This is a genomic window from Massilia sp. CFBP9012 (assembly GCF_034045115.1).
Classification (GTDB): Bacteria; Pseudomonadota; Gammaproteobacteria; order Burkholderiales; family Burkholderiaceae_D; genus Telluria.
In genome coordinates this window covers 57,672-170,015 of record NZ_JAXCWM010000005.1, presented here as the reverse complement: position 1 = coordinate 170,015, position 112,344 = coordinate 57,672, and the positions used below count along the sequence as shown (strand labels likewise).

The 112,344-nt window shown below is 64.4% G+C and carries 107 protein-coding genes, 1 tRNA gene, 2 pseudogenes and 1 riboswitch (2 of these 111 running past the window's edge); of the genes and pseudogenes, 39 read left to right on the top strand and 71 right to left on the bottom strand.

The window, feature by feature from the left end:
• The 7 genes from dnaK to SOM61_RS09825 form a co-directional block, all read right to left on the bottom strand.
• Positions 1-34, bottom strand: the 5' end (the start) of a protein-coding gene (gene dnaK / locus SOM61_RS09855) for a molecular chaperone DnaK (protein ID WP_320473922.1). It extends 1,916 nt beyond the left edge of the window; the window shows 34 of its 1,950 coding nt (coding positions 1-34); its start codon is at positions 32-34; its stop codon lies beyond the left edge, outside the window.
• Between the two features lie 121 nt (positions 35-155).
• On the bottom strand, positions 156-728 hold the full coding sequence (gene grpE, locus SOM61_RS09850) for a nucleotide exchange factor GrpE (RefSeq protein ID WP_320473921.1): 573 nt from the start codon (positions 726-728) through the stop codon (positions 156-158).
• 238 nt (positions 729-966) lie between these two features.
• Positions 967-2,070 carry a ferrochelatase gene (gene hemH, locus SOM61_RS09845; RefSeq protein ID WP_320473920.1) on the bottom strand — a complete coding sequence of 368 codons (1,104 nt, stop codon included), beginning with the start codon at positions 2,068-2,070 and terminating at the stop codon, positions 967-969.
• Between the two features lie 136 nt (positions 2,071-2,206).
• Positions 2,207-2,635 carry an organic hydroperoxide resistance protein gene (locus SOM61_RS09840; RefSeq protein ID WP_147935640.1) on the bottom strand — a complete coding sequence of 143 codons (429 nt, stop codon included), beginning with the start codon at positions 2,633-2,635 and terminating at the stop codon, positions 2,207-2,209.
• Between the two features lie 277 nt (positions 2,636-2,912).
• Complete coding sequence (gene recN, locus SOM61_RS09835; protein ID WP_320473919.1) at positions 2,913-4,577, bottom strand: DNA repair protein RecN; 1,665 nt, start codon at positions 4,575-4,577, stop codon at positions 2,913-2,915.
• Positions 4,578-4,643: 66 nt separating this feature from the next.
• Entirely contained in the window at positions 4,644-5,546 is a 903-nt protein-coding gene (locus SOM61_RS09830; RefSeq protein ID WP_320473918.1) for an NAD kinase, read from the bottom strand.
• Positions 5,547-5,686: 140 nt separating this feature from the next.
• Positions 5,687-6,595 carry a DUF3667 domain-containing protein gene (locus tag SOM61_RS09825; RefSeq protein WP_320473917.1) on the bottom strand — a complete coding sequence of 303 codons (909 nt, stop codon included), beginning with the start codon at positions 6,593-6,595 and terminating at the stop codon, positions 5,687-5,689.
• 143 nt (positions 6,596-6,738) lie between these two features.
• On the opposite strand from SOM61_RS09825, the gene SOM61_RS09820 reads away from it, so the two are divergent.
• From SOM61_RS09820 to ribB, 7 genes are all read left to right on the top strand, one after another.
• On the top strand, positions 6,739-7,065 hold the full coding sequence (locus SOM61_RS09820; RefSeq protein WP_147935644.1) for a hypothetical protein: 327 nt from the start codon (positions 6,739-6,741) through the stop codon (positions 7,063-7,065).
• Between the two features lie 3 nt (positions 7,066-7,068).
• The gene (locus SOM61_RS09815) at positions 7,069-7,500 is read left to right on the top strand and encodes an OsmC family protein (RefSeq protein WP_320473916.1); all 432 of its coding nucleotides are present in this window, start codon (positions 7,069-7,071) and stop codon (positions 7,498-7,500) included.
• 99 nt (positions 7,501-7,599) lie between these two features.
• Positions 7,600-8,013, top strand: a complete 414-nt coding sequence (gloA, locus tag SOM61_RS09810; protein ID WP_292035590.1) for a lactoylglutathione lyase — start codon at positions 7,600-7,602, stop codon at positions 8,011-8,013.
• Between the two features lie 149 nt (positions 8,014-8,162).
• Positions 8,163-9,131 (top strand): IS1595 family transposase, encoded by a 969-nt coding sequence (locus SOM61_RS09805; protein ID WP_320473915.1) that lies wholly within the window; start codon positions 8,163-8,165, stop codon positions 9,129-9,131.
• A gap of 166 nt (positions 9,132-9,297) precedes the next feature.
• On the top strand, positions 9,298-11,946 hold the full coding sequence (locus SOM61_RS09800) for a type VI secretion system Vgr family protein (RefSeq protein WP_320473914.1): 2,649 nt from the start codon (positions 9,298-9,300) through the stop codon (positions 11,944-11,946).
• Between the two features lie 72 nt (positions 11,947-12,018).
• A complete protein-coding gene (locus SOM61_RS09795; protein ID WP_320473913.1) occupies positions 12,019-13,281 on the top strand; it encodes a hypothetical protein in 1,263 nt (420 codons plus the stop codon).
• Between the two features lie 196 nt (positions 13,282-13,477).
• Positions 13,478-13,629: riboswitch (FMN riboswitch) on the top strand.
• Positions 13,630-13,731: 102 nt separating this feature from the next.
• Entirely contained in the window at positions 13,732-14,379 is a 648-nt protein-coding gene (gene ribB, locus SOM61_RS09790) for a 3,4-dihydroxy-2-butanone-4-phosphate synthase (protein WP_320473912.1), read from the top strand.
• 56 nt (positions 14,380-14,435) lie between these two features.
• Here the strand turns inward: ribB and SOM61_RS09785 are convergent, their stop codons facing one another.
• From SOM61_RS09785 to SOM61_RS09765, 5 genes are all read right to left on the bottom strand, one after another.
• The gene (locus SOM61_RS09785; RefSeq protein WP_320473911.1) at positions 14,436-15,962 is read right to left on the bottom strand and encodes an eCIS core domain-containing protein; all 1,527 of its coding nucleotides are present in this window, start codon (positions 15,960-15,962) and stop codon (positions 14,436-14,438) included.
• 111 nt (positions 15,963-16,073) lie between these two features.
• The gene (locus tag SOM61_RS09780) at positions 16,074-17,432 is read right to left on the bottom strand and encodes a TolC family outer membrane protein (protein WP_320473910.1); all 1,359 of its coding nucleotides are present in this window, start codon (positions 17,430-17,432) and stop codon (positions 16,074-16,076) included.
• Between the two features lie 37 nt (positions 17,433-17,469).
• A complete protein-coding gene (locus SOM61_RS09775) occupies positions 17,470-17,793 on the bottom strand; it encodes a rhodanese-like domain-containing protein (protein ID WP_123067826.1) in 324 nt (107 codons plus the stop codon).
• Between the two features lie 9 nt (positions 17,794-17,802).
• Positions 17,803-18,456 (bottom strand): protein-L-isoaspartate O-methyltransferase family protein, encoded by a 654-nt coding sequence (locus SOM61_RS09770; RefSeq protein WP_320473909.1) that lies wholly within the window; start codon positions 18,454-18,456, stop codon positions 17,803-17,805.
• Positions 18,457-18,776: 320 nt separating this feature from the next.
• Positions 18,777-19,418 carry a TetR/AcrR family transcriptional regulator gene (locus SOM61_RS09765; RefSeq protein ID WP_320473908.1) on the bottom strand — a complete coding sequence of 214 codons (642 nt, stop codon included), beginning with the start codon at positions 19,416-19,418 and terminating at the stop codon, positions 18,777-18,779.
• 261 nt (positions 19,419-19,679) lie between these two features.
• On the opposite strand from SOM61_RS09765, the gene SOM61_RS09760 reads away from it, so the two are divergent.
• Positions 19,680-19,904 (top strand): YkgJ family cysteine cluster protein, encoded by a 225-nt coding sequence (locus SOM61_RS09760; protein WP_320474120.1) that lies wholly within the window; start codon positions 19,680-19,682, stop codon positions 19,902-19,904.
• Between the two features lies 1 nt (position 19,905).
• Here the strand turns inward: SOM61_RS09760 and SOM61_RS09755 are convergent, their stop codons facing one another.
• Positions 19,906-20,313 carry a hypothetical protein gene (locus tag SOM61_RS09755; RefSeq protein WP_320473907.1) on the bottom strand — a complete coding sequence of 136 codons (408 nt, stop codon included), beginning with the start codon at positions 20,311-20,313 and terminating at the stop codon, positions 19,906-19,908.
• A gap of 239 nt (positions 20,314-20,552) precedes the next feature.
• Here SOM61_RS09755 and SOM61_RS09750 point away from each other — a divergent pair, with 239 nt between their 5' ends.
• Positions 20,553-21,386 (top strand): undecaprenyl-diphosphate phosphatase, encoded by an 834-nt coding sequence (locus tag SOM61_RS09750; protein ID WP_320473906.1) that lies wholly within the window; start codon positions 20,553-20,555, stop codon positions 21,384-21,386.
• Positions 21,387-21,427: 41 nt separating this feature from the next.
• Positions 21,428-23,260, top strand: coding sequence for a DNA helicase RecQ (gene recQ / locus SOM61_RS09745; RefSeq protein WP_320473905.1), 1,833 nt, complete (start codon positions 21,428-21,430; stop codon positions 23,258-23,260).
• A 5-nt stretch (positions 23,261-23,265) separates the two neighbouring features.
• Here recQ and SOM61_RS09740 read toward each other — a convergent pair whose 3' ends face one another.
• From SOM61_RS09740 to trmB, 3 genes are all read right to left on the bottom strand, one after another.
• Positions 23,266-24,015 carry a LytR/AlgR family response regulator transcription factor gene (locus SOM61_RS09740; RefSeq protein ID WP_320473904.1) on the bottom strand — a complete coding sequence of 250 codons (750 nt, stop codon included), beginning with the start codon at positions 24,013-24,015 and terminating at the stop codon, positions 23,266-23,268.
• The gene (locus SOM61_RS09735) at positions 24,012-25,226 is read right to left on the bottom strand and encodes a sensor histidine kinase (RefSeq protein WP_320473903.1); all 1,215 of its coding nucleotides are present in this window, start codon (positions 25,224-25,226) and stop codon (positions 24,012-24,014) included. Before SOM61_RS09735 ends, SOM61_RS09740 begins: the two co-directional genes overlap by 4 nt.
• Positions 25,227-25,357: 131 nt before the next feature.
• Positions 25,358-26,038 (bottom strand): tRNA (guanosine(46)-N7)-methyltransferase TrmB, encoded by a 681-nt coding sequence (gene trmB, locus SOM61_RS09730; protein ID WP_320473902.1) that lies wholly within the window; start codon positions 26,036-26,038, stop codon positions 25,358-25,360.
• 171 nt (positions 26,039-26,209) lie between these two features.
• On the opposite strand from trmB, the gene SOM61_RS09725 reads away from it, so the two are divergent.
• The gene (locus SOM61_RS09725; protein WP_320473901.1) at positions 26,210-27,325 is read left to right on the top strand and encodes a succinylglutamate desuccinylase/aspartoacylase family protein; all 1,116 of its coding nucleotides are present in this window, start codon (positions 26,210-26,212) and stop codon (positions 27,323-27,325) included.
• A gap of 118 nt (positions 27,326-27,443) precedes the next feature.
• On the opposite strand, the gene SOM61_RS09720 is transcribed toward SOM61_RS09725, so the two are convergent.
• Complete coding sequence (locus SOM61_RS09720; protein WP_414674960.1) at positions 27,444-27,698, bottom strand: SDR family NAD(P)-dependent oxidoreductase; 255 nt, start codon at positions 27,696-27,698, stop codon at positions 27,444-27,446.
• Positions 27,699-27,735: 37 nt separating this feature from the next.
• Complete coding sequence (locus SOM61_RS09715) at positions 27,736-28,797, bottom strand: aldo/keto reductase (protein ID WP_320474119.1); 1,062 nt, start codon at positions 28,795-28,797, stop codon at positions 27,736-27,738.
• A gap of 115 nt (positions 28,798-28,912) precedes the next feature.
• Between SOM61_RS09715 and SOM61_RS09710 the strand changes: the two genes are divergently transcribed.
• Both SOM61_RS09710 and SOM61_RS09705 read left to right on the top strand, forming a co-directional pair.
• Positions 28,913-29,461 (top strand): hypothetical protein, encoded by a 549-nt coding sequence (locus SOM61_RS09710; protein WP_320473900.1) that lies wholly within the window; start codon positions 28,913-28,915, stop codon positions 29,459-29,461.
• Complete coding sequence (locus SOM61_RS09705; protein WP_320473899.1) at positions 29,442-29,972, top strand: YqhG/Tai3 family protein; 531 nt, start codon at positions 29,442-29,444, stop codon at positions 29,970-29,972. The genes SOM61_RS09710 and SOM61_RS09705 overlap by 20 nt, the downstream gene beginning before the upstream one ends.
• A gap of 8 nt (positions 29,973-29,980) precedes the next feature.
• Here SOM61_RS09705 and SOM61_RS09700 read toward each other — a convergent pair whose 3' ends face one another.
• From SOM61_RS09700 to SOM61_RS09595, 22 genes are all read right to left on the bottom strand, one after another.
• Positions 29,981-30,610, bottom strand: coding sequence for a DUF6064 family protein (locus tag SOM61_RS09700; RefSeq protein ID WP_320473898.1), 630 nt, complete (start codon positions 30,608-30,610; stop codon positions 29,981-29,983).
• Positions 30,611-30,657: 47 nt separating this feature from the next.
• Positions 30,658-31,545 (bottom strand): aldo/keto reductase, encoded by an 888-nt coding sequence (locus tag SOM61_RS09695; RefSeq protein ID WP_320473897.1) that lies wholly within the window; start codon positions 31,543-31,545, stop codon positions 30,658-30,660.
• A 112-nt stretch (positions 31,546-31,657) separates the two neighbouring features.
• Positions 31,658-31,867, bottom strand: coding sequence for a hypothetical protein (locus tag SOM61_RS09690; RefSeq protein WP_320473896.1), 210 nt, complete (start codon positions 31,865-31,867; stop codon positions 31,658-31,660).
• Between the two features lie 33 nt (positions 31,868-31,900).
• Positions 31,901-31,974: transfer RNA gene (locus tag SOM61_RS09685), tRNA-Gly, on the bottom strand.
• Positions 31,975-32,042: 68 nt separating this feature from the next.
• The gene (locus SOM61_RS09680) at positions 32,043-33,074 is read right to left on the bottom strand and encodes a TraB/GumN family protein (RefSeq protein WP_320473895.1); all 1,032 of its coding nucleotides are present in this window, start codon (positions 33,072-33,074) and stop codon (positions 32,043-32,045) included.
• A 119-nt stretch (positions 33,075-33,193) separates the two neighbouring features.
• A complete protein-coding gene (locus tag SOM61_RS09675; RefSeq protein ID WP_320473894.1) occupies positions 33,194-34,744 on the bottom strand; it encodes a UdgX family uracil-DNA binding protein in 1,551 nt (516 codons plus the stop codon).
• A complete protein-coding gene (locus SOM61_RS09670; protein ID WP_320473893.1) occupies positions 34,741-35,970 on the bottom strand; it encodes a putative DNA modification/repair radical SAM protein in 1,230 nt (409 codons plus the stop codon). Before SOM61_RS09670 ends, SOM61_RS09675 begins: the two co-directional genes overlap by 4 nt.
• Before the next feature lie 104 nt (positions 35,971-36,074).
• On the bottom strand, positions 36,075-37,646 hold the full coding sequence (locus SOM61_RS09665) for a tetratricopeptide repeat protein (protein WP_320473892.1): 1,572 nt from the start codon (positions 37,644-37,646) through the stop codon (positions 36,075-36,077).
• A gap of 6 nt (positions 37,647-37,652) precedes the next feature.
• Entirely contained in the window at positions 37,653-39,866 is a 2,214-nt protein-coding gene (locus SOM61_RS09660) for a putative bifunctional diguanylate cyclase/phosphodiesterase (protein ID WP_320473891.1), read from the bottom strand.
• An 8-nt stretch (positions 39,867-39,874) separates the two neighbouring features.
• Positions 39,875-42,040, bottom strand: coding sequence for an HDOD domain-containing protein (locus SOM61_RS09655; RefSeq protein WP_320473890.1), 2,166 nt, complete (start codon positions 42,038-42,040; stop codon positions 39,875-39,877).
• A 434-nt stretch (positions 42,041-42,474) separates the two neighbouring features.
• Positions 42,475-42,837, bottom strand: a complete 363-nt coding sequence (locus SOM61_RS09650; protein ID WP_320473889.1) for a nuclear transport factor 2 family protein — start codon at positions 42,835-42,837, stop codon at positions 42,475-42,477.
• Positions 42,827-43,228 carry a VOC family protein gene (locus SOM61_RS09645; RefSeq protein ID WP_320473888.1) on the bottom strand — a complete coding sequence of 134 codons (402 nt, stop codon included), beginning with the start codon at positions 43,226-43,228 and terminating at the stop codon, positions 42,827-42,829. The genes SOM61_RS09650 and SOM61_RS09645 overlap by 11 nt, the downstream gene beginning before the upstream one ends.
• Before the next feature lie 193 nt (positions 43,229-43,421).
• Positions 43,422-44,711 (bottom strand): multidrug effflux MFS transporter, encoded by a 1,290-nt coding sequence (locus SOM61_RS09640; protein WP_320473887.1) that lies wholly within the window; start codon positions 44,709-44,711, stop codon positions 43,422-43,424.
• A gap of 12 nt (positions 44,712-44,723) precedes the next feature.
• Positions 44,724-45,926, bottom strand: a complete 1,203-nt coding sequence (locus SOM61_RS09635; protein WP_414674958.1) for a THUMP domain-containing class I SAM-dependent RNA methyltransferase — start codon at positions 45,924-45,926, stop codon at positions 44,724-44,726.
• A 250-nt stretch (positions 45,927-46,176) separates the two neighbouring features.
• The gene (locus tag SOM61_RS09630; protein WP_123069768.1) at positions 46,177-46,590 is read right to left on the bottom strand and encodes a CopD family protein; all 414 of its coding nucleotides are present in this window, start codon (positions 46,588-46,590) and stop codon (positions 46,177-46,179) included.
• An 18-nt stretch (positions 46,591-46,608) separates the two neighbouring features.
• Complete coding sequence (locus tag SOM61_RS09625) at positions 46,609-47,874, bottom strand: glutamate-5-semialdehyde dehydrogenase (protein WP_320473886.1); 1,266 nt, start codon at positions 47,872-47,874, stop codon at positions 46,609-46,611.
• A gap of 65 nt (positions 47,875-47,939) precedes the next feature.
• Complete coding sequence (holA, locus tag SOM61_RS09620) at positions 47,940-48,953, bottom strand: DNA polymerase III subunit delta (RefSeq protein ID WP_320473885.1); 1,014 nt, start codon at positions 48,951-48,953, stop codon at positions 47,940-47,942.
• Between the two features lie 14 nt (positions 48,954-48,967).
• Complete coding sequence (locus tag SOM61_RS09615) at positions 48,968-49,477, bottom strand: LPS-assembly lipoprotein LptE (protein WP_208279719.1); 510 nt, start codon at positions 49,475-49,477, stop codon at positions 48,968-48,970.
• A gap of 8 nt (positions 49,478-49,485) precedes the next feature.
• Positions 49,486-52,128 (bottom strand): leucine--tRNA ligase, encoded by a 2,643-nt coding sequence (leuS, locus tag SOM61_RS09610; RefSeq protein WP_320473884.1) that lies wholly within the window; start codon positions 52,126-52,128, stop codon positions 49,486-49,488.
• 242 nt (positions 52,129-52,370) lie between these two features.
• On the bottom strand, positions 52,371-52,697 hold the full coding sequence (locus SOM61_RS09605; protein WP_320473883.1) for a barstar family protein: 327 nt from the start codon (positions 52,695-52,697) through the stop codon (positions 52,371-52,373).
• A 2-nt stretch (positions 52,698-52,699) separates the two neighbouring features.
• Positions 52,700-53,509, bottom strand: a complete 810-nt coding sequence (gene dapB / locus SOM61_RS09600) for a 4-hydroxy-tetrahydrodipicolinate reductase (protein WP_320473882.1) — start codon at positions 53,507-53,509, stop codon at positions 52,700-52,702.
• A 10-nt stretch (positions 53,510-53,519) separates the two neighbouring features.
• Positions 53,520-54,125 carry an outer membrane protein assembly factor BamE gene (locus SOM61_RS09595; protein WP_320473881.1) on the bottom strand — a complete coding sequence of 202 codons (606 nt, stop codon included), beginning with the start codon at positions 54,123-54,125 and terminating at the stop codon, positions 53,520-53,522.
• Positions 54,126-54,204: 79 nt separating this feature from the next.
• Between SOM61_RS09595 and fur the strand changes: the two genes are divergently transcribed.
• Complete coding sequence (fur, locus tag SOM61_RS09590) at positions 54,205-54,636, top strand: ferric iron uptake transcriptional regulator (protein ID WP_123071719.1); 432 nt, start codon at positions 54,205-54,207, stop codon at positions 54,634-54,636.
• An 86-nt stretch (positions 54,637-54,722) separates the two neighbouring features.
• On the opposite strand, the gene SOM61_RS09585 is transcribed toward fur, so the two are convergent.
• From SOM61_RS09585 to SOM61_RS09575, 3 genes are all read right to left on the bottom strand, one after another.
• Positions 54,723-56,930, bottom strand: coding sequence for a TonB-dependent siderophore receptor (locus SOM61_RS09585; protein WP_320473880.1), 2,208 nt, complete (start codon positions 56,928-56,930; stop codon positions 54,723-54,725).
• 151 nt (positions 56,931-57,081) lie between these two features.
• On the bottom strand, positions 57,082-58,110 hold the full coding sequence (gene hrcA, locus SOM61_RS09580) for a heat-inducible transcriptional repressor HrcA (RefSeq protein ID WP_147935673.1): 1,029 nt from the start codon (positions 58,108-58,110) through the stop codon (positions 57,082-57,084).
• Between the two features lie 116 nt (positions 58,111-58,226).
• Positions 58,227-58,928, bottom strand: a complete 702-nt coding sequence (locus SOM61_RS09575; RefSeq protein ID WP_320473879.1) for an HAD family hydrolase — start codon at positions 58,926-58,928, stop codon at positions 58,227-58,229.
• Positions 58,929-59,167: 239 nt separating this feature from the next.
• On the opposite strand from SOM61_RS09575, the gene SOM61_RS09570 reads away from it, so the two are divergent.
• Entirely contained in the window at positions 59,168-59,752 is a 585-nt protein-coding gene (locus SOM61_RS09570; RefSeq protein ID WP_320473878.1) for a hypothetical protein, read from the top strand.
• A 20-nt stretch (positions 59,753-59,772) separates the two neighbouring features.
• Positions 59,773-60,414, top strand: a complete 642-nt coding sequence (locus tag SOM61_RS09565; RefSeq protein WP_320473877.1) for a hypothetical protein — start codon at positions 59,773-59,775, stop codon at positions 60,412-60,414.
• A 179-nt stretch (positions 60,415-60,593) separates the two neighbouring features.
• On the opposite strand, the gene SOM61_RS09560 is transcribed toward SOM61_RS09565, so the two are convergent.
• The 5 genes from SOM61_RS09560 to SOM61_RS09540 all read right to left on the bottom strand — a co-directional run bounded on the left by SOM61_RS09560 (position 60,594) and on the right by SOM61_RS09540 (position 66,611).
• Positions 60,594-60,761: a hypothetical protein gene (locus SOM61_RS09560; protein WP_320473876.1), complete on the bottom strand. Its 168-nt coding sequence runs from the start codon at positions 60,759-60,761 to the stop codon at positions 60,594-60,596.
• Positions 60,762-61,002: 241 nt separating this feature from the next.
• Positions 61,003-61,776, bottom strand: coding sequence for a 16S rRNA (adenine(1518)-N(6)/adenine(1519)-N(6))-dimethyltransferase RsmA (gene rsmA, locus SOM61_RS09555; protein WP_320473875.1), 774 nt, complete (start codon positions 61,774-61,776; stop codon positions 61,003-61,005).
• A 10-nt stretch (positions 61,777-61,786) separates the two neighbouring features.
• Complete coding sequence (pdxA, locus tag SOM61_RS09550) at positions 61,787-62,905, bottom strand: 4-hydroxythreonine-4-phosphate dehydrogenase PdxA (protein ID WP_320473874.1); 1,119 nt, start codon at positions 62,903-62,905, stop codon at positions 61,787-61,789.
• Positions 62,906-62,909: 4 nt separating this feature from the next.
• Positions 62,910-64,280, bottom strand: a complete 1,371-nt coding sequence (locus tag SOM61_RS09545; RefSeq protein WP_320473873.1) for a peptidylprolyl isomerase — start codon at positions 64,278-64,280, stop codon at positions 62,910-62,912.
• A gap of 72 nt (positions 64,281-64,352) precedes the next feature.
• The gene (locus tag SOM61_RS09540) at positions 64,353-66,611 is read right to left on the bottom strand and encodes an LPS-assembly protein LptD (protein ID WP_320473872.1); all 2,259 of its coding nucleotides are present in this window, start codon (positions 66,609-66,611) and stop codon (positions 64,353-64,355) included.
• 114 nt (positions 66,612-66,725) lie between these two features.
• Between SOM61_RS09540 and SOM61_RS09535 the strand changes: the two genes are divergently transcribed.
• The 4 genes from SOM61_RS09535 to SOM61_RS09520 are packed head-to-tail and all read left to right on the top strand — an operon-like array spanning position 66,726 to position 71,029.
• On the top strand, positions 66,726-67,796 hold the full coding sequence (locus tag SOM61_RS09535; protein ID WP_320473871.1) for an aminoglycoside phosphotransferase family protein: 1,071 nt from the start codon (positions 66,726-66,728) through the stop codon (positions 67,794-67,796).
• An 8-nt stretch (positions 67,797-67,804) separates the two neighbouring features.
• Positions 67,805-68,527 carry an N-acetylmuramate alpha-1-phosphate uridylyltransferase MurU gene (murU, locus tag SOM61_RS09530; RefSeq protein ID WP_320473870.1) on the top strand — a complete coding sequence of 241 codons (723 nt, stop codon included), beginning with the start codon at positions 67,805-67,807 and terminating at the stop codon, positions 68,525-68,527.
• Complete coding sequence (gene pepP / locus SOM61_RS09525) at positions 68,524-69,867, top strand: Xaa-Pro aminopeptidase (protein ID WP_320473869.1); 1,344 nt, start codon at positions 68,524-68,526, stop codon at positions 69,865-69,867. Before murU ends, pepP begins: the two co-directional genes overlap by 4 nt.
• A gap of 13 nt (positions 69,868-69,880) precedes the next feature.
• Positions 69,881-71,029 (top strand): FAD-dependent monooxygenase, encoded by a 1,149-nt coding sequence (locus SOM61_RS09520; protein WP_320473868.1) that lies wholly within the window; start codon positions 69,881-69,883, stop codon positions 71,027-71,029.
• 197 nt (positions 71,030-71,226) lie between these two features.
• Here SOM61_RS09520 and SOM61_RS09515 read toward each other — a convergent pair whose 3' ends face one another.
• The 7 genes from SOM61_RS09515 to SOM61_RS09485 all read right to left on the bottom strand — a co-directional run bounded on the left by SOM61_RS09515 (position 71,227) and on the right by SOM61_RS09485 (position 77,704).
• A complete protein-coding gene (locus tag SOM61_RS09515; protein WP_320473867.1) occupies positions 71,227-71,967 on the bottom strand; it encodes an SDR family oxidoreductase in 741 nt (246 codons plus the stop codon).
• Positions 71,964-73,115: an alkene reductase gene (locus SOM61_RS09510; RefSeq protein ID WP_320473866.1), complete on the bottom strand. Its 1,152-nt coding sequence runs from the start codon at positions 73,113-73,115 to the stop codon at positions 71,964-71,966. The genes SOM61_RS09515 and SOM61_RS09510 overlap by 4 nt, the downstream gene beginning before the upstream one ends.
• A gap of 37 nt (positions 73,116-73,152) precedes the next feature.
• The gene (locus SOM61_RS09505; protein WP_320473865.1) at positions 73,153-73,842 is read right to left on the bottom strand and encodes a type 1 glutamine amidotransferase domain-containing protein; all 690 of its coding nucleotides are present in this window, start codon (positions 73,840-73,842) and stop codon (positions 73,153-73,155) included.
• 107 nt (positions 73,843-73,949) lie between these two features.
• Entirely contained in the window at positions 73,950-74,555 is a 606-nt protein-coding gene (locus SOM61_RS09500; protein WP_320473864.1) for a TetR/AcrR family transcriptional regulator, read from the bottom strand.
• Positions 74,556-74,758: 203 nt separating this feature from the next.
• A complete protein-coding gene (locus SOM61_RS09495; protein ID WP_320473863.1) occupies positions 74,759-76,216 on the bottom strand; it encodes an NAD(P)(+) transhydrogenase (Re/Si-specific) subunit beta in 1,458 nt (485 codons plus the stop codon).
• Positions 76,213-76,551 carry an NAD(P) transhydrogenase subunit alpha part 2 gene (locus SOM61_RS09490; RefSeq protein WP_320473862.1) on the bottom strand — a complete coding sequence of 113 codons (339 nt, stop codon included), beginning with the start codon at positions 76,549-76,551 and terminating at the stop codon, positions 76,213-76,215. The genes SOM61_RS09495 and SOM61_RS09490 overlap by 4 nt, the downstream gene beginning before the upstream one ends.
• Positions 76,552-76,591: 40 nt before the next feature.
• Positions 76,592-77,704, bottom strand: a complete 1,113-nt coding sequence (locus tag SOM61_RS09485) for a Re/Si-specific NAD(P)(+) transhydrogenase subunit alpha (protein ID WP_320473861.1) — start codon at positions 77,702-77,704, stop codon at positions 76,592-76,594.
• Positions 77,705-77,945: 241 nt separating this feature from the next.
• Here SOM61_RS09485 and SOM61_RS09480 point away from each other — a divergent pair, with 241 nt between their 5' ends.
• Positions 77,946-78,428 carry an NUDIX hydrolase gene (locus SOM61_RS09480; protein WP_123071736.1) on the top strand — a complete coding sequence of 161 codons (483 nt, stop codon included), beginning with the start codon at positions 77,946-77,948 and terminating at the stop codon, positions 78,426-78,428.
• A gap of 18 nt (positions 78,429-78,446) precedes the next feature.
• Positions 78,447-79,571: a tRNA 2-thiouridine(34) synthase MnmA gene (gene mnmA, locus SOM61_RS09475; protein ID WP_320473860.1), complete on the top strand. Its 1,125-nt coding sequence runs from the start codon at positions 78,447-78,449 to the stop codon at positions 79,569-79,571.
• Between the two features lie 3 nt (positions 79,572-79,574).
• On the opposite strand, the gene SOM61_RS09470 is transcribed toward mnmA, so the two are convergent.
• On the bottom strand, positions 79,575-81,353 hold the full coding sequence (locus tag SOM61_RS09470) for a sensor domain-containing phosphodiesterase (protein WP_320473859.1): 1,779 nt from the start codon (positions 81,351-81,353) through the stop codon (positions 79,575-79,577).
• Positions 81,354-81,525: 172 nt separating this feature from the next.
• Here SOM61_RS09470 and SOM61_RS09465 point away from each other — a divergent pair, with 172 nt between their 5' ends.
• On the top strand, positions 81,526-82,254 hold the full coding sequence (locus tag SOM61_RS09465) for a GAF domain-containing protein (RefSeq protein WP_320473858.1): 729 nt from the start codon (positions 81,526-81,528) through the stop codon (positions 82,252-82,254).
• Positions 82,255-82,258: 4 nt separating this feature from the next.
• Here the strand turns inward: SOM61_RS09465 and SOM61_RS09460 are convergent, their stop codons facing one another.
• From SOM61_RS09460 to SOM61_RS09435, 6 genes are all read right to left on the bottom strand, one after another.
• Positions 82,259-82,654 (bottom strand): response regulator, encoded by a 396-nt coding sequence (locus tag SOM61_RS09460; protein ID WP_320473857.1) that lies wholly within the window; start codon positions 82,652-82,654, stop codon positions 82,259-82,261.
• Positions 82,655-82,669: 15 nt separating this feature from the next.
• Positions 82,670-83,446 carry a 5'-3' exonuclease gene (locus tag SOM61_RS09455; protein WP_320473856.1) on the bottom strand — a complete coding sequence of 259 codons (777 nt, stop codon included), beginning with the start codon at positions 83,444-83,446 and terminating at the stop codon, positions 82,670-82,672.
• Positions 83,447-83,459: 13 nt separating this feature from the next.
• Positions 83,460-84,134: a glutathione S-transferase gene (locus SOM61_RS09450; protein ID WP_320473855.1), complete on the bottom strand. Its 675-nt coding sequence runs from the start codon at positions 84,132-84,134 to the stop codon at positions 83,460-83,462.
• 93 nt (positions 84,135-84,227) lie between these two features.
• Positions 84,228-84,491 (bottom strand): hypothetical protein, encoded by a 264-nt coding sequence (locus SOM61_RS09445; protein ID WP_320473854.1) that lies wholly within the window; start codon positions 84,489-84,491, stop codon positions 84,228-84,230.
• A 3-nt stretch (positions 84,492-84,494) separates the two neighbouring features.
• Positions 84,495-86,375 (bottom strand): ferrous iron transporter B, encoded by a 1,881-nt coding sequence (gene feoB, locus SOM61_RS09440; RefSeq protein WP_320473853.1) that lies wholly within the window; start codon positions 86,373-86,375, stop codon positions 84,495-84,497.
• Positions 86,376-86,379: 4 nt separating this feature from the next.
• Complete coding sequence (locus tag SOM61_RS09435) at positions 86,380-86,634, bottom strand: FeoA family protein (RefSeq protein ID WP_123071746.1); 255 nt, start codon at positions 86,632-86,634, stop codon at positions 86,380-86,382.
• A gap of 235 nt (positions 86,635-86,869) precedes the next feature.
• On the opposite strand from SOM61_RS09435, the gene SOM61_RS09430 reads away from it, so the two are divergent.
• The 3 genes and pseudogenes from SOM61_RS09430 (at position 86,870) to SOM61_RS26470 (ending at position 88,695) form a co-directional block, all read left to right on the top strand.
• Positions 86,870-87,079, top strand: coding sequence for a (2Fe-2S)-binding protein (locus tag SOM61_RS09430; RefSeq protein ID WP_123071745.1), 210 nt, complete (start codon positions 86,870-86,872; stop codon positions 87,077-87,079).
• A 121-nt stretch (positions 87,080-87,200) separates the two neighbouring features.
• Positions 87,201-88,187: pseudogene (locus SOM61_RS09425) on the top strand (histidine kinase dimerization/phospho-acceptor domain-containing protein); the annotation flags it as partial.
• Positions 88,188-88,260: 73 nt separating this feature from the next.
• A complete protein-coding gene (locus tag SOM61_RS26470; RefSeq protein WP_414674966.1) occupies positions 88,261-88,695 on the top strand; it encodes an ATP-binding protein in 435 nt (144 codons plus the stop codon).
• On the opposite strand, the gene SOM61_RS09420 is transcribed toward SOM61_RS26470, so the two are convergent.
• A complete protein-coding gene (locus tag SOM61_RS09420) occupies positions 88,667-89,395 on the bottom strand; it encodes a MipA/OmpV family protein (protein WP_320473851.1) in 729 nt (242 codons plus the stop codon). The genes SOM61_RS26470 and SOM61_RS09420 overlap by 29 nt on opposite strands.
• 457 nt (positions 89,396-89,852) lie before the next feature.
• Here SOM61_RS09420 and bfr point away from each other — a divergent pair, with 457 nt between their 5' ends.
• Positions 89,853-90,323: a bacterioferritin gene (gene bfr, locus SOM61_RS09415; protein WP_320473850.1), complete on the top strand. Its 471-nt coding sequence runs from the start codon at positions 89,853-89,855 to the stop codon at positions 90,321-90,323.
• 99 nt (positions 90,324-90,422) lie between these two features.
• Here bfr and SOM61_RS09410 read toward each other — a convergent pair whose 3' ends face one another.
• Both SOM61_RS09410 and SOM61_RS09405 read right to left on the bottom strand, forming a co-directional pair.
• Positions 90,423-91,349 (bottom strand): PfkB family carbohydrate kinase, encoded by a 927-nt coding sequence (locus SOM61_RS09410; protein ID WP_320473849.1) that lies wholly within the window; start codon positions 91,347-91,349, stop codon positions 90,423-90,425.
• 14 nt (positions 91,350-91,363) lie between these two features.
• Complete coding sequence (locus tag SOM61_RS09405; RefSeq protein ID WP_320473848.1) at positions 91,364-91,978, bottom strand: glutathione S-transferase C-terminal domain-containing protein; 615 nt, start codon at positions 91,976-91,978, stop codon at positions 91,364-91,366.
• Between the two features lie 157 nt (positions 91,979-92,135).
• Here SOM61_RS09405 and purB point away from each other — a divergent pair, with 157 nt between their 5' ends.
• A complete protein-coding gene (gene purB / locus SOM61_RS09400; RefSeq protein WP_320473847.1) occupies positions 92,136-93,515 on the top strand; it encodes an adenylosuccinate lyase in 1,380 nt (459 codons plus the stop codon).
• Positions 93,516-93,690: 175 nt separating this feature from the next.
• On the opposite strand, the gene SOM61_RS09395 is transcribed toward purB, so the two are convergent.
• Positions 93,691-95,577: a TOL_0244 family TonB-dependent receptor gene (locus SOM61_RS09395; RefSeq protein WP_320473846.1), complete on the bottom strand. Its 1,887-nt coding sequence runs from the start codon at positions 95,575-95,577 to the stop codon at positions 93,691-93,693.
• A 218-nt stretch (positions 95,578-95,795) separates the two neighbouring features.
• On the opposite strand from SOM61_RS09395, the gene SOM61_RS09390 reads away from it, so the two are divergent.
• From SOM61_RS09390 to SOM61_RS09380, 3 genes are read left to right on the top strand one after another with little or no spacing between them, the layout of a single operon-like run.
• Positions 95,796-96,344, top strand: coding sequence for a cytochrome b (locus tag SOM61_RS09390; RefSeq protein ID WP_320473845.1), 549 nt, complete (start codon positions 95,796-95,798; stop codon positions 96,342-96,344).
• Positions 96,341-96,895: a YceI family protein gene (locus tag SOM61_RS09385; protein ID WP_320473844.1), complete on the top strand. Its 555-nt coding sequence runs from the start codon at positions 96,341-96,343 to the stop codon at positions 96,893-96,895. The genes SOM61_RS09390 and SOM61_RS09385 overlap by 4 nt, the downstream gene beginning before the upstream one ends.
• A 37-nt stretch (positions 96,896-96,932) precedes the next feature.
• Positions 96,933-97,502: a YceI family protein gene (locus SOM61_RS09380; protein WP_005664752.1), complete on the top strand. Its 570-nt coding sequence runs from the start codon at positions 96,933-96,935 to the stop codon at positions 97,500-97,502.
• 168 nt (positions 97,503-97,670) lie between these two features.
• On the opposite strand, the gene SOM61_RS09375 is transcribed toward SOM61_RS09380, so the two are convergent.
• Positions 97,671-98,993 carry a hypothetical protein gene (locus SOM61_RS09375; protein ID WP_320473843.1) on the bottom strand — a complete coding sequence of 441 codons (1,323 nt, stop codon included), beginning with the start codon at positions 98,991-98,993 and terminating at the stop codon, positions 97,671-97,673.
• A gap of 302 nt (positions 98,994-99,295) precedes the next feature.
• On the opposite strand from SOM61_RS09375, the gene SOM61_RS09370 reads away from it, so the two are divergent.
• The 7 genes and pseudogenes from SOM61_RS09370 to SOM61_RS09340 all read left to right on the top strand — a co-directional run bounded on the left by SOM61_RS09370 (position 99,296) and on the right by SOM61_RS09340 (position 106,719).
• On the top strand, positions 99,296-99,565 hold the full coding sequence (locus SOM61_RS09370) for a GlsB/YeaQ/YmgE family stress response membrane protein (protein ID WP_123067791.1): 270 nt from the start codon (positions 99,296-99,298) through the stop codon (positions 99,563-99,565).
• 82 nt (positions 99,566-99,647) lie between these two features.
• Positions 99,648-100,913 carry a cardiolipin synthase gene (gene cls / locus SOM61_RS09365; protein WP_320473842.1) on the top strand — a complete coding sequence of 422 codons (1,266 nt, stop codon included), beginning with the start codon at positions 99,648-99,650 and terminating at the stop codon, positions 100,911-100,913.
• A 132-nt stretch (positions 100,914-101,045) separates the two neighbouring features.
• A complete protein-coding gene (locus SOM61_RS09360) occupies positions 101,046-103,205 on the top strand; it encodes a S46 family peptidase (protein ID WP_320473841.1) in 2,160 nt (719 codons plus the stop codon).
• Between the two features lie 161 nt (positions 103,206-103,366).
• The gene (locus SOM61_RS09355; RefSeq protein WP_320473840.1) at positions 103,367-104,461 is read left to right on the top strand and encodes an alpha/beta fold hydrolase; all 1,095 of its coding nucleotides are present in this window, start codon (positions 103,367-103,369) and stop codon (positions 104,459-104,461) included.
• Positions 104,462-104,540: 79 nt separating this feature from the next.
• Positions 104,541-104,968, top strand: a pseudogene (locus tag SOM61_RS26465) (autoinducer binding domain-containing protein); the annotation flags it as partial.
• Positions 104,945-105,271: a helix-turn-helix domain-containing protein gene (locus SOM61_RS09345; protein WP_414674965.1), complete on the top strand. Its 327-nt coding sequence runs from the start codon at positions 104,945-104,947 to the stop codon at positions 105,269-105,271. The pseudogene SOM61_RS26465 and the gene SOM61_RS09345, both read left to right, overlap by 24 nt.
• A gap of 146 nt (positions 105,272-105,417) precedes the next feature.
• Positions 105,418-106,719: a tetratricopeptide repeat protein gene (locus SOM61_RS09340; RefSeq protein WP_320473837.1), complete on the top strand. Its 1,302-nt coding sequence runs from the start codon at positions 105,418-105,420 to the stop codon at positions 106,717-106,719.
• A gap of 4 nt (positions 106,720-106,723) precedes the next feature.
• Here the strand turns inward: SOM61_RS09340 and SOM61_RS09335 are convergent, their stop codons facing one another.
• Positions 106,724-107,362 carry a CatA-like O-acetyltransferase gene (locus SOM61_RS09335; RefSeq protein WP_320473836.1) on the bottom strand — a complete coding sequence of 213 codons (639 nt, stop codon included), beginning with the start codon at positions 107,360-107,362 and terminating at the stop codon, positions 106,724-106,726.
• 1 nt (position 107,363) lies between these two features.
• Positions 107,364-108,845 carry an APC family permease gene (locus tag SOM61_RS09330; RefSeq protein ID WP_320473835.1) on the bottom strand — a complete coding sequence of 494 codons (1,482 nt, stop codon included), beginning with the start codon at positions 108,843-108,845 and terminating at the stop codon, positions 107,364-107,366.
• A 260-nt stretch (positions 108,846-109,105) separates the two neighbouring features.
• Here SOM61_RS09330 and SOM61_RS09325 point away from each other — a divergent pair, with 260 nt between their 5' ends.
• Positions 109,106-110,296 carry a globin domain-containing protein gene (locus SOM61_RS09325; protein WP_320473834.1) on the top strand — a complete coding sequence of 397 codons (1,191 nt, stop codon included), beginning with the start codon at positions 109,106-109,108 and terminating at the stop codon, positions 110,294-110,296.
• Here the strand turns inward: SOM61_RS09325 and SOM61_RS09320 are convergent.
• Together SOM61_RS09320 and SOM61_RS09315 are read right to left on the bottom strand one after the other, a co-directional pair.
• The gene (locus tag SOM61_RS09320; protein ID WP_320473833.1) at positions 110,293-111,153 is read right to left on the bottom strand and encodes a head GIN domain-containing protein; all 861 of its coding nucleotides are present in this window, start codon (positions 111,151-111,153) and stop codon (positions 110,293-110,295) included. The genes SOM61_RS09325 and SOM61_RS09320 overlap by 4 nt on opposite strands.
• Positions 111,154-111,276: 123 nt before the next feature.
• Positions 111,277-112,344, bottom strand: the 3' portion of a protein-coding gene (locus SOM61_RS09315; protein ID WP_320473832.1) for an NADH:flavin oxidoreductase/NADH oxidase. The gene runs 45 nt beyond the window's last position; only the last 1,068 of its 1,113 coding nucleotides appear in the window; its start codon lies off the right edge, out of view — the gene reads right to left on this strand; it ends in the stop codon at positions 111,277-111,279.

Below are 112,344 nucleotides of genomic sequence, written 5' to 3'. Positions count from 1 at the left end.
TGGTGCCCAGGTCGATACCGATGATTTTGCCCATGATGTGTTCCTTTAGTATTTGTGAATTTCTGATGGATTCAATATTGGGAAGGGATGGCGTGCTTTCAAGTGGCTCAGTTGACAGCGTCAGTTAGAACACACACGGATGCCGCCACCGGTCCTTATTTCGGCGCCGCCGCGGTCACGATGGCCGGACGCAGCAGGCGGTCGGCGATCATATAGCCCTTCTGCAGTACGCTGACCACGGTATTGGCTTCCTGCTCCGACGGCACGACGGCCACGGCCTGGTGCTTGTTCGGGTCGAGCTTGTCGCCTGCCTGCGGCATGATTTCAACCAGGCGGTTCTTCTCGAACGCGGAGGTGAGCTGCTTGAGGGTCATTTCGACGCCTTCCCTGATCGACTCCACCGTCGGGGCCTCGACCTTGACGGCCATTTCCAGGCTGTCGCGCACCGGCACCATGGCCTCGGCGAAGCTTTCGATGGCGAATTTGTGGGCCTTGCTGACGTCTTCCTGGGCGCGGCGGCGGATATTGTCCGCTTCGGCCTTGGCGCGCATGAAGGCGTCATGCATCTCGGCCAGCTTGGCTTCGGTGGCGCTCAGTTGTTCTTCGAGGCCCGGTTCGGCCGATGGCGCGGCCGGAGCAGCGGTGTGTGCGGTCGCACCCTCAGTGGCGTCGGCGGCAGGCGCCTCGCCAGCTTGCTGGAGCACCTCTTTGTTTTCTTGGTCTTGCATCGGAAAAACTCCTAGAATCAAGGACTTGGCTGAGTCAGAGACGTATCCGGATCGATACACAGCGCCCCAGATGGGGCGATCTCCTACAATTTCAAGGGGAATTGCAGAGATGGCATCTAAAAAACGGATAAATACGGCGCCCAGCACCAACAACCTGGCATTTTAGCAGGTTGTCAATAAGCAAGCGCTTGCCGGTGGCCGTGGAATCGATGCCAGGCGGGCGCTGGCATGCGACAGGTCAGGCGCCCAGGCGGGCCGCGTTCTGCGCGCCGCGCTCGGTGTCGAGGCGGCGCGCCTCGCGTTGGGCCGGGGTCTGGATCGTGGGCCAGCCGATCAGGTGCTGCTCGGCGATCTCGGCCATGCCGCGGATCCAGGACGGCGAGGCGTTCAGGCAGGAAATGTAATGGAATTCCTTGCCGCCGTTCGAGATGAAGTCGTGCCGCACTTCCATCGAGATCTCTTCCAGCGTCTCGAGGCAGTCGCTGGTGAAGCCCGGGCAGATGACGTCGATGCGCTCGACGCCGTCACGCGCCAGTTGCTGCACGGTCGGCGCGGTGTACGGCTGCAGCCATTCGGCCTTGCCGAAGCGCGACTGGAAGGTGACCAGGTAGTCGTCCGGCGCGAGCCCGAGCGCGTCGGCCAGCAGGCGCCCGGTCTTCTGGCACTCGCAGAAATACGGGTCGCCCAGCTCCAGGGTGCGCTTGGGCGTGCCGTGGAAGCTCATCACCAGTTTCTGGCCGCGGCCGTGGGCGTCCCAGTGGGCCTGCACGCTGTCGCGCAGCGCGTTGATATAGCCTTCATGGTCATGGTAGTGCTTCACCAGGCGCAGCTCGGGCACGTTGCGCACGCGCGCGTAATGTTGAAACACCGAATCCCAGATCGAGGCAGTGGTGGTGCCCGAATACTGCGGGTAGGCGGGCAGCACGACGATGCGGTCGCAACCGTCGGCCTTCAGCTGGTCGAGCACGTCGGGCAGGGACGGCGTGCCGTAGCGCATGGCCATCGCCACCTTGACGTCTTCGTGGCCGCGTTCGGCCAGCACGGCCTGCAGTTTTGCCGCCTGCTGGGCGGTGTGGATGCGCAGGGGCGAGCCTTCGCGGGTCCAGATGGTGCGGTACTTGGCGGCCGACTGGCCGGAACGGAACGGCAGGATGAACAGGTTCAGGATGAACCACCAGATGCGGCTGGGGATCTCGACCACGCGCGGATCGGACAGGAACTGCTTCAGGTAGCGGCGCACGCTCGAGCGGGTCGGCTCGTCCGGCGTGCCGAGATTGACCAGGACGATCGCGCTGGGCGACACGGTACCGTGAATGTGAGGCGGTTCTTTACGAAATGGCATAGACAGGAAAGTAGGAAAGGACCTGCCTATTATAAGTGGGGGGTATCGGCAAAGCGGATGACGCCCCCTTTTGCCGGAGTGGCGCCACCGCCTTCCGTGGCGCTGCCGCCACGGAAACTGTTCTGACTGCCAGGAATCAGGTGTTCACGTGCAGGCGCACGTCGATATTGCCGCGGGTGGCGTTCGAGTACGGGCACACGATGTGGGCCTTGTCGACCAGCTCTTGCAGCTGGGCCTGGTCCATGCCCGGAGCCTTGATGGTGAGATCGACTTCGATGCCGAAGCCGGTCGGGATCTGGCCGATGCCGACGTCGCCGGTGATGGTCAGGTCTTGCGGCAGCGCGACCTTGGCCTGGCCGGCCACGAATTTCAGGGCGCCCAGGAAGCAGGCCGAGTAGCCGGCCGCGAACAGCTGCTCCGGATTCGTACCCGAGCCGCCACCGCCGCCGAGTTCCTTAGGCGTGCTCAGTTTGAGGTCAAGGACGCCATCGGAACTTTTCGAGGTGCCTTCACGGCCACCTTGCGAGGTGGCTTGGGCGCGGTACAGGACTTTTTCGATGCTCATGCGAATTCCTTCCATGGTTGAGTTGGCGAACGATGCTGCGACGTGAGGGCCGCAGGTCGAACGTCACTCTGCCACAGAATGAAGAAAGCGGCATGACAACTAATTGGATAGGTGCAGACCAGCCTCTACCCGGCAGCCAGCGCCTCAAACACGTCGTTCCCGCGCAGGCGGGAACCTAAGGTTGTTAGCGCTGACGCTACGTTTGGCGGTATCGGCAGCGCGAAGGACTTGGGTTCCCGCCTTCGCGGGAACGACGTGCTGAGGCTGTTGGCCGATGTCAGGAAGCGAGCAACTCCCGCGCATGCTTGCGCGTGGTCTCGGTGATCTCGATCCCGCCCAGCATGCGCGCCACCTCTTCCACCCGCGCGCGGCTGTCGAGCACGTCGATGCGCGACACGGTGCGGCCTTCGCCGGTCGTGCCCTTGGCCACCTGGAAATGCTGGTTGGCCTGGCTTGCCACCTGCGGCAAGTGGGTCACGCACAGCACTTGCCGCTGCTGGCCCAGGCGTTTCAGGAGACGCCCCACCACCTCGGCCACGCCGCCGCCGATGCCGGTGTCGACCTCGTCGAAGATCAGGGTCGGCACCGTGGTCGCGTTCGAGGTGATCACCGAGATCGCCAGCGAGATGCGCGCCAGTTCGCCGCCCGAGGCCACCTTGACCAGCGGACGCGGCGCCACGCCGGCATGGCCGGCGACCAAAAATTCAACCTGTTCGAGGCCATGCGCGCCCGGCTCGCCGCTATTGAGACCAATGGCAAAGCTGCCGCCGCTCATGCTCAGTTCTTGCATCGCGGCCGTCACTTGCGTGCCCAGTTCGGCGGCGGCCTTGACGCGGCGCGCCGACAGGCGCCCCGCCACGTCCATATAGGCGGCTGCGGCCTTGTCTTCCTGCTTGCGCAGGCCCTCGATATCGGTGGCGTCGGCAAGCTGGCGCAGCTTGGTGGCCAATTGCGCGTGTTCCTCGGGCAGTTCTTCGGGCGTGACGCGGTACTTGCGCGCGGCGCTGTGCAGCGCCTCCATGCGGGCGTCGACGTCGCGCAGGCGGCCAGGGTCGAGCTCGACCTTGTCGATGTAGTTGTTCAGCTCGGACACGGCCTCTTGCAGCTGGATGCGGGCCGGCTCCATGCAATCGAGCACCGACTGCAGCTGGGCGTCGACGTCGACCAGCTTGCCGAGCTTGGCATTGAGCGAGGACAGCTGCGACAGGATCGGATGCTCCGATTCCGAGATCGCGGCCAGGGCTTCCTGGGCGCCTTCGAGCAGGCTGGCGGCATGCGACAGGCGGCTGTGCTCGTTGCTGATCTCGACCCATTCGCCGGCCTTCGGCGCCAGCTTGTCGAGCTCGCTCACCTGCCACTCGAGGCGCTCGCGCTCGATCAGCACGTTCTTGGCATTGGTCTCGTATTCTTCGCGCTGGCGCACCAGCGCGCGCCAGGCGCGCCAGGCTTGCGACACTTCTTGCGCCTCGATGCGCGCCTGCGGATCGCGCACCGCGATCTGATTGTCGAGCAGCGCGCGCTGGGCGTCCGGCTTGAGCAGCGACTGGTGGGCGTGCTGGCCATGGATGTCGACCAGCAGTTCGCCCAGTTCGCGCAGCTGGGCCGCGGTGGCGGCCACGCCATTGATATAGGCCTTGGAGCGGCCGGCATTGTCGATCACGCGGCGCAGCAGCGCCCCGCCCTCCTCGACGCCAAATTCATGCTGCTCGAGCCAGCTCGACGCCGCTGCGGTCGGCGAAAAATCGGCCGTGATGTCGGCTTTGGCCGCGCCTTCGCGCACCATGCTGGCGTCGCCGCGTCCGCCCAGCGCCAGTTGCAGCGCATCGATCAGGATCGACTTGCCGGCGCCGGTCTCGCCGGTGAACACCGAAAAGCCGTTCGAGAACTCCAGTTCGATGGCGTCGACGATGACGAAGTCGCGGATGGTCAGTGTGCGCAGCATGAAAAATCGGGTCTCCGGTGATTGGCGATTCTGTGGCGATCAGGTCAGGCGCTGGATCGTGGCGACTTACTTGAGCTTGCCGTCGTTGGTGGGGTATTCGTTCCAGTGCAGCTTCTGGCGCAGCGTGTGGTAGTAGCTCCAGTCGAGCGGATGCAGGAAGGTGATCGTGTGCGGCGAACGCGAGATGACGATCTGGTCGCCCAGTTGCAGGCTGGTGAAAGTCTGCATGTCGAAGTTCACGCTGATGTCGCGTCCGCTGACCAGCTCGACCACGATCACGCTATCGTCGGGCACCACGATCGGCCGGTTCGACAGCGCGTGCGGCGCAATCGGCACCAGCACCGTGCCTTTCATTCTCGGGTGCAGCAGCGGACCGCCGGCCGACAGCGCATAGGCCGTCGAGCCGGTGGGCGTGGACACGATCAGGCCGTCCGAGCGCTGGTTGTACATGAATTGACCGTCGACGGTCAGCTTGAGTTCGACCATGCCGGCGCCGGTGCCGCGCGCCACGACCACGTCGTTGACGGCCACGCTGCAGAAGATCTGTTCGCCGTCGCGCATCACGCGCGCTTCGAGCAGGGTGCGTTCCTCCAGACGCGAACGGCCCTCCAGGATCTCGCTGAGCGCCGGCAGCATGTCGTCGAGCGGGATGTCGGTGATGAAGCCGAGCCGGCCCAGGTTGATGCCGATCAGGGCGATGTCGTATGCGGCCAGCTGGCGCGCGATGCCCAGCATGGTGCCGTCGCCGCCGACCACGATCCCGATCTTCGCCTGCGCGCCAATCTCGGCCACGGTCATCGAATCGATATCGTCCAGTTGCAGGTTGGCCGCGGTATCGGCCTCGAACACCACGCGGTAGCCCGCCTCTTGCAGGAAATCGCGGATGCGGCCGACCGGCTCTTCGACGCCTGCCGTGTTATGCCGCACAACGAGCGCGATGATCTGTTGCGGTTGGGGCGAAGCGGGCATGACGGTCTCTGCGGTATAGGGTTAAACGACACGCTGGAGATTAACCGATAATCCCTGCGGCTGCCATACGGCGCTCGGCAATTACTGTATAGATGAACAGTATAGCGGGCGCCGGCCCTGCACTGCAAGAGCCTCCCGGCTCAGCCCATCAGTACCATACCCATCACGGTCAATACAGCCGAGGCCAGGGTCACGATGTGCGCGAAGATCAGCACGGTCCAGCGAACCACGGTGCCCACCCAGCTGCGCTCGTAGACGCGGCGCATCGCGATCGGCAGGTAGAACACCAGCCATAGCAGCAGCGCGAAGGTTATGAATTTCCAGCTTTCCGGCACCAGGATCATCACCGACAGCATCAGGAAGGCAAAGGCATTCACGTGCAGGGCGAACAGGAAATGCTCGCCATAGCGACGCCCGGTGCCCAGGTACAGGATCTTCAGGTACAGCGCGAACAGCGGCATCATGGCGAAGATCGCGTAAGGCGTGTAACTGTAGAAGGCCTGCTTGAGCGCCGACTTCTGTGCCTGCGGGGACAGCGACATGAAGCGCGCCACTCGTTCGCGCAGCACGGGATGCACATTGCTGGCCTTCTTGTCGAGCACGCCCAGGACTTTTTCATACTCGGCGGCGTCCGCTCCCATGGCCGGGCCCAGCACCGTCTCCTTGGCACGCCCTTCGGCCACCGCGGCGGCCAGGGCCGGCGACGGCTCGTCGAAGCGCGCCACCTCGACGCCACTGAGCTTGAACAGCGCAAAGAAAATAATGCTGAAGGTGAGGTACAGGCGCAGCGGCTCGAGATAACGCACGCGGCGGCCCTCGATGTATTCGCAGGTCAGCAAACCCGGCTTGGCAATCAGCAGGGCCAGCGACTTCCACAGCTTTCCCTCCAGCGCCACGTAGTGGGCGATGAACTCGTGCAGGAATTCGCGTGCGCTCGGCACGTGCAGGTGGGTGGCCTGCCCGCACTGCTGGCAGTAATTGCCGTGCGTGGTCGTGCCGCAGTTCTTGCAGGGGATGCTGGCGTGGTCGGTCAGGGTGTGGGAGCTCACGGCGCTTTCCGTCAATACGGTCAAGCTCCCATGTTAACCATCTAATTGCAAAAAAGCATCATCAAATTACGGCTTTCAATTGCGCGACTGTTTCGATGCGACACAGTTACGATGGGAATGACGAAATGACAAAGGAGAGCACCATGGTGACTGAATCCAAGGATCGGTTCGTCAATACGAAGGAACCGATGAGCAACGATGGCGTCAAACGCCAGCCACACGAACGCGACGAGACGCCGGACGGCCAGGACCAGGAACCGCGCGGCGTCATGAAGCAGGCCGCCAAGGACCTCGAGCAGGGCCTGGTCGACACCGATTCGCGCAACACGCCCGGCATTTCGGAGGCGGTCGACCCCGCCCCCGGCGCCACTGGCCAGGCCCAGCCGCAGCCCGACCGTCATCGCGACATGCGCGACCACGACGCCGAGCCTGCGCCCGAAGACAACGACAACGACACTGAAAGGAAATAACACATGACGATCAAACGCGATGGCAGCGCAGTCTGGAGTGGCGGCATCAAGGATGGCAAGGGCCAGGTCTCGACCGGCAGCGGCGCCCTCAAGGACCAGCCTTATGGCTTCAATACCCGCTTCGAAGACGCACCCGGCACCAACCCCGAAGAGCTGATCGGCGCGGCGCATGCCGGCTGCTTCACGATGGCGCTGTCGGGCCAGTTGGGCAAGGCCGGCCTGACCGCCGACGAACTGCGTACCAAGGCCACGGTATCGATGGAAAAGGTCGAAGGCGGCTTCTCGATCACGGCCGTGCACCTCGAACTGGTAGCCAAGATCCCCGGCGCCAGCCAGGAAGACTTCGACAAGGCGGCCACCACGGCCAAGGAAAACTGCCCGGTCTCGAAGCTGCTGAACGCGAAGATCACGCTCGACGCCAAACTCGAGAACTGATCCGGCGCGCCGCGGGCCGTCCGGCCTGCGGCGCCTTCGGCAAGGATGCCGTCGAACGCATAGAATGGCGGTTCTTCGAAACACATAGGGCAAGCCAAAATGCGCATCCTGCATACCATGTTGAGGGTCGGCGACCTGCAACGCTCCATCGACTTCTACACCAAGGTGCTGGGCATGAAACTGCTGCGCACCAGCGACAATCCGGAATACAAGTACAGCCTGGCCTTCCTCGGCTACGGCAGCAATCCGGACCACGCCGAACTCGAGCTGACCTATAACTGGGGCACCGACAGCTACGACATGGGCAGCGCCTACGGCCACATCGCGATCTCGGCCGAAGACATCTACGCCACCTGCGAACAGGTGCGCGCAGCCGGCGGCAACATCACCCGCGAACCGGGCCCGGTCAAGGGCGGCACCACCGTGATCGCCTTCATCACCGATCCCGACGGCTACAAGGTCGAACTGATCGAGCGCGCCGACCATGCCGGCGGCGGCGGGCTGAGCACTTAAGCACTGACCTGATTTTCAGCAAGGATGGCGCGGCGCCTGCAGGTACCGCGCCATTTTTTTAGGCGCTGTCATCGTTAGATATGGATGAGCATTGAACTGCTGAGCTGATCCGCGGTCCAATCCCGGTCGCCATCGATCGGGAGCGCGCCATGAGAGCGCCGAAGTTCGCCAAGCTGGTCGCCCAACTACCGCTACTGAACCAGCCGCAGCGTCAGCAGGTCCTAGCCGCCCTGCATCCGGCAGCCGGACTCGACCGGGTGGTCGCCCTCATTGGGGAGATCCGGTCAAAGGGGCGCTGCTGCCCGAACTGCGGCTGCGAGCGTTGCCACCGCCATGGCCAGGCCAACGACTTGCAACGCTTTCGCTGTTGCGCCTGCGGACGCACCTTCAACGACCTGACCGGCACGTCGCTGGCGCGGCTCAGGCACAAGGGCAAGTGGCTCGATTATCTGGAAACGGTCCTCGATTCGCGCACAGTGCGCTCTTCGGCCAAGCGTGTCGGCGTGCACCCCAACACGACCTTTCGCTGGCGCCACCGTTTTCTCGACCGGGTCAAGGACGACCGGCCTGACCGTCTGCTAGGCATCGTCGAGGCAGACGAAATGTTTCTGCTCGAATCGCAGAAAGGGGCACGCAAGCTCGATCGCCGGCCGCGCAAACGTGGCGGCAGGGCCGCCCTGCGCGGGATTTCGCATCACCTCGACTGCATCCTGGTGGCACGCGACCGCAGCGGCCAGACCATCGACGCCGTGACCGGCCGCGGCGCCTTGAGGGTGGCCCAGCTGGTCAAGCACCTGCTGCCGAGACTCGATCCCCAGGCGCTGCTGGTCACCGATGCCAACGCCGCCTATCCCGCCTTCGCCCGTGCCCATGGCATTGCGCACCAGGCCGTCAATCTCAGTGCCGGCAAACGCGTCCGCAACGGCGCCGAGGGCGCCATCCACGTTCAAAATGTGAACGCCTATCACCGGCGTTTCAAGGAATGGCTGGCGCGCTTCCATGGCGTGGCGTCACGCTGGCTCCCCAACTACCTGGGCTGGCATTGGGCGCTTGATGGCGGGCGGGTCACTTCTGTCGAGCAATTGCTGCGTATTGCATTCGGAGTCATCAACAGATAACGAGGACAGCGCCTTTTTTTATTCCCCGCTACCCGCTACGCATATCCCACTTCCGGCTTGACGACCGTCATGCCTGCAGGCATCACCGACCAGGCCAGCTCTCTTAAAATCGACATTGCCGCCAACGCAAAGGAGCGACGATGTCCATCCCGGCCTGCCTGCGCCCATGAGAGCCTTTCCCGACCCCGCTTCGCTCGGCCTGTTCGGCACGGGCCTGAGCCAGCATGCGCGGCTCCTCACCCTGGCCAGCAGCCAGAAAAGCGGCCTGCCGCAATCGCTCGTGGCGGAGCGCTTCGCGGGACGCGAAGCCGTCAACGCCCTGTTCCGCTTCGAGGTCGATGCGCTCAGCACCTCGACCGACCTTGACCTGTCTTCCTTCATCGGCGAAGAATTGAGCGTCGGCCTGCTGCAGCCGGATGGCGGCCGGCGCGCCTGGCATGGCTTGTGTACGCAAGCCTCGTGGCTGGGGGCCGACGGCGGCGTCGCCCGCTACCGCCTGGTACTCGAACCAGCGCTGGCGCTGTTGACGCTGCGGCGCGATTGCTACCTGTTCCAGAACAAGACCGTGCGCGACATCGTCTGTGAATTACTGGCCGATTATCCAAAGGTCGAAGTCTCATTCGACGTGACGCAGGAGCTGGCGCCGCGGCCCGTCTGCACCCAGTACCGCGAAAGCGATTACGCATTCTTCGAGCGGCTGCTCGCATCCGAGGGCCTGAGCTGGCGCTTCGATCATGCACCGTTCGACACTGTGGCTGGCGCCGACCACGGCCAGGCCCGACACCGGCTGGTGATCTTCGACCGGCGTGCACGGATTCCCCCGACGCCGGGCGGCGCGACGCTGCGCTTTCACGGCGTGCGCGCGACCGAGCGCGACGATGCGATCGACACCTTCCACGCGCGGCGGCGGGTAGCGGCGAACGGCGTCAGCATCAGCAGCTGGAACCCGGCAGTGTTGCTGGCGCCGGCGGCCGAACTGAACTCTCACCTCGATGCCGGCGCCCTGCCAGTGCTGTCCATCCATGACGGCAGCGGCGAACGCATCGGCGGAGACACCGGCGCCGCGATGCGTGCTCACAGCGAGTTGATGCTGCTGGCGCTGGAATTGGACAACAAGATCTTCGAAGGCGCGGGCGCCGTGCGCCGGCTCGCGGCGGGACATGGCTTTACCTTGACGCAGCACGACCGCTACCCGGCGGGAGCCGATGCGTTCAGCGTGTTGTGGGTGCGGCACGAGGCGCGCAACAACTTCGACACGGGAATCGCGGGCGCGTCGAAACAGGTCGAGAACGGCACCTACCGCAATGCCTTCGCCTGCGTGCGCGACGTGGTTGCGCTGGTGCCGGCAGCGACCGCCGCGCCGCATCCCTGCACGAGCCTGGGGCCGCAGACCGCGCTCGTGGTCGGCTTGCCGAATGCGGTCGCCACCAGCACGCGCGATCATCAGGTCAAAGTCCAGTTCGCGTGGCAGCGTGGCGTCAATCCGAATCCGGGCGGTGTGTCCCACAACCTGGATGAGCGCGGCAGCGCGCCGGGCAATGACGCTTCCGGCAGCTGGATACGCGTGGCCGAGGCGCTGGCCGGGCCGAACTGGGGCACGGTGTTCACGCCGCGCATCGGCACCGAGGTGCTGGTGGATTTCATCGAAGGAGACATCGACCGGCCGGTCATGGTGGCGCAGTTGCATAACGGCGTCGACCTGCCGCCGTTCGCGGCCGGCGTGGATTCGGGCGCCGAACACGCCGGGGTGCTGTCCGGGATTCATAGCCGGAACTTCGATGGCGGTGGTTTCAATCAGTGGCAGGTGGACGATACGTGCGGCCAGTTACGCACGCGGCTGGCAAGCAGCAGCGCGGGCAGCGAACTCAATCTCGGTTACCTGATCGAGCAGCCGCCCGGAACATCACAGCGCGGGCGATATCGCGGCAGCGGCTTCGAGCTGCGCACCGATGCCTGGGCGGTCGTGCGCGGCGGCGAAGGCGTGCTGCTGTCGACCAGCGCGCGGCCGCAGCTCGGGAGCGGGATTACGTCGACACAGATGGATGCGGCCGAGGCCGTGGCGCAGTTCAGGGCGGCGCAGTCTCTGGGGGACGCGCTGCGCGATGCGGCCGGCCAGTCGCAGGCGTTGTTCAGTGTAGATGCGGCCAAGGCGCAGGAGGAATTCATCGCGCTGATCGATCCTCAGGCCAAGGGCAAGTACGACGGCGCGGTTGGGGGGCAGACGGCGCTCAAGGCGCTCGTTGGGTCGCGCGAGCTCGATGGCGAGCAGCCCGTTGAAAAATTTGGGGCGGCGATCGTGCTGATGGACTCGGCGGCCAGCGTGAATTGGGCGACGCCGGCATCGACCGTGGTCTATGCGGGTGGGCAGATGCAGTGGACGACGCAGTCGGATTTCCATATCGCTGCGGCGCATACGGTGTCGACCGTGGCGGGCGGCGCGGCCAGCCTGTTTTCGCATGCGGGCGGGATCCAGGCGATCGCGGCGAACGGGCCGGTGTCGCTGCAGGCGCATACGGATCAGCTGGAAATCCTGGCGGACAAGGAAGTCACTGTGATTTCGGTGAATGATCGGATCGAGATCAAGGCCAAGGAAAAGATCGTGCTGCAGGCGGGCGAGTCGGCGATCACGCTGGAAGGTGGGGATATCACCTTTGCCTGCCCTGGGAAATTTTCGGTCAAGGGTGGGAAACATGTATTCGGGGCTGGAAGTAGCACTAAGACTTCGCTTTTAAAGCTTCCCTCCGATCCAGCGACTAGACAAACCGCACCGAATAATTCCACGGCTTCCCCAAAGCTTAGTAATTTTGATGAATAAATCCAGTTCAAGAATACAAATGGCGCACTACTGACAAATCTAAAGTATCAACTTAAATTAGAAGATGGCTCAGTGATTAATGGCATCACAGATGCCAACGGCATGACCGACCGGATTCTTTCTGAACAACCACTATCAATTACGGAAGCAACATTACGGCCAAACACAATCGACTGCTGCGCCACTAGCGAATTACAAGCAGAAGGCAAACTAACTATAATCTTGTCCGATATAACGACAAATTCAACAAATATTGGAACATCATCGGTAGTTGTATCAACACCCCGAGGCGAATCACGCGGAATGACAATTGGCGAGATAAAAAACTGCAGGAGTGTATTCGGCGACTCCATCGATTACAGCAAAGTTCGAATCCATAATAGAGAATTTCTTATTTTTGGACTGCAGCCCAATAATGTTGCGACGGCACCCAATGGCGAGGTTTATTTTAATCACGAACGCTTCCTTCCTGATTTTTCTGAAGCAAAATTTTCGGAAAAGCGTTGGTTTATTCACGAGATGACACATGTCTGGCAATATCAACTCGGGTACCCAGTAATGCTTCGCGGAGCCATTCGCCTCGGACTCAGCTACGTGTACACCCTCAGTATGAATAAACGATTGTGCGACTACAACATGGAAGCGCAGGGATGCCTACTGGCGGACTATTGGGCCGTAAAAAATCATGGATGGAGAGCAGAGTCGCTCTATGAGGCTAAACACATTTACGATCTCCCTATGTTCGAAATCGTTTTAGAAGATTTTATTCTGAACCCGAGCCAAAAAGCAAATTTGCCAAGGCGAAACATGATCAGATCAAAATCATCACAGATGAAAATATTGCACTACATTTCATTCATCATAATATTTTTCATCTATTCATCATCATTTGCTACATCACGAGCCGGGACCGTTAAAATTATCGACTATAACGGAACTCCCTGCTTTTCGGTTCCAAATAACTCTGAAACGAAAAACGGCCTCCCTCTTCATGGACTGTTCGTTAATGAATTGCCAAATAAAAATGATGACGGCCTACCACGCTCCATCTGGAGCTTTAGAGCAACTGACTATAACTCACTCCCCAATACATTTCCAAAACACTGCATTCCATTTGGGGAACTCCCAGACGGAACAACTCAGCGCGCACTTGAGCCACTTCAACTATTAAAAGTTTATTCTGTTTATTTGCAAGCTAAACATGAAGGATCAAGTATGGACGGATACTCAGGAGAATTCTGTATAAAACCCGCTGGCTCAGGAAGGACTGTCGTGCAAGTCATCCGCGAGGACTATAGCTTAGGAGACGCCAGATTCGAAGGATGCGTCAAATGAATAAAGCTCCGCTTAGTGCCAGGAAAAAATCTCGTGATCATCAGTGCATTCCAGATCAGTTAGGGTAATACTGAATAATTCGTCGAGCTCTATTCCCTGCTGTGAGCAGACCTGAGAATATTCACAGCTACTCAGCAGGATTCCTCACCTGCTGCTACAATCTCGTCTGCCTACCAAACAGGCAACCACAATGTAATTACGTCTTCGGGGCGGGGTGCGATTCCCCACCGGCGGTATGACCTTCACGGGTCGAGCCCGCGAGCGCTTGCTCAACTCCCATTGAGCAGGGTCAGCAGACCTGGTGAGAAGCCAGGGCCGACGGTATAGTCCGGATGAAAGAAGATGTGCGCTGTCATGCGCCTGATCTCCCGCGCCTTTGCGGTTGAACAGGTGCGCGGTTTCGCTTTGCCCTGATGCGTTTTTCGCCAACCTATGCGAGGAGCGTTTCACATGTTAGTCCCTACCTACACCCTTCAAAGCAACGATCTCGAAGGTCGTATCGCCGCCGCCCTGGCCGCCATGCGCGCCGGCATCCCCGTCATCCTGCTCGACGACTTCGACCGCGAGAACGAGGCCGACCTGATCGTCGCCGCCGAAAAACTGAGCGTCGAAACCATGGCGTTGATGATCCGTGAATGCAGCGGCATCGTCTGCCTGTGCCTGTCCGACGAGAAGGTGCGCGCGCTCGAGCTGCCGCCGATGGCGCCGGAGAACGGCAGCCGCTACGGCACCCCGTTCACGGTCTCGATCGAAGCCCGCCATGGCGTGACCACCGGCGTCTCGGCCGCGGACCGCGTCTCCACCATCCAGGCCGCGATCGCGCGCAATGCGCAGCCGGACGACCTGGTGCGTCCCGGCCACGTGTTCCCGCTGCGCGCCACGCCAGGCGGCGTGCTGGCGCGTGCCGGCCATACCGAAGGCTCGGTCGACCTGGCCAAGCTGGCCGGCCTGCAGCCGGCCGCCGTGCTGTGCGAACTGATGAACCCGGACGGTACCATGATGCGTGGCGAGCAGATCGAGCAGTTCGCCGAAGAGCGTGCCTTCCCAATCCTCACCATCGCCGAACTGATCCAGTGGCGCCGGGCACGGGCGCTGTAATCTTTCCAAGCCGCCAGGCATGCGCAAGGTCCTTCCGCGCTTCGCATGCCTGCCTGTTACATGGCTAATGGACCGCCAGTCGGATTCGCGGCATTCTGTCCGGCCAGGATTGCCTGCGAAACGTTCGCAAATGGGCTCCACTGATTGATCTCAAGTCCATTCTCGCCGTCCACGGCGTCCTGGACATGCGAAGAGTAGATCGTCATGGCCTTTTTCCCATCCATGTCGATCAGGTTCCAATGTGTGTGGATATACATGGTCGTGCCGCCACCAAAAGCATACTTCAGGAAGCCGGTACGCTTGTTGCTGTCTTGCTGGTAGGGCTTGTCGTCTTTTTGCTTCGTCAGGGAGGCGCCCCCAAGCTCAAGCCTTGCCTGGAATCGCACGAGATACTTCATCTGCACCGACGATGCGGCTGTCAGCTTCCATGCCACCCATTTTTCCAGGTACATCAAATTGTTCTCGTGAGCCGAATCCTGCAAGGCAGCCTGGACGGTGAGCGCACCATTGGCTCCTCCCGCCAGCGTCAGCACGGACGGAACGTTATAGCCATGGATATTGGTTGCTAACATTGCCGTTACATGCGTCAATCGGTTTTCGCCTGCGGCCGCACATTGCAGAATTTGCTCGATATGTGCCGGCGCTTGCTTGACGATCGCCCGCAGATCCGCCTCGCTTTCCCTGCTTTTCAACACCGCCCCATAGAGCGGTGCCAGTCCAGCCTCTTCTTCGAGGACATCGACGATCGTCTTGCGTGGCGCCGCCGCCGTGGCCGACATCTGCTGACTGTCGCGGTTGGTTTTCGCGGCCTTAACCGACAGCAGGAAGTCGTCGCCAAACCTCTCGACCTTGGCGCCACCCAGCGCCATAGCGGTATCGAGAAGCTCGTTATCGAACAGCTCTTCTATCGCCGTATCTGAAAGCTTGCTGTCACTCTGGAAAGCGTCGACCTCGGAGAGCTTGATGAGGGCTCCTTTCAGCTTGTTCTTGAGTCCTTTGCTCTTCACACGCTGCAATGTACGCTGTGGCACGCCGCCAGCCCCCCGGGGCACCGGCGCCGTCGCTCCGGCATGCCGCGCCGCCCGCGCGCCCATGGCGTCCGCCTCGCGCTCGAGCGCAGGGTCGTCATTGATCGCCACGCCACCCGCCATGGCGTTGGACTGCACGCGCCCCTGCTTTTGCTGTGCCACGTGCCAGGCCTCGTGCGGCAGATGATGTTCCTGGCCTGGCCCGACGTGGATCGCGCTGCCCTGCGCATAGGCATGCGCCTGCAACTGGGCTGGCGCCGACGAGTTGTAGTGCACCTTGACGTCATCCATCGCGACGCCCGACAGCTGTTCGATACCGGATTTCAGCTGGTCCGGCAAGCCGGTGCGGTTCGGGGTGGACGCGATCGACGCGCCAGCCTGGATGTTTTCCATCGCGCGGCGCTGCGCGATCACCCTCGGACTGCGATCGATGTAGTCGGCGAGCGCACGCTGGGCGACGGCGTCCTCGCGCGCGCTTTCCCGCGCGCTTTCCCGATCCGTCGATGCAGTAGCCCCACGCCCCCGGTCTTCCGGGAAAACCGCCTTTAGCTTCATTGGAGATCCTTTCGATTCATGCCTGCGACAAGCCATGAAAAAGCCCGGCATCCAATAGCTGGACCCGGGCTCGCCGTCATCACGAACGCGTTGCGAACGTGCGCCGATGCATCACTCGCCCAACAAGCTATTCACCGGCACCAGGTCCGCCTCGCGCAGCGAACCGGCCGCCGCCTTCAGGCGCAGGCCGTTGATGATCACGTCATAGCGCGCGCGCGACAGGTCGGTGCGGGTCTGGTACAGCTGGCGCTGGGCGTTCAGCACGTCGATATTGATACGCACGCCGACCTGGTAACCCAACTTGTTCGACTCCAGCGCCGACTGGCTCGACACTTCCGCCGCTTCCAGCGCCTTCACCTGGGCCAGGCCGCTGTTCACGCCCAGGAACGATTGGCGCGCCTGCAGCGCCGCGTTGCGGCGGGTCGCTTCCAGGTCGTTGCGGGACTTGTCTTCCAGCGCGATCGATTCGCGCACCCGGCTGGTCACGGCGAAGCCGCTGAAGATCGGCACGCTCCACTGCACGCCGATCGCATTGTTCTTCGTGTCGCCCGAGCTGCCGGTGCGGCCGTTGATGTCGCGGCGGGTCGAACTCGCCACCAGGTCGACGGTCGGCAGGTGGCCGGCGCGATTGCGCGAGATGTCGCGCATGGCGATCTCGACCTGCAACTGGCCGACGGTCACGCCGTAGTTCTGGTTCTCGGCCGACGACACCCAGGGGTCGACCGAGGCCGGCTGCGGCACCGCCAGCGTCACGCCCGGCCGCAGCGCGGCCAGGTTGCCCGGCGCGGTGCCGATGATCGTCTGCAGCGTGTTGCGCTTGTTGTCCAGGTCGTTGACGGCAGCGAATTCCTGTGCCAGCACCAGGTCATACGCGGCCTGCGCCTCGTGGGTGTCGGTGATGGTCTGGGTGCCGACCTCGAAGTTGCGCTTGGCCGACGCCAGCTGTTCGGTGGTCGCTTCCTTCTGGGCGCGGGTCGACTCCAGTTTATCTTGCGCCGCCAGCACGTCGAAATAGGCCGTGGCCACGCGCGTGATCAGGTCTTGCTGGGCCTGGGCGAACTGCGCCTCGGCGATCGCCTGCTGCAGCTTGCTCTGCTGGTAAGTCTGCCAGCGATCCCAGCGGTACAGCGGCTGCTGCAGCGACAGCGTGTATTCGTTGGTGCGCAGGTTCGAACCGCTCGAATCGATGATGCCTGGCTGGCCATTCGGCAAGGTGCCCACCTGGCCGATATTCCATGGATCGAAGTCGTTGTCGTTCTTGCTGATCCCACCACTGAGACCCACGGTCGGCAGCAAGCCTGCACGCCCCTGTGTGATCCGCTCGCGGCCGGCGGCCAGCGAGGCGCGCGCGCTCGCATACGTCGCATCGTTGGCCAGCGCCTGCTGGTACACCTGGATCAGGTCGGCAGCATGGGCGTTGAGCGAGAAGCACGCGCTGGCAAGCAGCACGGCAAGTAGGGGTTTCTGCATTGCTATCTCCACAGGAGTCATCTAGTTGAGGATCAGGTCAATACTTCGGCATCGACGGATCGACCTGTACGGCCCAGGCGTGTACCCCGCCTGTTAAGTTTGTTACGTTACTGAATCCATTACGCTCGAGGAAGGCGGCCACGTTCATGCTGCGCGCCCCGTGGTGGCAGATGCACACCACTTCCCGGTCATCGTCGATCTCGCCCACGCGGACCGGAATCAGGTGCATCGGGATCTGGGTCGAGCCTGCGATCTTGCAGGTCTCGAATTCCCAGTCCTCGCGCACGTCGAGCAGCAGCGGCTGCTCGCGCGCCGGGTCGGCCAGCCAGGCGGCCAACTCGGGGGCGGTAATCTGTCGCATCGATCGCCCTCAGAAGGTGAAGCGCGACGGCGCTTCGGCGCCGGTCAGCGGCTTGGCCACGGTCTCGAACACCTTGACCGCGTCGTGCGCCGTTTCCGAGGTGCGGGTGATCAGCTGGCAAGTCATCGCTGGCGCCTCGCCCAGGATGGCGATCATGCGGCCGCCCACTTTCAGTTGCTTGACCAGCGCTTCCGGCAGCACCGGCAGGCCGCCCGAGACCACGATCACGTCGTATTCGGTGCCCGTCGACCAGCCCTGGGCGCCATTGCCTTCTTCGACGCTGACGTTGATCACGCCGGCCTTGGCCAGGTTTTCCTTGGCCAGGGTGACGCTTTCTGGCTGGATCTCGACCGTGGTCACGTGACGCGCGGTGTGCGCCAGCAGCGCGGTCATGTAGCCGGAACCGGTGCCGATCTCCAGCACGTTCTCATGTTTCTTCACCGCGATCTCTTGCACGATGCGCGCTTCGACCTTCGGATTGAACATCGTTTCGCCACCCGCCAGCGGGATCTCGACGTCCGCAAATGCCAGGTTTTCGTAGGCCTTCGGCACGAATTGTTCGCGCTTGACCACGTGCAGCAGTGCCAGCACGTCCTCGTCCAGAACGTTCCACGGACGGATTTGCTGTTCGATCATGTTGAAGCGGGCTTGTTCGATATTCATTTCAGTTCTCGGTGGAAAAATAAATAATCCGATATTCTAATCGCTCAATGGCCTCTGGACGCACATCTTAACGATGCACGGCCGAGCCAGCGGAAAATTGCGACAGTCTGCAGTTTGAGGGGGATGAACGCCAGAAATCCGTCCCTGGCGTGATTGGCAACTCAGAACCTATCCCGGTAGGTGGGGGGAAGTTGATGCCGATGCATGGCGAGCGTGAGCAAGGCGCGAGGAGGCCGCATGGCTAGCCATGCAACGACGAGCAACGCAGCGCACGCTTGCCAGGCGCGGCAGGAACGACTCCCACCTACCGGGATAGGTTCTTACTGTGATGGAGGAAGCAGGCCGTGCAGGGTGATGTCGAGGAAGGCTTCCAGGAAGGCTTCAGGCTGCAGGTCGCTGCGCTCACAGGGGGCGATCGTATGCTTCCAGGTCGAGAGCATCAGCAGCGGCGCGATCAGCACCTGGGCCGTCTGCGGCACGTCGATCGCGCGGAATTCGCCGCGCCGGATGCCGCGTTCGAGCATGTTTGAAATCATGCGCATGCGGCGCGTCATGACTTCTTCCCGGTAAAAGCGCGCCAGCTCGGGAAAATTATCGGCTTCGGCGAGGATCAGCTTGCTGATGCCGGAAGCCTTGGTCGCGCCGATGCGCACCCACCAGGACAGGATCACGTGACGCAGCAATTCGGCGCTATGGCCATCGAACTCCGCCACCGATGTCTCGGCATCGTCGATCGTCGGCAGGATGGTCTGCCGTACGACGGCCTTGAACAGGTCTTCCTTGTTGGCGTAATACAGGTAGAGCGTCCCCTTCGACACCCCGGCGCGGCGGGCCACGTCTTCCAGGCGCGTGGAGGCGAAACCACGTTCGACGAACAGCTCCATGGCAGATGCCAGGAGTTCCTTGGGACGCGCATCCTTGCGACGTTCCCAGCGCGGCTTGCTGTCAAGTTGGCAGTCCATATTCCCGCCCAGAAATTATCGAAGGAACAATTAATATAGACCGCGCTCGTCGAAACAGTCAAGCAACCGTTGTATAGCCGAAACTATATTAGTTGAAATGTGGTAGTAGCCGTAGATTCAACCGTTTTCACGAATATGTTGCAGGCCGATTACATACGGCCGGGCTATACTGGCGGGCTCTGTTTCACGCATTCCTCGATGTCCATGCCCGCCTCTTTCCAGTGCCGGCCGCAGTGCGGCGCCTGCTGCACCGCGCCCTCGATCACCAGCCCGATTCCAGGCATGCCGAACGGCAAGCCTGCAGGGGTGCGTTGCGTGCAATTGGGGGAGGATGAGCGCTGCCGGATTTTTGGGCAACCGGAACGGCCGGCCTTCTGCGGCGGCCTGCAGCCATCGCATGAAATGTGCGGCGACGATCGCCCGCAGGCGATCCGCTGGCTGAGCGAGCTGGAAAAGGCTACCGCGCCTGCCTACGCATCTTTCTGAGCTATACCGCCGATTTTCCACGCGCCTGTTGCACGCGCTGGAACAACCCGCCGAGGGTCAGGCCGTCATGCCAGACCTCGTCCAGGCGCAGGCCGTAGCGCTCGCGCAGCGCGCGCGCCAGCGGCTCGATGTCGGACGCGTCCGGCATCCAGCGTGCGGACCTGGCGGCGCGCACCACGCCCAGCACCTGGTCGTCGGGACGCAGGTGCAGCTTCTCGCTGTCGCCGAACGAGAAAGCGGCGCCGAACACCGACAGGAATTCGCGGATGTCTTTACGGGATGCGGATGGGAAGGAACTGCGCCAGACCCGGCCCTGGAAGGGTCGGTAGCGTAATGCATTGGGCAACTGCCAGTCATGAAATGCCAGCCAGGACAGCGCGGCAAGGATGATGACCAATATTAGACTCATTGGGTGAGTGCAGGATTACTCATGGATTTAGTTTAGCACGCGATTTCACATTCGATGCAAGCGCTTTTTTCATTCGCGCGCAGGCCCAGGCGCCCGATGGCTGCACATTTCGCCCGCAAAAATCGTCCGTACGGTTCAGTTAGCACAACGGTGGCGGCCCGGCTCATGGTAAGCTGCGAGCCCAAGCCGGCGTGCCTGAGCCGGCTCGTTCCCAGATCACTTCCACACCAATACAATTCATGGATATTGCGCTCGCCATCAAGGCGATCATCATGGGCCTGGTCGAGGGCTTCACCGAATTTCTTCCGATTTCTTCCACCGGTCACCTGATTCTTGCGGGCGAGTTACTCAACTTCACAGGTGTCAGGGAAACGGTATTCAAGATCGTGATCCAGCTGGGCGCCGTGCTGGCCGTCGTCTGGGAATACCGCGAGCGTGTCATACGCCTGTTTTCCGGACTGGGCTCGGATCCGCTGCAGCAGCGCTTCGCGCGCAACGTCGCGATCGCCTTCATGCCGGCCGCCGTTGCCGGCGTGCTGTTCAGCGCCACGATCACCGAACTCCTGTTCCACCCGGTGCCGGTGGCGATCGCCCTGGTCGTGGGCGGCGTCATCATCCTGTGGGTGGAACACCGCCAGCGCCAGCGCGCAACGCCGCCGCGGGTCGAGACGGTCGACCAGATGACGGCGCTCGACGCGCTCAAGGTCGGCTTCGCCCAGTCCTTCGCCCTGATTCCCGGCACCAGCCGTTCGGGCTCGACGATCATCGGCGGCATGCTGTTCGGCCTGTCACGCAAGGCGGCCACCGAGTTCTCGTTCTTCCTTGCCATGCCGACGATGCTTGGCGCTACGGTGTATTCTGTGGTCAAGGAACGCGATGCACTGTCGATGGCCGATTTCCCGATGTTCGGCCTCGGCTTCGTCTCGGCCTTCATCGCCGCCTTCCTGTGCGTGCGCTGGCTGCTGCGCTACATCAGCACGCACGACTTCACGATCTTCGCCTGGTACCGTATCGTATTCGGTATCCTGGTGCTGGTGACCGCTCACTTTGGCTTGGTCAACTGGTCGGAGTAAACTAGCGCCTTACCCAGATCCAAAACACTGAAACAGACAGTATGAATCCCGATATCGGCGCCGACCTCGGCGCGCGCGCTCTCCACGTGCTGGAGACGGTCTTCGGCTATCCCGCCTTCCGCGGGCAGCAGGGAGAGATCGTCGAACACGTGGCCAGCGGCGGCGACGCGCTGGTCCTGATGCCGACCGGCGGCGGCAAGTCGCTGTGCTACCAGATCCCCGCCCTGCTGCGCGACGGCGTGGGCGTCGTCGTCTCCCCGCTCATCGCGCTGATGCAAGACCAGGTCGATGCGCTGGAAGAAGTCGGCGTGCGCGCGGCCTTCCTCAACTCGACCCAGAGCTTCGAAGAAGCCATGCGCATCGAGCGCCTGGTGCGTACCGGCGAGATCGACCTGGTCTACGTGGCGCCCGAGCGCCTGATGACGCCGCGCTGCCTCGAACTGTTCGAAAGCAGCCGTATCTCGCTGTTCGCCATCGACGAGGCCCACTGCGTCTCGCAATGGGGGCATGACTTCCGTCCCGAATACATCCGGCTGTCGATCCTGCACGAGCGCTTCCCGAATGTGCCGCGCATCGCGCTCACCGCGACCGCCGACCAGCAGACCCGGGCCGAGATCGCGCACCGCCTGCAGCTGGAAGACGCGCGCCAGTTCGTCTCGTCGTTCGATCGTCCCAATATCCGCTACTCGATCGTCGAGAAGACCACCGGCCGCAAGCAGCTGATCGATTTCATCAGCAGCGAGCACGCGCAGGATTCCGGCATCGTCTACTGCCTGTCGCGCAAGAAGGTCGAAGAGACGGCGGACTTTTTGAACGAGCACGGCATCCGCGCCATGGCGTATCACGCCGGCATGGAGCACACGGTGCGCGCCGCCAACCAGGCCCGCTTCCTGCGCGAAGAGAATATCGTCATGGTCGCCACCATCGCCTTCGGCATGGGCATCGACAAACCCGACGTGCGTTTCGTCTGCCACCTCGACCTGCCCAAGAGCATCGAGGGCTATTACCAGGAGACGGGCCGCGCCGGCCGTGACGGCGCTCCTGCCAGCGCCTGGATGGCCTATGGCCTGCAAGACGTGGTCCTGCAGCGCCGCATGATCGACGAATCCGAGGCCGACGAAACCTTCAAGCGCGTGCTGTCGATGAAGCTCGACGCCATGCTGGGCCTGTGCGAAACGCTCAGCTGCCGGCGCATGCGCCTGCTCGACTACTTCGGCGAGCGCTCCGGCCCCTGCGGCAACTGCGACACCTGCCTGGTGCCGCCGGTCAGCTTCGACGGCTCGGTGCCGGTGCAAAAGCTGCTGTCGGCCATCTACCGGGTCGACCAGCGCTTCGCCGGCGGCCACGTGATCGACGTACTGCGCGGCGCGCAGACCGAGCGCATCAGCCAGTGGCACCACGACAAGCTCACCGTGTATGGCGTCGGCGCCGACCGCTCCGAGCAGGAATGGCGCGCCATCCTGCGACAGGCGATCGCCCTCGGCCTGGTGACGGTCGACCACGATGCCTTCAGTTCGCTCAAGCTCACCGACGCCGCGCGCCCGGTGCTCAAGGGCGAGCAGAAGGTGCAGCTGCGCCAGTACCAGAAGCCGGTCAAGGCCAAGCGCCCGTCCACCTCGCGCTCGAGCTACGAAGAAACCGAACTGTCGCGCGACGAACAGGCGATCTTCGACCGCCTGCGCTCGTGGCGCATGGGCACCGCGCGCGAGCACGGCGTACCGGCCTATGTCGTGTTCCAGGATGCGACCCTGCGCGAGATCGCCAAGGTCAAGCCGGGCTCCATCGACCAGCTGCGCGGCGTGTCGGGCGTCGGCGAGAAGAAGCTCGTCTCGTACGGCGACGAGATCGTCGCGATCATCAACGAGATGAGCTGACCGGCTTACTCCCGGAACAGGTGAGTGAAACTGCGGCTGACCGGGAGCACCTCGTCGCTCCCGCGCAGCAGCACCTGCATGCGTTCGGCGTCGATCCGCTCGGCCGCCCGGATCGCATTCACGTTCACCAGCGTGCCGCGGTGGATCTGCCAGAACAGGCCCGCATCGAGCCCGCCCACCAGGTCCTTGAGCGGAATGCGCACCAGCGCCTCAGAATCGGCCAGCACCACCCGCGTGTACTTGGTGTCGGCCTGGAAGAACAGCACCTCCTCGACGTCGATCAGGCGGATCTGCTTGCCGACGCTGGCCTTGAGCCATTTGAGCTTCTCGCGCTTCGCTTGCGGCGACGCCGCCTTCACCTGCTGCACCACCTCGCTGACATCGTCCGGACGGGCGTCCAGCTTCTCGCGCAGGCGCGCCAGGGCCTTGTCGAGCCGACCCGGCTGGATGGGTTTGAGCAGGTAGTCGACCGCACCGGTGTCGAAGGCATCGACCGCATACTGGTCGTAGGCCGTGACGAACACCACGTGCGAACGGCGCCCGATGCGTTCGGCCACTTCCAGGCCCGACATGCCGGGCATGCGGATGTCGAGAAAGACCACCTGCGGCTCGTGCTCGAGCCAGGCGTCCCAGGCGTCAAACCCGTTCTCGGGCGCCGCGACCACCTGGGCTTCGGGCCAGGCCGTGGCCAGCATGCCGAGCAGGCGCTCGCGCATCAGGGGTTCGTCTTCGGCGACCAGCACAGTGACACTCATTTCGGCTCCTTGCAGGGGATGGCGATTTCGGCCAGCAGGCCAGGTTCGGCTTCGGAGAGCAGCAGGCAGGCGCCTTCTCCGTACGCCAGGCGCAGGCGGTGGCGCACGTTTTCCAGGCCGGTGCCGGCGCCCGGCGTGTCGCTCATGCCCACGCCGCTGTCGCGCACCCGGATGCGGATCGTCCCTTCGTCGTCGTGGGCCGTGACGACGATCTCGCCGCCCGCCAGCGACGGCTCGATGCCGTGCTTGATCGCGTTCTCGGCCAGGGTCAGTACGAGCATGCTGGGCACCTGGGTGCTTGCCAGCGCAGCGGGCACGTCGACCGTATAGCGCAGGCGCTCGCCCATGCGGATCTGCATCACGCGCAGATAGGACTCGACCAGGCCGAATTCGGTCGCCAGCGCCACCTGCTCGCAGCGCATATCGCTCATGCTGGCGCGCAGGAAGTCAATCAGGTGGGACGTGAGTTCGGCCGCGCGCGGCGCACCCTGCTCGGCCAGCTGCTGCACCGCGCCCAGGGTATTGAACAGGAAGTGCGGCTCGATCTGGGCGCGCAACAGGCGCAGTTGGGTTTCACTTAACTCGCGCGCCAGGCGCTCCTGCTCGGCGTCGCGTTTGAGCTGTTCGGCCAGTATCTGGTAGTGGCGGTTACGCAGCACGGCGATCACGATGGTCGGTATCGCCACCAGTGCGGTCACGACGATCGTCACGGTGACGACGATCCTGGGCAGCCTGTCGAGCAGGACTGACCAATTGCCACCCGTCTCGAACATGGCGGTCAATCCACCGAACAGCCCACCCACCAGGCCAAGGCCGACGATCGTGACCAGCGCCTTGCCCTTGGCGCGCACGATCTTCCCATAATTGAACCAGACGCCCATCAGCGACATGGCCATCGCGAGCCCGATTGCATTGGCGGCAAGGACTGTATGCCACCACGGCCTGGCAGGCAGAAAAGCGAGATTGATCAGGAAACCGACCACCGACAGCACGACGAACAGCTTGAGCAGCGCAAGCAGGGCTGCCGAGGTACTGACGGTACTGGAAAACTGATAAAGGGATTCACGCTCGGCGGGCGACATCTGCGCCAGCTTGCGGGCGAAGAAACGGCGGCAGCCGGCCGGCACCTGCGCTACCAGCGTTGGATCGCGGAGCACCGCGAGCTGCTCCGCCTCTACCTCACGATTCCATTGTTCGATGCGCTTCCACATGCTGTTCTCCCCTGTGCTCGTTAATGTATATCAACGAGTCCAGTCTAGGAACTTCCGGCGGCCCGGGACAGCAGGTGGCGACGAACGACGAAGACGGGGGAACGAACGACGATCCGCCCCCGGATTGACACTTACTTGCGCGTGAAGACCAGGTCCCAGACGCCGTGACCCAGCTTGATGCCGCGGTTCTCGAACTTCGTCAGCGGACGGTATGCCGGCTGCGGGGCGTAGCCCTCGGCGGTGTTGGTCAGCTCCGGCTCGGCGCTCAAGACCTCGAGCATCTGCACCGCATAGTCTTCCCAGTCGGTCGCCAGGTGCAGGTAGCCGCCCGGCGCGATCTTCTGGCACAGAAGCTTGACGAAGGCCGGCTGGATCAGGCGGCGCTTGTTGTGGCGCGCCTTGTGCCATGGATCGGGGAAGAACACGTGCACGCCGTGCAGCGAGCCGTCACGGACCATGTGATTCAGCACCTCGAACACGTCGTGCTGGACCAGGCGCAGGTTATCGATGCCCTGTTCGCCGATCTGCTTGAGCAGGCTGCCCACACCCGGCGTGTGCACTTCGACGCCCAGGAAATCCTTCTCGGGCATCAGCGTCGCGATATGGGCCGTGGTGTCGCCCATGCCGAAGCCGATTTCGAGGACCACCGGCGCCTTGCGGCCGAAGGCCTGTTCGAGGTCGAGCGCTTCCTTCTTGTACTCGATCAGGAACTTGGGGCCAAACTCCTCGAAAGCCCGCGCCTGCGCGGTCGACAGCCGCCCTGCGCGCGTGACGAAACTGCGGATGCGGTGTTCGGTGGGATCGTACAGCATGGACCGTGCCGGACCACTGGTAGGCTTATCAGAAGACATGGGGAGTGTGAAATATGCGGAAAAAACGGCTGTCATTATAGCGCAGCCGCCCCGGCCATCGACCGTGCGTGGTGGCAAGGCGGAATCGAGCATAATCATTGTCTTCCCCCAGCAACGCCGGAGCCTCTTGCCATGCACTCGACGAAACACCCGATCGCCATCGAAGACAGTGTCGCCACCCTGAACCTGACATCCCTCCACTACGGCGCCCCCGGCAGCGGCAAGAAGGTATACATCCAGGCCGCGATCCACGCCGACGAAGTGCCTGCGATGCTGGTGGCGCACCTGCTGCGCGGGCAGCTCGACAAGCTCGATGCCGAAGGGCGGATCAAGGGCGAGATCATCCTGGTCCCGGCAGCCAACCCGCTCGGCCTGTCCCAGGTGCTGCATGGCGCGCCCTTCGGCCGCTACGACCTGTCCACCGGCCTGAACTTCAACCGCTCTTATCGCCATGTTGCCGCCGCCCTCAAAAGCGCGCTCGAGGGCCGGCTGGGCCAGGATGCAACAGCCAACGTCGCGCTGATCCGCGAGCTGGCCCGCAACGAGGTGGCGGCCTGGGAACCGGCGGACAATGCCGCCACGCTCAAGAAACTCCTGCTGACGATGGCGATCGACGCCGACATCGTGCTCGACCTGCACTGCGATAACGAGGCGGTGCTGCACATGTACACCGGCACGCCGCTGGTCGACGTGATCCAGCCGCTGGCCGACCTGATGGGCGCGCGCGTGCTGCTGGTGGCGAAGGAATCGGGCGGCGAAGCCTTCGACGAAGCCTGCAGCCGGGTGTGGTGGGACCTGGCCGACCATTTTACGGACGCCGCCATTCCGCCCGCATGCGCCGCCGTCACCGTCGAACTGCGCGGCGAGAACGATGTGAACTACGACTACGCGCAGCAGGATGCCGACGCCATCCTGCAATACCTTGCGCATGTGGGCGTGCTCGACATACCGGCGAACGCCCTGCCCGCGGCCCACTGCGGCCCGACGCCGCTCGATGCCGTCGAGCCTTTGGTGGCGCCGCATGCGGGCGTGCTGGTGTTCCGCAAGAAGCTGGGCGATCAGGTCGCAGCGGGCGAGCCGATCGCGGATGTCGTCAATCCGGTCAGCGGGCAGGTCACGCCGGTGGCGGCCAGCCGTCCGGGGTTGCTGTTCGCCAGCACGGCGCACCGGCACCTGCTGCGCGGGATGCACATTTGCAAAGTGGCGGGGGCGGATTCGTTCAGGTTGGGCAATCTGCTGTCAAACTGAGTCTGCCTGGAACGCGCGCCATAGGCCGTACGAATCCTCGATGAAGTTGTATCCGCTGACCTTGCCGTCCCTGACCGAACAGATTGCCGCGAAATCACTTTCGAACTCCTTGCCGGTGCTAAGGATGCGGTGCTTGACGTGTCCCGTGATGACTGCCTGACGTCATCCGGGTCGCGCATATCCGCCCTGATGGCGATCGCCTTGCCACCGGCTTCAGCGATCTCGTCCACGATATCGTCGGCCGCTTCTTGCTGCTTGAGTAATTGACCACGACCGATGCCCCCTCGGCCGCGAAGTGTTTTGCAATGGCCGCACCCAGGCCCTTCGATGCGCCAGTGATCACGGCGACTTTTTCTTGCAATCGATAACTCATGACTGAAATCCTTTCGGTAAGTGCCGCAGGACAGCCGTCAGGAAGTTGCCGACATTTTGTCGGCCCACAGGTCGACCGGGCCGAGACGATCCACGCCCTGGGTCGCGAGCATCCAGCCCGGATATTCCGGCGGCAGCTCGCTGACGTCGTCGAGCTGGCGGATCTCGTCTTCGCCGAGGGAGATGTCGACCGCGGCGATGTTGTCCTCGAGCTGGCTCAGTTGCTTGGCCCCTACCAGCACTGATGTGACGATCGGCTTGGACAGCAGCCAGGCCAGTGCGATCCGGGCCGGGCTGCACCCGTGCGCTTCGGCGATGGGGCGCATCACGTCGATGACGTTCCAGGCGCGCTCCTTATTGATGATCGGGAAGTCGAAATCGGAACGGCGCGAGCCTTCCGGCGACTGGTTCTCGCGGCTGAATTTTCCCGATAACAGCCCACCGGCCAGCGGGCTCCAGACGAGCAAGCCCATCTTTTCCGCTGCAATCAACGGGCCCAACTCACGTTCGAGATCGCGGCTTGCAATCGAGTAGTGGGCCTGCAGTGTATTGAATCGCGCCAGGTTCAGGCGTGCTGAAATCCCGAGCGCGGTCGCGACACGCCAAGCCGGCCAGTTCGAAACACCGATATAGCGAACCTTGCCCTGGCGGACCAGATCGTCCAGCGCGCGCAAGGTCTCCTCGGTGGGCGTCAGGAGATCGGTCGCGTGGATCTGGTACAGATCGATGTGATCCGTCTGCAGCCGTTGCAGGCTCGCTTCGATGGCATCCATGATGTGGCCGCGTGAAGCACCGACATCGTTGCGGCCTGGCCCCATGCGGCTATATACCTTGGTGGCCAGCACATAGTCCTTGCGGGCGATGCCCAGGTTCTTGAACGACTGGCCGAGCGTGCTTTCGCTTTCGCCACCGGAATACACGTCGGCGGTATCGAAGAAATTGATGCCCGCGTCGATGCTGGCCTTGACGAGTTCGTCGGCGCCAGCCTGGTCGACATTGCCGATATGCTTGTACACGCCGCTACCGCCGCTGAAAGTCATCGTTCCCAGGCATAGCTGCGATACGAGCAAGCCGGTGTTACCCAAGGTCTTGTATTTCATCGTGTTCTCCTCGGAAGACTTCGAATGAATACCAGGGCGCGTTGACGTCAGCCGTTCGGCCCCGGATGACGACAGTCTGGCTCCTTCCGAGATGCCAAGGAATACACATTCTTGCTTGAACAATGCCCAATTTTGGATCCATCAGGTCATCCCGCTCACCGTGCACTGGGCTGGCAAGGTTTGCCGAGCGATCTGTTGTCGCGCTGAGCGATTGCGACTACGCAATGTTCACAGCAGGGAGACAACAATAATTGGCCGTGCCTTCAATAACACGCCAAAAATCATGCCGATTGATGTGGAAAAATGCGCATCGCATTTGCGTACAAACGCGAAAAATCAAAGTCAAGGCAGATGCGCCCGCTTCGTTCGGCTGGCGCTCGAAGCTGCTGATGCCAATACTTCAGGGCATCCGCTCATGGCCAAGGATTGGGGGCCTATCCTAACGAGGAATGGATTTCATGTTGTCGCCCTTCCTACCCCTGAGCATTTCAAGTTTCAAAAAGGCGATATCGTGGTGATTCAACCGTATCCCGGCGGGAATTCAGCAGGCCATATTGCGGGATTCGACGGCGAGAAATGGATATCCGATTTCGCCCAACGAGACTTCTGGGCTGGTCCAACCTATCGCAGAGAAAGGCCCGAGTATGCCGTCTACCGTCCCTAGCCGCGCACTCTGCGCGATATCTTTCGCTCTCGTCTGCATTTCCCCATCCACTGCCGCACCACGTGAATCAGATGAACAAGTCGCCATTGTGGGCAGCCTGTACAAGACCTTCGCATGGCAGGTGCTGTCGAGTTCGATTAACGTTTTTGGCAAGCCGCTAGCGCAGCAGGCAAGTTCGGTCCTTCGTCGTTACTTTGATCAGGAGCTGGCTTCTCTACTGGTCAAAGACGGTCACTGCGCCGAAAAAACCGGCGAAATATGCAATCTGGACTTCGACCCCATCTTCGCGTCACAGGACCCGGCTGCCGTCGACTTGACGATACGTCCCATGCCAAAGGACATCGTGGCTGTTGAATTCACCTATCCCTCCAGCGGTGAGAAAGTGCGGCTGGAGTACCGCATGACCAGAAGAGAAAATGGCTGGCTGATCGATGACATTCAGTATTCGGGAATGTCCAATAACTCTCTCAAGCAGCTGCTCACGCGCAAACTCCCCCCCAGCGACGAATAACATCAGGCTCAATGTACTGGCGAGTGTCTTGAGTGCCTGAAGAGCAAGCCGGCTGCGACTGACAGGATAGCAACCGTCGGCAACAGCCACGCATAGCCGACGCGCAGCTCCATCAAGGTCGCGCCGCTCACCGCACACCAGGCCAGCGGAATCAGCCAATAGAGCGGGTGGGCTCGGCATGCCAGCAGTCCCCCCAGCGTGGCGACAGCGGTTGGATCGGGCGCGATGCCGAATACTTCAGCGTGGCTCCAGCTGTGGCCGCTGCCCAGCGCGAGCAGCGGATACCCGAGCACTGCCAGGCCGGAGAAGCCCAGCGCCACCTGCTTTTGCATGCCAGCCGGTGCGGCGCCGTGCGATCGCAGCGCCATGAAGCACAACATCACGGACTGCACGCCGAAGGCGAGCGCGAACCAGGGACCGGCCGTGTTGATGTCCGCGTAACGATCGAGGTGATATGCCCAGCCGACCCAGGCCCAGGCCACGGCCAGCACCAGCAACGCGATGCGGCGGGTGTTGACGCCAGGGCGCGCAATGCAGCCGATGACGATCAGGCCAGCCGCCAGCGCCAGGAGATGCGCGGGCCAGACCGCCTCGTTGTACAGCGCGATGAGCCGGAAGTAACTGCGTTGCGAGAACATCAGAAAGTCCGACAGCCTGTAGGTCGCCCACTCGGTCCACCACCCGCTCATGCCAGCCTTTCGGCATCCTGGGCGATGCGCTTGCGCAGGGCCTCGTCGGGCATGCGGCCGGTGCCGGCCAGCAGGTTCTCGCGCACGTGGGCCACGTTCGAGGTGGCGGGAATCGCGCAGGTGACGCCGGGGTGGGACACGATGAACTTCAGCAGTGCCTGGGCCCAGGTGGTGCAGCCGATGTCCGCGGCCCAGCGGGGCAGCGGCTTGCCGGCCAAGGCTTGGGTCAGGTCACCCTGGCGGAACGGCCGGTTGACGATCACGCCGATGCGGCGCTCGCGCGCCAGCGGCAGGATGCGCTGCTCTACCTCACGATCGAGGGCGTTGTACGAGATTTGTACGAAGTCGATGGGGTGGGAGGCCATGATTTTCTCGATCTCGCCGTGGCGCCGGCCTTCGGACGTCGTGATGCCGACATAGCGCAGCCGCCCTTCCTTCTTCATCGCCAGCAGGGTCTTGAGGTGTTCTTCCCACGACAGCAGGTTATGCACCTGCAGCAGGTCGAAGCGCGGCACGCGCCACAGTTTTCGGGAAGTCTCGATCTGCTGCACGCCGCGGGCGCCGCCGCTGATCCACACCTTGTCGGCCGAGAACAAGGTCGGCGGCTTGATGGCTTGTATCGCTTCGCCGATCACGTCCTGGGCCGAGCCGTACATCGGGGACGAGTCGATCATCCTGCCGCCGCTAGCAAGGAACTGGCGCATCACCTCCTGGCATTCCTTGCGAGCCTGCGGATCGCGGCCGACGTTAAAGGTGATCCAGCTGCCCAGGCCGATGACAGGTATCTGCTCACCGGACGAGGGGATCGGGCGGGTGAGCAGCGGCGCCGGGGCTGGCGCGGCGTGCAGCATTGGCAGGGCCAGGCTGCCAGATGCGGCGAGCATTGCTTGCAATAGGCGGCGGCGTGAAGGTGAGTCCAGTATCATCCTTGTTCCTCGCATGGCTGAGTGCAGGAATCAACAGGATACTGCGTCTAAAGATGAGATGGCGCTGCCATCAGTGCTGTTCCGGCCCGGACGGCGGCTTGTCGCCCAGTTGACGCCGCAGACGCCGATTGTCGAACGAGAGCGTTACGATCGCAATGATCGTCAGCACGGCAAATGCGTTTTTGCCGAGATAGTGCCAGAAGGCCCATGCTGCCCCTGCTGCGACGAGGCCCGTCAACAGCAGCAGAGAGCGGTCTTTAAATGATATCTCGGGGATCATTTTATGAGCATCGGCGGATACGACATGATCGCGTGGAGCGGGTGAAGGGAATCGAACCCTCGTATGAAGCTTGGGAAGCTGCCGTTCTACCATTGAACTACACCCGCGTTGCCAGCATTCTACGCGCGTTTGGGACGGTTTGACAATTTCCCGTCCCTCCCGCGCCTGCCCCGGATCAATCCGGCTGCTCGACCGTATACCCCTTCGCCGCCAGCGCCGAGATCACTCCTTTCGGGTCGAAGATATCCTCGATCTTCAGGACGGCGAAGGTCGAGGCATTGGCCGCGAGCGCCTTCTCGGCCGAAGCGATCCATTTCTCGTTCGCGCGCGTCCTCATGTGCTTGAATTCGGGCTCGGCATCGAATGCCGCGCTATTCATCAGGGCGCCGGAACAGGCCTCTTCGCGGCTGGTGAAGTCCAGCTTGCGCATTTCATCCACATCGCCCTTGGCCCAGGCATTGGCGCGCCGGCTGGCGGCCTCGAGGTCCTGCTCCAGCGTGGACATCGTGCGCGTCAGGCAGGCGGCGTCGCCCAGGGTCGATTTCTTGAAGTTCTTCAGCACCGTGCGCGCATTGTCCATCGGCAGCTGGAAGGTCGACGCGGTCTCCTTCAGCTTCGCCTTCTTGACCAGGTCCAGCAGCGGCTTGCGCACCGCGTAGCTGTCGACCAGGCCCGCTTGCTTGCGCGCGGCGTTCGACAACACCTCCGCCGCGAAGATCGGGCGCTCACGTTCGACGTCGTCGTTCTCGGGCAGGTACTTGGACTTGAACGTGGTCCAGCGCGCATACTCTTGCGCCGGCATCACGTCACGCAAGCTTGCGCCATCCGGATTCTTGCGCATGCCGATGAAGCTTGGCAGCAGTGTGATCCCCCTGAAGAAACCCGGGCTGGCCGAGACGCTTGGCGCCGACAGGTATTCCTGCGAATTCCGGATGACGTTTTCGACTTCGTGCGAGCGCCACTGCATGTCCTTCGGTACCGGCCCGTACATGCCGAACACCCACAACACATGATCGCCCTTCGACACTTTCCACATGCCCGGCCCAGGACGCTGGGCCACGACGTGGATCTGCTCCGGCGCCGGCTCGGCGGCGCTGTCGGCAACATCGACGGCGGCCTGCGCCGTGACGGCCACATCATCCGATTGCGCCCAGGCGGGAGCGGTCAGCATGCATATGCAGAAAGCGGGTACGGCGAGTTTGCTCATGAAATGATCCGGTGATGGGAATCGCCAGATCTTACGCCAATGGCATCGTTGGCGAACCTGCTGTAACGCGGCTGTTTCAATTACATGAACAGCGCATACTGTGCATATAAGTGCATATATCAGGCTTCCCGCGGCTCCGACGCATCTGGCCTGTCCAATAATTCCTGCGCCAGCTTCAAGCCCTCGACCATCACCGAAAACGCCTCGTGCTTGGTCGCTTCGTCCGGCACGCGCAACACGTACGACGGGTGATAAATCGTCACCACCCAGCTGTCGCCATGGCGCACCGGCCGTCCCAGCTTGTCCTTCAGGGTCACGCTCCCGGTCTGCAGCACCGACTTGAGCGCGGTCGCGCCCATCGCCACGATGACCTTGGGTTGTCGCGTGGCGATTTCTTTCCCGAGCCAGTAGTGGCAGGCCTCGATCTCCTTCTGCGCCGGCGTCTTGTGCAGGCGCCGCTTGCCGCGCGGCTCCCACTTGAAATGCTTGACGGCATTGGTGATGTAGACGCCCTTGCGCTCCACGCCGGCCTGCTCGAACACGCGGTCGAGCAGCTTGCCGGCCGGGCCGACGAAGGGCTGCCCTGCCAGGTCTTCCTGGTCGCCCGGCTGTTCGCCGACGAGCATGATCTTCGCGTGCTTTGGCCCTTCGCCGCCGACCGCCTGGGTTGCGTGTTCCCACAGCTCGCAGCGCCGGCACTCGTCCAGCTTCGACGGCTGCTGGCGCTCGGGCTGCGCCTTTTCGGCTTCGATCGGGATCGTGCGGCCGCTGCGCCTGCCCACCGCTTCGACCTGGCCAATGCGGCGCGCGCCAAGGCCGGCCTGGCTCACCAGGGACGGCACCAGCGCGCCTTCCGGCAGGTTCTTCCAGAAGCGCGAAGGAATATGGCTGTTCATGACCTGCGTGTTCAGGCGCGCCGGGTTGAAGATGCTGCGGTAATAGGTCAGCCACAGCGCCTCGCCCGCGTCATCCAGGTCGGCCGCGCTCGACATCAGGGGGCCGGTATGGTGCAGGGTGGCGCCGTCCCACAGCACGCTGGCGTCGGGCGTGGCGATCATCCAGGTCACTTTGCCCATGCGCGCGACGAAGTGTTCGGCCACCTGCGGCAAGACATCGTGGGCGGGTTCGAACCAGGCCACGAAATGGGGCGCGCCGGCCTCGATCGGCCGTTCGCGGAATCGGATGTAGGCGTGCATATCGTGTACCTCGCGCCGCACCCCCTTGACCATCGTGTGCAGCCGCTGCCCGTCGGGATCGGCGGGCGATTGCACGTCGTGCTCGCCCTGCTGCCAGCGCCAGATCACCTGGTACAGGAAGGCCCAGCGGTCATGGTCGCGAAAGCAGGCGGCGGTCTGCAGCATCTCCATCAGGGAGCGCGGAACTTGTGGCCTCGGCGCCGTTGCGTTAGAAGGCGCCTGCGCGTCTGCTCGCGCCTGGGACGACAGGAGGTCGCCTCCATGCTGCGCAGCCTCGCCCGGCGCCGGCGCACCTGAGAACAGGTCGGCGCCCGGTGCCCCCCAGGTTACTGCCTCAGGCGGCACGCCGGCGCGCAGCAGTTCGCGCGCCACCGCGCGCCATGCGGTGAAACCGTCCACCAGCAGCGGCCGGCCCGCGCGCACGCTCGCTACCGCGGTCGCGGCCAGGGCGGCGGCGCCGGCGTCCAGGTTCATGCCGCCTGCAACTCGGGCCACAGGTTCATCTGCTGCGGCGCATCGGCCATGTGCTTGCGCAGCAGGTCGGAACTGGTCGCTCCCTGCGCCGGCTTGTAGTCGGCGGTGACGACGAAGGGCGCGAGCTTCTTGAGGCTGCAGCGCAGGCGAGATAGATCTTCCCAGCGGATGCGGCGCAGGCGGCGCAGCTCGACGATGCGCTTGGCGTTGCGCAGGCCAATGCCGGGAATGCGCGGGATCAGCGATGCATCCACCCGGTTCAGGTCCATCGGAAAATGCTCGCGATTGCTCAAGGCCCAGGCCAGCTTGGGGTCGACGTCCAGCGCCAGGTTGCCCGTCTGCGGCATCAGTTCGCCGGCCGTGAAGCCGTAGCCGCGCAACAGAAAGTCGGCCTGGTACAGGCGGTGCTCGCGCAGCAGCGGCGGCGGCGCCAGCGGCACGCTGCCGGGGCTTTGCGGGATCGGGCTGAAGGCCGAGTAGTACACGCGCTTGAGCTTATAGCTGCCGTACAGCGTCTCGGCCGTGTTCAGGATGGTGTGGTCGTCGCTGGCGTCGGCGCCGACGATCATCTGCGTGCTCTGGCCGGCCGGCGCGAAGGCCGGCGCCTTCGGCTCCTCGGCTTTTTCGTCCAGCTTGCGCCGGATCGCGCCCATCGCCAGCTTGATCGTGTGGACGCTTTTCTCGGGTGCGAGGCGGGTCACGCTGTCGTGGGTCGGCAGCTCGATGTTCACCGACAGGCGGTCGGCCCAGCGGCCCGCTTCCTGGATCAGCAATGGATCGGCGTCGGGGATGGTCTTGAGGTGGATGTAGCCGCGGAACTGGTGCACCTCGCGCAACTGGCGCGCCACCGCTACCAGCTGCTCCATCGTGTAGTCGGCCGACTGGATGATGCCCGAGCTGAGGAACAAGCCGTCGATGTAGTTGCGCAGGTAAAAATCCTGGGTCAGCTTGACCACTTCGTCCACCGCGAAGCGCGCCCGCGGCACGTTCGAGGTGCGCCGGTTGATGCAGTACTGGCAGTCGTAGATGCAGAAATTGGTGAGCAGGATCTTGAGCAGCGAGACGCAGCGGCCGTCCGGCGTATAGCTGTGGCAGATGCCCATGCCGGTAGTGGCGCCCAGGCCGTCCTTGCCTTCGGAACCGCGCTTGGGCGCACCGCTGCTGGCGCAGGATGCGTCGTACTTGGCCGCGTCGGCCAGGATTTCGAGCTTGTCGTTGAGTTCCATCGCGCAGGCGTGACTGTATGGGCATACAGTATAGCGCGGCGTGCATACGCACACGGTGCGCTGGCGCAGCCGTGCGCGCCTGCTGGCGGTTCAAATGCGGTGCGTCAAACCGAAATCAAGCGTTCCGCCTGGGACAACTGTTGCGCTTCCATCCTGCTCGCGACCTTCGCCAGGTAGGCGCTGGCCGGCGCCACGCCGGCGCCGCCGGCCCGGTGCAGCCAGGCATAGGCCTCGACCAGGTCGCGCTGGGCGCCCTGCCCCGCCGCATACATCACGCCGAGGTTGAACTGGGCCCGCGCATGGCCCTGGCGCGCGGCGCACAGGTACCAGAAATGGGCCGCCTCGTAGTCGCGCTCCACGCCCTTGCCGCAGTCGTAGCGCAGCCCCAGCTCGAACTGCGCCAGCGCGTGCTTGTGGTCGGCCGCCTTGTGGAACCAGTCGGTCGCCTCGAACGGGTCACCGCTCTCCAGCCGGTCGAGCAGCGCGCCCACCATATACTGGGCCGGCGCGTAATCCTGGCCGGCCGCGCGCCGGTACCAGGCCAGGGCCTGCGCGCTGTCCTGTGCGACCCCGTTGCCACTCTCATAGCGCAGGCCCAGGTCGAACTGGGCCCGCAGGTGTCCCTGCTCGGCCGCCTTGCGATACCACTCGGTCGCCTGCGCAGGATCCTGCTCGACGCCGTCACCGGCATCGAGCAACTGCCCCAGCTGGTATTGGGCCGCCGGCAGTCCCTGCTCGGCAGCGCGCCGGTACCAGGCGGCCGCCTGCGCCACGTCGCGCGTCACGCCCTGTCCGTGCTCATAACGCATGCCGAGGCTGTTCTGGGCGCCGGCATGGCCCTGGTTTCCGGCGCGCCGGTACCACGCCAGGGCCAGCGCCTCGTCGCGCGCCACGCCGTGGCCGGTGTCGTAGATGAGCGCGAGATTGAACTGCGAGCTGGCATGCCCCTGCTCGCCGGCGCGGCCGTACCACAGGATCGCCTGCCGGCTGTCCTGCTCGACGTCCTGGCCCTTGTCGTAGCGCAGGCCGAGGTTGAACTGGGCCGGCGCATGGCCCTGCTCCGCCGCCTTGCGCATCCAGGCCAGCGCTTCGCGTGCGTCGCGCGCCACGCCCTGGCCGGCGTCGTAGCGCAGGCCCAGGTTGTACTGCGAGCGCATATAGCCCTGCTCGGCGGCGCGCCGGTACCAGTGCAGCGCCGCCTCCTGGTCCTGGGCCACGCCCTTGCCGGTCTCGAACATCATGCCCAGGTTGTGCTGCGCGCCCGGCTCGCCCTGGTCGGCCGCCTGGCTGAACCAGTGCAGCGCCTGGCCCACGTCGCTGGCCACGCCCTGGCCTTTCGCATACAGCCAGCCCAGGTTGTACTGGGCCGGCGCATAGCCCTGCTCGGCCGCGCGCCCATACCAGTGGGCCGCCTGGCCGAAGTCCTGCTCGACGCCCTGGCCCTTCTGCAGCATCACGCCGAGGTTGTACTGGGCCTGGGCCAGGTTCGATGCCGCCGCCATCCGGTACCATGCCACCGCCAGCTCGTCGTTCTTCGGCACGCCCTGGCCGCTCACATACATGAAGCCAAGGCTGTGCTGGGCCTGGGCCACGCCGCGCTCGGCCTGCGCCTTTACACGCAAGAATTCGGCGCTATAAGTGGGCGTGGCGCTCGATTGCAGCGTGGCGTCGAGCATGATCGGTCAGGCCTGCACCGCGCGCAGGGCGCCGCCCGACTGGGTGCGCAGCGCGGCCATGAAGTCGTGCAGCGAAATCGGGCGATAGAACAGATAGCCCTGCATCGTCAGGCAGCCGTTGGCGCGCAGGTAGCGCGCCTGCTCCTCGGTCTCGACGCCTTCGGCGATCAGGTTCAGGCCCAGGCCGCGCGCGATCGAGATGATCGCCAGGATCACCGGATAGTGGCCGTCTTCCTGGTGGATCTCCTTGACGAAGGACTGGTCGATCTTGATGGTGTGGATCGGGAAGCGGTGCAGGTAGGACAAGGACGAGTAGCCGGTGCCGAAGTCATCGATCGCGATCGACACGCCCAGCTGGCACAGCTTGTTGAGCTGCTCGATCGCATACTGCGGATTGCGGATGCAGATGTTCTCGGTGATCTCCACCTCGATCTGCTGCGGCGAGATGCCGTAGCGCGCCAGCGCGCCGCGCATCTTCTCGAAGAAATCGCCGCGGTCCAGGTATTGCGGCGACAGGTTGAGCGAAAGACGAATGTCGCTGCCGCCGATCGCATTCCACTGCAGCATGTCGCGGCACAGCGCGCCGATCATCCAGTCCGAGATCGGCAGCATCAGGCCGTTCTCTTCGGCGAACGGCAGGAACTCGCCGGCCGACAGGCGCCCGCGCGTCGGATGGTTCCAGCGCATCAGGGCTTCGGCGCCGGTGATGCGGCCGGTCATGGCGTCGATTTGCGGCTGGTAGAACATCTCGAGCTCGTCGTGCTCGAGCGCGCGGCGCAGCGCCTGTTCCAGCGCGATCTTCTGGTGCGACACTTCGAGCATCGAGTCGTGGTAGAAGCTGTGGCCGTTCTTGCCCAGCGCCTTGACCTGGTACATCGCGATGTCGGCATGGCGCAGCAGCTCGTCGATCGATTCGCCGTCCTTCGGATAGATCGCGATGCCGATCGAGGCCGAGATGTGCACCTCGTGGCCGTCCAGGTCGAATGGTTCCTGCAGCACCTCCAGGAATTTATCCGCCACCATGCGCGCGTCGTCGCGGTCGCGCAGTTCGGGCAGCACGATGGTGAATTCGTCGCCGCCCTGGCGCGCCAGGGTGTCCCCCTTGCGCAGGCATTCCTTCAGGCGGCCGGCCGCCTGCTGCAGCAGTTCGTCGCCCTTCACGTGGCCCAGCGTGTCGTTGACCAGCTTGAAGCGATCCAGGTCGATGAACATCACCGCGAGCTCGGTCTGCTTGCGCTTGGCCTGGATCACGGCCAGCCCGAGGCGGTCCTTGAACAGGATGCGGTTCGGCAGGTCGGTCAGGATGTCGTGGTAGGCCTGGTAGGAGATGACTTCTTCGGCGCGCTTGCGGTCGGTGATGTCGCGCGCCACGCCATAGGTGCCGAAGAATTCGAGCTTCTTGACTTCCTGGTCCGGCACGTGCATGCCGATCGCGTTGAGCGAGATCGTCATCAGGGTGGTGTTGAAGGTGCGGTCGTGGCCATTGCCGCCACGGCACTTGAGCCGCAGTTCGACGTTGCGCGACGCGCGCTCGTCGACGCGGCGTTCGTTGAACACGTAGCGCGCGCGCTCCAGGTCTTCCTCGTGCACCAGGATCGAGTAATGCTGGCCGATCAGCTCTTCGCGGGTGTAGCCCAGCAGCTGGTAGGCGCGGTCATTGACGAAAGTGAAGCGGCCCTCGTGGTTCAGCGTATAGATGATGTCCGGCGACGAGTCCACCAGGTAGCGGTACATCTTCTCGGAGTTCTCGAGCTGGTTCGCGATGCGCGCATTGTCGAGGGTCAGGCGACGGCGCTGCAGCGCATTGCTCACGGTGGAGAGCAGCTCCTCGCGGCTGTAGGGCTTGCGCAGGTAGCTGTAGGCGCCGCGCTTGAGCGCGCCGATCGCGGCGTCGATGCCGATCTCGCCGCTCATCACGATGACGTCGGCGTCGATGCCCCTCTCGTTGATGAAGTCCATGATCTCGTGGCCGCCGATGTCGGGCAGGCGCAGGTCGAGCAGGACGAGGTCAAAGTGCTGGCGGGACAGCTGGGCCAGGGCTTCGGTCCCGGACGGCGCGGTGACCAGGCGATAGCCCCGGCCCTGCAGCAGTTCGTACAGCGAAGACAGCAGGCGTGGCTCGTCGTCGACCAGCAGCAGGCGTGGCTGGCTGTCGGTCTCGAGGGTCTGGGAGAAAGGAGCGGGGTCGCCGGGAAGCATGGTGGCGGGATGCGCGTTCATGGTGAGGGTTAAGCAGAACCGAGGGCGCGCGCCGGCAGCGCGGGGACCGCGCCGGCGCCGGACCACGCCGGCAGGAGAATTTCAAAGGAAGTGCCGGCGCTGCCGCTGCGGCAGGCGATGTGGCCGCCCAGTTGCCGCACCAGGCCGTGGACGATCGACAGGCCGAGGCCACGACTGCCCTCGGCGCCGTCCTTGCTGCTCCTGACCGGAGCGAACAGGTTGGCCAGCACCTCGCGCGACAGGCCCGGGCCGTTGTCGCTGACGACGAGTTCCAGGTAGACCTGGCGCTCGCGGTTCACGTGGCCACGGTTGACGATCTCGATCCGCCCCGCCGGGCGCGAGCCCAGGGCCTCGACCGCGTTCTTGACCAGGTTGACCAGGATCTGCTTGAGCAGGTCGGGATCGCCCTCGATCGCGCCATCGCCTTCCATGCGCGTCACCACCTGGATCGTGGCCGGCACGTAGCCGCTGCCGCGGAACAGGCGCAGCACGTCGTCCACCACCTTGGCCGCATCGAGCGGACGCGGAACGGCGTCGGGCGTCCTCTGGTCGGCCAGGCTGCCGATCAGCTGGCCGACGCGGTCGATCTCTTCGTTCAGGATCGACAGCTCGCCGCCCACCGGCTCCTGGCGCGCCAGCTTGCCATCCAGGACACTGAGGTAGTTCTTGATGATCGCCAGCGGATTGTTCACTTCGTGGATCACGCGGCGCGAGGCGTCGCGGAATTCCTCGGCCACGCTGGCCAGCTGGCGCCGCGCGTGGCCGCGCTCGAGCAGCAGGTTTTCCAGCGCACTCGCGGCCTGCGCGCCGAAGGCCTGCATGAAGCGCTCGCGGCGCTGGCAATGCGGCAGCTGCCAGCCCGGCACGCCGCCGACCAGCACGCCCAGGCAGCGCGGCCCGGCGACCAGCGGCACCACCACCAGGCTGTCGGTGCCCAGCATGCGCAGCAGCTGTTCCTCGGCCAGGCCCAGCTGATCCTGGTGGCGCGCGCGCTGCACGAAGGCCGGACGGCGCTCCAGCGCGCTGCGCGCGACCGGGCCGCCTTTCGCCAGCGGCAGCGTAAACTCCGCGATGCGCTGTGCGCCGAAGGTCGGGGCGCCGGCAAGCAGCTGGCCGGTCGGGTTCTCGAGCAGCACCACGGCGCTGTCGAAATCGAACAGGATGCGCGCGGTGCGCGTCATCGCGTCCAGCAGGCCCGACTCGCCCTGCTGGCGCGCCAGGCTCTGGCCGACTTCGGACACCAGCACCATATTGCGCACTTCCTCGTTCAGGCGCTGCTGCACCGGATCGACGGGCGGCGGCGGCGCCCAGGCCGGCGGACTCGGGATGTCGTCGGCGCCCGCCAGGTCGATGCCCAGGTGGACGGCGGCCTGCTCGACCTGGCGCGCGGCCTTCTCGACCAGCCGGGCGGCCTGCGCGGCGTCGATGCCGCATAGCGCGCCGGCTTCGCGCACCATCGTCGCATCGTCCGCATGATGGGACAGCACGTGCGCCAGGCGCACGATGCGGATCAGGGGATGGCTGGACTCGAGCCGCTCGCTCGGTTCGTGGTGGTACAGCACTGCGTCGGCCAGGAAGGAATCGAGCTGCCAGCGCTCGATCAGCCAGGCGCCGGCCTCGGTGTGGGTGATCTGCAGGGTGCGCTGCTCGACCGCGCACAGGTCGTCGTCGTCGCGCGCGGTGAAGTTGAAGCCGTATTCCTTGGGCGCCGCGGCCAGCAGCGCCAGCCGGCCGACGTTGTGCAGCAGGCCGGCCAGGTAGGCTTCTTCGGGATGCGCATAGTCGAGCGCGCGCGCCACTTCACGCGCCAGCACCGCCGCGGTGAGCGAATGCTTCCAGAACGCGCGCAGGTCGATGCTGTTCGAATGGGGAAAGCTGTTAAAGGTCTGGAACACCGAATCGCTGATGACCAGGGTCTTGATCATGTCGGTGCCGAGCGCTACCAGCGATTGTTCGAGGTCGGCGCTGCGCGTGTGGCGGTGATAGGCGGAGCTGTTGGCGACCGCCAGCAGCTTGCCGGTCATGCCGGCATCCTTCGCAATCAGGGCGGCGAGTTCCGGCATGCCGAGGTCATCGGCCTGCAGGTGTTCGATCAGCTTGACCAGGATCTGCGGCATGGCCGGCAGACGGGCAATCAGCAAGCGATTGCGGATGTCCTGGTCGGATTGGTGCATGTTATCAAACACGGCCGCCGTTCGTCGAAGGGTTGGGTTGGTGGCCCTGCCGCTCGTGGAGGCCTGCCACAACATCTAGCACTTCAGTCCATGGAACAGGCGCGTCGAATGCCCTCTGCTCCAGATGTGAAAAACGTATCGTAGCATATATACATTTCTGATCAGGAACAATAGTTACAGCAATAACTCTTGCCGAGGGTTAGCTCTAACTGTATGGCAGAGGGAAATGAGACATATGCTTGTTGCATCAATACGACTGTTTCATAAAATTTCGTAATTTTTTTTCACATAAAAACAAAGCTGACGCTGAAGCCAGTCCGTAGATGCCCCGGACCCAGCGTCTCCCGTCGACGGCAGCCGCACGAACGGAAGGCCCGTGCCATGGTCTCGGCAAAGCCGTGGCCGAAATCAGTTTTTCATCGTAGTCCCAAGGATCATTCGAGGTCGGCGTCGATACGTGCGATCAGACCCTGGCGATCGATGGAGAAGTGCAGCACGCCCACTTCGTGGCCGAAATCTCCGGTGAAATCCAGCCGCAGGCGCGCACGTCGGTCACCGGCATATTCCAGCGACAGAAAACGGCTGACCGTGCGATAGCCGACGAAATACTGCGCGATATAGTCGCGTATGCCGGCGCTGCCATCGAAGCGGTGGCCGGTGGAGGGGTCGTCGATCGTTGCGTCCGGCGCGAACAGGGCCAGGGCGCGCTCGACGTCGAAAGCATTGGTTGCCGCGATCAGCGCATCGGCCGTCGCGCGCAGATCGTCTTGTTCCAGAGCTATGGCTTTACTTGCCATGCTGCCAGCTCTTGTAGACGAATTCGAGGCTGTAACCGTCCGGGTCCATGACCTGGGCCGCGTAATAGCGGGGATCGTAGTGGTGCTGCGGCCCGGGCGCATGGATTGCGGTCGCGCCGGCCGCCAGCGCCTGTGCGCAGGCGGCATCGACCATCGCCTCCGAATCGGCAACGAAGCCGAGATGCACGGCGCCGGGCGCGGCCGTGCCCTGCCGCAACCAGAAGAATACGCGGCCATCCGCCCCGAAACCCTTCAGGTCGGCATGGCCCGGCGGGCCGTCCTTGCCGTCATAGTCGAGGCGGCTGGTGATGCCCAGGATCGGCAGCACCTTTTCGTAAAAGGCGATCGAACGAGCGCTGTCGCCCACTGTGAGAAATATGTGATCGAGCATGAAACAGTCCTTTCAGAGGGTGCGGGCCTAGCGGCGGGCGGTACGCCCACCGTTGAAACCAGTAGCGACCACGATAAGCGCGCGCCACTGTTTCCACCCACCCGATTCTGTCTCGATCCTGCCTATTCCTGCTGTTCTCTCGTTCGGACCTGCCGGGCCGCCAGGCGCGGCCCCGGGCCCGATCCCTGGCCGATCACGGAACGTGCTCGCCCCTGGCGCGCAGCTTGCGCCGGTGGCGCCGCGCCGTGTCCCAGAACGCCAGCGAGACCAGCACGAAGAACATCTGGCCGACGGCCAGCGCCAGCACCGAGTGCGACAGCATCGGCGCGACGACGCCGGCCACGATCGCGCCCAGCAGGGTCGAGACGAAGGACTGGCACGAGGCCACGGTGCCGCGGATGTGCGGGAACAGGTCGAGCGCCAGCAGGGTCGCGCCGGGCGCGATCAGCGAGCTGCCGAAGGTGAAGAAGAACATCGGCGCCACCGTCCACGGCAGCGCCGGCGGCAGGAAGGCGTGGTAGGTCACGTTGAAGGTCACCGCGGCGAGCATGAAGAAAAAGCCGATGCGGATCTGGCGCGCGAAGTCCATCCTGCCGGCCAGGCGGTTGGCCATCAGCGAACCGAGGAAGATCCCGCTCACGGTCGGCACGAACAGCCAGGCGAATTGCGACGGTCCCAGGCCCAGGCTCTCGGGCAGCATGACCGGCGCCGCCGCGATGTACAGGAACAGGCCGCCGAAGTTCAGGGCGGTCACGCCGGCCTTCATATGGAACAGGAAGGAACTGAAGATGGCGCCGTAGCTCTTGGCCAGGAAGCGCGGGTTGAACGGCTGGCGCTGGGTGCTCGGGATGGTCTCGGGCAGGTGCTTCCAGCAGAACCAGCCGAGCAGCACGGTGTACAGGCACAGCGCCAGGAAGATCGCGCGCCAGTCGAACCACAGCACGATCCAGCCGCCCACCACCGGCGCGATGGCCGGCGCGATCGAGAAGATCATCGTCACCATCGACAGCAGGCGCGCCGCCGCGGTGTCGGAATACAGGTCGCGGATGATGGCGCGTCCCACCACCACGCCGGCCCCCGCCGACACGCCCTGCATGATGCGGAACACCCACAGGTAGTGCACCGAGGACGCCGAAGCGCAGCCGAAGGTGCCGATCGCGAACACCACCAGCGCCACCAGGATCACGTTGCGGCGCCCGAAGGCGTCCGACAGCGCGCCATGCCACAGCACCATGCCGGCGAACGCCAGCATATAGGCGGTCAGGGTCTGCTGCACCTCGAGCGGGGTCGCCGCCAGCTCGGCCTGGATCTGCGGGAAGGCCGGCAGGTAGGCGTCGATCGAGAACGGCCCCAGCATCGCCAGGGCCGCCAGCAGGGTGGCAAGGCCGCCGGCCGACAGCATCACGATCTTGTGGGGGGGAGGAAGAGGAACCGGGGTGACGGGGTCCTTCGGAAGATCGGGCGGGTCGGTTGGCGGCAGCATCGTCAGTCCAGGTCAGTCCTGCTTTGGTTTTGCTTCTTCGCGACGGTTGAAGCCCGCCACCATGTCGAAGCGGAACAGGCGACATTCGAGCGCGCCGTTGAAGAACGGCGTCTTGCGCGATTCCTTCAGGCGCAGCATCTTGGGCAAACCCAGATCGGCAGTGAACAGGTAGGCGGTCCAGCCGGCGAAGCGCTGCTTGAGCGTGGTGGAAAAGGCCGAGTAGAAGCCCAGCGCCATCTCGTCCTGCGGCACGGTGCTGTCGCCGCGCACGCCGATCCGTTCGCCGTACGGCGGGTTGGTGAGCAGGATGCCGGCCTGTTCGGTCGGCGCCACCACGTGCTGGGCCTCGATCTGCTTGAGCGGCACGTCGAACAGGATGCCGGCCACCTTCAGGTTATGGCGCGTCATGGCGACCATGTCGCCCGAGATGTCCGAGCCGAAGATGGTCGGCTCGGTCGGCAGCGGGTTCGGCTTGATCGCGGCCTTCATGTCGGCCCAGGCCTGGCGGTCGTGGTCGGCGAATTGTTCGAAGGCGAAGCGGCGGCGCGCGCCGGGCGGGATGCCCTGCACCATCTGGGCCGCCTCGACCAGGATCGTGCCCGAGCCGCACATCGGGTCGAACAGCGGCACGCCCGGCTTCCAGCCCGAGACGCGCAGCAGGCCCGCTGCCAGGTTTTCGCGCAGCGGCGCGTCGCCCGTTTCTTCGCGCCAGCCGCGCTTGAACAGCGCTTCGCCCGAGGTGTCGAGGTAGATGATGAAGTTGCGCTGGTCGAGGAAACCGACGATGCGCATGTCCGGCTCGCGGGTGTTGACCGACGGACGCTTGTCATACTGGTCGCGGAAGCGGTCGCAGATCGCATCCTTGATCTTGAGCGTGGTGAATTCGAGGCTCTTGAGCGGCGACTTGACGGCGGTGACGTCCACGCGGATCGTGTGGTCGGGGCCGAACCAGTCTTCCCAGGGCTGCTCGAGCACCAGGTCGTAGATGTCGTTCTCGTTGGAGTAGCTGCGCTGGCCCATGCGCATCAGCACGCGCGAGGCGATACGCGAATGCAGGTTGACCAGCCAGGCGTCCTGCATCGTGCCCGAGCAGTGCACGCCGCCCGGCACCTGGTTGTGCACCTTGAAGGTGGTGGAGAGTTGGGCGATCTCGCCCAGTTCTTCGGCCAGCGCCGCTTCCATGCCGCGCGGGCATGGGCAAAAATATGAGGCCATGAGGGGTACCCTTTGTCCGTTGATGAAACTGTGAAATTAACGCGTCAGCCGTGGTGCGGGATGACCGTTGGAATACTACTTATTGCTACGTACTTCAAAACGTCGTTCCCGCGAAGGCGGGAACCCAAGTCCTATGCGCAGCCATCAACGCGTGCGTAAGTGGCAGCGCAAGCACCTTGGGTCCCCGCCTTCGCGGGGACGACGTTCGCAGGGTGCGGGCCACAAGACCCGCGCGCCATGCGAAGACGACTTAGAACGGCTTGACCGTCGCCAGGATCACGATCACCAGCAGCAGGATCACCGGCACTTCATTGAACCAGCGGAACCACTTGTGGCTGCGCGTGTTCACGCCGCGCTCGAATTTTTTCAGGATCGAACCGCAGGCGTGATGGTAGCCGATCGCCAGGATCACCAGCACCAGCTTGGCGTGCAGCCAGCCGTGCTTCATGCCGATCATCATCGCCAGGTACAGGCCGAGCAGCAGCGCCGGCACCATCAGGATCGTGGTGAAGCGGTACAGGCGGCGCGCCATGCCCAACAGGCGTTCGGTCGCGGCCGGGTTGGTTTCCTGGGCCAGGTTCACGAAGATGCGCGGCAGGTAGAACAGACCGGCGAACCACGAGGCGATGAAGACGATGTGCAGGGCTTTGATCCAGAGGTACATGCGGTTCCTTGTTGTTGATTATTGACGAACTTCGCCGTGCCCGAACACGACGTACTTGAGCGAGGTGAGTCCTTCCAGCCCTACGGGTCCGCGCGCATGCAGCTTGTCGTTCGAGATGCCGATCTCGGCGCCCAGGCCATATTCGAAGCCGTCGGCGAAGCGGGTCGAGGCGTTCACCATTACCGAGGCCGAGTCTACTTCGCGCAGGAAGCGCATGGCGCTCGTGTAGTCCTCGGTGATGATGGCCTCGGTGTGCTTCGACGAATACGCGGTGATATGGTCGATCGCCTCATCCATGTCGGCCACCACCCTGACCGCCAGGATCGGGGCCAGGTATTCGGTAGCCCAGTCTTCTTCGGTGGCGGCAGCAAGATGCGGATAGCCGGCCAGGATCTCGCGCGACTCCGGGTCGGCGCGCAGCTCGACCTCTTGCGTCGCATACAGCGCGGCCAGGCGCGGCAGCACGGTGGGAGCGATCCCGCGCGCGACCAGCAGGGTTTCCATCGTGTTGCAGGTGCCGTAGCGGTGGCATTTGGCGTTGAACGCGACCGCCAGCGCCTTCTCGATATCGGCCTTGTCGTCGATGTAGACGTGGCAGATGCCGTCCAGGTGCTTGATCATCGGCACCGTGCTTTCCTTCATCAGGCGCGCGATCAGGCCCTTGCCGCCGCGCGGGACGATCACGTCCACATACTCCGGCATCGTGATCAGGGCGCCCACCGCCGCGCGGTCGACGGTGTCGACCACCTGCACGGCGTCCTGCGGCAGGCCGGCACCCGCCAGGCCCTCGGCCACGAGCGCCGCCAGCGCGCGGTTGCAGTGGATCGCTTCCGAACCGCCGCGCAGGATGGCGGCGTTGCCGCTCTTGATGCACAGGCCCGCCGCGTCGACCGTCACGTTCGGGCGCGCTTCATAGATGATGCCGATCACGCCCAGCGGCACGCGCATCTGGCCGACCTGGATGCCGCTCGGACGTACCTTCATGTTCGAGATCTCGCCGACCGGGTCGGGCAAGGTGGCGATCTGGCGCAGGCCGGCGACCATGGTGGCGATCGCGCTGTCCGACAGCGCCAGGCGGTCCATCAGGGCCGGGGCCAGGCCGGCCGCCTGCGCCGTTTCCAGGTCCTTCTGGTTGGCATCGCGCAGGCTATCGGCATCGCGCTCGATGGCGGCGGCGATCAGCTCCAGTGCGCGGTTGCGGGTGGCCGTATTGGCGCGCGCCATGGCGCGCGAAGCGGCGCGGGCCTGGCGGCCCAGTTGGTGCATGTGTGCGGTGATGTCCATCGTGTTCCCGTTGCGTTATCGATCAGGCGCGCCGACCGCGATGCACATCCGTATTGAAGGCTGCCTTAGCGAGCCACCTTCAACGCCAGCTGCAACATCGCATCCCACGCATCGCCCGCGAACCTTTTCGCGCGCAAGCCCTTGACCATGCGGTCGACCTGCGCCGCGTCCTGCAGCGCCGCCTCGAGCGTGCCAAGCGACACGCGGCGCAGCGCCGGTTCCATCATCCGCTCGCGCGGTCCCCAGATCCGGTATTCCTTCAGCAGCGCGCCCAGCGGGCGGCCCTGCGACATGCCGGTCTTTAATTTTAGCAGCGTGCGGATTTCTTCGGACACCGCCCACAGCACCAGCGGCAGCGCCTCGCCCTCGCCCTTCAGGCCTTCGAGCATGCGCGCCAGGCGCGCCGGATCGCCGCCCAGCATCGCCTCGGACAGCTTGAACACGTCGTAGCGCGCCACGTTCAGCACCGCGTCGTGCACCTGCTCGAAAGCGAGCTTGCCCGGTTCGTACAGCAGCCCCAGCTTCTGGATTTCCTGGTGTGCCGCCAGCAGGTTGCCCTCGACCCGGTCGGCGATGAAGTCCAGGCTCTGGCGCTCGACGCTCTGGCCCTGGCTCGCCAGCCGCTGGCCGATCCAGCCCGGCAGGTGCGCGCGCTCGACGTTCGGGATGTCGATGTAGACGGCGGTTTGCTGCAGCGCCGTCACCCACGACGACTTGGCGGTCTGCCAGTCCAGCTTCGGCAGCGTGATCAGGGTGAGGTTGTCGGGGCTGAGATCTTTCGCATAGCTCTGCAGCGCCGCGCTGCCGTCCTTGCCCGGTTTGCCGGTCGGGATGCGCAGCTCGATCAGCTTCTTGTCGCCGAACAGCGACAGCGCCTGGTTGGCGGCCAGCAGCTCGCCCCACTTGAAACTGCGCTCGACCGTGAGCACGTCGCGCTCGGTGTATCCTTGCGCGCGCGCCGTCTTGCGGATCCGGTCGGCCGCTTCCAGCGCGAGCAGGTGTTCGTCGCTGGTGATCACGTACAGGGGAGCCAGTCCCTTGCCCAGATGACCTTCGAGTGCCTCGAGCCGCAACTGCATCGTCGCTTACTTCCTCACGCCGGCTTGATCGCGGCCAGGCGACGCAGGATCTGCTGCACCAGGTCGGACTGCATGTCGCGGTACAGCAGCGCTTCTTCCGATTCCTTGGCCAGCACCTGCGATTCGTCGAAGGCGATGTTGCGGCGCAGGGTGATCTCGGTGGGCGCCAGCAACTGGCGGTTGTTGGCGTCGCGCACCTGGAACACCAGGGTGTAGCTGAGCGAGTACTCGCGCACACGGCCCAGGCTGTTGAGCGACAGGATGGACTTGCCGCGCGTTTCGCTGATCACGTCGAACAGGGCCTGGGCCTTCGAGGCGTCGGTCTCGATGCGCACGGTGTCGCCCGCGCGCAGATTGCGCTTGAGCTCCGTGCCCAGCGGCGAGGCTTCGTTGAACGACAGCCAGATGCTCTGGAACGGCAGGTTGTACTGGCCGTCGCTGCCGCGCAGCTGGAAGCCGCAGCCGGCCAGCACGCCTGCCATCAAGAGCGCCGCCAGCGCACGCACCAGGGTCTTGTTCGACATATTGATCCTTACACCACGATGTTGACGAGTTTGCCCGGCACCACGATGACCTTCTTCGGCGTGCCTTCGATGAACTTCTGCACCGCCTCGGAAGCCAGCGCGGCGGCTTCGATGGCGGCCTTGTCGGCCTCCTTCGCCACCTTGACCGAACCGCGCAGCTTGCCGTTCACCTGGATCATCATCTCGATCTCGGACTGCTCCAGCGCGGCCGGGTCGACCTGCGGCCAGGCGGCGTTCAGGATGTCGCCATGGGCGCCGGCAAAGCCCAGCTCCTGCCACAGCGCGTGGGTGATGTGCGGCGCGACCGGGTTCAAGAGGCGCAGGAAGATCGAGAAGCCTTCGGCAACGATCGCGTTCGAGGCCGCCGACTCGTCCAGCTTGGCCGACTCCAGCGTGTTGAGCATCTTCATGCAGGCCGAGACCACGGTGTTGTACTGGATGCGCTTGAGGTCGTAGTCGGCCTGCTGCAGCACCTTGTGCACTTCGCGGCGCAGGGTCTTCTGGTCGTCGTTCAGCGTGCCTTGCGCTTCACCATTGAACGATGCCGCGATACGTTCGCGCTGCGCGTAGCCGAAGGCCCACACGCGGCGCAGGAAGCGGCTGGCGCCTTCGACGCCGCTGTTCGACCATTCCAGCGTCTGTTCCGGCGGCGAGGCGAACATCGTGAACAGGCGCGCGGTGTCGGCGCCGTACTGCTCGATCTGGGCTTGCGGGTCGATGCCGTTGTTCTTCGACTTCGACATCTTCTCGGTGCCGCCGATTTCCACCGGCTGGCCGTCGGCGCGCAGGATTGCGCTCTGAGGACGGCCCTTGTCGTCGAAGGTCAGATCGACGTCGGCCGGGTTGAACCAGGTCTTCTTGCCCGACGCGTCTTCGCGGTAGTAGGTCTCGTTGAGCACCATGCCTTGCGTGAGCAGGTTGACGAAGGGCTCGTCGAACTTCACCAGGCCGAAGTCGCGCATCACCTTGGTCCAGAAGCGTGCGTACAGCAGGTGCATGACGGCGTGCTCGATGCCGCCGATGTACTGGTCCATCGGCATCCAGTAATCGTTGCGGGCGTCGACCATCGCCTCGTTCGAACCCGGCGAGGTATAGCGCATGTAGTACCACGACGAATCGATGAAGGTGTCCATCGTGTCGGTCTCGCGGCGCGCCGGCTTGCCGCATTGCGGGCAGTCGCATGTCAAGAACGCTTCGTCCTTGTTCAGCGGGTTGCCGGTGCCGTCCGGGACCAGGTGCTCGGGCAGCACGACCGGCAGATCGGCTTCCGGCACCGGCACGATGCCGCATTCGCCGCAGTGGATCATCGGCACCGGGGTGCCCCAGTAGCGCTGGCGCGAGATGCCCCAGTCGCGCAGGCGGAAGGTGGTTTTCTTCTCGCCCAGGCCTTGTTCGGCCAGTTCACCGGCGACCGCGTTCACGGCCGAGGTGTAATCGAGGCCGTCGTACTTGCCCGAATTGATGGTGCGGCCGTTTTCCTTGTCGCCGTACCACTCCTGCCAGGCGTCGAGCGAGAATTCCTGGCCTTCGACCGCCACCACCTGCTTGATCGGCAGATTGTATTTTTTCGCGAAGCCGAAGTCGCGCTCGTCGTGCGCCGGCACGCCCATCACGGCGCCGTCGCCATAGGTGATCAGGACGTAGTTGCCGACCCAGACCGGAATCTGTTCTTGCGTGACCGGATGGGTGACGAACAGGCCGGTCGGCATGCCCTTCTTCTCCATGGTCGCCATATCGGCTTCGATCACCGAACCCATCTTGCACTCGGCGATGAATTCCTGCAGGGCCGGGTTGTTGCGGGCCGCGTGCTGGGCCAGCGCGTGTTCCGGCGCCACGGCGCAGAAGGTCACGCCCATGATCGTATCGGCACGGGTGGTGAACACGTACAGCTTGCCGTCATTGATCGCGTCGCCGCTGTCGTCCGTGACGCTGTGCGGGAAGGCGAAGCGCACGCCGGTCGACTTGCCGATCCAGTTGGCCTGCATGGTGCGCACGCGCTCCGGCCAGCCCGGCAGCTTGTTGTCGACGTGGTCGAGCAGCTCATCGGCGTAGTCGGTGATGCGCACGTAGTACATCGGGATCTCGCGCTTCTCGATCAGCGCGCCCGAACGCCAGCCGCGGCCGTCCACGACCTGTTCGTTGGCCAGCACGGTCTGGTCGACCGGGTCCCAGTTCACGGTGCCGGTCTTCTGGTAGATGATGCCCTTCTCGAGCATCTTGAGGAACATCCACTGGTTCCACTTGTAGTAATCCGGCTTGCACGCGGTCATCTCGCGCGACCAGTCGATCGCCAGGCCCATCGATTCCATCTGGCCACGCATGTGGGCGATGTTCGAATACGTCCATTCGGCCGGCGGCACGTTATTGGCCATCGCCGCGTTTTCGGCCGGCATGCCGAACGCGTCCCAGCCCATCGGCATCAGGACGTTATAGCCGTTCATCCGCAGGTAGCGGTACATCACGTCGTTGATCGTATAGTTGCGCACGTGACCCATGTGCAGCTTGCCCGATGGGTAAGGCAGCATCGAGCAGGCGTAATACTTGCCTTTAGGGAAACGCGGGTCGTTTTCGACGGCCTTATAGGCCTCGATCGACTTCCAGTAGGCCTGGGCGGCCTGTTCTACTTCGGCTGGACTATATTTTTCTTGCATGATTTCTGCAGACGTAAGGTGGGATGTGGAACCGGTCATTATAACCCGTTCAATTTTGCACTGCGGCGTAAGCGCAGTGCAGGGGGGAAAGGAACTACATTGGCGATGCGGATGACTTGGGCCCTCGCCTTCGCGAGGGCGACGTGCGAGCGCCGCCGGCAAATATCCATATTGCCACTAACCTTGAGACCGTCGCTCCCGCAAAGGCGGGAACCCAAGCTTGCATGAGCAGCCAAATAGCCTCAGCGCAGCACCAGCTCCAGCGCCGGCTTTTCGCCGTAATCCTCATAGCGCTCGTTGATGCCGCCGACGCAATAGCTCAGCTCTTCGAGCAGCTCCGGCGCCGTCGCCTTCATCTTGTCGGCCTCGAGGATGACGATTTCCAGCACCTCATCCGCTTTCAGGCGGAACTTGGTCATGTTCTCGTCGTCGCGCAGATAGCTCATGCAGTCGACCCAGGCATCGATGCTGTCTGCATACGAGGCCGGGAAACCGAAGGCCTCGCGGCTCTGCTGGTGAAACGATGCCTCATCGACAATGACGGCGCCGTTCAGTTCTGCCACCGCCATGATCACCCCTTCAGGCCCAGCACGTCCTGCATGTCGAACAGGCCGTTGGCCTTGTCCGCCAGGAAGCGCGCCGCGCGCAGCGAGCCGTGGGCATAGGTCACGCGGCTGCTCGACTTGTGGCTGATCTCGATGCGCTCGCCGGTGCCGAGGAACATCACGGTATGGTCGCCCACCACGTCGCCGCCGCGCACGGTGGCGAAACCGATGGTCGACGGATCGCGCTCGCCGGTGACGCCTTCGCGGCCATAGATGGCGCATTCCTTCAGGTCGCGGCCGATGGCGTCGGCGATCACTTCGCCCATCCTGAGCGCGGTGCCGGACGGCGCATCGACCTTGTGGCGGTGGTGCGCCTCGACGATCTCGATGTCGTAGCCTTCCGAAAAGCTCCTGGCGGCCATTTCGAGCAGCTTGAGCGTCACATTCACGCCCACGCTCATATTCGGGGCGAACACGATGCCGATTTTTTCAGCAGCGGCGAGGATCGCGGCCTTGCCGGCCTCGTCGAAGCCGGTGGTGCCGATCACCATCTGCTTGCCGTTGGCGGCGCAGTATTCCAGGTGCTGCAGGGTGCCCTCGGGGCGGGTGAAGTCGATCAGCACGTCGGCATTGTGCAAGCCGTGCTTGAGGCTATCCTCGATCATCACGCCGGTCAGGAAGCCGGCGAAGGCGCCCGCGTCCTGGCCGATGAAAGGCGAACCCGGCAAGTCGAGCGCGCCGGCCAGGCGCGCATCGGGGGCGTACTGGATGGCTTCGATCAGCATGCGGCCCATGCGGCCGCTGGCGCCGGCGACGGCGATATTCAACATCGTCATGCTCGCCTCCTTATTGCTGCGTTGCAGGCGCATTGACCTTGGCCGGCTCCACCGGGCGCCGCTCGGGATGGTCCTTGCTGCCCTTCGACGGACCGGCGATGCGGTCGATGTACTCGCGCTCGCTCGGCAGGTTGCCGCCTTCGAAACGCTCGACCACGTCGTCCTTGAAGAACACGGTCACGCGGCTGGTGGTCAGCTCGCCATTACCGCGCGCCAGGTAGAACGGGTAATCCCAGCGGTCGCCGTGGAAGGCATCCATCAGCAGCGGCGAACCGAGCAGGAAGCGCACCTGGTCGCGGGTCTGGCCGGCCTTGAGCTGGTTGAGCATCTCTTGCGAGACGAAGTTGCCCTGCTGGATGTCTGGACGGTAAGGCGAGAAGATCCACAGGAAGCGCTGCAGGCGCGAGGCCTGGACGGTCTGGGCGCCGGCATTGGCGATGGCGGCCGACTTTTCCGCGTCGGACGCACTGGCGGCCGCATCCGTTGCCACCGGCGGCGCCGGACGCGTCTGGTTGCGCCAGGATGCGCAGCCGGACAGCGTCAAGGTGCAGGCGAGACCCGCCGCCAGAGCCGCTTTGGCGGAGAATCGATGGAATACGGCTTGTTTGACAGGCATAGTTAACCTCAATACGTTCGAGCGGGAGCTTCCAAAACGCTATATCATAAAGCACTCCGCCAATATTCGAGTGACAAACATGAGTAACAACCCGACTGACCTGAAGGCGAGCGGCCTCAAGGCCACGCTGCCACGACTGAAAATCCTGGAAATCTTCCAGAACAGCTCCGTACGGCATCTGACGGCGGAAGATGTTTACAAGATCCTTCTTGCTGACAATATGGACGTTGGTCTCGCGACCGTGTACCGCGTATTGACCCAGTTCGAGCAGGCTGGCCTGCTCAACCGCAACCATTTCGAGACCGGCAAAGCCATTTATGAGCTCAACGCCGGTTCCCACCACGACCACCTGGTGTGCGTCACCTGCGGCCGCGTCGAAGAGTTCTATGACGACGAGATCGAAAAGCGCCAGCAGATGATTGCCGAACAACACGGCTTCACGATCGTCGAGCATGCGCTGGCGATCTATGGCAGCTGCCCGCAGTGCCGGGGCATCGGCAAGCCGGAGTAATCTTGCAGCCGGCACGGCCGGTGTAAAAGCAAGTAAAAAGGGCGCATGGGAATCATCCCATGCGCCCTTTCTCTATTTAAGCGTCGTCAGAACGAGGCGGTCAGGTTCACGAACAACGCGCGGCCCGGTTCGTTGTACGACTCGGCGCCCGTGCTGCCATTGGTGCTGCGCCGGAACAGGCGTTCGTCGAACAGGTTGTTGATGCCGGTGCGCAGGTACAGCTTCGGCGTGAAGGCATAGCCGACGTTGGCGCCCACCACGGCATACGGCGCCAGCGTGTTGAGCGCCTCGCCGCTGGCCTGGCCGCCGGTGCCGGTCAGGCGCCGCGGTTCCTGCTTGCCGTAATAGGACACCGTCAACAGCGTCGTCAACCTGGCATTGACCTTCCAGTCCAGGGTCGAGTTCAGCGTGTATTCGGGAATGACCGACAGCGGCTCGCCATCCGTCTTGTTCTCGTTCTCGATCATATAGGTCAGGTTGTTGGTCAGCTTCAGGCGCGGACCGAACGGGATCGTCAGGTTGCCCTCGACGCCCTGCACCACCGCCTTCGGCGAATTCTCCCACTGGAACAGGCGGCCATTGGCCGAGGTGTTGCCGAGCAGGTGATCCATGCCGCCGGTGATCTTGTTCTTGTAGTCGTTGTGGAAGTAGGCCAGGCTGGCCTCGTGGCCCCGGTCCTTCCAGGCGATGCCGATTTCCTTGTTGACCGAGGTCTCCGGCGCCAGGTTGTCGTTGCCGCGCACATAGCAGCCGCCACCCAGGTTCGGGTTGTTGACCGGGCAGCCGTTGCCGCGCGTGTAGTACAGGTAGTTCGGATTCGACTGGTACAGGTTCGGCGCCTTGAAGGCGCGCGCTATGCCGCCGCGCAAGGTCAAGGTTGGACCCAAGGCATATGAGGCATTCAGGCTCGGGCTCCAGTTGGTGCCGAACTGGCTGTGCTTGTCGAAGCGCAGGCCCGGGGTCAGGGTGAATGCGGTATTCACGCCGATATTGTCTTCAACATAGACGGCATAGGTTTCGGCGCTCGACCGGCCATCGCGTTCGCCAGCCGGCATGCCGGGAATCGCGGTGGCGGCCTGCGTCATCGAATACGGATCGTTGAGCTTTTCCTTGCGCGCCTCGAAGCCGGCGGTGAGCATCTGCGCCACCCCGCCGAAGTTGAGCGGCGTATGGATCTCGCCGTTGGCGCCGTAGGTTTCCAGCTCCGACGTCGAGCGCTTGGCCGGATCGCTGATGCTGCCTTCCGGTCCGCCCGCCAGGCCTTCGTTCATGCGCGTATTGTCGGTGCCTTCATAGGTCAGCCACAGGCGCGAGGTGGTCGCGCCCCACTTGCCGCGGTGGGTCAGCGCGGCGCTGCGGCGCAGCATGACGTTGGTTTCGGCAGCGGCATTGGCCAGCTCGCCCAGGATCGGGAAGCCGGCCGCATTCACGGCCCGGTCGCCAGCATAGATATTGCCCTGGCGGCTGAAGTTGGATTCGAACTCAAGCACCTGGTCGGGCATGAAGTCCCAGCGCAGCAGGCCGCCGATGTCGCGGTTGCGCACGCCCTCGCGTCCGGCCGGCGGGATCGCGCCGTTGGCGCTGTTGTCCGGCGTGGCGTTCAGCGCCAGCGCGTCGGCGTCGGTCTTGTTGACGTTGCCGAACACGCGGAACGACACCTTGCCGGCCAGCGGACCGGACAGGTTGAAGCCGAGCCGCTTGCTGTCGCCCTCCTCGCTGTGCTCCGGCGCCAGTGCATAGGCGGTGACCGAACCGGTGAGATAGTCGCCCGGCGCCTTGGTGATAATGTTGATCACGCCGCCGGCGGCGCCGGAACCGTAGCGCGCCGCCGCCGGGCCGCGCAGCACCTCGATGCGCTCGACCGCCTCGGCCGGCACCCAGTTGGTGTCGCCGCGCGTGTTGCGCTCGCCGCTGCGGCCCATGCGCACCGAGTTGCGCGAGCTGACCGGCTTGCCATCGACCAGGATCAGGGTGTTTTCCGGGCCCATGCCGCGCAGGTCGATCTGGCGGTTGTTGCCGTATTGGCCGCTGGCGCTGTTGCCGGTCAGGTTGACGCCCGGCATGGTGCGGATCAGCTCGGCCAGGTCATTGGCTGGCGGACGCGCTTCGATATCTTCCGAGGTGATGACCGAGACGCCGATCGCCTGCTTCAGTTCCTGCTCGGCGGTGCCGACGATGTGCACCTGCTGCATCGGCGCGTTGCCGGGGGTCTGCTGGGCCATGGCCGGCAGCCCGACCAGCGCCAGTCCGATTGCCGCGGCCAGCGGCGTCATGCGTATTGCTGTCAGTTTCATCCCTCTTGTTCCTGTTATTTGACTGTTCTGTGGGCAAGCCGGAATGCTCCGGCTCAATGCAATTGAGAATCATACTCATTTGCATTTCAAAAACTATGTCAAATTGTGGCGAGAGGGTTGCCAGCCTTGCACTGGCTTAAGTTTTTGCGATTCAGGAGTGGCTGAGGGCGTTCGACAGCAGCTTGGCCGTGATGTCGACGATCGGGATCACTCTTTCATAGGCCATCCGCGTCGGGCCGATCACGCCCAGGGTGCCGACGATGCGGCCATCGACCGCATACGGCGCCGTCACCACGCTCATCTCGTCCATCGGCACCAGCTTCGATTCGCCGCCGATGAAGATCTGCACGCCGCCGGCCTTGCTCGAGACGTCGAGCAATTGCATGAGGCCCGTTTTTTGCTCGAACATCTCGAACATCTGGCGCAGCGAGCTCATGTTGGACGACAGGTCGGACACCGACAGCAGGTTGCGCTCGCCGGAGATGACCATATCGTCGCCCTCGGCCATCGCCTCGCTGCCGGCCTCGACCGCCGCCTGCATCAGGCGGCCCATATCGTCGCGCAATTGCTGCAGCTCGCCGCTCAGGCGCTTGCGCACCGCGTCGAAGGACAGGCCGGCGAAGTTCTGGTTCAGGTAGTTGGCCGACTGGGTCAGTTGCGACGGAGAGTAATCCTGATCGAGCAGCAGCAGCCGGTTCTGGACGTCGCCGCGCGGATCGACGATCACGAGCAGGATGCGCTTTTCGCCCAGGCGCAGGAATTCGATCTGCTGGAACACCGACTCGCGGCGCGGGCTCTGCACCACGCCGGCGAATTGCGACAGCGAGGACAGCATCTGCGCCGCGTTGGCGATCAGTTTCTGCGGTTGCAGGTTGGACAAGGGCTGCGGCAAACGCATGCGCTCGGCATCGACCGTCTTGTCGTCGATCGGCCCCACCGTCAGCAGGGTGTCGACGAACACGCGGTAGCCGCGCGGGGTCGGGATGCGGCCGGCCGAGGTGTGCGGGCTGGCGACGAAGCCCATCTCCTCGAGGTCGGCCATGACGTTGCGGATGGTGGCTGGCGACAACTCCAGGCCTGGCAGCTTGGACAGCGCGCGCGAGCCTACCGGCTGGCCGTCGGCGATATAGCGCTCGACGAGGGCTTTGAGCAGGGTGTGGGCGCGTTGGTCGAGTTGCATGATTCCAGGAAACGTTCGATGCTCGTATTAAGTGTGTGCATTATAGGCAGGTTGAGACGTGGCACGGGCAGCGCAAGGCTTGCTGTGACGCATGTCCAACGCTCTAGCCCGCGTCTTTACAGCGATTCAAGCCAATCGAGCAGTGCGTCGAGGCTGGCCACTTCGACGTCGGGCCGGACTTCATGGGCCAGTTCGTTGACCTTGCCGGTCCGGTTCATCCAGGCCGCGCGCAGGCCGGCGCTCTGGGCGCCCTGGACGTCCAGCAACAGGTCGTCGCCCACGTACAGGGTCTCGTTCGGCTCGACGCCGAGCGCGGCGCAGCCGGCAAGAAAGATGCCGGGGTCGGGCTTGGCGCGGCCGAACTCGCGCGCCGCCACCGAGGCCTGGAAATGATGGGCCAGGCCGATGGTCTGCAGGTCGGCCACGCCGTTGGTGACCGAGCCGACCAGCGCATGGCGCTTCAGGCGCGCAAGGCCCGGCACGACATCCTTATAGGGCGTCACGGCATTGCGGGCGGCAAAGAACACCGTCATCGCCAGTTCGGCCTTGCCGGGATCCTCGCCCACCTGTTCGAAGGCGGCGACCAGGCCGGCATGGCGCAGCGCGCCCAGGTCGATCCCGAACTCGGGGCGCGCGGCCAGGAGTTCCAGGCGCGCCGCCCGCAGGCTGTCGATCGTGAAGCGTTCGGCCACCCGCGGCGCGTGCTCGCCGAGCCAGGCATACAACAGTTTTTCGGCTTCCAGGATCACGGGCGCGATCGGCCACAGGGTATCGTCGAGGTCGAACAGGACGGCTTTCGGCCAGGGTTGGCGGGTCATCGGCTTCCAGACTAGGGGGAAAAGGTGCGTCCCAAGCATAGCGATGCGCCAGTCCGAATGCAATGCGCACGCCGCCTGCACTCTGGAATATTGCCTTTGTTGAATTATGGTTACACCAAGATACAAAACCAAATACGCCCGAAATGGACCAGCTGCTTGCCAAATGGACTAAAATGTTGAGCGATTTTTCTATTCTCACCGCGCAGCTGCGCTTTCCCGCTAGATTTTTTGGAGATGTTATGAAGAGTTCCTACCTGCGTGCCGGCGCGGCGCTGGCCTGCGCGGTCGCACTGTCTGCCTGCGGCGGAAGCGATGGCCAGCTGGAGCTGGGCGGCACGTTCGAAGGTGTGACCAAGCCTGGCCTGGTCGTGACCAGCGGCGGCCAGGAGAAGGCAATCACGCCGCCGGCCAATGGTTCCGGCCAGGGGCGATGGGCGTTCGATAACCTGATCTCGACCGACGACCGCTATAGCGTCGATTTCAAGTCCAAGCCGTCGAACGTCAAGGATTGCAAGATCGCCAATCCGAGCGGCCGTGCGGGCTACCACGTCTACACCGTCTACATCACGTGTGAGCTCAACCGCCATGCGCTGTCCGGCAGCGTCAGCAACCTGAAGGGCAGTCTGGTCCTGGTCAACGGCGCCGACCGGGTGACCGTGCAGGCTGGCGCCACCGCGTTCAAGATGGCCGACGTCGCTGAAGATTCGCCGTACGGCGTCGCGGTCCTGGAACAACCAGCCGGCCAGACCTGCACCGTCAGCAATGGCAGCGGCACCATTGGCCCGGCCCCCGTCACCAATGTGGCGGTTACCTGCACCCCTTAATTTTCCCTGGAGCGTTACGCATGAAGTCTTCCCTGATCCGTCCGGCGCTCGCGCTGGCGCTGGCCGCGGGCCTGGCCGGCTGTGGCGGCAGCGACAAAGCCGAGTTCGTCGTCAAAGGCACGATCACCGGCATCGTTTATCCGGGCGCCGTCCTGACTACCAATGGCATGGAAATCGCCATTGCGCCGCCAGCCACCCCTCGTGCGACGGTCAGTTTCTCATTCCCGAACACGCTCGAGTACGGCGATGTTTACGATGTGGCGTTCAAAAGTTTCCCGGCCAATCAGAAATGCGACACACCGCAAGGGTCGTTTGATAATCGGAGAGATACCGCCGGTCGCCTGGCGGAGATCAACATCACCTTCGCATGCGCGGTCGATATCTATACGATCGGCGGTACGGTGAGCGGCCTGACCGCCGACGGCCTGGTGCTGGCCAATGGCAGTACCGGGGGTACTTTCTCGATCGCCAAACCGGCCGCAGGAGTCACGACGCCGATCAGCTACGTCTTCGCCGGGGCGGTTGAATACGATCAGACCTATGGCGTGACCGTCCTCACCCAGCCGACCGGTCAGGTTTGCACCGTCGCGAATGCCACCGGCACCATGAAGGCTGCAAACGTCACCAATATCAACGTCACCTGCGAGGCCGCACGGAGCTGATCAGATATACACAATTCTTATGTCGAGTATTTGAAAGGAAAATTGGATTTATATGCTGTCACGCAGCATAATAACTCCTGTCTCCTCCAACTCTCCTCAGAAAAGAATTGGATTTCAGCCCGCTCCTCTGGAGTGGGCTTTTTTTTGCCCGCGGGGTTCATCGAAACAGTTCCAGGCGCTCAGCGGGCGGCGCTGACCTTCACGACGGCGATCTTTTCCATGCCGACCGACACCTGCGACTGGTAAGCCTCCGCCGAGCGCGCATTGGCGGCGACGGCGTAGCTGCTGAAGCCGGCGAGGATGGCGGCGGCGATGAAGATGGCTTCCATGTGCTTGAGGACGTTCATGATGTGCTCCCTGTTGGTCGGTTGAGGCGCCGGATCGGCTGTCCATGTGAGCACTATAAGAAATTGGCCTGCAGCCCTCCAGCGGCATGCGACAGACTGCGTAAATGGGCGACCGAGCCCCCGAAAATACGTGATAACCCGTATGCTGCGGCGCAGCAGGATATGTCCGGACGAAAAAAAGCGCCGGCGGGCGGCGCTGATGGTGTTGAACGCGTGTACGGCGAAGCCGTACACCCTACGCTCAAGATACGGGTAAATTGGCCAGCGCCACGTACTGCTCCAGGCTGACCGCTTCCGGACGCACGCCCGGATCGATGCCGGCCTCGACGAGCTGTGCTTCGGTGAACATGCCGGCCACGCAGTTGCGGATGACCTTGCGCCGCTGCGAGAAGGCCTTGGCCACCACCGCCTCCAGGCGCTTGCCGTCGCATGCCAGCCGGCGGCGGGTAGGCACCATGCGCACGATGGCCGACTCGACTTGCGGCGGCGGATCGAAGGCGGTCGGCGGCACGATGAACAGCATGGCCATGTCGTAGCGCCACTGCAACATCACCGACAGGCGGCTGTAGGCCTTGGTGCCAGGCTCGGCCACCATGCGCTCGACCACCTCCTTCTGCAACATGAAATGCTGGTCTTCGACCAGCTCGGTGAATTCGGCCAGGTGGAATAGCAGCGGACTGGAAATGTTGTACGGCAGGTTGCCGACCACGCGCAGCTTTTGCCCTTCCGGCACCGGAATCGACCCGAAATCGAATTTGAGCGCATCGCCCGAATGCACGGTGAGGCGCTCGCGCGGATAGGCTTTTTCGAGGCGCGCCACCAGGTCGCGGTCCAGCTCGACGACGTGCATGTGGTCGAGCGACTTGAGCAGCAGCGCCGTCATCGCCGCCAGGCCCGGGCCGATCTCGACCATTGCCTGGCCGCTTTGCGGCCCGATGGCGTCGATAATATCGGTAAGGACCTGCTTGTCGGTCAGGAAGTTCTGGCCGAAGCGCTTGCGTGCGACGTGTTTCATGCTTGCTTTCTTAATTATTCGTGGTGGCGGCTGCGCGGCGCGCGGCCACCATGTGCATGGCGGCGCGGATCGCCTCTTCCATGCTGCCGCAATCGGCCAGGCCCAGGCCCTGGGCCGCCAGGTCGAGAGCCGTGCCGTGGTCGACCGAAGTGCGGATCAGGGGCAGGCCCAGGGTGACGTTGATGCCGCGTCCGAAGGTCGCGTGCTTGAGCACCGGCAAACCCTGGTCGTGGTACATCGCCAGCACGCAATCGGCATCCTGCAGGTATTTGGGCTGGAACAGGGTGTCGGCCGGATAGGGGCCTCGCGCATCGATGCCACGGCTTTTCGCAGCGTCGAGCACCGGCGTGATGACGTCGATCTCTTCGCGGCCCAGGTAACCGTTCTCGCCAGCGTGCGGATTCAGGCCGGTGACCAGGATCACGGGCGCCGCGATGCCGAATTTATCGCGCAGGTCGGCGTGCAGGATGTCCAGTACCTGGGTCAGGTTGTCGCGCGTGAGCGCGCCCGGCACGTCCTTCAAGGGCAGATGGGTGGTGGCCAGGGCGACGCGCAGGTAGGGCTGGTCGCCGCCTGGCGATCCGGCCAGCATCATCACCACCTTGGCCGTGCCGGTCTTCTCGGCCAGGTATTCGGTGTGCCCTGAAAACGCGATGCCGGCGTCGTTGATCGTACTTTTTTGCAGCGGCGCGGTGACGATGGCGTCAAACCAGCCGCAGCCGCACCCTTCGATCGCCAGGTCCAGCGTGGCCAGCACGGCAAGACCATTGTCGGGATCGAGCTGGCCCGGCACCACGTGCGCGGCCAGCGGCACGTCGATCACCGCCAGGCGCTGGGCGCCGAAATGCGGCAGGCCGCCATTGCGCAGCGCCTGGGTCGACAACGCCGACAGGCGGATGGCGGGATCGATCAGGCTGGCGGTGAGCGCCAGGAAGGCGGCGTCGCCGACCAGTACGCAATTGGCCTGCTCGCGCAGGGCCCAGGCGGCGCGGATCGCGATCTCGGGGCCGATGCCGGCGGGCTCGCCGACGGTGATCGCCAAGGTTGGACGAGATGCGGGGCGAGATGCGGACCCCGATGCCGCCGACTGCGGCGCCAACGGGCGCCCAAGCGCCTGTGGCGCCGCCATGGTGTTACTGCTCCTCGCGGAACTCGACGTAGGCGCGGTCGCGCACCTGGCGCATCCAGTCTTCCATCGCTTCCTGCATCTTGCGGTCGCGCAGGACCTGGCGCGCCACATTGCGTTCCTTCTGCTGGGTCACGTCTTCACTCTTGCGGCCGATGACCTGGATCAGGTGGAAGCCGAACGGCGACTGGATGACGTCGGACACCTGTCCCGGCTTCAGTTCGTTCATCGCGGTCTCGAATTCCGGAACGGTGTCGCCAGGGTACAGCCAGCCCAGGTCGCCGCCTTTCGAAGCCGAACCGTCCTGCGAGTGCAGGCGCGCCAGGTCCTCGAAGGTGCCGGCGTTGTTGTCCATCTTTTCTTTCAGCTCGAGCAGCTTGCGCTTGACCTCGCCCTCGGTCATGGTCGGGGTGACCTTGATCAGGATGTGGCGCGCGTGGGTCTGCTCGACCACCGACTTCTCGGTCTCGCCGCCCAGCGGACGCTTGCCGGCCAGCTTGAGGATGTGGAAGCCGACGTTGGTCTTGAGGATCGGCGTGACCTGGCCCGCTTCGAGCTTGCGCAGCTCGGTCGAGAACATCGGCGGCAGGCGGTCGGCATCGCGCCAGCCGATCTCGCCGCCCTTGAGCGCGTCAGGCGCGTCGGAATAGGTCGAGGCCATGCGCGCGAAGTCGGCGCCGGTGCGCAGCTGGCGCATCACTTCCTCGGCGCGCGCGCCGCGTGCGGCGATCTGCTCGGGCGAGGCGTTCTCTGGCACGCGCACCAGGATCTGGGAGATGTCGACTTCGATGCGATCGGCCTCGGCAGCCTTGGCGGCCGCCATATAGGTGTCGATCTCGGCTTCGGAGACCTGGATCTTGCTGTCGACCTCGTGCTCGCGCAGGCGCTGCATCATGATCTCGTTGCGGATGTCTTCGCGGAACTGGGAGAACGGCATGCCCTCTTTTTCCATCTGGTTGCGCATGTCCTGCACCGACATCTTTTGATTCTCGGCGATGCGGCCGATGGTGGCGTCCAGGGTGCGGTCGTCGACCTTGACGCCCATCTCTTTCGCCAGCTGCAACTGGGCGCGTTCGACGATCATCGCCTCGAGCACCTGGCGCTCCATGGTCGCCGGGTCGGGCAACTGGGCGTTACGCGACTTCATGTTCTGGCTGACCTGGGCCACGCGCCCGATCACTTCGTTGCGGGTGATCACTTCGTCATTGACGACGACCTGGATCGAATCGACCACCTTGGCGTTGGCCGAGGCGGGCGGCAGGAAGCCACCGCCGGTAGCGGCTGAAGTGTCGGCCTGGGCCAGCGCCTGGCCCGCGGTTAGCGCGCACAGCAATGCTGCCGCCATCTGGAGGGACTGCAAACGGGTAGTACGCATCATCTTGATAACACTCATTTCAGGATAGTTCACATCATGGACGACGAATTATGGACGGCTAGTCTGAACGCTTGCTTATGGACGTCCAATTCCGGTGTTCAGTCGCGTATAGCCCGGGATGCTCTTGTTGAACGAATCGAGCGGGTTACCCAGGCCCAGGCGCGACAAGCCATTGAGCTCGAGCTGGAAGAAGATCGGCGTCGACGCCTCGCGCGCGGCGGTCACGAAGCGCTGCGCGCCCATCCGGAACACCCAGCAATCGGCCTTGTATTCGAGACCGATCAGGCTTTCGATCAGCTTGCCGCCGCCAGCCGGTGAATTGGCCGGCAGCCCCACGCCGTACGACCGCAGCGCGTAACTGACCCGGCCCACGCCATACCAGCGGCGGCCGATCGGCCACTGCGCCGACAGGTCGATGTTGCGGAAGCTGTCACGTTGATAACGGTATTCGGCGTTCAGCACCTTCATCTGCCCCGGACGCCACTGTACACCCACATTCGAGCTGTACAAACTGCTTCCGCTGGCATCGTATTGTACGCCGCTATCGAAGCTCCATGACTCGGAAATGGTGCCGGAGGCCGCCAGCAGCATGTCGGAACGGCTCTGGTGTGGCGGCTCGTCCTTGTAAAGGCCCACGCGCGGCTGCTTGAGGTACTGGCGCTGGCCAAAGGCCAGCCGCAGGCGCTCGGAGCCATCTTCCTGGATGAAGCGCGACACCAGGGCGGCCGTGACCTGGTTGGCGTCGGACACCCGGTCCAGGCCCACGTAGCGGTTTTCGGAGAACAGCTGGGCGTAGTTGAAACCGGAGCGGCCGGTGTCGAACAGCGGAACGTCGTCCTGGTTCTCGTACGGCGTGTAAACGTAGAACAGGCGCGGCTCGAGGGTCTGGGTGGAGCCGCTGCCGAACAGCGAGGCCTTGCGCTCGAACACCAGCCCGCTGTCGAGCGAGAAGGTCGGGATCGTGCGCGAGATACTGGTGGGCTTGCCGACCCGGCTCTCGTGCTTTTCGAGATCGTACTTGGCCGCGTTGTACATCAGCTTGGGCGTGACGAACCAGCCCGGACGCACGATCGGATAGCTGACCTGGCCCTGCACCACGGCACGGTTGCCGCCGATGTCGGTAGGGTGGTCGAAGCGGGTCGCCTCGGCGTCGATCGCCCAGTCGAAACCGGCCACGTCGTAGCGCGCGGCGCGGAAGTTAATCTGCGGCAGGCGGTCGTAGGGGCGCGGCACCCTCAGGTTCGGGTCGGTGTCGGCGGCCGGATCCTGCAGCACCTGGTAGTTCTGGGCGCGCGCGGAGAGGGTCCAGAACTGGCCATGCAGATCGGTGCGCACTTCGCGCAGCAGCTGGCGCTCGGCGCTGGCCGAGACGTTGCGCGAGAAGTCGGACGGGTATTCGTCATCCGAGGCGCCATGCAGGTTCCAGCCGTACGACCAGTTCGGCCTGATCGACTGGCTGTGCAGCGAGTCGACGCGCCAGCGCGTGGTCTCCGTCTTGCGGTCGTCCGGCAAGACCTCGACATGGGTCTCGCCCTGGTAGGTGCTGCCCAGGTAGCGGCCGGTGGCGCCCATCTGGAAGCCGCGGTCGAACATCATGCGCGGGTACAGCGTCAGGTCGCGGTTGGGGGCGATGTTGACGTAGTACGGCACCATCACCTCGGCCTTGCCCTGGGAGCCGAAGCCCACCGTGGGCGGCAGCCAGCCGGAGCGGCGCTGGCCCGACAGCGAGAACGACATCGCCGGGGTGCCCAGGATCGGCACGTCCTTGAAATAGATGATGGTCTTGCCGGCCGTGCCGACATCGCGGCCGCTGTCCAGGCGCAGGGTGCTCGACTTGATGTACCAGTCGGGATCGGGGCCTTCGCAGGTGCTGTACGTGCCGTTGCGCACGATGGCCTGCTGTTCGCCCAAAAAGTCGATGCGGTCGGCCTCGCCCTGGCCATTGGTGCTGGCCAGGAAGTAGGTCGGGTTGAGCAGGTAGCCCTTGCCGGTCTCGAGGTTCAGCTGCAGTTCGTCGCCCTTGTAGCGGTCGCCGAAGCGCCACATGTTCACATTGCCGGTGGCCGTGACTTCGTCCTCGACCCGCAGGTAGCAGGCGGTATCGGCGGTGATGCCGCTCTGGCCGCGCGTGATCTCGACGTTGCGGTCGAGGTCCAGCCGCCGGTCGGGACGGCCGCCGATCTCCTCGGCCTGGATTACGACGGGAAGTTGATCTTCAGCTTGTGGCGCAGGGGGGACAGTCTGGGCGAATGCCGGGACCGCAGTTGCGGTAACCAGTGCATAGAGCGCGAGGACCTGCCGCGGAGGGAAAGGTTGGCGTGACGACCAGCTCATGGAAAATCGCAGCTCATGGAAAATCGGACATGCACCATAAAGGGCGGTTTTTTTAGAATGAATCCCTTATTATATGGGAATTAGCTCAACCAACCGGATTCGTCAGGCCGCTTCATGTCATCTTCGTATCAAAATTCTTCCACTTCCTCCGGTGCAGCACATGATCCCGATCTACGCCTGGCGCAACTGAACGACTGGCTGGTCTCGACCGGCCTGGTGGAAGTCGACACCGGCCGCCCTGCCTCCGTCGATGCGAGCTTTCGTCGCTACTTCCGCTACGACGTCGTCCCCGCCATGCAAGACAAACTGGGCGCGACCCTGGTCGCCATGGATGCGCCGCCGGAACGCGAGAACGTGCCGGCCTTCATCCATGTGCAGGGCCTGCTGTTCGATGCCGGCGTGACCGTGCCTGCGATTGCCGCGCGCAATGTCGAGCAGGGTTTCCTGCTGCTTGGCGACCTGGGCACCACCACCTACCTGGCGCGCCTGGATAGCGACAATGCCGCCTTCATGTATTCGGACGCGGTCGACGCCCTGCTCAAGTTCCAGATGGCCAGCCAGCCCGGCGTGCTGCCCGAGTTCGACCGCGCCTTCATTTTGCGCGAGCTGAACATCTTCCCGGAGTGGTACCTGAACCGCCACCTGGGCGTGACGCTGGACGACAAGCAGCAGGCGCAACTCGACAAGGTGTTCGAGGCGATCGCCTCGAACGTGCTGGCGCAGCAGCAGGTATTCATGCACCGCGATTTCCATTCGCGCAACCTGATGTTCCTCGACCACGGCAACCCCGGCGTGCTCGATTTCCAGGACGCCGTCTACGGCCCGGTGACCTACGACCTGGCGTCGCTGCTGCGCGACGCCTACATCCAGTGGGACGAAGAAATCGTGCTGGACTGGGTGGTGCGCTACTGGCAGAGCGCCAAGCAGGCCGGCCTGCCGGTCAACCCGGACATCGACGCCTTCTACCGCGACTTCGAGTTCATGGCCATGCAGCGCCACCTGAAGATCCTCGGCATCTTCTGCCGCCTGAACTACCGCGACAACAAGTCGCACTACATGGGCGACCTGCCGACGGTGATCGACTACGTGCGCAAGACTGCGAACCGCTACACCGAACTCAAGCCGCTGCTGCGCCTGCTCGACGCGCTCGAAGACAAGGCGCCGCAGGTCGGCTACACCTTCTGAGGTCCAGCATGAAAGCGATGATTTTTGCCGCCGGCCGCGGCGAGCGCATGCGGCCCCTGACCGACAGCTGCCCCAAGCCTTTATTGAAAGTGCGCGGGCGGCCCCTGATCACCTGGCACGTGCTGAACCTGGTGCGCGCCGGGATCACCGAGATCGTGATCAACCACTCCCACCTCGGCCACATGATCGAGGAAGAACTGGGCGACGGCAGCCGCTACGGCGCGCGCATCGTGTACTCGCACGAGCCGACGCCGCTCGAGACGGCGGGCGGCATCGCCAATGCGCTGCACCTCTTGGGCGACGAACCGTTTCTGGCCGTGTCGGGCGACATCTATGCGCCCTACTTCGATTTCTCGCTGGCGCTCGATGCGCTCAAGGATATCGATGCGGTAGGCGTTCCCTACCCGGTCGACAAGCGCGACATCGCCTGGCTGTGGCTGACGCCGAACCCGTGGCACAACCCCGAGGGCGACTTCGCACTCGACATGTACACGCTCAAGAACGACGGTCCATCTAAGTGGAACTTCGCCGGCATCGGCGTCTACCGCGCCGAGATGTTCGACGGGATCGAGGCCGGCGAATTCCTCAAGTTCGGTCCGCTGATGCGCAAGTTCATCGAAGCCGGCCGCGTCGGCGGCGAGATCTACCAGGGCCAGTGGGTCAATGTCGGCACCGTGGGCCAGCTGGAAGAACTGAACGCGCCGCTGCGGGCGGCCAAGTCGGCTTCATGATGCCGCATTGCGCCGCGCATGCCGCCCGGCGCGCGCAGCTGCTGGAGCGGATGCAGCCGGGCGCGGTGGCCGTGCTGGGCACCGCACCGGAAGTGCCGCGCAACGGCGACAGCGACTATCCCTACCGTCACGATAGCCACTTCTACTACCTGACCGGGTTCGCCGAGCCGGAAAGCTTCGTGGTGCTGGTGGCGGCGCAGGGAGAGCATGCGGGGCGTTCCATCCTGTTCTGCCGCGAGAAGAATGTCGAACGCGAGATCTGGGAAGGCTTTCGCTTTGGCCCCGAAGCGGCGCGCGATGCGTTCGGCTTCGACGAGGCCTGGCCGATCGATGAACTCGATGCGCGCATGGCCGACGTCCTGGCCGATGCGCCGGCCTTGTATTACGCGCTGGGCCACGGCGCCGGACTCGACGCCCAAGTGGCCGGCTGGCTCAAGGCGGTGCGCGCACGCGGCCGCACCGGCGTCACCGCGCCGCAGACGACGCATCACCTGCTTGGCATCCTGGATGAGATGCGGCTCTTGAAGGACGAGCACGAGATTGCCCTGATGGCGCGCGCCGGCGCGATCTCGGCCCAGGCCCATGCGCGCGCGATGCGCGCCACCCGGCCCGGCATGTTCGAGTACGAGATCGAGGCCGAGCTGCTGCACGAGTTCCGCCGCAGCGGTGCGCAATTTCCGGCCTATCCCTCGATCGTCGCCTCCGGCCCGCAAGCCTGCGTGCTGCACTACAACGCCAATAACCGCCGCATCGACGACGGCGACCTGGTGCTGATCGACGCCGGCTGCGAGTTGGACGGCTACGCCAGCGACATCACGCGCACGTATCCGGCCAATGGCCGCTTCAGCGATGCCCAGCGCACCCTGTACGAACTGGTGCTGCGCGCGCAGTCGGCTGCCATCGCCGCCATCGCGCCGGGCAGGCCATACAGCGCGATCCACGATGCGGCGGTGCGCGTGCTCACCGAAGGCATGCTCGACCTCGGCCTGCTGGATCGGAACAAGGTAGGCCCGCTCGACGAGGCGATCGCGTCACGCGCCTATGCCCGGTTCTACATGCACGGCACCGGCCACTGGCTGGGCATGGACGTGCACGACGTCGGGGCCTACCGTGACGTCGCCTCCCCCGACAAGCCATCGCGTCCCCTGCTGCCGGGGATGACGCTGACGGTGGAGCCGGGCATCTATGTGCGGCCCGGCGAGGGCGTGCCGGAACGATTCTGGAACATCGGCATCCGGATCGAGGACGACGTGGTCGTGACCGAGGCCGGCTGCCGCATCCTGACCGCGGACGCGCCGAAGGACGTGGCGGAGATTGAAGAAGTGATGCGGAAGCACTGATGCGGGAAACACGATGACGAAACAAGAGCTGGACTTCGACGTGGCGATCTGCGGCGCCGGCCCGGTGGGCCTGGCGCTGGCCGCCTTCCTGGCGCTGCGCGGGGTACCGGGTGCGCGCATCGCCCTGATCGACGGCAAGTCGCTGGGCCAGGCGATCTCGGACCCGCGTTCGATCGCGCTGTCCTGGGGCAGCGTGCAATTGCTGGACGAGCTCAAAGCCTGGCCGCTGCCGGCCACCGCGATCCACCAGATCCACGTCTCGCGCCGCGGCCAGCTGGGTCGCAGCCTGATGGACCGCCGCGATCACGACGTCGACGCGCTGGGCTACGTCACGCGCTACGGCGCCGTGGTCGATGCCCTGGCGCGGCGCTGCGAGGCGGCCGGCGTCGCCGTGCTGCGCCCGGCGCGCGTGCAGTCGCTGGACGAAACTCCCACCGGTGCTCTGCTGGCGCTGGACGACGGCCGCACGCTGCGCGCGCAGGTGGCGGTGCAGGCCGAAGGCGGCATCTTCGGCCAGCAGGACGGTCGCGCCAGGAGCCGCGACTACGAACAGACCGCCGTGATCGCGCGCGTGACGAGCGACATGCCGATCGCGCACCGCGCCTTCGAGCGCTTCACCGACGAAGGCCCGCTGGCGCTGCTGCCGGAAGACGGTCCCGATGGCCATCAATATGCGCTGGTGTGGTGCGTGCGTCCCGAACGCGCAGGCACGGTCCTCGACCTGGACGACACCCGATTCCTGCAACAACTCGGCGACGCCTTCGGCACCCGCCTGGGCACTTTCACCAAAGTCTCCGCCCGCGTCGCCTTTCCCCTCGGCCTGAACGCCGAAGCGCGCGCCACCGCGCGCACGGTCGCCATCGGCAATGCCGCACAAACCCTGCACCCGGTCGCCGGCCAGGGCCTGAACCTGGGCCTGCGCGACGCCGCCGTCCTGGCGCGCCAGCTGGCGCGCGGCGCCACCCCGGCCGCAATCGGCCGCTTCCTGGAAGAACGCACGCAAGACCGCAAGCTAACGATCGGCCTGACCGACACCATGGCCCGCGCCTTCACCGCCAGCAAGCCACTGCAACCCCTGCTGGGCCTGGGCCTCGCCGCCCTCGACCTGGCCAAGCCCGCCCGTACGCTCCTCGCCGACCTGATGATGTTCGGCCGCCGCTAACCCCCTGCGGGTGCCAACCCAATAATTAGGGTCAGAGTCGAATTGTTTGACAACTTCAGTAAATCAATTGGTAATTAATTCGACTCTGACCCTAATTTAGGGGGGCCGGCGATGCTCAGGTGGTAGGGCGCTGAAGGTCGCGGCCGGATTGCTGTCGTCGCTTGGCGGCAAGGCGCCGGAGCGGGTTCGCTCCCGGTTCAGAATTCCTGCGCGGTCGGGCGCAGGACGATTTCATTGATGTCGACGTCGGCCGGCTGCTCGATCGCGAAGGCGATCGCCCGCGCCACCGAAGCGGCCGGAATGGCTTGCCGGTAGAAGTCGAGGACGGCCTCGGTCGCGCCGCCCGTGGTGCTGTGCTTGAGATCGCTTTCCACGGCGCCGGGTTCGATCGAGGTGACGCGCACCTGGCTCCCGACTTCGTGGCGCAGGCCTTCCGAGATCGCCCGGACCGCGAACTTGGTGCCCGAATACACCGTGCCGCCCGGCGAGAACACCTTGACTCCCGCGACCGAGCTCAGATTGATGATGTGCCCGCCTTGCTGGGCCAGGAAGCGTGGCAGGGCCGCGGCAATGCCATACAGGGTGCCCTTGATGTTCACGTCGATCATGGCGTCCCATTCGTCGGTATTGACCTCGGCCATCGGACGGATCGGCATCAGGCCGGCGTTGTTGATCAGGACGTCGAGCCGGCCGAAGTCGGCGACCACGGCGGCGACCACCGCCTCCACCTGCTTCTTGTCGGTGACGTCGAGCACATAGCCCCTGGCCTCGCCGCCGGCGGCGACGATCCGGGCGACGACGCCGTCGAGCTTGTCCTTGCGGCGGGCCGCGACCGCGACCCGGGCGCCGCGTTCGGCCAGCAGGCGCGCAGCCTCCGCGCCGATGCCGGTGCCGCCGCCGGTGATCAGGACCACCTTGCCTTCGATCTGCTGGTTCATGCTGGTTCTCCTTCGGTGATGGTTGGCGCATGGCGCGGGTAATCGGTAAAGCCGGCTTCGGCGCCGCCGTACAGGGTGGTGGCGTCGAGCGGATTGAGCGGCCAGCCCCTGGCGATGCGTTCGGGCAGGTCCGGGTTGGCGATGAAGGGGCGGCCGAAGGCGATCAGGTCGGCCAGGCCGGCCTCGACCAGGCGCGCGCCCTTCTCGGCGGTATAGCGGCCGGCGTACAGGATCTTGCCGCTGAAGGCGGCGCGCACCGCGTGCCGGAATGCGAGCGGCAGCTCGGGCGCCTTGTCCCAGTCGGCCTCGGCGATCGACAGGTAGCCGACACCGGCACGCTCGAGCACCGCGATCGCTTCCAGATAGGTCTGGTGCGGATCGTCCTCGACCAGGCCGATATACACGCGGTCTTCGTCGGTGCTGGAAAACAGCGGCGTGAAACGCACCCCGAGCCGCTCGGGTCCGACCACCTCGCCCACCGCCTGCACGATTTCGCGCAGGAAGCGCAGGCGGTTCTGCAGCGAGCCGCCGTATTCGTCGCTGCGGTGGTTGGCGTGGGCCGAGATGAACTGGTTGACCAGGTAGCCGTTGGCGGCATGGATCTCGACGCCATCGAAGCCGGCGGCCATCGCGTTGCGCGCCGCCTGGGCATACAGGGCGACCAGCTCCCCGATCTCGGCCACGCTCAACGCGCGCGGCAGCGACGGCTCCACCAGCGTCCCGGCGCCGGGGCCGGTCTCGATGAAGGCCTTGACCCTGGCGGCCCGGATGGCGGACGGCGCCACCGGCGCGCCGCCATCGGGCTGCAGCGCGGCGTGCGAGACCCGGCCGACGTGCCACAGCTGGGCGAAGATGATGCCGCCCTCGGCGTGCACGGCCTCGGTCACCTTGCGCCAGCCGGCGATCTGCGCGGCGTCATGGATGCCCGGCGTCCAGGCATAGCCTTTACCGCGCGGCTCGATCTGCGTGCCTTCGGTGATGATCAGTCCGGCGCTGGCGCGCTGGCGGTAATAGCTCGCCATCAGGTCGGTGGCGACGTCGCCGGGCTGGCCCGCGCGCTGGCGGGTCAGCGGTGGCAACACGATGCGGTTCTTCAGCGTATGGCGGCCGAGGCGCACCGGCGCGAACAGAGATGGATGAAGGGACATGGCGGACTCTTTCGGGTCGGTGGCGGGCGCGATCGGCTCAGCCTGCGTTGCGGGACAATTGCCCGATCAGGGTTTCAGCGGCCGCGGCCGACGAAGCGGGGTTCTGGCCGGTGATCAGGAGGCCGTCGGTCACTACATAGGAGGCCCAGTCCTCGCCGCGGCTGAAGACCCCACCCTTCGCCTTGAGCTCGTCTTCCACCAGGAAGGGCACGATGTCGGTGAGTTCGACGGCGGCTTCCTCGCTATTGGTGAAGCCGGTGACCTGGCGGCCGCGCACCAGTGGGCTGCCGTCCGCGTTCTTGACATGGCGCAGGACGCCTGGCGCATGGCAGACCAGCGCCACCGGCTTGCTGGCCGCGACGAAGGATTCGATCAGCGCGATCGAGCGCGCATCTTCGGCCAGGTCCCACAGCGGGCCGTGGCCGCCGGGGTAGAACACCGCGTCGAAATCGTCCTGCGACACGCTGTCCAGGCGCACGGTATTGGCGAGCTGGGCGATCGCGGCGGGGTCGGCTTCGAAGCGGCGGGTCTCGGCGGTCTGGAAGGCGGGCTCGTTGCTCTTCGGGTCGAGCGGCGGCTGGCCGCCGGCGGGCGACGCCAGCACCAGGCGGGCGCCGGCTTCCTTCAGCGCGTAATACGGAGCGGCCAGTTCTTCCAGCCAGAAGCCGGTCTTGCGGCCGGTGGCGCCGAGGGTGTCGTGCGAGGTGAGAACGATGAGGACATTCATGGTATTGCTCCTTCAGTTTTATTAGCAGACCAGATTAGTAGACCAGTCGTCTAGTTCATGTTTCAAAAAAAGACGCTTCGCTGGAAGCGTCCGGTTCGACCCGCGATTCAGCGGGCCAGGTGCAGCAGGTGTTGCGTTGTTTCCATCGCGGCATCGAACGGCGATGCATCGCGGACGATCTTGACCATGACGCTGGCGCCGAGCCAGAGCTGATACAGGCTTTCGGCCAACTGCGCGGGATCGCCCTGCGCCGTGAGCGAACCATCGGCGGCGCCGCTTTCGATCGCATGCGCCAGGCGGGCCACGATGCCGGCGGTACCCTGCTTCAGGGTCAGCCGCATCGGCTCCGACAGGTCTGCGACTTCGGCGCCCAGCTTGACTGCGAGGCACTTGCCCTGGCAATCGTAGAACGACTGGTTGGCGCGCCAGAATTCGAAGTAATCGACCAGGCGTTCGGCCATGGTCTTGTCGGCTTTCTGGAACATGCGGTCCATGTCGGCCAGGTAATCCTCGAAATACTTTGCCAGCAGCGCTTCGCCGAAGGCGTCCTTCGACCCGAAGTAATGATAGAAGGAACCCTTCGGAACCCCCGCCGTGGCCAGGACCTCGTTCAATCCCACCGCCGAGAAGCCCTTGCCGGCCATGATGCGCTGACCCACCGCGACGATATTGTCGCGAACGTCGGAAGAGTCATGTGTCGTTGTCTTAGCCATGACTGCACTATAAATCAGATTAGACCGGTCGTCTAGAACTTTTTTGCATCATTTTTTACGCCCTAAAGGATCAATTAGGGTCAGAGTCGAATTATTGAGCAATTTCTCAGCTCGATGTTGTCACTTAATTCGACTCCGACCCTAATTATCTGGGTGACAATTGGCCAATAAATCTACTCTGACCCTAATTGTCGGGCTATTGATTATTCGACGGCTTTGACCATCGATTCGATGACTTTCTTGGCGTCGCCGAAGACCATCATCGTGTTGGGCTGGTAGAACAGGTCGTTGTCCAGGCCGGCGTAGCCGGAGGCCATCGAGCGTTTGTTGACGATGATGCTTTTCGCGCGGTAGGCCTCCAGGATCGGCATGCCGGCGATCGGGGATTTGGGGTCCTTCGCGGCCGGGTTCACCACGTCGTTGGCGCCCAGGATCAGGACCACGTCGGTCTGGCCGAAATCGCCGTTGATGTCTTCCATCTCGGCCACCTGGTCGTAGGGGACTTCGGCCTCGGCCAGCAGCACGTTCATATGGCCCGGCATGCGGCCGGCCACCGGGTGGATCGCATAGCGCACCGTCACGCCGTGTTCCGTCAGCTTGTCGACCAATTCCTTCACCGTGTGCTGGGCGCGCGCCACCGCCAGGCCGTAGCCGGGAACGATGATCACCGATTCTGCGTTCTGCAGGATGAAGGCGGCGTCTTCGGCCGAACCGGATTTGACGGGGCGCTGCTCCTTGGCGCCGCCGTCGTCGACGACGGCTTCGCCGCCGAAGCCGCCCAGGATCACGTTGAAGAACGAGCGGTTCATCGCCTTGCACATGATGTACGAGAGGATCGCGCCGCTCGAGCCGACCAGCGAGCCGGCGATGATCAGCATCGAGTTGTTCAGCGAGAAGCCGATACCGGCCGCCGCCCAGCCGGAATACGAGTTCAGCATCGACACCACCACCGGCATGTCGGCGCCGCCGATCGGGATGATGATCAACACGCCCAGCACGAAAGCCAGCGCCGCCATCAGGATGAACGGCGTCCAGCTCGGCGCCACGCCGTCGGCGAAGCAGAACATCAGGCCCAGCACGACGATAGCGATCGCCAGCACCAGGTTCAGGATGTGCTGCCCCCCGAAGCGCACCGGCGCCCCCTGGAACAGGCGAAATTTGTATTTGCCCGACAGCTTGCCGAATGCGATCACCGACCCCGAGAAGGTCACCGCGCCGACGAAGGTGCCGATGAACAGCTCCAGCCGGTTGCCGAACGGGAGTGCGCCATCGCGGGTGGCGATATTGAAGGCCCAGGGTTCGGACACGGCGGCGATCGCGATGCACACCGCCGCCAGGCCGATCAGCGAGTGCATGGCCGCCACCAGCTCGGGCATCTTGGTCATCTCGACCTTTTTCGCGGCGTACGCCCCGATCGCGCCGCCGACCACGACGCCCAGCAGCACCAGGCCGAAGCCCGAGCCGCCGCCCTGCCCCAGATTGTCCTGCAGCTTGAGCATCAGCGCCACCGTGGTCACCACGGCGATCCCCATGCCGGCCATGCCGAAGGCGTTGCCGATGCGCGCGGTCGAGGGCGAGGACAAGCCCTTGAGCGCCTGGATGAAGCATACCGAGGCGACCAGGTAGAACAGGGTCACGAGGTTCATGCTGATGGCGTTCATGCCTGCTTCTCCTCGATCTTCTCTTCGACCGCCGCCTTCACGGCCTTCGGCTCCTTCTTCTTGAACATCTCCAGCATGCGCTGGGTGACCAGGAAGCCGCCGAACACGTTCACCGCCGCCAGCGCCACCGCCACCGTGCCGGCCACGCGCCCGGTCAGGCCTTCGGTCAGGCCGGCAGCCAGCATGGCGCCAACGATCACGATCGCCGAGATGGCATTGGTGACCGCCATCAGGGGCGTGTGCAGCGCGGGGGTGACGGTCCAGACCACGTGGTAGCCGACGTAGATCGCCAGCACGAAGATGATCAGGTTGATGATGGTGTGGCTGATGTCCATGCCTAGTCTCCTGTCTGGTTCTGGTCCTGCCTGAAGCAATCTATTTGCGTAGCACTTCACCATTCGCGCACACCAGCGTCGCGGTCACGATCTCGTCCTCGCGGTCGATGAAGAAGCGGTCGTCCTTGTCGATCACGAGCTTGAGGAAGTCCAGCACGTTGCGCGCATACAGGGCAGAGGCATCGGCCGGCACCAGCGCCGCAAGGTTCGGCTCGCCGATGATGTGCACCCCGTGCCTGATCACGGTCTTGCCCAGCTCGGTCAGCGGGCAGTTGCCGCCCTGGGCGATGGCCATGTCGACGATCACGGAGCCCGGCTTCATCGCGCGCACCGTCTCTTCGCCGATCAGGATGGGCGCCTTGCGGCCCGGGATCAGGGCGGTGGTGACGACGATATCGGCCAGTTTCGCGCGCTCGTGCACCAGTTCTCCCTGGCGCCGCATCCAGTCGGCCGGCATCGGCCGCGCATAACCGCCACTGCCCTGGGCGATCTCGCACTCCTCGTCGGTCACATATGGCACGTCGATGAATTTGGCGCCGAGCGACTCCACCTGTTCCTTCACCGGCGGACGCACGTCGGACGCTTCGATCACGGCGCCCAGGCGCTTGGCGGTGGCGATCGCCTGCAGCCCGGCCACGCCCACACCCATGATCAGCACGCGCGCCGCCTTGACCGTGCCGGCTGCCGTCATCAGCATCGGCATGAAGCGTCCATAGGTATTGGCGGCCAGGAGGATGGCCTTGTAGCCGGCGATATTGGCCTGCGAAGAGAGCACGTCGAGCGACTGCGCGCGCGTGATGCGCGGCGCCGCTTCGAGCGCGAAAGCGGTGAGGCCGCTCGCGGCCAGCGCGGACAGATTATCGGCGTCGAAGGGATCGAGCATCCCGACCAGCACCGCCTCGCGCCGCATCAGGCCGCGCTCGTCGGCGTCCGGGCTGCGCACCTTGAGGACCATGTCGGCGCCAAAAGCAGCGGCGGCATCGACGATGCTGGCGCCTGCCGCCTCATAGGCGCTGTCGGGCGCCGCGGCATGCAGGCCGGCGCCGGACTGCACCAGGACCTGGTGTTTGGCTGCCAGTTTTTTGACAGTTTCGGGTGTTGCTGCAACACGCGTCTCGCCCGGCCTTGTCTCGGCCGGTATGCCTATCCTCATGACACCTCCGTACGTTGGAATACTCGAGTGCACAACCTGTCTTTACGGCAAGTGTTCCAATATACCTTCTTTTAATGAATTTGCAATGCTTATGACAAAACTCATGCCGCTTGGCCGATTTACCGGCATTTTTGCGACAGATCAAGCCGAATTAACGACAGGCAAGCGCCACAGGAAGGGCAAGGCTGAGCAGAGCAGCCCCCGCCCGAGGTAGAATACCGGCTCATTTTCAAGGACAGGCATGAGCGACATCTTCAAACCATCGGTTACCGTGGCTGCGATTATCGAGCACGAGGGCCGTTTCCTGCTGATCGAAGAAGAGACGAGCGAGGGCGTCAAGCTGAACCAGCCCGCCGGTCATCTCGACCCGCACGAATCGCTGGAACAAGCGGTCGTGCGCGAAGCGCTCGAGGAAACCGCCCACGAGTTCATACCGCGCACGCTGGTGGGAATGTATATGTCGCGCTACCACTCGAAGTCGCGCAATGCCGACGTCACCTACCTGCGCTTCACCTTCGCCGGGGCCGTCGGCCGCAAGTTCGACCAGCCGCTCGACGAAGGCATCCTGCGCACCCTGTGGATGACGCGCGACGAGATCGCCGCCACCGCCGACCGCCACCGCAGCCCGATCGTGCTCCGGTGCGTGGACGACTACCTGGCCGGCCAGAGCACGCCCCTGTCCCTGCTGCACACCCACCCCTCGGTGTTCGAGGGCGGGATCTGAATTCAATACGGACGTAACATGAGCAAGAAAAAAGTCGTGATCGGGATGTCGGGCGGAGTCGACTCCTCGGTCGCGGCGTGGATGCTGAAGGAACAAGGCTACGACGTGGTCGGCCTGTTCATGAAAAACTGGGAAGACGACGACGACTCCGAATACTGTTCGACGCGCCAGGACTGGATCGACGCGGCCAGCGTGGCCGACGTGGTCGGGGTCGACATCGAGGCGGTCAACTTCGCCTCCGAATACAAGGACCGCGTGTTCGCCGAGTTCCTGCGCGAGTACCAGGCCGGCCGCACGCCCAACCCGGACGTGCTGTGCAACGCCGAGATCAAGTTCAAGGCCTTCCTCGACCATGCGATGAAGCTGGGCGCCGACCTGATCGCCACCGGCCACTACGCGCGCGTGCGCGAGAACACGGGCAGCGGCAAGTTCGAGCTGCTGAAGGCCTTCGACGCCACCAAGGACCAGAGCTACTTCCTGCATCGCCTGAACCAGGCGCAGCTCTCGAAGTCGCTGTTCCCGCTGGGCGAGATCCCGAAGACCGAGGTGCGCAAGATCGCCGAGAAGCTGAAACTGCCGAACGCCGCCAAGAAGGATTCGACCGGCATCTGCTTCATCGGCGAGCGCCCGTTCCGTGACTTCCTGAACCGCTACCTGTCCTATAAGCCAGGCCCGATCAGGCTCGACGACGGCAGCAAGGTCGGCGAGCACGTCGGCCTGTCGTTCTACACGCTGGGCCAGCGCAAGGGCATCGGCATCGGCGGCCTCAAATCCCGCAAGACCGCCGACGGCATCAGCGAGCCGTGGTTCGTGGCGCGCAAGGACATCGAAAAGAACGAGCTGTACATCGTGCAGGGCCATGACCACCCATGGCTGCTGTCGAACCGCCTGGAAGCCGGCCAGGCCAGCTGGATCGCGGGCGAGGCCCCGGATCCGCGCGAGCTGGCGGCCAAGACCCGCTACCGCCAGGCCGACGTCGCATGCCGTGTGCAGGCCGAAGGCGGAGATGGCGAAAACAAGCGCTTCGCCCTCGACTTCACCGACCCGCAATGGGCGGTCACGCCCGGCCAGTCGGCCGTGCTGTACGACGGCGACGTCTGCCTGGGCGGCGGCATCATCGACGCCCGTTCGGGCATCGTCTGAACCTTACCGGGCGCGCCCGGCCAGCCATGCGGCCAGCGCGTCCGGCGCCAGCGGACGCGCGTGCAGGTAGCCCTGCACCTCGTCACAGCCCGCCGCGCGCAGGAGTTCTTCCACTTCCACCGTCTCCACGCCTTCGGCCACCACCTTGTGGCCCAGGTCGTGCGACAGCTTGATCATCGCCCCCACCAGCGCGCGCCGGCGTTCGTCCTGCGCCAGGTTGCGCATGAAGCTCTGGTCGATCTTGACCACGTTTGCCGGCAGGCTTTGCAGGTACGACAGGCTGCTGTAGCCGGTGCCGAAATCGTCGATCGCCAGCTGCACGCCGGCGCGCGCCAGGCGCTCCAGCGTGGCCTGCGCCACCTTCGGGTTGCGCATCAGCGCGCTCTCGGTGAGCTCGATCGCCAGGTTTGACGCCGGCAGGCCGTGGCGCACCAGGAGCTTCAATACGCGGTCGCAGAAATCCGGCTCTTCCAGGTTCACCGCCGACACGTTCACCGCCACCTGCAAGGTGACGCCCTCGTGGCGCCATGCGGCCATCTGGCGCATGGCGGCGGCCAGCACCCATTCGGTGGTGGCGCGCGCCAGCGAAGTGGCTTCGATCACGGGAATGAACTCGCCCGGCGAAATCACTCCCCGCTCTGGATGGCTCCAACGCAGCAGGGCTTCGACGCCTGCGCAGGCGCCGTCCTTCAATCCGATCTTGGGCTGGTACACCAGGTGCAGCTGGTTGCTGCCCTGGAGCGCGGCGCCGAAGGCGTTTACCAGCCAGAACTGGCGCTGCAGGACCGCATCGTGTTCGGACGAGAACACGCGCACGCTGCGCTCGGCGGCCAGGGCATCCTGGGCCGCGCTGTGCATATTGCGCAGCAGGTCCAGCCCCTCGGTCTGGCCGACCGTGAACGGCGCGACGCCGACCGTGGTCGTGGTGATGAAACGCGCCTGGCCGTGACTGGCGCGGGCGTCGAGCCAGGACTGCAGTTGGGTGCGGAAGGTCTCGAGCGAAATGCCGGCCGGTGCGAAGAAAGCGAACTGGATGGTGCCGACATGGTAGATCTTGCCGGCGCCCGCCAGGCGCAGCTGCGGCACGGCGTCGCGCACCATTTCGTCGAGGTAGCCGGCCCCCATCACGCGCTGGGCGTCGCTGAGCTCCTGCGGGCTGGCCAGGCTGACCAGGGCCGCCAGGCGCATGTCGCCGGCCAGCTCGGCCAGTTCCATGTCATTGAAGTCGACGATGAACTGGTTACGGTTGGGCAGGCCGCTGACCGGGTCGATCCGGCCCAGCGCATGCTGCAGCTCGATCTGCGCCATCACCATCGCCGCCAGGTCCTGCAGCGCCTGGCGCTCGACCTGCGTGACCTGGCGCGGTTCGGTGCCCAGCACGCACATCGCGCCCAGCGCAAAACCGTCGCTGGTCACGAGCGGTGCCCCGGCATAGAAGCGGATGCCATCCGCCGCCAGCTTGCTGTTGCGAAAGCAGGCGTTTTCCAGCAGGTCAGGCACGACCAGCACGTGGGCGGTATCGGCCACCTCCGCGCACGGCGCGCGCAGGCGCGGGATCGCATCGTGCTCGACGCCCACCTTCGATTTGAACCACTGGCGGTCGCTGTCGGTCAGCGACACCGCCGCGATCGGCAGATTGAACAACTGGGCAGCCATCCGCGTGATCCGGTCGAAGGCCTCGCTCGGCGGAGTGTCCAGCAATTCGAGGCGATGCAGGGCTTCAAGACGCGCAGCTTCATGGAGGGGCGGGGCCAATAGTGCTGGTTCGATCGGTGAGTTCATGGTTGGCCCCTGACTGGCGCACACGCGCTGGAAATGACGAAATTGATGGATTGTGATTCATTGTTGCAATAAAAATTCCCACAGTCAACAATTATTGCCAATTCTATCGTCATATTCATCATTTTTTTGTTGCTTGGTGTAAAATCCATGTATTGCAGCAATACAGCACACGATGATGACGAGACCCGACGACGATCCAATTCTGACCACGCGCGAAGCAGCGCGTCTGCTGGGGGTGGCGGTGAGCACGGCGCAGGTCTGGATGGAAGGCGGCGCGCTGCCGACCTGGAAGACCCCCGGCGGCCATCGCCGGGTGCGCCTGAGTGCGGTGACCCAGCTGATGCGGCAGCGCGAGGCCAGTCTGCCCACGGCGCAGGCCGAGCGGCTCTCCGGCGAGTTCCTCCCGACGCAGTCTCCTGCGTATCCGGTGGCGTCCAACGAAGCGCAGCGCCTGACGGCGCTGGCCGCGACGAAGCTGATGGACTCGGCCGAGGAAGAAGTGTTCGACCGCCTGACGTGGCTGGCCAGCCATGTGACCGAGTGCCCGATGGCCCTGCTGACCTTATTGTCCGGCCGGCGCCAGTGGTTCAAGTCGCGCATCGGCATCGAGCGGCGCCAGACCCCGCGCGAAGTGGCCTTCTGCAGCTATACGATCATGCAGGACGGGGCATTCGTGGTGGAAGATGCCGGCGCCGACCCGCGCTTCGCCGCCAATCCCCTGGTGACGGGCGCGCCGCACATCCGCTTCTATGCGGGCTATCCGGTGCGGGGCGCCAACGGGCTGGCACTCGGTTCGCTGTGCGTGCTGGACCGCGAACCGCGGCGCCTGCGCGAACGCGAATTGCGCGCGCTGCGCGAACTGGCCGCCATCGCGTCCGACGAAGTCAGGCGCCGCGGCTAACCCCTCACTGCGGCTTGGGCGCCGCCTGCTGCTTCTTGACGAAGGCGATCACGGTATTGCGGATGGTCTTGAGCACGGTGTCGGCCTTGAACGGCTTGACGATGAAACCGTGCACGCCGCGCGCCGCCGCCGACTGCACCGCCTGCGCATCGAGCGTGCCCGAGACCAGGAAGATCAGGGTCTTGGGCAGCTCGGCGCGCAGCTGTTCGACCACATTGCTGCCGTCCTCGACCTGCTCGCGCGCGATGCAGAGCACGTGCGGACGGTGCTTGATCGCCAGGCCGTAGCCCAGCGCGCTGGTGTGGGTCGCCCCCACCACCTCGTAACTACCGTCGGCCAGCACGGTGCCCAGCATCGACCGCGAGACCGCGTTTCCATCCACGATTACCGCCTTCAGCATTGCGTCGCTTTCCGTTCAGTGAGAGTCATAGGCCAGCATATTCCAGGTCACGCCCAGGCGCACGTCGAGCTTGAGCGACACCAGGCAACGCGAGATCTCGAGTATCTCATGCTCGGCGCGCAGCCTCTCGCCGAGCGGCGTCTTGAGGATGCCGGCTCCCTGGACCACGGCGTCGAGGCTGCCGTAGGCATTGAGCAGGCGCGCGGCCGTCTTCATGCCGATCTTGGACACGCCCGGCACGCCGTCGGTCGGATCGCCCATCAGCGCCAGCAGGTCGTGCAGCCGCTCGGGGGCGACGCCGAAGCGCTGGCGCACCCAGGCGTCGTCATGCCATTCGTTCTTGAAATGGTCCCACACCAGCGCGCCGTGCGCGATCAGCGGATGCAAGTCCTTGTCGGTGGTGGCGACGATGGCTTCGCCACGTCCTTCCGACAGCCAGCGCATCACGCCGGTGGCGATCACGTCGTCGGCCTCTACCTCGGGAATCGACAGGACGTGCAGGCCCGCCGCGCGCAGGCGCTCGTGGAACTCGGGCAGCGCCGCGCGCAGTTCATGGGGCATCGCCGCCCTGCCCTCGCGGTAGCGCGGATACAGGGCATGGCGCCAGTTATCGCCGCCGTGGTCGAACGCCGCCAGCACATGGGTCGGCGCATGCGTCTCGAGCACCTTGCGAAACGACGAGAAGGCGTGGCGCAGCGCGATGCTGGCCTTCAAATCCGAATCAGGTTCGGGACTGGCCTCGTACACCCGGCGTACGATGTTCAGACCGTCGATGGCGAGCAGCTTGGCCATGCCGTGGACTCCGTCAGGCCTTGCCAATCTCGTATTTTCCGCCACGCTCGAGCGCGCGCCCGTAAGCCGGGCGCGCCTGGATGCGCTTGAGGAAATCGCTCAGGTTCGGATACCTGGCATCCAGTCCGCCGCGCGAGGCCGCAGCTTCCAGCGGGAAGCTCAACTGGATGTCGGCCGCCGTGAATTCTTCGCCGGTGAACCAGGGATGTTTGCCCAGCTCTCCTTCCAGGTAGGCCAGGTGCAGCGCGATCTGCGGCAGCACGAAGCTGCCCTTGACCTTTTGCGCGATGCCGCGCGCGATCGGCTTGACGAAGAACGGCATCGGGCTGTTCTCGACCTTGTCGAACACCAGCTTGAGCAGCAGCGGCGGCATCGCCGAGCCTTCGGCGTAGTGCAGGAAGTGGCTATAGCGCAGGCGCGCCGGGGTGCCGGCCGCCGGTTTCAGGCGTCCCTGGCCGTACTGCTCGACCAGGTATTCGACGATGGCGCCCGACTCGGCCACCACCAGCTCGCCGTCGCTGATGACGGGCGACTTGCCCAGCGGGTGCACGGCTTTCAGCTCGGGTGGGGCCAGCATGGTCTTGGGGTCGCGCTGGTAGCGCTTGATCTCGTAGTCCAGGCCCAGCTCTTCCAGCAGCCACAGGATGCGCTGCGAGCGCGAGTTGTTCAGGTGGTGGACGACGATCATGGGGCGCCTGGGAAAGTGAGGATGGGCGCCAGATTAACACTGTTGCGCATGCGCCAACAAGCCCGCGCCGACAGCGCGGGCCGTGGAGGCGGATCAGCGCTGGTGCAGCTTGATCACGCGGTGCTTGCCGGGCGGATCCGGTTGCGAGGTTGACTGTTGCTGTGCGCAGCCGCTGCCGCAGCTGCCGCCGCCGCAACCGCCGCCGCCGGTCTTGTCGAGCCAGCGCGCGATGGCCGAGCTGCGCCCGCCGCGGGCCAGGCGCAGCACGATGCGCGCACGCAGGCCGGCCGACATGTACTTCGCGCCGAGGTATAGCGCGGCCAACGAGACGATGATGACGACGGCCAGTTCCTGCATGATTTACGCTCCAGTGATGGCGAGGGTGACGCGGTAGACGATGAAGGCCGCCGCATAGGCCAGGCCGAACATATAGCCGGCCATGATCCAGGCGTACTTGCGGCTGCCGGTTTCGCGCGCCACGGTGGCCAGCGTCGGCAGGCAGTGCGGCGCGTAGACATACCAGGCCAGCAGCGCCAGGCCGGTGGCCAGCGACCACGATTCGGCGATCATCGGCGCCAGCAGGTCGCCGACTTCGTCGCCGCCCGACAGCGCGTACACGGTGCCCAGCGCGCCGACCGCGACTTCGCGTGCGGCCATGCCCGGCACCAGGGCGATCGCGATCTGCCAGTTGAAGCCGATCGGCGCCAGGATCACTTCCAGCGCACGGCCGATCATGCCGGCCACGCTGTAGTAGATCGGCGGTTCGGTGGCGCCTTCCGGCGCGCCCGGGAAGCTCGACAGCAGCCAGAGCAGGATCATCATGGTCAGGATCAGGGTACCGACCCGCATCAGGAAGATCTTGGCCCGTTCCCACAGGCCCGAGACCAGTGCGCCCGCCTGCGGCCAGTGATAGGCCGGCAGTTCGAGCATCAGCGCCTGCTGCTTGAATTCGCTGCGGCGCCGCATGAACCAGGCCACCGCCATCGCCGACAGGATGCCGGCCATGTACAGGATGAACAGCACCACGCCCTTGAGGTTGAGCAAGCCCGCCACGGTCTGGTCGGGGATGAAGGCCGCGATCAGCAGCGCATACACCGGCAGGCGCGCGGAACACGTCATCAAGGGCGCGATCATGATCGTCACCAGGCGGTCGCGCGGGTTCTGGATCGTGCGCGCCGCCATCACGCCGGGGATCGCGCAGGCGAACGAGGACAGCAGCGGCAGGAAGGCGCGGCCCGACAGGCCGACGCTGCCCATGATGCGGTCCAGCAGGAAGGCCGCGCGCGGCAGGTAGCCCACGTCTTCGAGCAGCAGGATGAAGAAGAACAGGATCAGGATCTGCGGCAGGAACACCAGCACACTGCCGACGCCGGCGATGATGCCGTCCACGATCAGGCTGTGCAGCAGGCCTTCGCCGAGCAGGTCGCCGACGAATCCGCCCAGCGCGCCGACACCGGCTTCGATCATGTCCATCGGCGTGCCGGCCCAGCTGAACACGGCCTGGAAGATCAGGAACATCAGCGCGGCCAGGATGATCGGGCCCGCGACCGGATGCAGCACCACGTTGTCGACCTTTTCGGTCAGGTTGCCGGTGTCCTTCGCGGTGGAGACGGCGGCGGCCAGGATCCGGCGCACCTCGCGCTGGGTCTCTTCGACCGGCACCGCGTCGATCGCCGACAGCGGGTTGGCCTTGACCGGCGCGTCGAACGTCATGCGATCGAGTTCGGCCAGCAGCGCCTGTTCGCCGCCCGACTGGATGGCGACGGTTTCCACCACCGGCATGCCCAGTTCCTGCGCCAGCTTCACGGTGTCGATCTCGATGCCGCGCTTCTTGGCGACGTCGACCATGTTCAGGGTCAGCACCATCGGCAGGCCCAAACGCTTGAGCTCAAGGACCAGGCGCAGGTTCAGGCGCAGGTTGGTCGCGTTGACCACGCACAGGATGGCGTCCGGCGCGGCTTCGCCCGCGCGCAGGCCGGCCACCACGTCACGCGTGATGCCTTCGTCCGGCGTTTGCGCATTCAGGCTGTAGGCGCCCGGCAGGTCGAGCACGCGGAAAGCGCGGCCGGCCGGCGACTTGAAGCTGCCTTCCTTGCGTTCGATGGTGACGCCGGCATAGTTCGCGACCTTCTGGCGCGAACCGGTGAGACGGTTGAAGAGTGCGGTCTTGCCGCAGTTCGGGTTACCCAGCAGCGCCACCAGCGGCGTACGGGCCGCGACTTGTTGATCCATAACTCCCATTCGTTCAATCCGCCTTGATCGAGACCAGCGCCGCTTCGAACGGGCGCAGGGCGAACGTCGACTCGCCGACCTTGACCGCCAGCGGGCCTTTCATCACGCGCTTGAGCACGCGGATGCGCTCGCCCGGCACGAAGCCCAGCTCCATCAGGCGGCGCTGCACATCGACGCCGCCCTGCGCATGCGGCGCCAGCTGGACTACGGTGGCACTCTGGCCCGCTTTCAGCGAGTCGAGTGTGGACAGGGAGGGGGCTAGGGTCATGGCAGCTTCCAAATGGTTGTTGCGCTTATGAGACAGCGACAGGAATGATGCCGACATCATAAACCTAAATGCGAACTATTACTATTTGCAGCTTGTCATTGCCTGGACGAAAAGCACAAAAAAAGTGCGCGCAATACGCAAAATCCGCTTGCGTTTGCCGCCGAGTTTACAGAAAATAGCAACGCAAATGAGAATGATTCGCATTTTTATAGTGTAATTAGCAAGGGTAGCTCTGATGATCGTCTGCGTCTGCAATAACATCTCCGACCGTGAAATCCGCCAGGCCGTCGATCTGGGCATCTCGTCGATCGCTGAATTGCGCAAGGAACTCGGCGTCGGCACCATGTGCGGCACCTGCGTCAGCTATGCGCGCGAAGTCCTGCATACCCATCTCGACAGCAAAACCACGATTACCGAAGTGCGCCGCCTCCCGCAAGCGGCCTGAATCCAGACCCTGCCTCCCTCGCCTCGCCAAGCTGCGAGGCTTTTTTTTGTCCAGGCGCGTCTTAAAAGGTCATTAATCCGGCGGCGCTATACTTCCCGGTCCCGGATTCTCCACCGCTCCCATGAACATCCTGCTCGTCGAGGACGACGCCATGCTCGCTGCCGCCATCCGCGAGCGCGCGCGCCAGGAAGGCCTGGTCCTCGACCACGCGGGCGACGCCGAAAGCGCGCGCCTGGCTTTGCTCGACAACGTCTATTCGGTGATCCTGCTCGACCTCGGCCTGGCGCTCGCCTTTTGCTGGATCTGCGGCGGCGGCGTGGTTGTCGCCTATACCGCCAGCAACGAGCACAGCCTGTGGGATGGCAAGCTGCAATCCTTCGGCACCCGCCTGCTGCTGTCGCTGCCGGCCGAGGAAATCAACGAGGGCCCCTTCGGCCCCAACCTCGAACTGCCGCCCGAGATGCAGCGTGACCCGGAGAACTTCGCGATCCAGGTCTGGAGCCATGACCGCAGGCTGATGATCCGCTCGCCGGCCGCGCCCGCGAAGCCGTTCCAGCCAACCTTCCACAACGGCTTCGCCAGCGTGGATGCAAGCGGGCAGACCTGGCGCGTGTACACGATCTCGGACCGCGACGGCCTGGTGTCGGTGCAGGTCGCCAACCTGCAAGGCGTGATCGACCGCGAGATGTATGGCGAGACGCTGACCGCGCTGGCGGCGATGACGGCGGTGCTGGTGCTGGTGGCGCTGCTGCTGCTGCATGCGCTGGACCGTTCGCTGCGGCCCCTGTCCATGATCGAGCGCGCGCTGTTGCGGCGCAAGGACTTCGACCTGACGCCGCTGCCGGTGGCCGCGCTGCCAATCGAGCTGCGGCCCCTGGTCACCTCGTTCAACCACCTGCTGGTGCAGCTCGACAAGGCCGTGGCGAACGAGCGCCGCTTCCTGGGCGACGCCGCCCACGAGCTGCGCACGCCGCTGTCGGTGTTGCAAGCCCACGTCGACGTCGCCCTGCATGCGCGTAGCGACGCCGAGCGCGAGGAAGCGCTGCAGATGCTGCAGCAGGGTGTGCGGCGCAGCGCGCGCATGGCCGAGCAGCTGCTCGACGTGGCGCGGCTCGATGCGATGTCGTGTTCGATCAGCACCGAAGCGCTCGACCTGGCTGTGCTGGTCGAGCATGTAGTGCATGAATATGCCTATCATGTGCAGCACCTCGGCTGCACGCTCGTCTGCGAGAAGGCGCCGGCGTGGGTCGAGGGCAATCTCGACGAGCTGGCGACCCTGCTGCGCAACCTGCTGGACAATGCGGTGCGCTTCGCACGCGACAGCGGACGTGTCGAGGTGGCCTGTGGCGAGGGCCCACGATGGACCGTGGCTGAGCGTCGCCGACGACGGCCCCGGCGTGCCGGAGGCCGAGCACGGCGCCATCTTCCAGCGCTTCTACCGCCTTCCCGGCAACCAGGGCCGCGGCAGCGGCAGCGGCCTGTCGCTGGTGGCGGCCATCGCCCGCCTGCACGATGCGCGCATCGAGACCGGGGATGGCCTGGCGGAAAGAGGCTTTGCGGTGCGCATAGCCTTCCCTGCCCTTGCCGTCAAAATGCGTACAGATAGCCCAGCTTGATGCTGCTCTCGGTGGAGCGTTCCACCAGCGGGCTGTCCTTGATCTCGCTGCCCAGCGACTTGGCGCTGACGTCGATGAATAAGTTGTGACGGCGCTGGAAGGCGTAGCGCAAGCGCACCCCGGCCTCGATCGCCTGCGACGAGTCGCCGCTGTAGGCGCGGCGGCCCGCGCGTACCTCGCTGGCGCGCACGCCATAGTAGTAGTCGACGTAGTCCTTGTCGTACCACTCGGCCCCGATGCGTGGGGTGATGGTGACGGCGCCAGTGCGCAATTCGCGGTTCAGTTCCAGCTTGATGCGCTTGCCCTCGGCGTCGCCGGTGGCGGCCGTGAATTCCCCCGCCACGCTCATGGCGCCGCTGCGCCAGATCGCGGCGCCGCCCAGCCACAGGCCGCCCTTGCGCTCTTCCATGCCGGCGAGATAGGGCGAATCCTTGGCCTCGTAGCCATCGTTGGCATAGCGCGCGCGCAGGCGGAACTGCAGCGGGCCATATGAGGGCAGCTTGTAGTCGATGCGCGCGCCGAACACACTCAGGTGCTTGCTCTCGTACAGCACCAGCGGCAGCGGGTCGACTTCGTCGTCGAAGTCGCGCAGTGGGCTTTTATCGAAGCCGGCGCCGAAGCCGAGGCCCCACTGGGAGGTCTTGGGCGACGCTTCGGCGGCGAGCTGCTCTGGCGCCACGACCTGGGCGGATGCCGGCACGAGGCAGGCAGGAACGATACAGGCCAGTGCCTCGGCCAGGATGCGAAAGGGGGAAGTGCTTGGTTCATCGATGTCCTCTGACGGTGGGGCGAAACGCCTGTCGCCTATCCTGGCGGCGGGCGTACCATGGCGCGCCACGGCAGGGCGAACAATGCCAGGCTGTGATTAATGGGTTTTTAAGGCGGGTTTAATGCGGGTTTTAATGCGCGGCTTTTTAATGCGGGAAAGAAGCTGGAGATAATGGACCAACCAGGTGAAACGAGAAGCGGTCTCATTTCATTTTGCGGTAGCGAGAAGCGTTATCAAGGTGGAGTGAGAACGGTTTTTATTACGCCGCATTTTGTGGCTTTTTCTTGGATTTAATGCGCTTTTTTCGCCAATTTTCTCCCTTTTGAGGGCATATTTCGCCAGCTTGTTTGCTATCATTGAGTCCATTCAAAATCATCAGGGGCTCCAAATGAAAGGCGATCAAAACGTTCTCCGTCTGCTGAACGCACAGCTGACCAACGAACTCACCGCGATCAACCAGTATTTCTTGCATGCGCGCATGTACCGCCATTGGGGCCTGGAAAAGCTGGGTAAAAAGGAATACGAAGAATCGATCGGCGAAATGAAACACGCCGACAAGCTGATCGACCGCATCCTGATGCTCGATGGCCTGCCGAACCTGCAGGCGCTGCACAAGCTGATGATCGGCGAGTCGACCCAGGAAATGCTGGAATGCGACCTGAAACTCGAACGCGGCGCGCAAGTGACCGTCAAGGAAGGCATCGCTGCCTCGGAAGCGGCCGCCGACTACGTGTCGCGCGACCTGTTCCTGATGATCCTGGAAGACACCGAAGAGCACATCGAGTGGCTGGAAACCCAGCTCGACCTGATCGTCAAGGTCGGCATCCAGAATTACCTGCAGAGCCAGATCGCGTCGTGATGGGATGTGGCCGGCGACGTCGTTTGGCGTTGTCGGCTGATCGTTGTACTCAGGTTCCCGCCTTCGCGGGAACGACCTTGCCAACGCGGCTGGAAGTTGTCAGCGCCAGCGCGTCATCCACTTGTCGTAGAACCCCATATCCGCCGGCACCGCACCGGGAATCGCGCAGATCGCGCCGGCGAATTCGTTCGCGCGCGACAAAGCCGTTTCCAGTGGCCAGCCACGCATCCGCCCCAGCAAAAAGATCGCCGCGAAGGCGTCGCCCGCCCCCACCGTATCGATCACGAACGGCGGGGCTGGATGATCGCGCTGGGTCAGGACCCGTCCCTCGCTGTCGAAGTACACCGAGCCGCGGTGGCCCAGGGTGACGATCAGGGCGTCGAGCGAGAACATCTTGAGCAGCGCCTGGCACGAGGCGTGCACCTCGTCGGCCGCCAGCGGCGGATCGTCGGGCTTGATCTGGAAGTACCAGCCGAACAGCGCCTGCAATTCTTCTTCGTTGACCTTGACGATGTTCGCCGCCTGCAGCGAGCGGGTGACGCCGCGCTCGTCGTACTGGCCGTCGCGCAGGTTCAGGTCGAGGAAGCGCGCAGCCGTGCCGGCGGCGCCATCGAGTACGGCGTTGAGCGCGCCGCGCGACACCTCGTGGCGCTGGGCCAGCATGCCGAAATAGACGATGCCCGGCGTGACGCCGTCCATGCTTGCCACGGCCGCGGCGCGGTCGATGAAGTCGTAGGCCTGGTTCGGCAGGATCGTGAAGCGATGGCCGCGCGCGCCGCGCTCGACCAGCACGCGGCCGGTTTCTTCCAGCGGGTCGCGCTGCAGCCCGGCCTCGCTCATCGCGAATCGCTCGAACTCGGCGTGCACCAGCTGGCCGCTCTTGTCGTCGCCGATGCGGGTGATGGCCAGCACCGGCGCCATGAAGGCGGCCAGGTGGCGCGCCACGTTGAACGGCGCCCCGCCGACCACCTGCCCGGACTGAAAATCGTCGACCAGCGCTTCGCCGAACACCACGGCGGTGGACATGCCCGACGCGCCGTTCATGCGAGGAAGGGGACGGTGTCCTTGAACGACTGCCGTTCGGACAGCTTGTCGAAGAGGCGCGCCAGGTTCGGATAATCGCCGCGCCAGTCGATATCGGGGAAGCGGAAGGCGATCCAGCCCAGGGCACAGCCGACGGCGACGTCCGCCAGCGAATAGTGGTTGCCGGCGCAGAAGCTGGACTCGCCGAGGCGCTCGGACATCACGCGCAGGCCGGCATGCACCTTGCCCCGCTGGCGGGCTATCCATTCGGGGCTTTGCTGCGCCTCGGGACGCAAGGTGGTTTCCAGGCGCACCAGCACGGCGGCGTCGAGCACGCCGTCGGCCAGGGCTTCCCAGACCTTGACCTCGGCCCGGTCGCGGCCATTCGGCGGCAGCAGCTTGCAGACCGGGGTGAGCGTGTCGAGGTATTCGGCGATCACGCGCGAGTCGTACAGGGTGCTGCCGTCTTCCATCACCAGGCATGGAACCTTGCCCAGCGGATTTGTCTGCTGGATGGTGGTATCGGCGGCCCAAACATTCTCCTGGATAAAGGAATAGTCGAGCTTTTTATCCGCCAGCACGACACGGACCTTGCGGACGTAGGGGCTGGTGACAGAACCGATGAGTTTCATGGGAGGTCGCAGTTGGGAATCGAAACCCAGTATAGCATCGGCCCCTGCCGTAAAACCTGCGCTGTCGCCGCCCCAACACACTCCAGGACTGCGGCATGCGCAAGGGTTCGCCGCCCGTCCGGTGGTAAAATCCGCGTTTTTGACCGCCACTGCTGCCATGACCTCTACCGCCCTGTCCCCTACCTTGTCGGCCCTGTCCCCGCTCGACGGCCGTTACGCTTCGAAAACCGACAAGCTGCGCCCGATCCTGTCGGAAACGGGTTTCATGCACCACCGCGTGAAGGTCGAGATCGCGTGGCTGCAGGCGCTGTCGCAGGCCGGCTTTGCCGAAATCAAGCCGTTCTCCGCGCAAGCGATCGCCCACCTCGACCAGATGGCGGCGAATTTCAGTGAAAAGGATGCAGCCCGCATCAAGGAAATCGAGGCGGTCACCAACCATGACGTCAAGGCGGTCGAATACTGGCTCAAGGAGCAGGTCAAGGACGTACCCGAACTGGTCGCGGCCAGCGAATTCATCCACTTCGCCTGCACTTCGGAAGACATCAACAACACCTCGCACGGCATGATGCTGAAAAGCGCGCGCGACGGCGTGATGCTGCCGGCGCTGCAAGCCATCATCACGAAACTGACCGAGATCGCCCACACCAATGCGGCGCTGCCGATGCTGTCGCGCACCCACGGCCAGACCGCCAGCCCGACGACGCTCGGCAAGGAAATGGCCAACGTGGTCGCGCGCCTGCAGCGCGCCGCCCGCCGCATCGCCGACGTCGAGATCCTGGGCAAGATGAATGGCGCGGTCGGCAACTACAACGCCCACCTGTCGGCCTATCCGGAATTCGACTGGCCGGCGTTCTCGAAGAACGTGATCGAACAGCGCCTGGGCCTGACCTTCAATCCCTACACCATCCAGATCGAGCCGCACGACTACATGGCCGAGATGTTCGACGCCATCGCGCGCACCAACACCATCCTGCTCGACCTGAACCGCGACATCTGGACCTACGTCTCGCTGGGCTACTTCAAGCAAAAGCTGAAGGCTGGCGAGATCGGTTCGTCGACCATGCCGCACAAGGTCAACCCGATCGACTTCGAGAACTCGGAAGGCAACCTGGGCCTGGCCAATTCGGTGCTGCGCCACATGGCCGACAAGCTGCCGGTCTCGCGCATGCAGCGCGACCTGACCGATTCGACGGTGCTGCGCAATATCGGCGTCGGCTTCGGCTATGCGCTGCTGGCCTACGACAGCTGCCTGCGCGGCCTGAACAAGCTGGAAGTGAACGCCGCCCGCCTCGAACAAGACCTGGACGCGAACTGGGAAGTGCTGGCCGAGCCGGTGCAGACCGTGATGCGCCGCTACGGCATCGCCAACCCGTACGAGCAGCTCAAGGAACTCACCCGCGGCAAGGGCATCACCCGCGAAGCGCTGCGCGAGTTCATCGAAACGCTGGCCGTGCCGCAGGAAGCCAAGGACCTGATGCTGGCGATGACGCCGGCGAACTATACGGGCCTGGCGGCGAAGCTGGCGGCAGAAATCTAAGCAGAAAACGCAGTATTCGTTAGCCCCAGAACGTCGTCGTTCCCGCGGAGGCGGGAACCCAAGTATTTAGCGTAGCCACTTATGCGAGATGTGATGGCTGCGCTGATAACTTGGGTTCCCGCCTTCGCGGGAACGACGTGCAGGGGCCGGCAGCAGACCAGCACCTACGCTGCTCTCAATAATCCCACCTCACCCTGACGCCCACCCGGCGCTCGAACTGGGCCCAATACGTGCTGGAGCCAAACTCCGCATGCCCGCCGTTCAGGTTCTCGCCATACACCGACAAGGCCAGGCCAGGCCGCAACCGCCAGCCGAAGCGCGCATCGAGCGCCGTGTACGACGCCACCCGTGAGGCCGGCATCTCGCCAACCCGGCGCACCGTGACGTCGATCTCGCGCGCGTCGTCGATGTTGTAGCTCGATCGTAGTTGCGCCGTGTGCGATGGATCGCGCCGCGCCGTCTGCAGGCGCGCCACGTCGTTGCCACCGGGCTTGAGCTGCAGGCGCTGATGCAGCGCGGTCCAGCCGGCCGACAGGCGCCAGCGCGGCATCGGCTGCCAGCTGCCCCAGGCTTCGATGCCGCTGGCGCGGCCTTCCATCAGGTTGTCAAACAGGAGATAGCTGCCGCTGGGATCGATTTCTTGCGTGCGCAGGTGGTCGTAATCGGTATGGAACAGCGTGACCGAATACGACAACGCCGCCGTCGGCTGGCCGCGGTATCCCAGCTCGATCACGCGCGCCACTTCGCTGCGCACCCTGGGCCCGCCACGCAGGATGTACGGCGGCTGCCCCGGCACCCAGGCGTCGGCGTCCAGCCGCGCCGGCGCACGCACGGTGCGCGCCGCCGAGGCCCAGAAGGCGTGCTGTGGCGACATGCGCCACGACAGGCGCGCGCTCGGCAACCATTCGACACCGGTGTAGTGGTTGTATTCGGCGCGGCCGCCCAGCGTCAGGCGCCAGGCGTCGCCAAGCGCGATCTCGTCCTGCACGAACAGGCTGCCCCAGCGCTGGTTGGTATCGGCCGGCAGGAAGGCGACGAACTGGCTGTTGCCGACGCGGTCGCGCGTCTGGCGATAGTTGGCGCCCCACATCAGGCCATGGCGGCCGGAGGCCGGCAGCGTGTGCTGGAACTGCAGGTCGGCCGTGGTCAGGCGTTCGCTGAACAAGGGTGGCGATTCGCGCACCGTGTGATCCAGGTAGGCCTGGACGGCGACGTCGCCGCCATCGGCGAGCTCACGCCGCCAGCGCGCGGTCAGGTTGGCGCCGTCGGAGCGCACGCGATCGAGATCGGTGGGGCCGCCCGGCACCGCGATCTCTCCCGGCTGCGGCTGGTCGAGCCGCCCCTGGTAGACGTTGCCGATCACCGAGTAACGGTCGCTGCCCTGCTCCCAGTCGGCGCGCACGCCGGCATGGGTGCGCCGGTAGGCGTCGTCGATGCGTCCGCCGCCGACCCGGTCGCTGTCGCTGCGACGCGTGTATTTGCCGAAGGCGCGCCAGGCCACGCCGTCCGTGCTCGTGCCGCCCTGGCGGAAGGCGGCGCCGCCGCTGCCGTCATTCGCACCCTGCAGCGCCAGCATGCCGCCCTGGGTGTCGCGCGCCGAGCGGGTCGTGATGTTGATGACGCCGTTGACCGCGTTCAGGCCCCACATGACGCCGCCCGGCCCGCTCACCACTTCGATGCGTTCGATGTCTTCGAGCAGCACATCCTGGGCGTCCCAGAACACGCCCGCGAACAGCGGCGTGTACACCGAACGGCCATCGATCAATACCAGCAGCTTGTTCGACAGCACGCTGCCGCCGCTGTTTTGGCCGCGCGCGCTGATCGAATAGGCATAACCGTTGATGCGCGCCACGTGCAGGTTGGGCGCCAGGCGCAGCGCCTCGGGCAGGGTGTCGGCCCCGGAGCGGCGGATGTCGTCGCCCGTGATCACGAACACCGCCGCCGGCGCATCCTGCAGGCGCTCGGGCCGCTTCGATACCGAGGTGACCTGGATATTGGCCAGCTCTTCGATCGACAGGTCGGCCAGGTCGGTCTGCCCCGCAGGCGCGGCGACCGCAGGCATCGACAACCATACAATCGTGCTCGTGGCCAATAAAATATGCCGACTGCAATATTTAATAAATGCGCTCATGAATGAATTTTACATTCGGAGGAACCGGATGGTGCATGTTTTACAAGTCCGTGCTAGTGTTTGCAACAGAAATCGTACTCTGCAGCACGGTGACCGCTTTTTTGCTATAGTTGGTTAGTTCTAACTCGTACTAGTTACCTGATACAAACATGCGCCGCTATACGCTGCCCGCCATCGTGCTGCACTGGCTGATCGCCATCGCCATCATCGGCACGTTCACGCTCGGCCTGGTCATGACCGATATCCAGGGCATCACCATGGCCAAGCTCCGCTACACCAACTGGCACAAATGGGCCGGCGTCACCGTGCTCGGCCTGGCCGCGCTGCGCCTCCTGTGGCGCCTGTTCAATCACCCGCCGCACTATGCCGACGCCATGCCGGCCTGGCAGCGCGGCGCCGCGCATGGCCTGCACGTCCTGCTGTATGTGCTGATGTTCGCGGTGCCGCTGTCGGGCTATTTCTTCAGCCTGGCGGCCGGCTTCCCGGTCGTGTATTTCGGCGAGATCCCGCTGCCGGTGCTGATCGGGCCCGATCCCGAGCTGCGCGCCCTGCTGCGCGGCGTGCACTACTGGCTCAATATGCTGCTGGCCGCCCTGGTGGCACTGCACGTGCTGGCCGCTTTCAAGCACCTGCTGGTCGACCGCGACGGCGTGATGCAGCGCATGCTCCCTATCCCTACCCCGAAGGAAAAACGATGAAACCATTCAAGGCCTTGCTGGTTGCGACCCTGGCCGGCGCCAGCGCCATCGCCATCGCCGTCCCGCTCAAGACCGATCCGGCCAAGAGCAGCGTCTCGGCCGTGTTCAAGCAGATGAACGTGCCGGTGGAAGCGCCGTTCCGCAGCTTCAGCGCCGCCATCGACTACGACGCGGCCAAGCCGGCGGCATCGAAGGCGAACGTCCAGATCAATACCGCCAGCTTCGACATCGGCGACCCGATGTACAACAAGGAAGTCGCCAAGAAGGAATGGTTCAATTCGGCGCAGTTCCCGAAGGCCAGCTTCGTGTCCACCAGCATCACGCCAAGCGGCGCCGGCAAGCTGAACGTGTCGGGCAAGCTGACCCTGAAGGGCAAGACCGCTGACGTCACTTTCCCGCTGGCGGTCAAGGCCGAAGGCGGCAAACAGGTATTCGAGGGTCAGCTGCCGATCAAGCGGCTGGCCTTCAACATCGGCGAAGGCGAGTGGAAGGACACGAGCATGGTCGCCGATGAAGTCGTCATCAAGTTCCGCGTCACCGCGGCGCCGTAAGTTTTACCACCACCACACTCACAAGGGACATCACTACATGAAGATCAAGCACCTGATCGCGGCTGCCGCCGCCCTCGCCGCCAGCACCGCTTTTGCCGCGCCGGTTACCTATGACATCGAGCCGAACCACACCTACCCGAGCTTCGAGGCCGACCACATGGGCCTGTCGGTATGGCGCGGCAAGTTCAACAAGTCGAGCGGCAGCGTGACCCTGGACCGCGAAGCCAAGACCGGCTCGCTGGACATCACCGTCGACATCAACAGCATCGACTTCGGCCACGAAAAGATGAACGAGCACGCCAAGAAGCCTGACATCTTCGACGCCGCCAAATACCCGACCGCGACCTTCAAGTCGAAGTCGATCAAGTACACCGGCGACGTGCCGACCTCGGTCGACGGCGAGCTGACCCTGCACGGCGTGACCAAGCCGCTGACGCTGCAGATCAACAAGTTCAAGTGCATCATGCACCCGATGCTCAAGAAAGAAGCCTGCGGCGCCGACGTGGTCGGCACCTTCAAGCGCGACGACTTCGGCATCAGCTTCGGCCTGCCGAACTTCTCGCCGGAAGTGAAGCTGGCGATCCAGGTCGAAGCCGTCAAGCGTTAAGCGTTAAGCGTTAGCGCAAAACACGTCGTCCTCGCGAAGGCGGGGACCCAAGTTTCGCTGCCAGCCCACTGCGTTTAACGCAGGCACTGTGCTGGAACACTTGGGTCCCCGCCGGCGCGGGGACGACGTTGTTTAATACCGCGGTCGATCAGCTTTTATCGGCGCCGATCAACGGCCGTCGCGATCGAAATCGCCCGGAATCGCGCGCTCGACGCGGTGCCAGCCGGCGCGGGTGGCAGACTTGGCCTGGTCCCACTTCAGGCGCGAATTGCCCTTCGAGCGGTCCCACTCGCCGGCCAGGTGGCTTTCGTTGGCGTCATAGCCGCCATCGTACTTGCCATAGCTGTTGTAGCCCAGCGCATAGGCCGGCGCGTAGTCGTCGTAGGTATAGCCCGGCGTGTAGTACGGCTGGGTCTGGTACTGGGTGCGCCAGTACTCGTTTTCCTCGTGCGGATTGACCATGTGGCCGACGCCCTTGCCGGCCGCGCCGCCCGCCAGGCCGCCGATCGCCGCGCCCGCCGCCACGCCCAGTGGGCCGGCCGCAGCGCCGATGATCGCGCCCGCGGTCGCGCCGCCGCCGGCGCCCACGCCCTGCGCCAGGTTGTGGTCGTGCAGTTCGTCGCCGACTTTCGGATTGACGACCTCGCCCGCGCCACGGCCGGCCGCGCCGCCGGCCAGGCCGCCCACCACGGCGCCTGCCGCCATCCCGATCGGACCGCCGACGGCGCCGATCGCCGCACCGGCGGCTGCGCCGGTGCCGGCGCCCACGCCCTTGGCCAGATGGTGTTCGGCCAGGTCGTCACCGGCTTTCGGATTGACCACTTCGCCCACGCCCTTGCCGGCGATGCCGCCCGCCACGCCGCCAACCACGGCGCCGGTCACGGTGCCGATCGGACCGGCAACGGTGCCGACCGTGGCGCCCAGCGCCGCGCCGCCCGCGATGCCTAGGCCGGCGCCGATCACGTGCGAGCCGCCCTGCTTGGTCCAGGATTCCTGGATATGGGCCGCGTCTTCGTCGGAGCGGGTATGCACGCCCATCACGATGCCGCCGTTCTTGATGCCTTCTTCATAGTGCTTGGCGCGTTCTTCCGGGATGCCGGCGCCGATCAGCGCGCCGATCAGGCCGCCCGTGATGCCGCCCGCACCGGCGCCGGCCAGGGCCGCCGCCAACGGACCGGCGACGACCACGCCCAGCCCCGGCAGCACCAGCGTGGTGCCGACCGCCGCGATACCGGCCAGCACGGCGCCGATGGTGCCGCCGATGCCGGCGCCGATGCCGGCGCCTTCGGCCGCCTTGCTGCCCAGTTCCGTATCTTTATCGGCGAAGTGGGTCGTCCGGGTGCTGTCGGACATCATCAGGTTGACGTCGTCGCGGGTATAGCCGCGATCGGACACGGTGCCATAGGCGCGCTCGGCGCTGGCGCGGTCCGGGAACAGGCCGGTGACCATGCGCTGGTTCTGGTTCTGACGATTGGTGTCGTAGCTGCTCATGTCGAATCCTTTCTGGTAGTTGGGGTGGCCAGGCGCTGTTGAAGCGGCACTGCCAGGGAGGTCCACCTTATGCCCATGAGCTGCATGGCTCTGTTCGATGACGCACGGTTGACACAGACCCGCGGAAATGCGGCCAATGCATCCACGATCGACCGGACCGGTGCATGAACAGCGATGCAAAAACGCTATCTAACGTGAGTTGCCGCACCGACCTGATGGGGACGCATCTCTAGACTTTTTCCCATGGTCACGGCAACTGTTGGGCCTGGGGGTATGTCTTTTTACTTGAGGAGGAAGCAACCATGTTATTCATCATCTGGATCGTCGTCGGCGGCATTCTGGGCTGGCTTGCCAGCATGGTCATGAAAACCGACGCAGAGCAAGGCATCATTCTTAACGTCGTCGTAGGTATCATCGGCGCCTTCCTGGGCGGCTGGCTGCTGTCGCCGCTGTTCGGCACCGGCACCATCAACTCGGACGACTTCAGTGTCGCTTCGCTCCTGGTCTCGTTCCTGGGCGCGGTCATCCTGCTGGCCATCGTGAATCTGCTGCGCCGCGGTCGCGTTCGTTAATGAGTACGACACGCAATCTGTAAAAACCAACGCCACGTGCGTTGGTTTTTTTTCCTCTGTGGTTTTATTGATGAGCCCAAAAATGTTCTGGACAGTGTTGATCACAGTCGCCGCGACCCTGGTGCTGGGCGTGCTGGCGCTGAATTTCATGCCGAGCGAAAAGCAGATCGAACGGCAACTGACACGGCAGTACGACACCCACGATCCGCAATTTCGCCGCTCGATGGGTGTGCTGCTGGGGCCCCCTATTCTTGAAGGAAACAAGGTTGACGCCTTGATCAATGGCGACCAGATCTTCCCCGCCATGCTGGCCGCGATCCGCCAGGCGGAAAAGTCGATCAACCTGGAAACCTATATCTACTGGTCGGAATCGATCGGCAAGGAATTTTCCGAAGCGTTGTCCGAGCGCGCCCGCGCCGGCGTGAAAGTCCACGTCATGCTCGACTTCATGGGCAGCATGAAGATGGACAATGCGCTGGTCGACGAGATGAAAAAGGCCGGCGTGCGCGTGCAGCGCTATCACAAGCCGGTCTGGTGGAAGCTGGCGCGGATGAACAACCGCACCCACCGCAAGCTCCTGGTCATCGACGGCAAGATCGGCTTTACCGGCGGGGTCGGCATCGCCGACCAGTGGCGCGGCAATGCCGAAGATGAAAATCACTGGCGCGACAGCCACTTCAGGATCGAAGGCCCGGTGGTCGGCCAGATCCAGGCGGTGTTCAACGACAACTGGACCAAGGCCACCGGCGCAGTGCTCGACGGTCCCGACTACTTCCCGGCACTGGAGCCGAAAGGCACGATGCCGGCCCAGATGTTCTCGAGCTCGCCGACCGGCGGCAGCGAGAGCATGCACCTGATGTACCTGATGTCGATCACCGCCGCGCGCGAGACGATCGACCTGTCGGCGGCCTATTTCGTGCCGGACGAGCTGACCATCCGCACCCTGATCGCGGCCGCGAAACGCGGCGTGCGGGTGCGCCTGATCACGCCGGGCCCGATCATCGATTCCGACCTGGTCAAGGCCGCCTCGCGCGACCGCTGGCCCGAACTGCTCGAGGCCGGCGTGCAGATCTCGGAATACAAGCCGACCATGTACCACGTCAAGACGCTGATCGTCGATAAACTCCTGGTATCTGTCGGCTCGACCAACTTCGACAACCGTTCGTTCAGCATCAACGACGAGGCCAACCTGAACGTGCTGGACGAAGACTTCGCGGCGCAGATGAGCGAGATCTACGAACAGGACTGGGCACGCGCCACGCCGGTGACCGAGCACAAGTTTGCACAGCGCCCGTGGTGGCAGCGCTTCAGCACCTGGGCAGTGTCGTTGATCGACAAGCAGTTATAAGAACGGCTGTTGCAACACAAACGGTTGGCTTTACTCGTTTGAAATACAGGTTGACGATCCGATACCGGATAACGATACTCATGAACGCTCCAAGAGTTCATGAGTATCCCTTCCCAACCAGATCAAACGCGCATGAAAAAGACCCTTCTCTCGCTCGCCATCCTGAGTAGCTTCGCCGCCCACGCGGACGAAGGCATGTGGATGCCGCAACAGCTGCCACAAGTAGCCAAGCAACTGAAAGCCGCCGGCCTCAAGCTGGATCCGGCCAATCTGACCAAGCTGACCGAGTTCCCGATGGGCGCCATCGTCAGCCTGGGCGGCTGCTCGGCGTCCTTCGTGTCGCCGCAAGGCCTGGTGGTTACCAACCACCACTGCGTCTACAACAGCATCGCCGTCAATTCGACCCCTGAGCGCGACCTGCTCAAGAACGGTTTCCTGGCCAAGACCATGGCCGAGGAACTGCCGGCTTCGCCAGGCAGCCGCATCTTCGTCACCGACGAGGTGACCAACGTCAGCAACCAGGTGATCACTCCTGAAGTAGCCAAGCTGACCGGCAAGGCCCGCATCGACGCCATCGAAAAGAACCAGAAGACCCTGGTGGCGGCCTGCGAACAGGATGCCGGCTACCGCTGCACCGTGGCCAGCTACTACGGCGGCCTGGAGTTCTACCGCCTCAAGCAGCTCGAGATCCGCGACGTGCGCCTGGTGCACGCGCCGGCCGACGGCATCGGCAAGTTCGGCGGCGACACCGACAACTGGATGTGGCCGCGCCACACCGGCGACTACGGCTTCTACCGCGCCTATGTGAGCCGCGACGGCAAATCGGCCGAGTTCTCGAAGGACAACGTGCCGTACAAGCCGAAGCACATCATCAAGCTCGCGCAAGACCACGCCAAGGAAGGCGACTTCGTGATGGTGCTGGGCTACCCTGGCCGCACCAACCGCCACCGCCTGCCGTCCGAAGTCGCCTTCACCTTCGACTGGAACTACCCGGCCTTCGTGCAAGCCTCGGGCGAGACCCTGGCCATCATCGACCGCGAGACCAAGAACGACCCGGCCGCGCGCCTGAAATATGCCGGCCAGATCGCCGGCGTGAACAACTACTACAAGAACCGCAAGGGCATGCTGGTCTCCTACCAGGGCAGCGACTTCTTGCAGCGCAAGACCGCCGAGCACAATGCGCTCAAGGCCTGGGTGAATGCCGATGCATCGCGCAAGGCGCAGTACGGCGCCGACATCGACGCGGCCGAAAAGCTGATCGCCGAACGCGATGCAGGCACCAAAAAAGGCTTCTTCCTGACCTACGCCCAGCCGAAGTTCCTGACCTCGGCGCGTACGCTGGTGCGCCTGGCCAACGAACGCGCCAAGCCGGACACCGAGCGCAAGACCGGCTACCAGGAACGCGACCTGCCGCGCCTGACCTCGGTCATCGAAGGCCAGGACCGCACCTACGACGAAAAAGTCGACAAGGCGCTGGTGCTGAACTTCCTGAAGCAGTACAACGCGCAGCCGGCCGCCGAGCATGACGCATCGTTCGACGCCGCCCTGGGCATCAAGCCGGGCATGAGCGAAGCCGAACTGAAGTCGGCGCTGGACCGCATCTATGCCGGTTCCAAGCTGGCCAGCAAGGAAGAACGCACCCCGTGGCTCAAGAAGTCGCCGGCCGACTTCAAGGCCTCGAACGACAGCTTCATCAAGGCCGCGGTCGCGATGTACGACGCCGACATCAAGGACGAGGAAAAAGGCGAAGAATCGGCCGGCAAGATCCAGCAAGCCTATGGCAACTACATGAAGGCCAAGATCGCCTACATGAACAGCAAGGGCCAGGCCGTCTACCCGGACGCCAACAGCACCCTGCGCGTCACCTTCGGCAAGATCGCCGGCCGTGACGTGGGCGCCGACGGCACCACCGGCTGGACCGCCTTCACCACCGTGTCTGGCGTGACCGCCAAGCACACCGGCGAAGGCGAGTTCGATGCGCCGGACAATCAGCTGGCCGCGATCCAGGCAAGGAACTTCGGCAAGTATGCCGATCCCAAGCTCAAGACCCTGCCGGTCAACTTCCTGGCGACGCTCGACATCACCGGCGGCAACTCGGGTTCGGCCGCGCTGAACGCCAAGGGCGAACTGATCGGCCTGGCCTTCGACGGCACCCTGGATTCGATCATCTCGGACTGGGACTTCAACAAGGCCATGACCCGCTCGATCCAGGTCGACACCCGCTACATGCTGTGGAATATGAAGGAAGTCGACAAGGCGGATAATCTGCTGAAAGAGATGAACGCGCTGTAATCGTTCTTTCTTTCTTTGAAGGCCGCGTCATCGCAAGGGGCGCGGCCTTTTTCATGGAATTTGTGCAGTCCATTCCGCTGTTTCGCCCGTCTATCGCGCGCGCCGGGACTGGCCGTGCGGCGCCCGCTAGACTGGATGCATAAAGACGATGGGAGAGCGACATGAAGAACATCCTGATCTGCTGCCTGGCCGCGCTGGGCATGCTGTGCGCGGACGCCTCCGCACAGGAAAGTAGCGATGCGAAGCGGCTGGCCGGCGCCCGCGCCGCTGTCGAGGACCTGCAGCGCATCGTGGCGCCGCACGGTGTACAGGATTCCTATAAAACCCGCATCGGCGGCATCGACCAATGGATCAATGTGCGCGGCCAGGACCGGGCCAACCCGATGATCCTGTTCGTGCACGGCGGCCCGGCCTCGCCGGTCACACCGACCATGTGGCAGTTCCAGCGACCGATCGAGGAGTTCTTCACGGTCGCCAACTACGACCAGCGCGGCGCCGGCAAGAGCTATGGCGAGACCGATCCCGCCATCGTGGCCGAGACGATCCGCATCGAGCGCTATGTCGACGACCTGATCGAGGTGGCCGAACACCTGCGCGGACGCTACGGCCAGCGGAAGCTGGTGCTGATGGCGCACAGCTGGGGCACCGTGATCTCGATGGCGGCGTCAATGAAGCGTCCCGACCTGTTCCACGCCTACGTCGGCATCGGCCAGGTGATCAGCGTGCGCGAGAACGAACGCATCAGCTTCGAATATGCGCTGGAACAGGCGCGCATCCACGACGACAGGGAAGCGTTGAAGGAGCTGCAGGCGATCGCACCCTATCCCGGCAGCCAGCCGATCACGCGCGAGCGCATCGTGGCCGCGCGCAAGTGGCCGCAGCACTATGGCGGCCTGTCGGCCTACCGCAGCGAGTCCACTTACTTCTTCAAGGGGCCGCTGCTCTCGCCCGACTACACGATCGACCAGGTCAAGGCCATCGACGCCGGCAGCCTGCTCACGCTGGGCCGGCTGCTGCCGGAATTCGTGGAGGTCGACTATTCGAAGGTAAGGGAATTCCCGATCCCGGTCGTGATGTTCCTGGGCCGCCACGACTACACGACGCCGACCGCCCCCACCGAGGCCTGGCTGGCGCAGGTGAAGGCGCCGTCGAAGCGGGCGGTGTGGTTCGAGCGTTCGGCCCACATGGCGCCGTGGGAAGAGCCGGGCAAGACCCTGGTCAGCCTGCTGGAATATGTGCGGCCGCTGGCGCAATGAGTTGACACTCCGGCATACTTATCGTTACGCTCCGGGGTGACGGCAAGTCCATCCGTGCTTGCTCACCCCCAGGCCCCGCATGCTGCGCCAGTTCGAAAGCCTTCTCCTTGCACCAAACCGCGACCGGCTTGCCGCCAGCCTGCGTCGCGCGGTCCATGCGATCGGTTTCGAATCCTTCTACTATGGCGCACAGGCCCGCAGCGGCTCGGCGCTCGACGTCGCCGACCTGAGTTCGCCACGGATCCTGACCGACTATTTGCCGCAATGGGCACAGCGCTACGGAGAAGCGGGCTACGCCAGCATCGTCCAATGGTCCAGGAATGCAGCCGGTCGATGATTCCCATTATCTGGCACCGGCATCCTTCGGTGCCGGACAAGGGAAAGGACCGGCTGTTCGACGAAGCCCGCCAGCATGGCCTGGCGACCGGCATGACCTGCTCCATCATCGGCGGCCCCGGCGAGCTGGCGCTGCTCAGCCTGACCATGGAGAACGACAGGCAGGCCGATCGCCGCACCGTCGAACGGCAAGTCAGCCAGGGCCATATGCTGATGAGCTACCTGCACGAGGGCCTGCGCCGCCTGGACCGGCAGGCCGCACAGGCGGTCCCACCGATCCACCTGACCGCGCGCGAAAAGGAAATCCTCACCTGGGTCAGCGCCGGCAAGACCTCCTGGGAGATCGCCTGCATCCTTGCGGTGGCCGAGAGGACGGTCATCTTCCACGTCGATAACGCGATGCGCAAGCTCGATACACGCACCCGTACCCAGGCCGTCGCCAAGGCCCTGGCGCTGGGCCTGATCGCGCCCTGAGCGCCGCCCTGTAACTCCTTACAGCTCGTTTGCGCGCAGCACCCTTCCTACAATGCGTGAACGCCCTGCCAGGCCGGGGGCGCTGCGGCAGGCAGGCGCCTGTCATCACCCTCAATGCACCAGGCGGACCCGGTCCGCACCCCACCATGCTCATCGATATCGACGACCTCAAGAGACAACTCAACAGCACCGTAGCCAGCGAAGTCGTGGAGGCGGAGAAGGAAGCCATCGCGCTGCTGGAACAGGGCAATCTCGAAGCGGCCGACCTGCTCATCAGCGCCTATGCGGAAGGCGCTCCGCTGATCCGTCCGGACCGGATCAAGGAGTTCAAATACACGAAGATGGCGGCCGATCTCGGCTCGGATTTCTGTCGTTACTGGCTGGCCAAGCTGCAGCACGGGTCGAAGGATTACGCGGGCGCGATCGAGAACGCCACCAGGGCCCATGAGAAGGGCATACCGTACGCTGCCACCTTGCTGGGCAAGATGATGCTGGCCGGCGAGGGCCAGGCGGCAAAGCCACTCGACGCCCTGCAAATCCTGTCGGACAGCGTCGACAAGGACGAGAATACCGATGCCGCGCTCCTGATCGCACAAGTCTATATGGAAGAGAAGGTCGTTCCGCGCAATGCGCAAGGAGCTTATGACATCCTCCAGCGACTGGCTCACGTGTTCGAGCGCTCAGCGCCAACCCTGCGCGCCGACTACCTGGCCTTCAAGGCGGAATCGATCCGGCTAGGCGCGGCCCCGGGACCTGGGGAGAGCTACGAACAGCTGATTTCCCAGGCGGCCGATCTCGGCAACGAGTCGGCGGTCATCGCGCGCGGGAAACTGCAGACCAATGCACTGGAGCGCGAACTCAAGGCGGAGTGGGATGCGATCGCCACTTTTCGCGCGACCGGCATGCACTGGAAGATGTTCACCGAACTGGGCACGCTGAAAGGACTCACGCGCCAGAGCAGGTCGTTCGTGACCACCAGCAGTGACGGAATCAAAAACACGACAAAGCATACCAAGCTGGCCACCCTGGCGACCAGGTCGGGCCGGGAATTCAACGTCACCATCCCTGTCAACGGGAACATGACGATCGGACGCCGCTACGCCGTCGTGTACGTCGGTCCGGCCGACAGCGACGACGGCATTCCGGGGCGTATCCATGACCTCGAAACGGGCGCGGCGATCAAGACGGATAGCAATCCGCTCTGGAACTACAACCTCAGGCCGCTCGACCGGCTGATCGGACTGTTCTGCCTAACGCTCGGCGCCCCGTTCATGATCCTGGTTTGGATGGGAGAGGGCTGGTTCGACACAGAGGCGGGTTTCCTGCTTGCCCTCGTCGCGGTCGCGGCCATCGGCACCAAGCTGTTCATGCGGCCGTTCAAGGGCTATCGCAAGGCCATGGCCGATGCCGGTGCGTTCTTCGCGAAGCACCGCGACAAGCTGAGGTAGCGGCTCAGCGCATCATCGCCGCCAGTTCGGCCGCGATCTGCTGGCCCAGCTGGTAGATGTGGAAGCCGTCGACGAAGCCGTGGTGGGCCTGCACCGAGAACGGCAGCACCAGCTTGCCGTCAGCCCCGTCGCGGAAGCGCCCCCAGGCCAGCGAAGGAATGTCCGAGCGACCGACGCGCGTGGTCGGATGCTGGATCGAGGTGAACTCGAGCCAGGGAATGCAGGTGACGAACACCTGGTCCTTGGCGTCGCGCGGCGACAGGGTGGTGTAATGCTGGTTCAGCCCCGTCATGTTCGTCGCCGCGACGCCGGCCGCGCGGCCGCGCGCGACGAATTCGCGCAGGTCGTCCGACCAGTCGAAGGTCGCGAAATTGAGGTCGTCGTTCTGGTTCTTGACGGTGAACGACGGAATCAGGCGCTCGATGCGGATCACTTCGTCGTCGTGGATGCGGTAGCGGAAGTTCTCGATCTTGAGGACCGAGCGCAGCACTGCGCACAGCAGCACGTGGAAGGGCGCCAGGTCCTGCTGCTTGCACCAGGGCCGGAAGTCCGGCAGCTCGAGCGGGAAGCACAGGTTGACCGACGGGCTGTCCATGCCGTCGAACAGCGCGAAACGGTCGCGCCGCTGTTCGAACTTGTCCATCTTACTTCGCCTTGTTCAGCCGGCTGTTGCGCATGCCGTAGCCAAAATAAGCCACGACCGCCACGCCCATCCAGATGAAGAACACGCGGAAGGTCGCCGGCGACAGGTCCTTCATGATGTACAGGCAGGCCAGCACCGACAGGCCCGGGATCACGTAGGGGCCGAACGGCACGCGGAAGCCCGGTGGCGCATCCGCGCCCTGGCGCTTACGGATCACCGGCACCGCGATCGAGACCACCATGAAGGCGGTCAGGGTGCCCATGCTCACCATATCCCACAAGAAGGTGGAATCGACGCTGCCGGCCACCATGCCCACCACCACGCACACGATCATGGTGTTCTTCACCGGCGCCTTGGTGCGCGCGCTGACCTTCTGGAATACCTGCGGGATCAGGCCGTCGCGGCTGATCGCATACAGGATGCGGGTCTGGCCGTAGATCGTCACCAGGGTCACCGAGAACACCGAGACCACGGCGCCGGCCGACAGCACCAGCGCCGGCCAGGCCTGGCCGGTCACGTTCTGCAGGATCACCGACAGGCCGGCCTGCTGGCCCTCGAACTGTTGGGCCGGCTGGGCGCCCATGGCCGCCACCGCGACCAGCATGTAGAACACGGTCACGATGATCAGGGCGGCCAGGATCCCGATCGGCACGTTGCGGCGCGGGTCCTTGACCTCTTCGCCGGCGGTGGCGATGGTGTCCAGGCCGATGAAGGAGAAGAACACGGTGCCGGCGGCGGCGGTCACGCCGGCCATGCCGGCATAGCCCGAGGCCTCGTTGGTATTGAAGAAGGGCTGGAAGTTGTTGGCGTCGAAACCGGTGAAGGCGATCGCCGCGAAGAACACCAGGATCGCCAGCTTGATGATCACCATGATGGCGTTGGTGGTGGCCGACTCCTTGGCGCCGCGCACCAGCAGGAAGCCGCACAGGATCACCAGGATGATCGGCGGCAGGTTGATATTCCCCGGATGGAAAGTCACGGCATGGTGGTCCGAGACGAACATCGGCGAACGCAGTTGCTCCGGTATCTGCCAGTTGAAGGCGTTGAGCAGGAAGTTGTTCAGGTAGTCGGACCAGCCGATCGACGTCGCGCTGGCGGCCAGCCCGTATTCGAGCAGCAGGCAGGCGGCGACGATGAAGGCCGCGAATTCGCCCACGGTGGCATAGGCGAACGAATACGAGGAACCCGAGGCCGGCACCCGGCCCGCCAGTTCGGCGTAGCACAATGCCGTCAGGCCAGCGGTGAGCGCGGCCAGCAGGAAGGACAGGATGACCGCCGGACCGGCTTTCGGCACCGCTTCGACCATCGTGAAGAAGATGCCGGTGCCGATGGTGGCGCCGACGCCGATCATGGTCAGCGGGAACAGGCCGAGCGAGCGATGCAGGCCGGGCAAGGCGCCGGCGACGCCGACGCTGGCGGTATCCTCATGGTGGGGTGCTGCCGATTTGGTACGTAACAGCTTCTGGCCCAGGGTCTGGTTCACGGCGTGTCCTTCAATGCACTTTAGCGATCGCAGCTCGGCGGCCGCAGCTCGACAGTCTCAAAAACGAAGTTGCGATTATAGGGGAGTCCGCCTCCCCCGCAATAAATAGTTGAAATAAGAGTTTAAATAAGGTGCATTTGCAGAGCATCTTTGATAGAATTTCTTCCGTCGACTTACCGTTGCCCGCACGCGAAGACCATCTGGCGGGCTTTTTTCAGCACCAAAACATGCTTTTAAATTGCATCTAATAAGGACCTTCCATGATTTCTGCCGCTTCCCGCCCCTATATCGACGCTTCGGTTCCCGTCCTGCGCCAGCACGGTCCGGCCATCACGACCACCTTCTACGCCAATATGTTCAAGGCCCACCCGGAGCTGCGGAACCTGTTCAATATGGGTAACCAGGCCAGCGGTGTGCAGCAGCAGTCGCTCGCCTCGGCGCTGTTCGCCTACGCCGCCAACATCGACAACGCCGCCGCCCTCGGCCCGGTGGTCAGCCGCATCGTGCACAAGCACGTCTCGGTCGGCCTGACCGCCGCCCACTACCCGATCGTCGGCTTCCACCTGCTCGGCGCGATCAAGTCGACCCTGGGCGATGCCGCCGTCGATCCGCTGATGAAGGCATGGGAAGAAGCCTATGGCTCGCTGGCCAAGGTCTTCATCGACGCCGAAACCAGGATGTATGCGGATGCCGGCATCGAAGCGGGCTACCTGCGTCCGATGCGCGTGACGGAGGTCGTGCAGGAAAGCGAGAACGTGCTGTCGATCCGCTTCGTGCCGCAGGATGGCGAGGCGCTGCCGCCGTTCAGGGCCGGCCAGTACGTGAGCGTGGAAGCGGTCTTCGACGACGGGTTCCGTCAGCTGCGCCAGTACAGCCTGTCGGATGCGCATGGTGTCGATTCAATGCGCATCTCGGTCAAGCGCGAGGAAGGCAACGACAACATCCCGGCCGGCGCCGTGTCGAACTGGCTGCACCGTAATGTGGAAGCGGGCGACATCCTGCAGGTGAGCTACCCGTTCGGCGACTTCCTGCCGGATACCGAATCCGACGAGCCGGTGGTGCTGCTGTCGGCCGGCGTGGGCATCACGCCGATGATCGGCGCGCTGAACCGCATCGCCCTGGTCAATCCGCAGCGCCGCGTGATCTTCGCGCACGCCGCGCGCTGCCCCGAGCATCATCCGCACCAGCTCGATATCGCCGCCGCCAAGGCGCGCATGCCGAACCTGCAGGTGGTGACCTTCCACGAGCAGGACGCTGGCCCTGACGTGCTGCCGGGCTTCATGGACCTGGCGCGCCTGCCGAAGTGGCCGCGCAGCGAGACCAACGTCTATATGTGCGGCCCGCTGCCGTTCATGCAGGCGCAGTGGAATGCGCTGCTGGAAGACGGCGCCCCGGCCGAGCGCCTGCACCGCGAAGTGTTCGGTCCGGACCTGCTGGACAACCTGCTTTAATCGAGCAGGTGCACCCGGTCGCCAGTGATGCTGCGCTGGGCCGGGTGGCCATACACGCGGATGCCGCCCGAGCCCGAGGTGCGGGCGAACAGCGACTGCTTCACGGTGGCGCGGATGCCGCCGGCGCCGCTGGCGCCGAGGTCGGCGTCTTGGGTTTTCAGGTCGGCCAGGTCGACGTTGGCCGAGCCGCTCACGCGGGCGCTCAGCGAGCGCACCGCGCCGCTGGCCTCAAGCGAGCTCGATCCGCTCAGCTCCAGGCGCGCATGATCCCCTTTTACCTGCCCCAGGCGCATGCGGCTCGATCCCGACAGGGTCGCGTCGATGCCCTCAAGCTGCAGGCGGCTCGCGTCCAGCAGGCCCGAACCGCTGGAGCGCGCATTCAGGTTGCCCACCTTGCCCGCGAGGCGCACTTCGGACGAACCGCTCCTCTTCACGTCGAGCGGCGCGCCATTCAAGTCGCTCACCTCGACGCGGGTGGCGCCGGATGCGCGCACTTCACTCAAGCGCGGCGTGGTGTAGACGATGCGCAGCGGCGTTTTGCTGCGCAGGCTCTTCTCGGAATAGATGCGCAGGGTGTCGCCCTGGGTCTCGGTGCGAATCAGCGACAGCAGGTTGCTGTCCGCCTCCACCACCAGCGACGGCGCCGGACCGACGCGCACCTCGACCGGCAGTGAACCGCTCACGTCCAGCGCCGCCAGCGCCGTTATCGCACGCTGGTCACGCGCGGCCACGCCGTCGCCTTCTTTCGAGTCGCTGCTCCACGCAGTGTGCACGCGGGTGTCGCCATCGCCAGGAGCGACAATGATGGCGCAGCCGGTGAGCGCTGCAAGGCAAGCAAGGGCGATGAGGGTACGCATGGCAGTCCAATCAGGTTGTTGTTCGAGTGATGTCACTCTAGCAAGCGCCCTGTTGCGCCGCCATCTGCATGCGACAAAGTGCAGTAAGGGCGCGCTGGACTGCAGAAAAACGGCGCGAACGGATCAGCGCTGGCCCAGCCGCGTATCGCCGAACAGTTCCTTATGCTCGCGCGGCTGCGAACGCCAGTACTGGGGCGGCGCGACCACCTGGTCGCCCAGCTCGGCCGCCGCATGCCAGGGCCAGCGCGGGTCGTACAACATGGCGCGCGCCAGGGCGATGACGTCGGCCTGGTCGCGCTGCAGCATGTCCTCGGCCTGGCGCGCCTCGGTGATCAGGCCCACGCCGATGGTCGGCAAGCCCGTCTCGCGCTTGATGCGCTCGGCGAACTCGATCTGGTAGCCCGGCCCCAGCGGGATCTGCTGGAGGGGCGAGACGCCGCCGGTCGAGACGTGGATGAAGTCGCAGCCCTGGGCCTTCAACGCATGGGCGAAACGCACGCTCTGCTCCAGGTCCCAGCCGCCCTTGACCCAGTCGGTGGCCGAGATGCGCATCCCCACCGTCATGCCCGGCACCGCCGCGCGCACGGCGGCCAGCACCTCGAGCGGATAGCGCATGCGGTTCTCGAGCGATCCGCCATACGCGTCGTCACGGCGGTTGGCCAGCGGCGACAGGAACTGGTGCAGCAGGTAGCCGTGGGCGCCGTGCAGCTCGATCGCATCCAGGCCCAGCGCCTGGGCGCGGCGGGCGGCGGCCACGAAGGCATCCTTCACCCGCACGAGCCCCGCGGCGTCCAGCGCCAGCGGCACGGTCTCGCCGTCGGCATGCGGCACGGCCGACGGGGCCTCGGTCTGCCAGCCGCGCGGCTGGCCGGGCGGGATGTTGGCGCCACCCTGCCATGGCACTTCACTCGACGCCTTGCGGCCGGCGTGGGCCAGCTGCACCGCGACCTTGATCGGGGAGTGACGGCGGATCGCGGCGATCACCGGTTCGAGGGCCCTGGCGTGATCGTCGGACCACAGTCCCAGGTCGTCCGGCGAGATGCGGCCCTCGGGGGTGACGGCGGTGGCTTCGATGATCAGCAACGCGGCGCCGGACAGGGCCAGGTTGCCGAGGTGGATCATGTGCCAGTCGGTGGCCAGTCCGTCGACGGCCGAGTACTGGCACATCGGGGCGATGGCGATGCGGTTGGG

Excerpts from the sequence above, each read along its gene's own strand:
- cls (WP_320473842.1), top strand. The coding sequence starts at position 99,648 with ATGTTCTGGACAGTGTTGATCACAGTCGCCGCGACCCTGGTGCTGGGC.
- SOM61_RS09565 (WP_320473877.1), top strand. The coding sequence starts at position 59,773 with ATGAAGTCTTCCCTGATCCGTCCGGCGCTCGCGCTGGCGCTGGCCGCG.
- SOM61_RS09470 (WP_320473859.1), bottom strand. The coding sequence starts at position 81,353 with ATGAACTCACCGATCGAACCAGCACTATTGGCCCCGCCCCTCCATGAA.
- SOM61_RS09405 (WP_320473848.1), bottom strand. The coding sequence starts at position 91,978 with ATGAAACTCATCGGTTCTGTCACCAGCCCCTACGTCCGCAAGGTCCGT.
- SOM61_RS09510 (WP_320473866.1), bottom strand. The coding sequence starts at position 73,115 with ATGTCCCTTCATCCATCTCTGTTCGCGCCGGTGCGCCTCGGCCGCCAT.
- SOM61_RS09690 (WP_320473896.1), bottom strand. The coding sequence starts at position 31,867 with ATGATCCCCGAGATATCATTTAAAGACCGCTCTCTGCTGCTGTTGACG.
- SOM61_RS26470 (WP_414674966.1), top strand. The coding sequence starts at position 88,261 with ATGAATATGCCTATCATGTGCAGCACCTCGGCTGCACGCTCGTCTGCG.
- SOM61_RS09655 (WP_320473890.1), bottom strand. The coding sequence starts at position 42,040 with ATGCACCAATCCGACCAGGACATCCGCAATCGCTTGCTGATTGCCCGT.
- SOM61_RS09735 (WP_320473903.1), bottom strand. The coding sequence starts at position 25,226 with ATGTGGAAGCGCATCGAACAATGGAATCGTGAGGTAGAGGCGGAGCAG.
- SOM61_RS09680 (WP_320473895.1), bottom strand. The coding sequence starts at position 33,074 with ATGAGCAAACTCGCCGTACCCGCTTTCTGCATATGCATGCTGACCGCT.
- SOM61_RS09560 (WP_320473876.1), bottom strand. The coding sequence starts at position 60,761 with ATGAACGTCCTCAAGCACATGGAAGCCATCTTCATCGCCGCCGCCATC.
- SOM61_RS09570 (WP_320473878.1), top strand. The coding sequence starts at position 59,168 with ATGAAGAGTTCCTACCTGCGTGCCGGCGCGGCGCTGGCCTGCGCGGTC.
- SOM61_RS09375 (WP_320473843.1), bottom strand. The coding sequence starts at position 98,993 with ATGAGCAGCTACGACACCAATCGTCAGAACCAGAACCAGCGCATGGTC.
- trmB (WP_320473902.1), bottom strand. The coding sequence starts at position 26,038 with ATGCTGTACGATCCCACCGAACACCGCATCCGCAGTTTCGTCACGCGC.
- SOM61_RS09390 (WP_320473845.1), top strand. The coding sequence starts at position 95,796 with ATGCGCCGCTATACGCTGCCCGCCATCGTGCTGCACTGGCTGATCGCC.
- SOM61_RS09830 (WP_320473918.1), bottom strand. The coding sequence starts at position 5,546 with ATGCCCGCTTCGCCCCAACCGCAACAGATCATCGCGCTCGTTGTGCGG.
- SOM61_RS09320 (WP_320473833.1), bottom strand. The coding sequence starts at position 111,153 with ATGCGTACCCTCATCGCCCTTGCTTGCCTTGCAGCGCTCACCGGCTGC.
- SOM61_RS09695 (WP_320473897.1), bottom strand. The coding sequence starts at position 31,545 with ATGCTCGCCGCATCTGGCAGCCTGGCCCTGCCAATGCTGCACGCCGCG.
- SOM61_RS09495 (WP_320473863.1), bottom strand. The coding sequence starts at position 76,216 with ATGAACGCCATCAGCATGAACCTCGTGACCCTGTTCTACCTGGTCGCC.
- SOM61_RS09460 (WP_320473857.1), bottom strand. The coding sequence starts at position 82,654 with ATGCTGAAGGCGGTAATCGTGGATGGAAACGCGGTCTCGCGGTCGATG.
- SOM61_RS09775 (WP_123067826.1), bottom strand. The coding sequence starts at position 17,793 with ATGCGACAGATTACCGCCCCCGAGTTGGCCGCCTGGCTGGCCGACCCG.
- SOM61_RS09545 (WP_320473873.1), bottom strand. The coding sequence starts at position 64,280 with ATGATGCGTACTACCCGTTTGCAGTCCCTCCAGATGGCGGCAGCATTG.
- SOM61_RS09805 (WP_320473915.1), top strand. The coding sequence starts at position 8,163 with ATGAGAGCGCCGAAGTTCGCCAAGCTGGTCGCCCAACTACCGCTACTG.
- SOM61_RS09325 (WP_320473834.1), top strand. The coding sequence starts at position 109,106 with ATGATTTCTGCCGCTTCCCGCCCCTATATCGACGCTTCGGTTCCCGTC.
- SOM61_RS09635 (WP_414674958.1), bottom strand. The coding sequence starts at position 45,926 with ATGGCCTCATATTTTTGCCCATGCCCGCGCGGCATGGAAGCGGCGCTG.
- pepP (WP_320473869.1), top strand. The coding sequence starts at position 68,524 with ATGATGCCGCATTGCGCCGCGCATGCCGCCCGGCGCGCGCAGCTGCTG.
- SOM61_RS09540 (WP_320473872.1), bottom strand. The coding sequence starts at position 66,611 with ATGAGCTGGTCGTCACGCCAACCTTTCCCTCCGCGGCAGGTCCTCGCG.
- bfr (WP_320473850.1), top strand. The coding sequence starts at position 89,853 with ATGAAAGGCGATCAAAACGTTCTCCGTCTGCTGAACGCACAGCTGACC.
- hemH (WP_320473920.1), bottom strand. The coding sequence starts at position 2,070 with ATGCCATTTCGTAAAGAACCGCCTCACATTCACGGTACCGTGTCGCCC.
- SOM61_RS09630 (WP_123069768.1), bottom strand. The coding sequence starts at position 46,590 with ATGTACCTCTGGATCAAAGCCCTGCACATCGTCTTCATCGCCTCGTGG.
- SOM61_RS09660 (WP_320473891.1), bottom strand. The coding sequence starts at position 39,866 with ATGAACGCGCATCCCGCCACCATGCTTCCCGGCGACCCCGCTCCTTTC.
- SOM61_RS09675 (WP_320473894.1), bottom strand. The coding sequence starts at position 34,744 with ATGAACCTGGACGCCGGCGCCGCCGCCCTGGCCGCGACCGCGGTAGCG.
- SOM61_RS09445 (WP_320473854.1), bottom strand. The coding sequence starts at position 84,491 with ATGCAGGAACTGGCCGTCGTCATCATCGTCTCGTTGGCCGCGCTATAC.
- SOM61_RS09650 (WP_320473889.1), bottom strand. The coding sequence starts at position 42,837 with ATGGCAAGTAAAGCCATAGCTCTGGAACAAGACGATCTGCGCGCGACG.
- SOM61_RS09755 (WP_320473907.1), bottom strand. The coding sequence starts at position 20,313 with ATGAGTCTAATATTGGTCATCATCCTTGCCGCGCTGTCCTGGCTGGCA.
- SOM61_RS09770 (WP_320473909.1), bottom strand. The coding sequence starts at position 18,456 with ATGAATATCGAACAAGCCCGCTTCAACATGATCGAACAGCAAATCCGT.
- SOM61_RS09360 (WP_320473841.1), top strand. The coding sequence starts at position 101,046 with ATGAAAAAGACCCTTCTCTCGCTCGCCATCCTGAGTAGCTTCGCCGCC.
- SOM61_RS09385 (WP_320473844.1), top strand. The coding sequence starts at position 96,341 with ATGAAACCATTCAAGGCCTTGCTGGTTGCGACCCTGGCCGGCGCCAGC.
- SOM61_RS09520 (WP_320473868.1), top strand. The coding sequence starts at position 69,881 with ATGACGAAACAAGAGCTGGACTTCGACGTGGCGATCTGCGGCGCCGGC.
- SOM61_RS09515 (WP_320473867.1), bottom strand. The coding sequence starts at position 71,967 with ATGAACCAGCAGATCGAAGGCAAGGTGGTCCTGATCACCGGCGGCGGC.
- murU (WP_320473870.1), top strand. The coding sequence starts at position 67,805 with ATGAAAGCGATGATTTTTGCCGCCGGCCGCGGCGAGCGCATGCGGCCC.
- SOM61_RS09820 (WP_147935644.1), top strand. The coding sequence starts at position 6,739 with ATGGTGACTGAATCCAAGGATCGGTTCGTCAATACGAAGGAACCGATG.
- SOM61_RS09485 (WP_320473861.1), bottom strand. The coding sequence starts at position 77,704 with ATGAGGATAGGCATACCGGCCGAGACAAGGCCGGGCGAGACGCGTGTT.
- SOM61_RS09395 (WP_320473846.1), bottom strand. The coding sequence starts at position 95,577 with ATGCCTGCGGTCGCCGCGCCTGCGGGGCAGACCGACCTGGCCGACCTG.
- SOM61_RS09700 (WP_320473898.1), bottom strand. The coding sequence starts at position 30,610 with ATGTTCTCGCAACGCAGTTACTTCCGGCTCATCGCGCTGTACAACGAG.
- SOM61_RS09370 (WP_123067791.1), top strand. The coding sequence starts at position 99,296 with ATGTTATTCATCATCTGGATCGTCGTCGGCGGCATTCTGGGCTGGCTT.
- SOM61_RS09380 (WP_005664752.1), top strand. The coding sequence starts at position 96,933 with ATGAAGATCAAGCACCTGATCGCGGCTGCCGCCGCCCTCGCCGCCAGC.
- SOM61_RS09480 (WP_123071736.1), top strand. The coding sequence starts at position 77,946 with ATGAGCGACATCTTCAAACCATCGGTTACCGTGGCTGCGATTATCGAG.
- hrcA (WP_147935673.1), bottom strand. The coding sequence starts at position 58,110 with ATGCAACTCGACCAACGCGCCCACACCCTGCTCAAAGCCCTCGTCGAG.
- SOM61_RS09455 (WP_320473856.1), bottom strand. The coding sequence starts at position 83,446 with ATGGCCAAGCTGCTCGCCATCGACGGTCTGAACATCGTACGCCGGGTG.
- SOM61_RS09615 (WP_208279719.1), bottom strand. The coding sequence starts at position 49,477 with ATGTCGAACAAGACCCTGGTGCGTGCGCTGGCGGCGCTCTTGATGGCA.
- SOM61_RS09435 (WP_123071746.1), bottom strand. The coding sequence starts at position 86,634 with ATGACCCTAGCCCCCTCCCTGTCCACACTCGACTCGCTGAAAGCGGGC.
- SOM61_RS09535 (WP_320473871.1), top strand. The coding sequence starts at position 66,726 with ATGTCATCTTCGTATCAAAATTCTTCCACTTCCTCCGGTGCAGCACAT.
- purB (WP_320473847.1), top strand. The coding sequence starts at position 92,136 with ATGACCTCTACCGCCCTGTCCCCTACCTTGTCGGCCCTGTCCCCGCTC.
- mnmA (WP_320473860.1), top strand. The coding sequence starts at position 78,447 with ATGAGCAAGAAAAAAGTCGTGATCGGGATGTCGGGCGGAGTCGACTCC.
- SOM61_RS09785 (WP_320473911.1), bottom strand. The coding sequence starts at position 15,962 with ATGAAGCTAAAGGCGGTTTTCCCGGAAGACCGGGGGCGTGGGGCTACT.
- leuS (WP_320473884.1), bottom strand. The coding sequence starts at position 52,128 with ATGCAAGAAAAATATAGTCCAGCCGAAGTAGAACAGGCCGCCCAGGCC.
- SOM61_RS09410 (WP_320473849.1), bottom strand. The coding sequence starts at position 91,349 with ATGTCCACCGCCGTGGTGTTCGGCGAAGCGCTGGTCGACGATTTTCAG.
- holA (WP_320473885.1), bottom strand. The coding sequence starts at position 48,953 with ATGCAGTTGCGGCTCGAGGCACTCGAAGGTCATCTGGGCAAGGGACTG.
- SOM61_RS09705 (WP_320473899.1), top strand. The coding sequence starts at position 29,442 with ATGCCGTCTACCGTCCCTAGCCGCGCACTCTGCGCGATATCTTTCGCT.
- fur (WP_123071719.1), top strand. The coding sequence starts at position 54,205 with ATGAGTAACAACCCGACTGACCTGAAGGCGAGCGGCCTCAAGGCCACG.
- SOM61_RS09340 (WP_320473837.1), top strand. The coding sequence starts at position 105,418 with ATGCTCATCGATATCGACGACCTCAAGAGACAACTCAACAGCACCGTA.
- feoB (WP_320473853.1), bottom strand. The coding sequence starts at position 86,375 with ATGGGAGTTATGGATCAACAAGTCGCGGCCCGTACGCCGCTGGTGGCG.
- grpE (WP_320473921.1), bottom strand. The coding sequence starts at position 728 with ATGCAAGACCAAGAAAACAAAGAGGTGCTCCAGCAAGCTGGCGAGGCG.
- SOM61_RS09715 (WP_320474119.1), bottom strand. The coding sequence starts at position 28,797 with ATGAAATACAAGACCTTGGGTAACACCGGCTTGCTCGTATCGCAGCTA.
- SOM61_RS09800 (WP_320473914.1), top strand. The coding sequence starts at position 9,298 with ATGAGAGCCTTTCCCGACCCCGCTTCGCTCGGCCTGTTCGGCACGGGC.
- SOM61_RS09335 (WP_320473836.1), bottom strand. The coding sequence starts at position 107,362 with ATGGACAAGTTCGAACAGCGGCGCGACCGTTTCGCGCTGTTCGACGGC.
- SOM61_RS09720 (WP_414674960.1), bottom strand. The coding sequence starts at position 27,698 with ATGAGTTATCGATTGCAAGAAAAAGTCGCCGTGATCACTGGCGCATCG.
- SOM61_RS09740 (WP_320473904.1), bottom strand. The coding sequence starts at position 24,015 with ATGAGTGTCACTGTGCTGGTCGCCGAAGACGAACCCCTGATGCGCGAG.
- gloA (WP_292035590.1), top strand. The coding sequence starts at position 7,600 with ATGCGCATCCTGCATACCATGTTGAGGGTCGGCGACCTGCAACGCTCC.
- SOM61_RS09585 (WP_320473880.1), bottom strand. The coding sequence starts at position 56,930 with ATGAAACTGACAGCAATACGCATGACGCCGCTGGCCGCGGCAATCGGA.
- SOM61_RS09575 (WP_320473879.1), bottom strand. The coding sequence starts at position 58,928 with ATGACCCGCCAACCCTGGCCGAAAGCCGTCCTGTTCGACCTCGACGAT.
- dapB (WP_320473882.1), bottom strand. The coding sequence starts at position 53,509 with ATGACGATGTTGAATATCGCCGTCGCCGGCGCCAGCGGCCGCATGGGC.
- SOM61_RS09670 (WP_320473893.1), bottom strand. The coding sequence starts at position 35,970 with ATGGAACTCAACGACAAGCTCGAAATCCTGGCCGACGCGGCCAAGTAC.
- SOM61_RS09665 (WP_320473892.1), bottom strand. The coding sequence starts at position 37,646 with ATGCTCGACGCCACGCTGCAATCGAGCGCCACGCCCACTTATAGCGCC.
- rsmA (WP_320473875.1), bottom strand. The coding sequence starts at position 61,776 with ATGAAACACGTCGCACGCAAGCGCTTCGGCCAGAACTTCCTGACCGAC.
- pdxA (WP_320473874.1), bottom strand. The coding sequence starts at position 62,905 with ATGGCGGCGCCACAGGCGCTTGGGCGCCCGTTGGCGCCGCAGTCGGCG.
- SOM61_RS09355 (WP_320473840.1), top strand. The coding sequence starts at position 103,367 with ATGAAGAACATCCTGATCTGCTGCCTGGCCGCGCTGGGCATGCTGTGC.
- ribB (WP_320473912.1), top strand. The coding sequence starts at position 13,732 with ATGTTAGTCCCTACCTACACCCTTCAAAGCAACGATCTCGAAGGTCGT.
- SOM61_RS09465 (WP_320473858.1), top strand. The coding sequence starts at position 81,526 with ATGATGACGAGACCCGACGACGATCCAATTCTGACCACGCGCGAAGCA.
- SOM61_RS09505 (WP_320473865.1), bottom strand. The coding sequence starts at position 73,842 with ATGAATGTCCTCATCGTTCTCACCTCGCACGACACCCTCGGCGCCACC.
- SOM61_RS09765 (WP_320473908.1), bottom strand. The coding sequence starts at position 19,418 with ATGGACTGCCAACTTGACAGCAAGCCGCGCTGGGAACGTCGCAAGGAT.
- SOM61_RS09640 (WP_320473887.1), bottom strand. The coding sequence starts at position 44,711 with ATGCTGCCGCCAACCGACCCGCCCGATCTTCCGAAGGACCCCGTCACC.
- SOM61_RS09345 (WP_414674965.1), top strand. The coding sequence starts at position 104,945 with ATGGAGAACGACAGGCAGGCCGATCGCCGCACCGTCGAACGGCAAGTC.
- SOM61_RS09500 (WP_320473864.1), bottom strand. The coding sequence starts at position 74,555 with ATGGCTAAGACAACGACACATGACTCTTCCGACGTTCGCGACAATATC.
- SOM61_RS09595 (WP_320473881.1), bottom strand. The coding sequence starts at position 54,125 with ATGCCTGTCAAACAAGCCGTATTCCATCGATTCTCCGCCAAAGCGGCT.
- SOM61_RS09450 (WP_320473855.1), bottom strand. The coding sequence starts at position 84,134 with ATGATCGTCGTCCACCACCTGAACAACTCGCGCTCGCAGCGCATCCTG.
- SOM61_RS09750 (WP_320473906.1), top strand. The coding sequence starts at position 20,553 with ATGGATATTGCGCTCGCCATCAAGGCGATCATCATGGGCCTGGTCGAG.
- recQ (WP_320473905.1), top strand. The coding sequence starts at position 21,428 with ATGAATCCCGATATCGGCGCCGACCTCGGCGCGCGCGCTCTCCACGTG.
- SOM61_RS09645 (WP_320473888.1), bottom strand. The coding sequence starts at position 43,228 with ATGCTCGATCACATATTTCTCACAGTGGGCGACAGCGCTCGTTCGATC.
- SOM61_RS09625 (WP_320473886.1), bottom strand. The coding sequence starts at position 47,874 with ATGGACATCACCGCACACATGCACCAACTGGGCCGCCAGGCCCGCGCC.
- SOM61_RS09490 (WP_320473862.1), bottom strand. The coding sequence starts at position 76,551 with ATGGACATCAGCCACACCATCATCAACCTGATCATCTTCGTGCTGGCG.
- SOM61_RS09780 (WP_320473910.1), bottom strand. The coding sequence starts at position 17,432 with ATGCAGAAACCCCTACTTGCCGTGCTGCTTGCCAGCGCGTGCTTCTCG.
- SOM61_RS09725 (WP_320473901.1), top strand. The coding sequence starts at position 26,210 with ATGCACTCGACGAAACACCCGATCGCCATCGAAGACAGTGTCGCCACC.
- SOM61_RS09430 (WP_123071745.1), top strand. The coding sequence starts at position 86,870 with ATGATCGTCTGCGTCTGCAATAACATCTCCGACCGTGAAATCCGCCAG.
- SOM61_RS09605 (WP_320473883.1), bottom strand. The coding sequence starts at position 52,697 with ATGGCGGTGGCAGAACTGAACGGCGCCGTCATTGTCGATGAGGCATCG.
- recN (WP_320473919.1), bottom strand. The coding sequence starts at position 4,577 with ATGCTGCGCACACTGACCATCCGCGACTTCGTCATCGTCGACGCCATC.
- SOM61_RS09815 (WP_320473916.1), top strand. The coding sequence starts at position 7,069 with ATGACGATCAAACGCGATGGCAGCGCAGTCTGGAGTGGCGGCATCAAG.
- SOM61_RS09840 (WP_147935640.1), bottom strand. The coding sequence starts at position 2,635 with ATGAGCATCGAAAAAGTCCTGTACCGCGCCCAAGCCACCTCGCAAGGT.